The following is a 99,031-nucleotide window of genomic DNA, read 5'->3' as shown; positions in this document are numbered from 1 at the left end:
AGCGACCGACCTAGACCGTCACCCCGGCTCCCGCCGAGTCCCAACAGCAAGCACCATATCGGTGCCCACAGCAAGGATGGTGCCCTAGTGACCGGTCCAACGAACGAATCGCTGACCAGTCACGAAGTGGTCGGCTAGTCTCCGTCACATGAGCACTGGTGACGGGGTTGCTGGACAGTGGGGCGGAGTCGACGTGCACTTCGGCGAGGAGGGCGGCCGGCTCACGTACGGGAGCTACCTGCGGCTGGCCGACCTGCTCGACCAGCAGCGGCTGGAGTCGGACCCGCCGGCGCATGACGAGCTGCTGTTCATCACGATCCACCAGGTGTACGAGCTGTGGTTCAAGCAGATCCTGCACGAGCTGACCGCGTCCCGGGACGCGATGCTCGCCGGGGAGCACTGGCTGGCCGAGCACCTGCTCCGGCGGGTGCACACGATCGAGCGGGTACTGACGCAGCAGGTGGACATTCTCGAGACGATGACGCCGCAGGACTTCGGTGAGTTCCGGCACCGGTTGTCGCCGGCGTCCGGGTTCCAGTCCGTGCAGTTCCGGGAGATCGAGTTCCTCTCCGGCGCGAAGGATCCGTCCTTCGTACGCCGTTTCCGCGGGCTGACCGCGGTTGAGCAGGACCGGTTGCGGCGCCGGCTGGAGGAGCCGACGCTCTGGGACGCGTACCTCGACGTACTGCGGAAGGGCGGCTTCGACACCGACTCCGAGGACGCCATCCGCGACGCCCTTCGCAAGATCGCCGGCGACCGCTCGCACTACGCCGCCATCTGGGAACTCGCGGAGGCCCTGGTCCAGCACGACGAACTGGCCGCGGCGTGGCGCGCGCGACACGTGGTCATGGTCGAGCGCATGATCGGCACCAAACCGGGCACCGGAGGCTCCTCCGGAGCCGCCTACCTCCGCAGCCGCCTCGACCTCCGCTACTACCCCCTCCTCTGGAACCTCCGCAGCAACCTCTGACCCTCTCCGGAAAGAAGTCGCCGACAGTTCCGGACCGCCCCGGCCAGATGGGAGCCAAGTGGTGAAGCTCTACTCCGATCTACGGGTTCAGCGGTTCGGGCAGGTTGTCGGGGATCTGATGCTCGCGGCGTGGGTGTGGGCGTGTGTGGAGTTGGGGCTGCTCGTCTACCGGGTCACCGATGCGCTTGGGGCGCCGGGGCGGAAGGCGGCCGAGGCGGGGGACGGGCTCGCGGGCGAGCTGCACCGGATGTCCGAGCCGATCGGGAAGGTGCCGGCGGTCGGGGATCAGCTACGGGCCCCGATCGATGGGGCTGCCGGTGCCGCGGGGAAGCTGGCGCAGGCGGGGCGGGACCAGGCGCATGCGGTGGAGCAGTTGGCGTACGTGCTCGCGGCCGTCACGATCGGGTTGCCGGTGCTGTTCGCCGTACTGATCTGGGTGCCGCGGCGGATCCGGTTCGCGCGGCGGGCGGGCGCGGCGCAGCGGTTCATCGACAACGCGGCGGACCTGGACCTGTTCGCGCTCCGGGCGATGGCGAACCAGCCGATGCACAAACTCGCGAAGATCTCCGCCGACCCGGTCGCCGCCTGGCGCGACGGCGACCGCGAGGTCGTCACCGCCCTGGCCACCCTCGAACTCCGCAGCACCGGCCTGAAGCCGCCCCGGAGCTCCACCACTCAGTAACCTTCCCCGACACCCGGTGAACCCGGCCCGCCGAGCGTGGCCGAGGGAGTAGGCGCGAGGTTGATGAGTGGCTGACGTTCGCTTAACCCCGGCTTGAGGCTCGCGGGCAGGGGCGGCGGTTACGCTCAACAGCATGGCGCGGGTGCTGCTGGTCGAGGACGATGATGCGATCCGGTTGTCGTTGGGGAAGTCCCTGACGGCGGCCGGGCATGTGGTCTCGGCAGTCGCGGCCGGCGCCGACGGGATTGCCGCGGTCGCGCGGGAGCGGCCGGAGGTTCTGCTGCTCGATCTCGGGCTGCCCGACCTTGACGGCCGGGACGTGCTCGCGATGGTCCGGGCGGTCAGCGATGTGCCGGTGATCGTGGCGACGGCGCGGGACGACGACGCGAGCGTCGTGCGGCTGCTGGACGCGGGCGCGGACGACTACGTGATCAAGCCGTTCAGCGCGGCGCAGATGGATGCACGGATTCGCGCCGTACTGCGGCGGCTCGGGCAGGACCCGCAAGAGGAGTCGACTGTCGAGATCGGCGGGCTGCGGATCGATCCGCGCAGCCGGGAGGTGACGGTGGACGGCTCGCCGGTCGACCTGACCCGAAAAGAGTTCGACCTGCTCCTGGCGTTGTCTCGTCGGCCCGGAGCCGTGGTGACGAAGCGGGAACTGCTCGCGGAGGTCTGGGGGCTGCCGTGGGGCGGCGGTGACCGGACCGTCGACGTCCATCTGTCGTGGTTGCGCCGGAAGCTCGGCGAGACGGCCGCCGCGCCGCGGTTCCTGCACAGTGTTCGCGGCGTCGGGATCAAGCTCGCGGTGGACGGCTGAGCATGCGCCGTCGGATCCTGCTGCTGTCGGTGGGCATGACCACGTTGGTCGTGCTCGCTTTCGCCGTACCGTTGGTGATTCTGCTGCGCAGTACGACGGCCAACGAGTCGAAGGACAAAGCGCGGTACCTGACGGAGAGCGTCGCGTACTACGTCGGCGACAAGAACCACACGAACGACGACATCACGGCGTACCTCGACGGCCTGCCGGATCATGCGGGCCGGATCTCGGTGCGGATGCCGGACGGCACGACGCTCGGCGATCCGCCGCCCGGTGGGGTGCCGACGCCGAAGAACATGCCGGCCGGGTACGGCGACCGTGACGGTGAGGGGGACGGTGACGGGGAGGGCAAGGGCCCGCCGAAGATCGGCGACGCGGACTACCGCGACGTCGGCGGCGGTCTCGCGGTGGAGGTCAGCGTCGGTACGCCGCACGGTGCCGCCTCAGTCTGCCTCTACCTGACCGGCGACGAGCTGTACGCCGGTGTGGTGCCGAGGATCCTGATTCTCGTCGGCGGGAGTCTGGTCGTGCTGCTGCTCAGCATCGCCGGCGCCGAACTGGTGTCACGTCGGCTCGCGCGCCCGTTGGAGGAGACGGCGAGTACGGCGGAACGTCTGGCCCGCGGCGACATGGACGCCCGCGCCCCGACGACCGGACCGGCCGAGGTCGCGAAGGTCGGCTCCGCGCTGAACGGTCTCGCGGATCGGATCGACGAGGTGATAGCGGTCGAACGCGAGGCAGTCGCGGACCTGTCGCACCGCCTGCGGACGCCGCTGACCGCGCTGCGCCTGCAGGTCGAGGCGCTGCCGGACCGGGAGAGTGCCGAGGAGCTGAACACCCAGGTCAACAGCCTCGAACGGACACTGACCGCGGTGATCAGTGCTGCTCGGCGACCCCAGCGTGAGGGCCGCGTTCCGCACTCGGACGCGGTCGAGGTGACGCGTCAGCGGGCCGCGTTCTGGGAGCCGCTGTTCGAGGACCAGGGCCGCGAGCTCGCGCTGGACCTGCCGAACGTGCCCGCGGCGGTGCGCTCCTCCGGCGAGGACCTCGGCGCGGCACTCGACGCACTCGTGGAGAACGTCGTAGCGCACACCCCCGACGGGACACCCGCCCGGATCACCCTGACCCGCAAGGACGGCGTCGTACGGATAGTTGTTGCCGACAACGGTCCCGGCATCCCCCTGGGCGCGGGCGAACGCGGCCGCAGCGACCGCGGCTCCACCGGCCTGGGCCTGGACATAGCCCGCCGCTGCGCCGAAGCCGCCGGCGGCACCCTGACCCTCCACCGCAACGAAGTCGTCCTGACTCTCAGAGCTGTTACTGAACCAGACCTTTGAGGACGGATAAAGCGCGCTCCAGGTGCGGGGCTTCGTCGTCGGCTCGGGTGGCGGCTGCCAGGCCGATGGTCGGTGAGCCGGTGAGTGGGCGGTAGGTGACGCCTGGGACCAGGAGTTCGGCTACAGGTGCGGGCACGATCGCGATGCCGAGTCCGGCGGCGACGAACGTCACCAACGTGGACGTTTCCGCGACCTCGTGCCGGACTCGCGGTTCGAATCCGGCCTCTCGGCAGCGGGCGAGCACGGTGTCGTGCATCACCGAACGCCCGCCACCGGCATGGATCACGAAGTCTTCGTCTGCCAGCTCCTCGAGCCGTACCCGCCGTCTGCCGGCCAGCCGATGCCCGTCCGGTACGGCGACGATCAACGGATCGGCCCGCAGTACTTCGACCCGTAGCGACTCGTCGTCGACCGGCGGCCGCAGCAGCCCGAGGTCGATCCGCCCGTCCGCGAGGGCCCGCGCCTGATCGGGTGCGAGCATCTCGCCCTGTACGGCGACCTCGAGATCCGGAAGCTCCTCGCGCAGCGTCCGGACCAGCTGCGGCAGCAGGCTGTACGTCGCCGAGCCGACGCACCCGATCACCAACCGCCCCTGCAGGCCGGCCGCGACCCGCTGCGCCTCACCCGCCGCGGACGAGACCGCCGCGATGATCTGCCGCGCCCGCACCAGGTAGGACTCGCCCGCGGGCGTGAGCTCCACGCGTCGCGTCGTACGGCGAAGCAGCTGCAGGCCCAGCTCGCTCTCCAACCGGCGGATCTGCTGGGACAGCGGCGGCTGCGCCATGTGCAGGCGGGTCGCGGCGCGACCGAAGTGCCGTTCCTCGGCGACGGCGACGAAGTACCGCAGGTGCCGGAGCTCCATGCGATCCATACTCGCAGAGTCTTTATCCTGCGTAAATCAGTATTTCTCCATATCGGTGCCGCCGCCTACCGTCGAGGGCATGAGCGATGTGGTGATCTGCGAACCGATTCGTACCCCGGTGGGCCGTTTCGGCGGCGTTCTGTCCGCGCTGTCGGCGGCCGACCTCGCCACCGTCGCTCTGACGGCGCTGGTACGGCGAACCGGTCTGAGCGAAGGTGATGTCGACGACGTCGTTCTCGGCCAGTGCTATCCGAACGGCGAGGCGCCCGCGATCGGGCGGATCGCTGCCCTCGACGCCGGCCTCGGCGTCGGCGTACCGGGTGTCCAGGTGGACCGCCGGTGCGGCTCGGGTCTCCAGGCCGTGCTGTACGCCGCGGGCATGGTCGCGACCGGCGCGGCCCGTGTGGTGGTTGCCGGAGGCACCGAATCGATGTCGCAGGTGGAGCACTACGCCGTCGGCCTGCGCACCGGCGTCCGCGGCAACGTGGAGCTGAACGACCGCCTGATCCGGGCTCGCGAGACCGCGGGCGGAAAGTATCACCCGGTGCCGGGCGGCATGCTCGAGACAGCCGAGAACGTACGGCGGGAGTACGGCATCTCGCGGCAGGAGCAGGACGAGCTCGCGCTCCGCTCGCACCAGCGGGCCGTCGCCGCGCACACCGAGGGCCGCTTCGCCGACGAACTGGTACCGGTGGAGGTCCCCAAGCGCGGCCTGATCACCGCGGACGAGCATCCCCGGCCCGACACGTCACTCGAGGGCCTCGCCGCTCTTCGGCCCCTCATGGTGAAGGACGACCCGGAAGCGACCGTGACCGCCGGCAACGCGAGCGGGCAGAACGACGGCGCCGCGGTCTGCGTCGTCACCACTCGCGACGAGGCCGAACGCCGTGGCCTGCGTCCGCTGGTGAGGCTGAAGTCCTGGGCAGTCTCCGGGGTCGGGCCCGAGGTGATGGGGATCGGCCCGGTCCCGGCCGTCGCCGCCGCGCTCGCCCGCGCCGAGCTGACCCTCGACGACCTCGACCTGATCGAGCTCAACGAAGCCTTCGCCGCCCAGGTGCTCGCCTGCCTGCGCGAATGGAAGATCGAACCGCTCGACGATCGCCTGAACCCGAACGGCTCCGGCATCTCCCTGGGTCACCCGCTCGGCGCGACCGGCGCCCGTATCCTCGCCACGCTCTCCCACGAACTCCACCGCCGCAACGGCCGCTACGCCCTGGAGACACTGTGCATCGGCGGCGGCCAGGGCATCGCGGCTGTTCTCGAAGCAGTCCGATGACCGCACCGGCCAACCTTCTGGAGGCAGGCTCATGAGTCTCGACAAGGTCTTCGCCACGCCGGCCGAGGCGGTCGCGGACATCGCGGACGGTTCGAGTCTCGCGGTCGGCGGGTTCGGGCTGGCCGGGATCCCGTGGTTCCTGATCGAGGCGTTGCTCGAGCAGGGCGCGAGCGATCTGACCGTGGTGTCGAACAACTGCGGTGTCGACGGTGCGGGCCTGGGGCTGCTGCTCGAACGCGGGCGGATCAGCCGGGTGATCGCGTCGTACGTCGGGGAGAACAAGGAGTTCGCGCGTCAGTACCTCGCGGGGGAGTTGACGCTCGAGCTGACGCCGCAGGGCACGCTCGCCGAGCGCTTGCGCGCGGGCGGGTCCGGGATCGGGGCGTTCTTCACCCCGACCGGTGTCGGCACGCTGGTCTCGGAGGGCGGGCTGCCGTGGCGGTACGCGCCGGACGGCACGGTCGCGGTCGCCTCACCCGCGAAAGAGGTGCGGACGATCCGGGGTCGGGAGATGGTGCTGGAGGAGGCGATCGTCACCGACATCGCGCTGATCCGCGCCGCGGTCGCCGACCGGTCCGGCAACTGCGTCTTCCACGCGGCCGCCCGGAACTTCAACCCGGTCGCCGCGATGGCAGGCCGGCTGACGATCGTCGAGGCGGAGCGAGTCGTCGAAGTCGGCGAGCTCGCCCCGGACGCGATCCACCTCCCAGGCGTGTTCGTACGTCGCGTTGTACCGCTGACGCCGGAGCAGGCCACCCGCAAGAGCATCGAGAAGCGCACCACCCGAAAGCCTGAATTCTGAGCGCAGACGATTGCAGGTAGCTGCAATTTTCTCGTCGGTGGCCCGCAGGCTCGGCTATAGTCGGCGCGATCTCGAGCTCTTCGAGACGTTTTGGAGGGGGAACTCCTTATGAAGTTGCAGCGCCTTGCGCTCTCTCTGGCCGGTGTCGGCCTGATTTCGGCTGTGGCCGCATCTGTCCCGGCTACTGCTGCCACACCGGACGGCACGCACTCCTGGGCTGCCAAGACCGCGCCGACGACCAAGGCGGCGACCGTCGACTCCTGCGTGACCTCGATCGCGTCGCCGAGCGCGGCCGGGATCGTGGACGGCGTGGACGTCGTGGCCAGCCGCCCGGTGAAGGTCTACCCGTACGGCGACCCGATCAAGTTCGTCGGGACCCGCGCCAACGCGACCTGGTACCTGGCGTCGAACGCCTCGGCGACCCAGTTCTACTACTACGGCCTGATGCTGCAGGGCGGGAGCCTGTACCGGCACACGACGTACATTCCGGACAGCAAGCCGCCGGTGGCGACCTTCAAGAGGGTCGGTTCGGGCTGGACCAGCTTCAAGTCGATCGCCACGTCGAACTACAGCATCGGCCTGCCGCGGCACGCGTACCTGTACGGCCTGAACACCAACGGCAGCCTGTACCGGTACTCGATGGTCGGCGCCGGCTTCAAGGCGCTCGGCCCGATCCCGGGCTTCCGCGGCTTCAAGGCGATGACCGTCCTCAGCGAGAACGCGACGTACGACACCCTGCTGATGACCACCAACGCCGGCGCGCTGTGGACTGCCCACATCCCGGTCGCGGCCGGCGCCAAGCCGGTGATGAAGCTGATCCGCTCCTCCGGCTGGTCGGCGTACGAGTCGCTCGTCGTCTACGGCTGCGGCGACCGCGGCGGCTCGCTGGTCGTCGGTGTGGACCGCGACACGAAGTCCGGCTACCTGTACGGCATGAGCAAGGCGAACGGTTCCAAGACTGCCTTCCTCTCGTACGGCAAGGTGCCCGCCACGTTCAACGGCGTCGACGCGGTGTCGATCACCACGCACTACGACCAACTGGTCGGCGAGTAGTCACATCCGCTCAAGTGCTGGCCGGGGCCGTGTGCCTCGGCCAGCACTTCTGCTTGTGTCAGCGGGCGAGTGTCCAGTAGTGGGCGTCGGCCGGAGCTTCGACTCGCCACTTGGGGGACGCGGTCGGGTACACGCGGGTGCTGAGGACGCGGCCGGCGCTGGTGAAGACCTCGAGGGTTGAGCCGTCGAGGATGATTCGGGCGGCTGGGCGGTCGGATGCGGGGTCGAAGGCGTCGGTGGCCTGCATGCGGCCGCCGTGGGCGTGGGGGCTGACACTGGCTTGGGTGCGGTCGATGGTGAGGACGTCGGCGTCGAGTTCGATCACCACCCGCTCTTGGTCGCTGAAGTGGATGACGACCTGCCCGGGGCTTTCCGGTACGACGATTTCGCACTGGGCGCCCGTCGACGCACCGTCGGCGGGTGAGCCATCGCCGACGCGGAGGGTGTCGAGCGTTGGTACAGGCGCGCTGCGGAGCGACGAGTCCGAGCCGAGCCAAACCACTCGAGGCAGTGAGATGACGCCCGCCCAGTCGTCGGTCCACCCCTGCCGATCCCGTCCCTCGGTCAGCCAGCCGAACAGCAGCGGCCCGAACCGGCTGTCCCGCACGGCCGATGCCGCGTAGAAGTTGGTCCCGTGATCGACGCGCCGCGGAACCACCGGTACGTCGACATCGAACGACAGCACGTCAGCGGGCCCACCTTCCGGCGACCACGACCCGACCACCGCGATCCGGCGGCCGTCGATCGTGAGCATCTGCGGACATTCCCACGCGGCCCCGGTGTCGTCACCGTCCACGACGCCGCGGGGCAGTTCGGCGAGTGGACCGGCGTACGTCCAGTTCTCGAGGTCGGTCGAGCGGTACGACGGGATGCTCGCCCCACGGTCGACGTACCCGGCGCCGACGACCATCCACCAGCTGCCGTTCTCCTGCCAGACAAAGGGATCGCGGAACATGATCGCGTCGGACGGGTCAGGGACCGCCTGGTGCGGCGGGCCGAACGACGCGCCGCCGTCGTCGGACACGGCGGTGAGCACCGACTGGTACGGGCGTCCCTCGATGTGGCCCGAGTAGAACGCGCGGACCCGTCCGTCGTCCAGGACCGTGTTGCCGGACCAGCAGCCGTCGGTGTCCGGCCCGCCCGGCTGCGGCGCCATCGCGGGGCGGTGCAGCGTCCAGCGCACGTAGTCGGGTGAGGTCACGTGCCCCCACTCGACCGGTACGTGGTGATCGAGCGTCGGCCGCGACTGGAAGTACAGGTGTACGTCGTCGCCCACTTCGATCGGGCCGTTCGGGTCGTTGAGGTATCCGCGGGGCGGCCGGACGTGGAACGCGGGGCGGAGATGCGCCACCGCGCCAGGGTCCTGTTGAGGCGATCGAGCCGCGGACTTGGTCTGGGTCACCGTGATGCTCCTGCCGTGATGCCTGCGATGAAGTATCTCTGGGCGAAGATGAACAGCAGCACGCTCGGCAGGATCGCCAGTACGACGCCCGCCAGCACGACCGAGATCGAGCCGGTGCCGAGGTTCCCCTGCAGACCGACCAGCCCGAGCGGCAGCGTGAAGTTGTCCTGCGACTGCAGGAAGATCAGCGGCCGGTAGAACTCCGCCCAGAAGCCGGAGAAGTTCAGGATCGCGAGCGTCGCGATCGCCGGACCGGCCATCTTGGCGTAGATCATCAGGAACGTCTGGAAGTGACCGGCGCCGTCGATCCTTGCCGCCTCGCCGAGTTCGCGAGGCATCTGCATGAAGTACTGCCGCATCAGGAAGGTGCCGAACGCGCTGCCGAGTGCCGAGACCACCAGCGACAACGGACTGTCGGAGAGCCCGAGGTACCGGATGATCACGAACACCGGGATGATGATCGTCTGCAGCGGCACCATCATGGTGGCCAGGAAGATCCCGAAGATCACCGAGCGCCCCGGGAAGCTGACCATCGCGAACGCGTACCCGGACAGTGTGCAGGTGATGGTCTGCCCGACCACGATCAGCCCGGTGACGACCACGCTGTTGAAGAAGAACCGGCCGATCGGGATCCGGTCGAAGACCGCGCCGTAGTTGGAGAAGTCCGGATGCAGCGGGATCCACTGCGGTGGGTTGCTGAACGCCTCGGCCGGCGTCCGCAGCGACGTGGTGACGGTCCACAACAACGGGCCGAGGGCAATCATCGCGGCGATCACCAGCACCGCGACGCCCGTGATCCGGCCGATCCTGGCCAGCGTTCCGGTGGATTCTGTCATTGGTAGAACACCAGCTTTCGTGCCGCGAGGAACTGCAGCCCGGTGATGACCAGGATCGCCGCCAGCAGCACGATCGCGATCGCCGAGCCGTACCCGAACTGCAGGTTCTGGAAGCCCTTCTGGTACATCGAGATCGTCACGGTCGTGGTCGCCGATCCCGGACCGCCCTTGGTCATGATGTACGGCTGGTCGAACAGCTGCATCGCGTTGATCAGGGCAACGACCGCGGCGAACAGGATCGTCGGGCTGATCAACGGGATCTTGATCCGGAACAGCGTCCGCAACGCCCCAGCGCCGTCGATCTGCGCGGCCTCGAGTACGTCGGTGGGGACCGACATCAGGGATGCGACGAAGAGCACGAACGTGAACCCGATCTGCTGCCACACCGCGATCAGCACGATCGTCGCGGCCGCCCCGAAACCGCTGGTCAGCCACGGCACGTTCGGGATCCCGAGCAGGCTGAGGTAGTAGTTCACGACCCCGAACTTGTAGTCGAACAGGTAGCCCATGAAGATCGACACGGCCGCTGTGGACGCGAGTAGCGGCAGGTAGAACGCCGTACGGAACAACGTCCGTACCCACACCAGCTTGCGCTGGTTGACCAGGACGGCGAGCCCGAGGCCGATGGTCAGCTGCAGTACGACGATCGCGAGCGCCATCCCCAGCGTCACGCCGAACGACTTGAGCACCGGCCCGTCGGTGAACAGCCGCCGGTAGTTCTCCAGGCCGACGTACTCCGGTGTCGAGATGACGTCCCAGGAGAAGAACGACAGACCCAGCGAGGCGACGATCGGGATCGCGGTGAAGATCGCGACGAACAGCACCGACAGCCCGATCATCGCGAACCCGAACCGCGCCTCTCCGTGCGAGGACGGGTGACCGCGCCGCTTCACGACGGCTTCGCGCACCTCCGCGGTGACGGCAGCCATCAGCTCGCTCCTGCGGCTTTCTCGAGGTCGGACTGCAGCCCGTCCAGAGCCGCCTTCGCGTTGCCGGACGAGATCGCCTGGGTGGTGCGCTGGTTCAGCGCGGTCGCGAGCGCGTTGTAGTACGGCGGGGCCGGGATCGGGGCCGTGTCCGGGTGCTTGGTCAGCGTGTCGTAGAAGACCGACCAGTGCTTCGGACCGGTCTTGGCGTACCGCGCGGCCGTCACCAGGGACTTGCGGCCGGGCGTGGTCACGTTGCCCGGGAAGACCAGGTCGAAGGTCTCCGGCTTCACCAGCAGCTTCAGGACCTCCCAGGCCAGGTCCTTCTTCTTCGACGACTTGAAGATCGCGTACCCGCCGGCGCCGAACAGGTGCCGCTGGCTCTTCCACCTCGGGAACATCGTGACGTCGAAGCTGCCGTTCTTCATCCCGGCGTTGGTCAGGCCGCCGGCCCAGAACCCGCCGCCGATCGACATCCCGATCCGGTTCGACGCGAACAGGCCCTGCAGGGTGCCGCCGCCGCCGACGTCGGGCGACGGTGACAGACCCTTCTTGGTCAGCTCGATCATGTAGTTGAGTGCCTCGACGGTAGCGTCGGAGTTCGCGGTCGGTGCGCCCCACTTCCAGCCGCCCTTGCGGCCCGCGGCGGCCGCGTCACCGGCGTACGCCTTGTTCCACAGCCAGTCGCCGCCGTCGTACTTGCCCTCCTCGAGCAGGTTGGCGTTGTTCGCGTACATGAACGACGTCCAGCTGCCCCACAGCCGAACCACCCAGCCGAAGGCGTTGATGCCCTTGAACTTGGCGATCTTGGTGGCCGCGGTCTCGAAGTCGTCGAGGGTCCAGTCCGCGCTCGGCGGTACGACGCCGGCGCGCTGGAACAGGCCCGTGCTGTAGAACATGTTCCCGGCGTTGAAGCTGTCCGGGAGCTCCCACAGGTGGCCCTGGTACATCATCGACTCGACCAGGGCCGGGTGGATGTCGGCGAAGTACTCGTTGAGCGCGTCCAGGTCCTTGGTGACGTAGTCGTCGAGCGGGACCGCGAGTTCCTTCGACGCCATCAGTTGCAGGCCCTCGGTGGCGACGCTGATGATGTCCGGCGGGGTCCCCGCGGCGATCTGGGTCAGCACCTTGGCCAGGAAGTCGTTCCAGTCGGTGCCGTTGATGGCGGAGATCTCGAACTTGATGGTCGAGTCGAGCTTCGCGATCTGCGGCTGCAACCGGTTCTGCAGCTGGGTCGCCTGCGCCTGCTCGCCGAAGTACAGCATCTTCAGCGACTTCGACGAGCCGCCGCCGTCCTTGCTGCAGGCGGCCAGGTCGGCCAGCGCGGCGAGCCCGAGCCCACCGGCTCCGGCCTTCAGCAGCGTACGGCGGGCGAGCGAGCCTCCGGGCGGATTCATACCTGTCATGAGGGTTCCTCCTTGACCGCTCGGGCGGCCCGGCGCGCCGCCCAATACGTATTGACCCGGGACGGTAGCAGCGGTGTACGGTGGTACGCAATACGTATTGGGCCGATCTGTGATAGTAAATTGACGGCGGCCGCCGAGCCGCGCACCGTGAAGGGGGACCATGGCGAAGAAGTCGGACGGCCGGCCGAAACGCGTCACGATGACCGACGTCGCCAGACGCGCGGGGGTGTCCCAGCCGACGGTCTCGTTCGTGCTCAACGACCGCCGCGACGTCGCGGTGGCCGAGGAGACCAGGCGGCGCGTGCTCCAGGCCGCGGCCGAGCTCGACTTCGTCCCGAACCGGGCGGCCCAGCTGCTGCGGTCGAACAAGTCGTTCACCGTCGGCGTCGTGACCAGCGGGATCGTCTCCCAGCCGTACGCCGGTCTGATCGTGCTCGGGCTGCAACAGGTCGTCCAGCCGGCGGGTTACGTGTGCATGGTCGTCGATACGACCGACGACCCGGGCCAGGGCGACGACGCGGTGGCGAGCCTGGTCGGGCAAGGGGTCGCCGCGATCGTGTACGCCTCGCTCTCGCCCAAGCCGTTGCACCGCAGCCCGCGCCTCGACGGGATCCGGACGATCTTCGTCAACTGCTGGCCCGAGGAGGGGCACGCCGACACGATCCTGCTGGCCGACGAGTACGCCGGCGGGCGCGCCGCGGCGGCGTCCGTCTTCGAGCGCGGGCATCGCGAGGTCGCGTTCCTCGGCGGCATGCGGAACGACTACGCCTGCAAGGAACGCCGACGCGGATTCGACGACGCTGCGCGGGCGGCCGGTCTGCGTCCGGCCGATCTCGTGCATCGGTACGGCAACTATCAGATCGGGAACGGTTACGACCTGGCGACCGAGGTCATCACCGAGCACGCCCCGACGGCTTTGGTCTGCGGGAACGACCGGATGGCGATCGGTGCCCTGCTCGCCCTGCACGCGCTCGGGCTGGAGTGCCCGCGGGACGTCAGCATCGTCGGCTTCGACAATCAGCCCGATGTCGCGGACCAGGTCCGGCCCGGCCTCACGACCGCCGAGCTGCCGCACCTGATGCTGGGCCGACGGGCCGGTGAGCTCGTGGTGGCCGGCCCGGATGATGCGCCCGAGCGGGTGATCGTCGAGTGCCCGCTGATCGAGCGGGATTCGGTGGGTGATCCGCCGCGCCGGCGACCACGGGTTACTGCGAAATGATCCACTGGCGCCCGTCGTCGGGCTTCGTCGGTGATGTGATCCCGTTCAGTCACGCCGGCCGGATCTGGCTGTTCTACCTGCTGGACGAGCGTCCGGAGGATCCGACCGCCGGTGCGAGTGGGATGCCGTGGGCGTTGGTGTCCACCACGGACTTCGTGCAGTACACGGATCACGGCGTCGTACTGCCGGCCGGGGATCGGGAAGCGGTCGATTTCGACTGCTACACGGGCAGTGTGGTTGCCGATGGCTCTCAGCTGCATCTCTTCTACACCGGGCACAATCCGCGGCGCGGGGACGCGAACGGCTCGTACCAAGTCGTCTGTCACGCCGTCAGCGACGGCGATCCGACGCGATGGACCAAGCAGCCCGAGCTCTCTCTCGGTGCGCCTGCAGGCTTTGTGCCGCAGGACTGGCGGGATCCGTTCGTGTACCGGACCGCAGCCGATGAGCCGTGGCAGATGGTCTTGGCGGCGCGGTACGCCGATGCGCCGGATCGCCGGTGTGGTGTTGTCGCGCGATTGACCTCGGTCGACCTGGAGCAGTGGACGATCGCGGAGCCGTTGTGGGAGCCGCACCGGTTCATCACGCAGGAGTGCCCGGACGTCTTCCAGTGGGGCGACTGGTGGTACCTGGTGTACTCCGAGTTCACCGATGCGTTCCAGACCCGTTATCGGATCGCGCGCGGGCCGGACGGTCCGTGGCTCGCGCCCGGGCGTGACACCGTCGACGGGCGGGCGTTCTACGCGGCCAAGTCGGTCGAGCACGAGGGGCGCCGGTTCTTCATCGGCTGGATCCCCACAAAACAAGGGGATTCCGATACCGGCCGGTGGGAGTGGGCGGGCGATCTCGCCGTACTCGAGGCACATCAGGAGGACGACGGGACGCTGGCGTTCGGTCTCCCTGCGGAGGTCGTCGCGGCGTATTCCGACGTACAGCAGGTGAAACTCGACGTCGAGCCGGCGCTTGATCGGTACGCCGCGTGGGTCGGGGAGGTCGCGCCGGAGCGGTGTCTGATCGCGCTGACCGTTGACGTCGAGGCCGGCACGCAGGCGTTCGGGTTGTTGCTGCACGCCAGTGCGGACGGGGAGGACGCCACGGTCGTACGACTCGAACCGCAACGCGACCGCATCGTCCTCGACCGCTGGCCCCGCGGCCGAACAGGCCCCGCCCAATGGCAGGTCGACGGCGACATCCCGTACGTCGTGGAACTCGAGAGGGCCTGTCCCCTTCCATCCGGTCGGCATACGGTGCAGGTACTGCTCGACGGCACAACCGGCCAGGTCGTCGTAGACAACCGAGTGGCCCTGACCTTCCGCCGCTACGAACTGGGCCCAGGCCACGTCGGCCTCTTCGTCACGGACGGTGCTGTAGACCTCGTAGAACTCCAGGTGGCCCGGCGGGCGGGTTAGATTGCGAGAACCTCGTCCGCCCAGGGTTCTTGGAGGTTCTCGTGCGTCGTCTTGTGCTGGCTGTTGTGATGGCCCTCGTGGGGCTGATCGTTGTGCAGCCGGGGGCTGCACAGGCTGCTGCGGGGCCTAATAGTGTGCGGCGGGTCGGGAGCGAGGAATTCGCCGATCCCGGGTTCGCGTATCTCGGCTCGAAGTACTACCTGTTCCGGACCGGCGCTGGATACGGCACGCGCTGGACGACGAGCGGTGGCTGGTCGGCGATCCACAAGTCGATGGCGACGATCCCGGCCTGGGTCGACCACAGCAAGCCGCTGCTGTGGGCGCCGGAGGTCTTCCAGAGCTCGGACAGCCGCGGCGCGTTGTACGTCATGTACTTCACCGGCGAGTCCGCGTCGCGGCATGTGCACTGCATCGGCGTCGCGACCTCCCGTCATCCGGCAGGGAACTACACCCCGGGCTCGAAGCCGATCGTCTGCTCGCCGTGGGTTTCGCGCGGGTACGAGGCGATCGATCCGGCGGCGTACCGGGCCAAGGACGGCAAGCGGTACCTGATCTACAAGAGCGACTACCGCAACGCGTCCGGCTTCCAGATCCGCGCGGTCCAGATGGACACGCAGACGGGGAGCCGCGTGGTCGGCAAGAGCATCGCCAAGATCGTCAGCTCGACGAAGATCGAAGGCCCGTCGGTGATCGCGCACGGCGGCAAGGTGTGGCTGTTCGCCTCCCGCGGCGACTACATCAACTGCTCCTACAACACCGACGTGTGGTCCGCGAGCAGCTTCTGGGGCGGTCGCTTCACTCGCGTGAAGACCCTCATGACCACCAAGTCGACCCGCCTCTGCGGACCGGGTGGCGCCACCGTCATCAACGTCGGCGCGACCACTCGGATCGCCTTCCACGCTTACGTCGACGCGAACCACAACGGCGTGAAGGACTCGAGCAAGCGCCAGGCCTACACCGGTGTCCTCAAGTGGGACGGCGCCGGCCGCCCGTACCTGGCCTGACCGAGGTCGGATCGCGGGTTGCCGACCGACGCCGCCTGCGCGGTGCCCCGCGACTCGTGTGCCAGGGTGGCTTGCATGAATGATGAACGGACGCGGCAGACCCGTCCGGCTGAGCCCCGGTTGCCGGCCGCGGTCGCGGTGATGGCGGCGATCGGGCTGTACACCGTTCTGCCCAGCGCTCTGCAGATCGGGCCACGGTTCGTGATCCCGGTGCTGGAACTGCTGTTGTTCGTTCCCCTCGTGCTGGCCAACCCGCGCCGGATGAGCAAGGAGAACCGCTTCCTGCGGCGGCTGTCGATCGGCCTCGTGCTGCTGATCGCGTTGTCCAACACGACTGCCCTCGTGCTGCTGATCCGGTCGCTGGTGGCGGGAGAGGCGACAGCGGGTGGTCAGTTGCTGGCAGCCGCCGGCCAGGTGTGGCTGACGAACGTTCTCGTGTTCGCGCTCGCGTATTGGGAGCTTGATCGGGGCGGTCCGGTCTCGCGCTTTCGGGTCGACCGGCCGGGACTCCCCGCTGCCGACTTCCGGTTTCCCCAGGACGAGGACCACGACGCGATCAGTGAAGTGGCGCAGCGGTCCTCGGCCAGGTCCGGCTGGACCCCGGGGTTCATCGACTACCTGTTCGTGTCCGTCACCAACTCGTCGGCCTTCAGCCCCACCGACACCATGCCGCTGACCGTTCGGGCCAAGCTCCTGATGGCCGTCGAATCGGTCTCGGCCCTGATGCTCTCGGTCCTGGTCGTCTCCTTCGCCGTCGGACTCCTCGGTCGCTGACTCAGCGGGCGGCGATCTGGGTTTCGAGGTCGCGCAGCGCGTGCAGGAAGGCTTCGGAGAACGTCGGGAACGGCTGGATGACGTCGAGGAGCACGGGCAGCGGGACCTTCGCGCGAACGGCGAGGGTCGCTTGTTGCAGCCATTCGCCGGCTTCCGGGCCGACGGCGTACGCGCCGGTGATCACGGTGCCGTCGGAGACGAGGGTCAGGAAGCCCGGCTGGGTGTCGTACGAGCGCAGGTACGTCGAGGTTCGCGGCACCCCGGACAGCTGGATGGTCGCGGTGAACGCGCCGTCCGCGGCACCGACGGACGCGGCCTGCGGGTAGCTGTACACGACGCGCGGCACCGCTTCGTAGCTCGCCGTACGTGAGGTTCCGAGGATGTTGCTTGCGGCAACACGGCCCTGGTACTCGCCGACGTGGGTCAGCTGCCAGAGCCCGGTGACGTCGCCGATCGCCCAGATGCCGGGTGCCGCCTGCAGTGTGTCGTCGACCGGGATGCCGCGTGGGTCGGGATCGATGCCGACGGTGTCCAGCCCGATGCCGTCGACGCGCGGCCGGCGACCGGTCGCGACCAGGATCCGATCACCCGTCACCTGGGTCCCGTCGCTGAGGTCGACGACGTACGTCGATCCCGCGAGCCCAGCTCGCTCCACGCCGGTGCCGACCCGGACGTCCACGTTGTCCGCGGCGAGTGCGGTGGCGATTGCCTCGCCGACCGCTCGCGGCTCACGGGTCAGCAGGTGTTCGCCGCGCTCGAGGAGCGTCACGGCCGTGCCCATCCGGGCCAGCGCCTGACTCATCTCGACACCGGTGGCGCCGCCGCCGAGGACGAGGAGCCGATCCGGCACCTCGACCATCCCGGTGACGTCGCGATTCGTCCACAGGCCGGGCAGCTCCGCCAGCCCGTGGACCGGCGGGATCATCGGGTCGGCGCCGGTCGCGACCACGATCGCGTCGGCGGTGAAGGTCCGGTCGTCCACCGCGACCGTGTGCGGACCCGCGAGCCGGCCGTGACCGCGCAGTACCTCGATGCCGGCGCCCTTGGCCCACGAGACCTGCCCTGAGTCGTCGTAGCCGGACACCATGAAATCCCGCCACGCCAGGGCCGCGGCGACGTCGAGGGAGCCGGTGACGGCCTCCCGGGCACCAGGCGCGTCGAGGGCCTCGGCCAGCGCCTCGCCCGGGCGCAGCAGGGTTTTCGACGGGATGCAGGCCCAGTACGAGCACTCGCCGCCGAGCAGTTCCCGCTCGACGACGGCGACGCGCGCCCCGCCCTTGGCCAACGTTGCGGCGCAGTGTTCTCCCGGGGCGCCGGCCCCGAGCACGATCACGTCGTACTCGTGCTTCCTGTCCATCACGGACTCCCTTCGCTCGGGTCCAGATTCACCCGGACCACGCGCCCGTCGGGCCAGTGAGTGTCCCTGGTCCCCGGCAACCAGTGACAGTCACGGGGGTGATCTCCGCCGCGGAAGCCACATCGTGGAGGCGAGAACATCCACGAGCCGGAGGCGGAGATGGAATTCCTCGTCACGATGACCGCGCTGTCGCCGCACCCGAACGGTCCGGCGGCGGCTGACGGGAGGGTGTGAGATGACAGCCAGCGACGAGCGGGCGGCGTACTCGGGGGTCGCGGTGCGTGGGCGGGCCGGCGCGCTGCTGATCGCGGCGACGGTACTCGCCTCGATGGTCGGCTTCATCGACGCGTACATGGTCAACGTCGCGATTCCGGCGATCGGTCGCGACCTCGGGACCGGGGTGAGTGGGCTGCAATGGGTTCTGACGGGCTACCTGGTGACCGTCGCCGCCCTGCTTCTGCTCGCCGGTGCGCTGGCCGATCACTTCGGCTGGCACCGGATCCTGATCACCGGTCTGGTCGTGATGCTGATCGGGTCGCTGTGCTGTGCGGCAGCCCCGAACATCGCGGCGCTGATCGCCGCCCGGGTCGTGCAAGGAGCCGGTGGAGCGATGGTCGTCCCCAGCAGCTTGGCCTTGCTCAACGGCACCTTGCGCCCGGCGGACCGTGCCAAGGGGATCGGCATCTGGGCGGGGCTGTCGACCCTCGGTACGACGCTCGGTCCGTACGGCGGCGGGTGGCTGATCGACCATGGCTCCTGGCGGTACGTGTTCCTGCTGAACGTTCCGCTGATCGCAGCAGCGTTGTGGGTACTGCACGGCGTACCGGAAGTCAGCCGCCCACGCCGGGCGCTCTCGGTCGACGTGACGGGAGCTCTGCTGACCGTCCTCGGGCTGGGCGGTGTCATCTATGCGCTGACCGCGGGACCAGAGTCCGGATGGGGGAGCACCAAGGTGCTGGTGCCGGGTGCTGTCGGCGTGGTCTGCCTGGTCGTACTCATTCCGCTGGAGCAACGGCGGCCCGCGCCCATGGTGCGTACGGTGCTCTTCCGGATCAAGCAGTTCGTCGCGATCAATGCCGCGACTGTCCTCTTCTACGGAGCCCTGTCGGCGGCGAGTTACCTGGTCGTCCTGCAGTGCCAGCTACAGCTGGGTTACAGCGCCACCCAGGCAGGTGCGGCGCTGATCCCGGAGTCAGCCGTCTTCCTGCTCGTCTCGCCGTTCGTCGGCGGCCTCGTGGCACGCGTGGGCGTTCGTGGACCGATGGCTGTCGGCATCCTGATCGTGGCCGGTGGATTCGCCTGGTTGTCGGCGGCGAGCCCCGGCGAGAGCTACCTGCACGCGATCCTGCCGGGCGCTTTGCTGTGGGGTCTCGGTATCGGTCTGACCGTCGCTCCGCTAACGGCCGGCGTACTGGCTGCTGTCGACGACACCGACCTGGGCGAGGCATCCGCGATCAACGACGCCGCGTCCCGGGTCGGCGGCGTCGTCCTGATCGCGCTCGTACCTGCCCTGCTAGGCGTCGGCGGCTCGGACGACCTCGTCCAGCCCCTCGCACACGGCTACCAGACGGCGATGCTCGTGATGGCGGGCCTGAGCGTCGTTGCCGCGCTGATCACCTTCCGGTATGTCGCCCGCGGCCGCCCGCCAGCCACGCAACTGCCGGCGACGCCGCGCGTGCACGGGTGCGCGGTACCGGTGTCCAACTGACCTGATGAACTGGAGAACACGATGAGCGACAGACTTGACGGGCAGCTTGTGGTCGTGATCGGCGGAAGTTCGGGGATCGGACTGGCGGCCGCCCACCAGGCCCACGCGGCCGGCGCCCGGATCGTGGTCACCGGCCGCGATCCCGAACGACTCGCCAAGGCCGCCGCCGAGGTCGACGCCGAGAGTGCGCCGACCCTGGACCTGGGCGATCCCGAGCGTCTCGAGCAGGTCTTCGCCGACCTGCCCGCAGAGCTCGACCATGTCCTGGTGAGCGGGGGCGGACCGTTCTACGCACCGATCGCCGAGCTGGACTTCGAACGGGCACGGCGCCTCCTCGACGAGGATCTGCTCGGAGTCCTGCGAATCGCCCGGCTCTGCATCGGACGGGTTCGTCCCGGCGGTTCCCTCACGCTCATCAGCGGTACCGGCGCGCGCCGGCCCGGGGTCGGCCTGAGTCTCGCCGCGATCGGAACCGTCGGACTGCAGGCGATCGCCGCCAACGCCGCACTGGAACTCGCCCCGATCCGGGTGAACGCCGTCGCGGCCGGGTTCGTCGACACACCGTTGTCGGCGCGGCTGCTCGGCGATCAGCTCGAACAGCGGCGCGCCGAGCTGCGCGACACGCTTCCGATCCGGCGCGTGGTCGGTCCGGACGACGTGGCCGCGCTGATCATCCACCTGATGACGAACACAGCACTCACCGGTGCGACGTACGACGTCGACGGTGGCCAGCAACTGCTCCGGAGCTAAACCTTCGCCTCCTGACCGGTCTCGGGCAGCGCCTCGCGTAGCTGTCTGCGCGAGCTGATCGAGAGCTTGTCGAAGATCTTGCGGAGGTGCCACTCGACCGTGCGGGGACTCAGGAACAGCCGGGCGCCCACTTCGGGGTTCGACAGTCCGTCGCGGACCAGCGAGGCGATCTGGAGCTCCTGCGGAGTGAGCCCGCTACCCGCGGCGGGTCCGCTCGCTCGGCGGCGTACCGTCTCTCCGGTCGCCTGCAACTCGCGACGCGCCCGCTCGGCGAACGCAGCCATGCCGATCGACGTGAACAGGTCGTACGCGCTGCGCAGTTCCGCCCGCGCCTCCCCTCTGCGAGTACGACGACGCAGCCATTCGCCATACAGCAGATGGGCACGTGCCAGATCCGGGCGCAGCCGGGTGCCGGTCAGTTGCTCGATCGCCTCGAGGTACGCACCCTCAGCGGTCGCGCCGTCGTCCACCAAGCCCCGCGCGCGGGCCTCGATCCCGCGGCCCCAGCGCTCGTCGGTGTCCAGCGTCTTCGCCTGCAGTTGCTCGAGTGCGGCAGCTGCCTCGCGCTGGCGTCCGCTCCGTGCGGCCGCCTCGACCTGCTCACTGAGCGCCCACGACGACACGAACAGCTCCGGTGTGTCCTCGCTCGCCGAGATCGCCCACGGCAACGCCTCGTCGTGGCGCCCGAGACCATTGAGTACGACGGACCTCGCCCAGCGCGCGTACTGCGCAGCCGTACCCTGCCCCTCGGCGGTCGCGCTCGCGATGGTCTCGTCGATCAACGGGAACGCCTCGTCCGGGCGTCCGCGCAGTGCTGCCAGCACCAGTCCGCCGTACGGCAGCACGTGCGTGCCGGTGGCCTCTCGGACCGCATCGGCCTCGGCCCCGAGCGAGGTGGCTTCGGCGAAGTCACCGGCCAGCGCGACGACCTGGCCGAGCACGTTGACACCGACAGCCAGGACCGCGAGCGCACCGGCGCCACGTGCCACTTCCACCTGCCGGGTGGCGGTGGACCGGCAGGCTTCGAAGTCCCACGCGGTCGCCGCCGCCGCGGTGGCCATCCATCCCCAGCGCAGCACCTCTTCGGTCGAGGCCGTCTGCTCACCGAACGCGATGGCAGCCTGTTTCAGCAGCGGCACTGCACGAGCCCGGCCCTCGGCGAACAGCAACGCGAACCCGTCCAGCAGCAGATCAGAACTTCGCGTGGACCTCTCGGGCCGCGGCGCTGCCTCGGCTGCCAGTGAGACCTCGCGCAGACCGGTGCCCGCAGCCAGCTGACCTGCGAACAGGGCGGCGCTCCAGGCATCGAGATAGGTGTCGCGAGCGAGCTGTACGTCGAGCTTTTCAAGGGTCTTGGCAGCACGCAGGAGCAGGCCAGGCGCGTCCCGGCCACGCTGCTGCGCGTACGCCGCCTCGGCGCGGAGCAGATCGATCCGGGCCCGCCCCAGGTCGTCGAGCTTGCCTGCCTCGGCCGTCGCCAGCAGCGCCCACGCGGTCTCGAACGCACCGGCCTGCAGACTGGCGTGCGCGCCGGCCAGCGCGCGCTCGCTCCGCCGGAGCGGATCACGGGTGAGGGCTACCGCGCGCTGCAGGAACGCAGCCGCGGCAGCGAAGCCGCCTCGGGCCTGAGCGCGGTCGGCGGACCGCTCCAACTCCAGAGCGACGTCCTCGTCAGGTCCGGTCGCGGCCGCGGCCAGATGCCAGGCGCGCCTGTCCGGGTCGGCTGCCGAGTCCGTCGCGCCGGCCAGCGCCAGGTGTACTGCGCGGCGGTCTGTCTCGGAGGCGGATCCGTACAGCGCTGACCGAACCAGAGGATGGCGGAACGTCACCCGCTCGCCCAGGCTGAGGAGTCCGTCGATCTCGGCAAAGGCCGCGTCGATCCCTAGGTGGTCTGCGGCCCGCCGGACGAGCACCGGGTCGCCGATCGGCTCGGCCGCCGCGACCAGAAGCAGCTGCCGGGTCGGTGCGGGAAGGGCATCGGCCTGCCGCAGGAAACTCTGCTCGATGCGTCCGGGCAGACCCTGTCCGCCGAGCAGGCCGAACCCTGCCGCGAGCTGCGTGGCCGTCAGGCCGCGGGGCAGTTCGAGCAAGGCCAGCGGGTTACCGCCGGTCTCGGCCACGATCCGCTTGCGGACGGGTTCGTCGAGCAGGAACTCGACAGCTGATCCCAGCAGCGCCTGTGCCTCGTCAGCCGGCAGCCCCTCGACCTCTAGCTCGGAGAGACCGTGCAGTTCCACGCCGATCTCGCGGGCGCCGAACAACAACCCGACCGATTCGGCGCCGATCCTGCGGGCGACGAACCCGAGCGTCTGCGCCGTCGCCGTGTCGAGCCATTGCGCGTCGTCGACGACGACCAGGACCGGCTGTTCGCCGGCCAGATCGGAGATCAGGCTGAGCACTGCGAGTCCGACCATGAAGCGGTCCGGAGCGGGACCTGGCGCCAGCCCGAACACCGTCGCGAGCGCCCGGCGCTGCGGCTCGGGGATCCGGGGCAGGCGATCGAGCAGCGGCGCGCACAGCTGATGGAGTGCCGCGAACGCCAGCTCCATCTCCGACTGGACGCCGGCCGCCCGCAGCGTGCTGAGGTCCGCCGCGGAGTCGGTCGCGTAGGTCAGCAACGCGGTCTTCCCGACCCCGGCCTCGCCCCTGACGACGAGTACCCGGCTGGTGCCGTTGCGCACCTCGGCGAGCAGGCGGTCGAGGACGGCCCGCTCAGCCCGCCGGCCGAGCAGTCTCGCAGGTCGAGTTCGCTCCGCTTCTTGGCCGCGGACCACGTTTCCACGTTCCACAGTCCGCCGCCCTCCAAGCGGTGCGCCCTACCTCAGGCCCAGCGCAGTCTCCCCGACCCGCTACAGCCTAAGACCACAGCCGCAGTACCGGAAGCAGGCTCGAGCTGCGGGCGCCATGGTCAGCTGCGGCGACCGGTGACAATGTCGGGATGACTATCGAAGCGGTTGTTGTGTGATGGGGGTTCTCGACAAGTTCTCGCTGATCGGGCGGACGGCTCTCGTGACGGGCGGGTATCGAGGCCTCGGTCGTGCCTTCGCTACTGCGTTGGCCGAGGCCGGTGCGGATGTGGTGATCGGTCCGCGCGACGCCGCGGCCTCGCAGCAGGCGGCCGAAGCGCTGGCGGGCGAGACCGGTCGGACGGTGGTCGGCGTCGGCCTCGACGTGAACGACCGGACCTCCGGCCGGGCGGCGATCCAGACGGCGCTGGACGTGACCGGGCGGTTCGACATCCTGGTCAACAACGCCGGGGCGTGCGTTCACCGGCCGGCGCTCGACGTTCCCGACGACGAATGGGACGCCGTCTTCGCCACGAACGTCGACGGCCTGTGGAAGCTCAGCCAGGAGGCGGCCCGGCATTTCACGACGGTCGGCGGCGGCACCATCGTCAACATCGGGTCGATCTCCGCACAGATCGTGAACCGTCCCCAGTGGCAACCGGCGTACAACGCCTCCAAGGCCGCGGTCCATCAGCTGACCAAGTCCCTGGCCGCGGAGTGGGCGCCGTTGAACATTCGCGTGAACGCCGTCGCCCCGGGCTATGTGAAGACCGAGATGGCGCCGGTCGACGAGCCACAGTTCAAGTCCCGCTGGATCGACGACGCCCCGATGCAGCGGTACGCCGTACCCGAAGAAATCGCGCCCACCGTCGTCTTCCTGGCCTCGCCGGCGTCCAGCTTCATGACCGGCTCAGTAGTGGTGATCGACGGCGGCTACACCCTCCACTAGCGGTATCGGTCGAGGAACGGGGTGAGTTCTGCGAGGTACTGCGGCCGCTTGTCGCGGCGTACCGAGTGGCCGGCGCCGGCGATGTGTACTGCACTGAACTCGCCGCCTGCTGCTTGGGCGCAGCGGTCTGCGTACTCGGGGGAGATCAGGGAGCCGCGCTCGGTGTCGCCGTGGATCAGGAGCACCGGGCACGTGATCTCGGCGAGCAGGTCGGTCAACGGGCCGGCGTCGCGGAACGTGAGATCGAACAGGTGCGGGTTGACCTGCGCCTTCGACACAGCCCAGGGCTCGAGTTCGTCGTCGGGCCAGTCGGGGTCGTTGGATCGGCCCATCGCGATCCGTGACGGCAGATCGAGTGCCCGGACCTCCGCGAGCCAGTTCGGCTCGGACCACGGTTCGTCGTACCGGTCGCCAGGGGTTCCGGTCGGCGGGTCTTCCAGCACGACTGCACGGACCAGGTCCGGCCGCGACGCAGCCAGGTGCGCGGCCGCCATCGCACCCATCGAGTGGCCGACCACGACGATCCCGCCGTCCTGGGGCCGGCTCGACAGCACGAGGGCGGCATCGTCGCGGTGTGCCTCGTAGCGAACAGGCTCGTCCGGAAGCCCGGACTCACCGTGCCCGCGCGCATCGATCGCGAGCGCGCGGATCCCGGGCAGCGCGCGGATCACCGGCTCCCAGCACTGCGCAGAGTCCGAGAAACCGTGCAGGAACGCGACCTCGGCCGGCGCCTCATCGCTCCGGTACCACGCCAGATGAGCCGTCCTGCCTCGCACACCGAACATGGTTGTGACCCTAGCGTGCGTACGAGGTTCCACCGGCGGATGCAACCAACTTCGGCGCCGGAGGCGTGTCTAACCCGGTATCGACGATGGGAGATCGGATGAGTGATCGGGACGCGGCGTTCGAGGCGTATTTCGCGGCACGTTCCGACGCCATGCGTGGCACGGCGTACCTGCTGTGCGGCGACTGGCATCGTGCGGAAGACCTGGTGCAACAGACGTTCACGAAGCTCTACCTGGTGTGGCGGCGGATCCAGCGGCACGAGGCGATGGACAGCTACACCCGGCAGACACTCATCCGTACGTTCCTGTCCGAGCGGCGCCGGGGGTGGTTCCGGCACGAGTCGGTCGCGTCCGAGACGACCGATCGGGCGGCGCCGTCGGCCGACTTTGCCGACGAACGGCTCGTGTTGCTGGAGGCACTCGTGAAGGTGCCGCCGAGGCAACGCGCCGTACTGGTCCTGCGGTACTGGGAGGACCAGTCCGTCGAGCAGACGGCTGAGCTGCTCGACTGCTCGGCCGGAACTGTCAAGAGCCAGGCCGCGCGCGGGTTGGCGACACTGCGCGGTCTGCTGGAAGAGGAGAGGGTTCGATGAACGAAGAGGATCTCAACGAGGCACTGCATGACGTGATCGTGCGGAGCAGCCCACCGCCGTCGATGGATCCTGCGCACGCTCTGGAGCAGGCCCGCCGGGTGCGCAAGCGGCGCAGGGCGACCTGGGCCGCGCTCGCCGTCGTACCGCTGGTGGTTGGCGTCACGGCTGGTCCCGCACTGGTGGCGAACTTCAACGGTCACCGGTCGGTGGGCCAGATGGTGGCGGGCGGGCCGGGTACGCCGTCGGCATCCCCGCCGTCGGCGTCCGCGCCGCCCCCGGTCTCCACTGTCGCGCCGACGACTGCACCGAAGACCCGGAAGACCGGCGACCCGTGGCCGGAGGGCCAGGTGGACCGCACGGCGTCCACGGGTCCTCGCGCCGATCGGGCCGTGAAGCTGATGAACGACCTGACCTCGTCACTGCCACCGGGGTTCACTTCGCCGGACCTGAAGTACCCCGGCGGCGACCCGATGAGATGGCCGCAGACCCAGTACGCGTCCAGTGACGGGGAGCCGGACTACTGGGAGTACTCGGCCTCCATCCCGGTGCAGAAAGACAACCGGGTCGGCAAGTTGCTGGTGATGTCGACCACGCCCAACGGCAAACCGGCGACGGACCCGTGCACGTTGGCGAAGAAGTTCTGGGGCGGGACCGGCACCTGCGCTGTCGTGGACGTCGGCGGCAAGAAGGTCGGCGTACTGACGACCAAGGGGAACGACAGCTACGACCAGTGGGCCGCCTACCGGTACGACGACGGCACCGTCGTGTATTTCGCGCAGGCCAAGAAGAGCGATCGCACGGGGCGATCGCCGCTGACGCAACCGGTGTTCACCGGCCGCCAGCTGGCCGAACTGGCGATCTCGCCCAAGTTCAAGATCAGCACCTGACGGCTGCAGGTCACCTGCTGGTTGTCAGTCGCGGATCGGTGCGGCTCGGCATCGGTGCGCTGCCAGGATCTCGCGGCGGCGTGCCGATGGCGGGCAGAAGACGATGGAGATCGCGACCACCGAGGCCGCCGCGAGCAGCGTGGCGGGGTAGCCGGATCGGTTGATCAGGAGTCCGGCCACGGCTGGACCGGCGATGGTGCCGATGGTGAGTGCGGTGTTGACTGCGGCGAGACCGGCCGAGGGGCGTGAGGCGAAGACATCGGCACTCCAGATGCCCTGGGTCGCAATCACCGCACTGTAGAAGGTACCGAACAAGGCCGCGGCCAGCAGGGCGATGACGAACTGGCGGGCTCCGACCGCGATCAGGACCAGTGCTGCGGTGAGCAGCGCGCAGGAGCCGAGGTAGCTGTTCCGCAGGCCGATGCGATCGACGACCGATCCGCTGAGCGAGGCGAGGAGGCTGGCGGCACCGCACACCGCGTAGGCAGTCTTGGCTTCTCCGGCTGCAAGTCCGGCCTTGTGCAGCGCCTCGACACTGAAGGTCCACCACACAGCGCTGCCGGCCCCGATGAGGACGGAGGAGAGCAACAGCGGGCGAGACTTCGGGCAGACGAACCAGGTCCAACTCAGCTGTGGCACCCGGGGCCGACGCGAGTCTCGCCCTCGCGCTGGTGCGCACACCGTCGCGAGGATTCCCGCGCCGACCGCCAGGACGACGAACACCAGCCAGGCGAATCGCCAGTCGTCTCCGAAGCCGATCGCGACCGGTCCTCCGAGCGCGACTCCCCATCCGGTTCCGGAACTGATCGTCGACCACACCAGGGCACGCCGAGCCGCGGGCACTTGCTGAGCCACGATGTCGGCGTACGGCGGGAATGCCAGACCGGCCGCGGTGCCGGCGACGACCACGCCGACCTGTGCGATCAATGAGGTGCCGGCGGCCGCGACGATCGTCATCCCGATGGCCGCGAGTACCGCCGCGAGTCCGATCGGCCACCGCGGTCCCAGCCTGACGGTCATCCAGATCACGGACAGATTCGCGATCAGGTACGACGTGTACCCGGCCGATGCGGTCAGCCCCGCGGCGCGTGGCGTGATGCCCAGGTCGGCCTGCATCTGCGGCAGCAGCAGTCCGTATCCGTAGCGCGCGAACCCGAACGTGACCGCGATCATCGCGACACCGGGCACGACCGTCCGCAGAACGTGCCCGTTTCGTACCGATGCCCCAGGGCGGGCCGCAGCTTCGCTCATCGTCCCGCGCCAGTACCCATCACCCGCAGAGTCAAAATGAGTGCCGATTGTGGTGACTGTCGTGTAGGTATGGGCCGGTGCACGATGACCAAGTGGACGTAACCACCGAAACCGTTGCGTCCTTGATCCAGGACCAGTTCCCTCAGTGGAAGGGCGAGACGATCCGACCCGTGCCCTCGACCGGGACGGTCAACGCCATCTTCCGCATCGGGAACGACCTCTCTGCGCGTTTCCCACTGCGTCTGGTCGATGCTGCCGAGGCGTTGGCGGTTCTGGAACAGGAAGCCGAGGCGAGCGCGGAGCTGGCGCAGGTGTCCCCGTTCCCCGCCCCGGAACCCGTCGCCTTCGGACAAGCTGGAGCGGGTTACCCCATGCCGTGGGCAGTCCAGACCTGGCTACCGGGAACGGTCGCCTTCGATGCCGACCCGAGTACGTCGGACGCTTTTGCCGAGGATCTTGCGACCTTCATCGCGGCGCTGCGGGATGTGGAGACACGAGGGCGGTTGTTCAGCGGCGACGGTCGTGGCGGCGTTCTCGCTCACCACGACGACTGGATGGCGAAGTGCTTCGAGGAGAGCAAGGGGCTGCTCGACGTACCGCGGCTGCGTCAGCTGTGGAGCTACTTTCGGGAATTGCCACGCACGGCTGCGGACGTGATGAGCCATGGTGATTTGATCCCCGGCAACGTACTGGTCGAAGGCGACCGGCTCAGCGGCGTACTCGACACCGGCGGCTTCGGCCCGGCCGACCCCGCGCTGGACCTGGTCAGTGCCTGGCACCTGTTAGAGCCGGGCCCACGGGAAGTGCTCCGACGGACGCTGGGTTCCGACGACCTGGAGTGGGAACGCGGCAAGGCCTGGGCGTTCGAACAGGCGATGGGCGTCGTCTGGTACTACGTCAAAACCAACCCAATCATGAGCAAAATGGGCCACCAAACCCTCAACCGCATCCTCCAGTCCATGGACTGACGTCGCGGTCGACCTTGGAGGGAAGTAGCCACGCGCGGTATGACGAACGCGTCGCCGACGCCGAGGCCGCCTGGGCAGCTGAGCTCGCCAGCGTCTGTCGATCTACCGAGGCGTAAATCGTGTGGTCGAACTGTGTGGACAGCCAGATGATGGCGGCTGCATTGGGGAAGTGAGTGATGGGCGGCGTCCCAGACGTGCGGGAGTGACGACCGGCCATTCTTGCCTCGTCCTGTCATTCACGCTCGCTATGACGATGGCGCCTGATCAGGCAAGAAGACGGTTCGTTCGGTGACCGAGGTGGTGACTTCGGGTGGAAGTTCGGCGAAGACGCATAATTCGTTGGCCGATACGAATCCGCCGTGCTCCTCGCGCAAACGCACGATGAGCTCAGCGTGTTCGCGTGTCACGCCCGGCAGGGAGGCCAGGACATCGGCGGGGGCGTGGTTGACGTCGACGACCCCACCGTCGTCGTAGTCGCGCGCCAGGTCCGGTCGACCGACCCTAAGTTCGAGGGCCAGCGCTGGGTCCCCTGCGGCAAGGTCGCGGGCCGTTTCGCGCAACCGGCGCCGCTCCTCCGCTGTGTCCACGGCTAGCTCCATCGCGCTCGGCTTCGACCGGCCGAAGAAGACCGGCGCCCTGATGGCCAGGGCGTGCCCCGTGGCACCCAGGGTCAAGGCGGCGAGTGCGACATCGGCCACCACCTGGTAGTTGGGGGCGGTCACCTGCTCGATCACGAGGGCGCCGGTGTACAACGCGCAGGCAATCCACAGGGAGCGATACTTGAGGCGCGTCGCCGCGAAGAAGAAGACCAGGGGCGTAACAAAGCCGAGCGACAGCAGCGGCAGGAACGCCCACGCGTAGCTCAGTCCGACGCGCAGCGGGTCTCTGCCAGACATGGGCCAACCTCCTCGCACCGCAGCCATACTGACCGCATTGATCACGAGCAGCCGAATCGTCGCTTTGTGGTACATCCTGGCCGCGTGGTGCCGCCATAGCGAGAGCTGGCAAGATCGACGACAGCAGTTCTTGTCGTGTTCTGATCAGGTGTCGAAGAGCTGGTGTCAACATCAGCTTGGGAACTCGATCCCGGGCTCGGCGACAGCGCGAGATCGCCGTCCGTCACACCCCGCGAGGAGCCGGAGCTCCCGGTAGACCGCCAAAGCTACCGACGGCCGCGGACAGCTCCAGGCTCGGTTCCGGCCCCGTCACTCGCCGTTCAATACGTCGACTGCCGGGCTGGGAACGACCCGGAAGTACACGTGATCCGTGAGGGGTACGGGGACCTTGCCGATCTGCTGGATCACCGTTGCGAAGCCGTTCGCGTGCCCCACGGCGTACAGATAACCGGCGTGAGTGTCCTGGTCGATGCCGAGCAACAGCGTGCCGTACACACCGCATTTCTCCGCCACCAGTGACTCGAATCCTTGCCACGTCCGCTCACGGACCATCTTCACCATGCCGTGCATGGGTGAGCCGACGGGGATGTGGAAGGTGAACAGCGCTCCGGCGCGGGTGTTCATCAGGAACGTGTCGTAGGTGCGCGTCTTGCTGATCAGCGCCATCGTCTTGAACCCTGCGAACCCAGGGACCGAGCCGGCACGGTGCCAGACACCGTCCGCCCCGGAGGTCCACCGGAACAGCATGCCGTCGTTCCGCAGGCCGTAGTACGTCGTGTATCCCGCCCGGATAGATCGTTCGAACGCGGTGAAGGTGCCCCAGCCGCCACCGATGCGGGTCAACACCGGCGGATGCTTCGGATCCAGTCGCCCGTCGACGCCGGTGCGGTAGGTGCTGTGGTACATCGCGCTGCCGATGATCACGTAGCTGTCGACCGCCGGACCCACGGGACCCGGCTTCACCACCAGAGAACTACTCAGCCGGACCTGGCCCGCCGCGAAGACCGGCAGTGTCGGACCGTCGCTGGAGATGGTCGGTGGCCGAGTGGCCGCGACTTGTTGGAAGACCTCGCCGCCCGTGGCGTCGACTGACCCGAGGCGAAGGCTGCAGACCGTCGTACTGGTTGCTGGAGCTGCCGCCGCCGGCAGTCCGCCGGCTGTGAGCAGTGCCGCGGCCATGATCGCTGGAGCAAAGAATTTCCGATTCATTTCCGACCCCCGGAGGTGTACTCGGTGCCCGGCGGAGCCCCAGGAGACGAGCCCTCTCGTCCTCCCGCATCGGGCTCTCATATGACTTGATGCCCTGCACCCACGCAGAGTTGCGAGTCGATCGGCCCAGGCGCGTGGGGCCAAATCCCCACGCACCTACGCTGTGAGGTCGAGGCTGCGTGCTGCGGCGCAGCCTCGATGATCTTGCGGCCCTTTCATGAGGTAGCAGTACACGAATCGCATTGCGGAATCCGGGGTTGGTTTGCTGCCCTCAGACCCGCTTCGGCGCGTTGCCGGTCAGCGTTGCGACCGTTCGCATGACGCGGTGTCCGCGATCCGACGTCGGCTCGAACATCAGCGGGCAACCGCCGTCGATCACGGTGATGCCGTGCGCGCGGCCGTACCCGGTGGCCTTGTCCGAGACGCTGCCCGCGCCGAACGACCGGTGCATCCACACGTGCTTGATTCCCAGCTCGTCGCACTCGCGCATCGTCTCTTCGGCGACCTGCGGGCGGGTGCCGATGACCACGGCCTGCACACCGCCGGGGATCGACTTCAGGTCGTGGTAGCACCTGTCGCCTTCCACTCGGTCGGCGTTGGGGTTCACCGCGAACACCTCGTAGCCTCGCTGGCGCAGTCGCTGGTACACGAAGTTGCCGCCGTGGTTGCCGCCATGGCGCGAGACCCCGGTGACGGCGATGCGCTTCTTGGCCAGGAACTCCGACGCCGCCTGTTTAATCGTGGCCATCAATCGCTCCTTTCCTTGTGGCTCGTGGCTGACCCACGTGCTCGTGATGGGCGGTGTGGCTGGCCGAGTACAGGCCGAACCGCGGCAGCATGACGGCGATCATCACCGGGCACGCCAGGCTGGTCTGGATCTCGATCAGGCTGTCGGCGGGCATGAGGCCGGCCCAGTATGCCGCGATGAGCAACAGTCCGAGCAGCATCGTCGAGCCGGCCATCTCCAGCGTGGGCCGCCATGGCATGCCGCGGAACCTCATCCATGCCGCCATCGGCAGCGACAGGTTCACCGCGATGACGAACACCGACAGCGTCGGCGCTGTCTGCGGCAGCTCGCCGTACCCGAGCAGGGCGGCGGCGCCGAAGAACACCACGCTCAAGGCGATGGCGCCGGCGCACATCACCATGCACATCTCGGCCAGGTGCAGCGCGAAGCGACCAACCCGCCGCAGGACCGTGCCGACGGGCCCGTCCCGTACCGGTGCGCCTCCCAGTGATCTGGGTGTAGTGGCTGTGTTTCGCATGACGACCTCCCTTGCGTCGTCCGGGCCGGTCGGCCCGGGTGGCATGGCAGGTCGCGCCGTGAAGCACCGCCTATGGCGCGACCTGTGCGCCAGGCATGAGCTCTTTCACAGAACACTGCGCTGGCGGCGGCCGATCGGAACCGTGCATTGGACCCGACCTCGCAGGACGAAGGTCCCGCCATCCGCAAGCGAATGCTCGAGGCGCATGCTGAGGAGAGAGCCTGATTGTGGACCGTAGGTAACGGGCCGGAAGGGAGGGGAGAGGGCGATGTGGAGCTTCAAGAACCTGGTAGCGCTTGGTCTGTTCCTGTTCGGGACAACCTTCCTGTGGATGACGCCGGCCTTCGCCGGCAAGGCATCGCCGCCGAAGGGAACGGCATGGACCCTGGCCAACATTCTGGCGCTTGTCACCCTGGCAGGATTCGCGATCGCGGGATGGGCTGTGTTCAAGGGGTATTCCTGGTGGGGGCCCACGGCGATCGTGTCAGCCGTCGTCGGGCTGGCTACCGTCATCCCCTTCATCGTCGGGCAGCATCGACTCGACGTCGGGCTCTCGGACCCGGGCGTGCAGATCAACCTATGGATGCACATCGTGGGCAGCGCGGTGGTCATCGCCATCGTGCTCATACCCGCCGCCAACGACTGGGTAACCAAACGCCTTTGACGGACGAGGGGCATGGACGGTTCGTGATCCCGAACCCCAGACGCGTCGCGGTGATCGAGAGCGAGGCCGACATCGGGAGGTCGCCCGAGGATGTCTTCGACTACTGCAGCGACCCCGCGAACGAGCCCGCGTGGAACGTCAAGATGAAGAGCGTCGAACAACCCACGGACGGGCCTGGGCCGACACCACGACCGGGGCGTACCCCGCGCGCGATCCCGATGATCGTCGAGGCGCCCGGCGCTTCGAGGTCGGCTTTCAAATCGGCTGCCCCCGGCTCCGCAACTCCCGGCGGCAGCGAGCCGACCCACCCCGGCTCGGCGGGAGCCGGGGCTAGATGCGACACCCCGTGCCTGGCGTGCCTCGGGCTCCGGTTCTGTTCCGTCGCTGTTCCGTGAGACCTTGGCAATCGGCGGTCAAAAGCGCGAATTGTTGCTTATTGATGCGGGCGGCTCAGGGGCAGACCCGCCCAACACGATGGGTCACTTAGTGGCGGCCTGTAGGTCGGCCTTGTGCAGGTTGAGCCAGGTTTCGAAGGATTCGAGGGACGGGTTGAGTTCGCGGACCTTCGCCAGGTCGCGGTCGCCGGTGAAGTCTTCGTGGTTCTCGGCGTAGAACTGGAACATGTTGGCCATTTCGACGGCCATGGGGAAGGGGTACTGGCGGTACTCGTCGAGGGTCGGGGAGTGGTACGTGACCTTTTCGCCGAGGGCTTCGGTGAGGGCGGCGGCGTACTGGTGGCCGGTGAGGTGGTCGCCGGCGAGGCTGACGGTCTGGCCGATCAGGTCGGGGCGCTTGAGGATGGCGAAGGCGATGCGGCCGATGTCGTCGCTGGCGATACCGGACAGGGGACGGTCGCCCATCGGAAGCGTGATCGTCAGCGTGCCGTCGGCATTGCGGGTCGGCGGCATGGTGCTGATGAACGCGTCGAAGTAGAACGTGGTCCGCAGGAACGTCGTCGGTACGCCGTACTTCGTGAACAGGTCGTCGGCCTCGCCCTTCGCGTCGAAGTGCGGGACCTTGTAGCGCCCGTCGTCCAGGCTCGGTACGTCGTCGCGCGCACCGAAGAACAGGCGGGTGTCCTCGAGCGTCGACCAGACCAGGTGCTGTACGCCGGCGTCGCGGGCGGCCCGCGCGGCGGTCTCGGCCTGGGCGAGTTCCATGTCGGCGCGGGTCCGCGCCGCCTCCTCGTCCGGGGTCAGCGGCGCCCAGTAGTTCGTCACCACGAAAGCGCCGTACGCGCCGTCGAACGCGGCCCGGATGCTCGCCTCGTCATCGAGATCGGCGGCGACCACCTCGGCACCCGCCGCGGCAAGGTTCTTCGCCGCGGCGGAGTCCGGGTTCCGGGTCAGTGCGCGGACGTCGAACTCGCCGGACGGATCCGCCAGGATCGCGCGGACCAGCGCGCCGCCCTGTGCTCCGGTGGCTCCGACGACGGCGATCAGCTTGCTCATAGCGTTCACTCCAAGAGTCAGGTTGATGTGTCAACTCAACCGATCGTAGCGCGCTTGGTTGATGTGTCAACCCGAGCGGGTAGGATGGTTCTCGTGAGCAAGGGACCGTGGCTCGACGACGACGAGCAGAAGGCGTGGCGCAGCTACCTGCTGATGAACCGCACGCTGGAGACGCACCTGGAGCGGCATCTCCAGCGCGACTTCGGCCTGTCCAAGTCGGACTTCGAGATCCTGGTGAACCTGTCGGAGTCGGAGTCCGGACGGATGCGCGCCTTCGAGCTCAGCCGGGCGACCCAGTGGGAGAAGAGCCGCCTGTCGCACCACCTGACTCGGATGGAGAAACGCGGCCTGGTCCGCAAAGAGGCCTGCGAATCGCGGTATCCGGAGATCGCCATCACCGAGGAAGGTTTGGCGGCGATCAAGGAGTGCGCGCCGGCGCAGGCCGCACGGGTGCGGGAGTTCTTCGTCGACGTGTTCGGCCCCGACCGCCTCGCTGTTCTCGGTGAGGTCGCCGACGAGATCGTCGGCACGATCGGCAAGCACTGCGAGACCGACTGCCCGCTGGAGACCCGCTCCTGAGAGTTGTTCTCAGAGAGCTTTCAGCAGAACTTGACGGTGGCTTGATCTTCTCTTGGAGCGCGGCTGACGGGCCTCGCACGAGGCTTACGGCATGGTCACCACAGACGAATCCCAACCCAACCGCCGGCGCTGGCTGCACCGCGCGTCCGCGGCCGCGATAGCCACTGCCGTCCTCGGCGTCGGCGCGACCGGGATCTCGGTCGCGGTCGTGTCGGCGAAGCACTCCGGCACCAGCACCGGTACGACGGCGACGTCCAGCAGCTCGGACGACGACAGCAGTAGTTCGAGCAGCGATTCCAGCTCGAGCGGACTCGGGTCCGCGAACTCCGGCTCGACGTCGCATGGCGGGAGCAACGGGTCATGACCGCCTCCCGCACGTGGAACGCGTGGAGTTGCACGGTCCGGCTGACCGTCGACGACCCCGCCGTACTCGGGGCGGCGTGCGGTGAGCTCAAGGCGCTGATGGACCGCGTCGACAAGGCCGCGAGCAGGTTCCGCCCGGACTCCGAGTTGTCGATCGTCAACACCCGCGCCGGTGCACTCGTACCGGTGTCGCGTCTGCTCGTCGACCTGGTCGACGTCAGCCTGGTTGCGGCCCAGATGAGCGGCGGTGCGGTCGACCCGACCGTCGGCCCGGCGGTGATCGCGGCCGGGTACGACACCGACATCGAAGCAGTACGGCGGCGCTTCCCCAAGGCGCCCGACGACCCGACGCAGGTCGCCGGCTGGCAGGAGGTGCGCCTCAACCGGAAGCTAGCGCTGCTAGGGGTACCGAAGGACTGCTCTCTCGACCTCGGCGCCACCGCCAAGGCCTGGACCGCGGACCGGGCGGCCAACTTGATCAGCAAGCGCTACGGCTGCGCGGTCCTCGTCGAGATCGGCGGAGACCTGCGTGCAGCGGGTACGCCGAAGAAGCCGTGGGTCATCACGGTCGCCGAGCGCGCCGGTGATGCGGGTGTCCTCGTGACGCTGGCCCACGGCGGTCTGACGACCTCGACCAGGACCGTACGGCGCTGGCAGACACCGACCGGCTACGGGCACCACGTCATCGACCCGCGCACGGGGCGTCCCGCGGAGGGGCTGTACCGGACTGCTTCCGTCTGGGCGCCGACCGCCGTACGGGCGAATACCTTCAGCACTGCGCTCATCGCGACTGGCGAGGCAGCTGTCGGGCGCCTGAAGCTGTCCGGTCACCCGGCGCGGCTGATTGCCGACGACGGTGAGGTCACCGAGCTGTGCGGGTGGCCGACTGCGAGCAGGGCCGCCTGATGACCCTGTGGTACCTCGCCCGTGCGGCCGGCGTGGTCACGATGATCATGTTCACGCTGTCCGCCGTACTCGGGATGGTCATGTCTGGCGTACGTCGACCGGAGCGGAGGTTCTGGCTCCAGTACGTGCACCGCTCGGCAGCTGTAACCGGGCTGGTCCTGCTGGCGACACATGTGGTTGCCGTGATCGCCGACAGCTACGTGGCTATCAGTCCGACCGTTCTGGTGTGGCCGTTCGGTGCCGCCTACCGGCCGTTCGCCATGGTTGTCGGTGCGCTCGCTCTCTACAGCCTGGTACTGGCGTCCCTCGTCGGAGCAGCCCGTGGTCGATTGGCCGCGTCGGCAACGTTCACGAGGCACTGGCGCAAGCTGCACATCGCTGCGTCCGTGGGGTGGCTGCTGTCTGTCGGTCACGCATTGCTGGCAGGTACCGACCGCAGTACGCCGTGGATGCTCGGCATCACGCTCGGCTGCCTCACTGCAGTGGCCACTGCAGGGGCGTATCGCCTCAACAACACAACCCCTAAAACCGCCCGTGCCTGGAGGACCCGATGACCACCATCAACAGCCCCGCCTCGCTTCGCTCGGCGGGGCTGGAAGGGCGGGCGGGGTTGGAAGGACGGGCGGGGTTGGAAGGACGGGCGGGGTTGGAAGGACGGGCGGGGTTGGAAGGGCGGGTCATCGGTGAGGCCAGGGTGCTGGCTGGGCTCGACCAGGATCACCGGCGGCACCTCTCGACGTACGGTCCGCTGCCCGCGCTGACCCGTGAGGACTATGTGCAGCTTTGTGAAGCTGTAGGACTCAGGGGCCGTGGTGGTGCGGCGTTTCCGGTTGCACTGAAGCTGCAGGACCTTCCAGCTCGTGGTGTGGAGGCTGTGGTGGTCAACGGCTCGGAGAGCGAGCCCGTGAGCCGGAAGGACCGTTTGCTCCTCACCCGTTCGCCACACCTCGTTCTCGACGGCGCAGTCGGTCTAGCGCACGCGTTACGCGCTCCGCACGTGCTGATCGCCGTACATGATCCGGCCGCGGCCACGTCTCTCCGAGAGGCATTGATGGAACGGGACGACCACCTGGCGATCGAGGTGCGTGACACCCCGGGTCGGTTCGTCGCAGGTGAGGCCCGTGCACTGCTGAGCGCGCTCGAAGGGCGTGCCGCAGTCCCACCAGGTCGACGCGTGCTCCCGACGCGGGCGGGAATCCACAAGCGGCCGACGTTCCTGTCGAACGTGGAGACGTTTGCGCAGCTCGCCGTACTCGCGCGGCTCGGGTCCCGCGGGTTCAGCAGCACCGGTCTGATCAGCGAGCCGGGTACGCAGCTGCTGACGATCGACGGGGCGGTCCAACGACCCGGTGTGATCGAGACGCCGACCGGTGTCCTGCTGGACACCGTCCTGCAGTACGCCGGCGCAGAACCGGGACCTGTCCTGCTGGGTGGGTACCATGGCCGCTGGCTGCCGCGGACCGACGGCGTGACGCTGCAGCGACCAGAGGTCTCCGCCGGCATCATCCTGGCGCTCGGCTCCGCCACCTGTCCGCTCGGTGAGGTCACCAGGGTCGCTGAGTGGTTGAGGAGTCAGTCAGCCGGCCAGTGCGGACCCTGCGTCTTCGGCCTCGCGGCGCTCGTCGACGACTTCGCCCGGCTGACCATCGGCGACCGGCAGGGCTGGTACGACGCCCAGCGGCACCTCGGTCTGATTCCGGGCAGGGGCGCCTGCGCGCACCCGGACGGGGCTGCGAGGTTCCTCACATCGGCGCTCGAAGTGTTCGACGACGACGTACGGCGTCACCTGTCCGGTCAGGGCTGCGGCCGGCCGGTTCTCGGAGTTCTGCCCGTCCCTGGAGGTACCCGATGAACAAGGTGGAGATCGACTGGACCAGGTGCGACGGGCACGGCCTTTGCGCAGGTCTGATGCCTGATGACATCGTCCTCGACGAGTGGGGATTCCCCGTCCTCCGCGGCCGCGAAATCACCACCGGTGAGCTCCCGGACGCGCGCCGCGCAATCCTCGCCTGCCCGGCCCTCGCACTACGCCTCACCAGTCGATGACAGGCCCGTCCCAACACCACACCAGTGACAAAGGTGGACTAATCTCTGAGTGACCGCACAATGTCGTGCGGTCCGGCGCGAGCGACGCCGAAGTCACGTGTGGAGACGGTGGGGAATGCAGAGCAAGCTGGACGTCCAGAAGGCGGATGTGCTCGCCAAGGCGGTGGCCGCGGGAACACACGGTCACGACAAGTCGGCCGACCCGGGCAAGCTGAAGACGTTCCTCGAGCAGTACTACCGGCACGTCGCCGCCGAGGACGTCGCCGAGCGCCAGCCGAACGACTGCCTGGGCGCCGCGCGGCACCATTACAAGTCCGCGGTGTCCCGCCCGCAGGGTACGGCGAAGGTGCACGTCTTCACGCCGACGCTCGAGGAGCACGGCTGGTCCGCGAGCGGCCGGACCGTGGTCGAGATCGTCAGCGACGACATGCCGTTCCTGGTGGACAGCGCCTCGATGGCGATCACCGAACGCAACCTCGAGCTCCAGTTGCTGGTCCACCCGACGTTCGTGGTCCGCCGCGACGTCGCCGGCACGCTGCAGGAGGTCCTCGACGACAGCGCGACCGCGGACGGGCACGACCTGGTCCGCGAGAGCTGGATGCACCTGGAGATCGAGCGGATCGCGGACGTCGCCGAGCACCGCGCGCTCGAGCGGGACCTGCAGAAGGTGCTGAACGACGTCCGCGAGTCGGTCGAGGACTGGCCGAAGATGCACGAGAAGGCGGTCACCATCGCCGCCGGCCTGAACGCCGCCGAGCTGCCGGTCTCCGAGAGCGAGGTGGAGGAGGCCCGCGAGCTGCTGGAGTGGCTGGCCGACGAGCACTTCACCTTCCTGGGCTACCGCGAGTACGACTTCACCATGGAGGGGCAGCAGGGCATCCTGCGCGGCCGCGCAGGGACCGGGCTGGGCATCCTCCGGCCGGACCCGAAGCCGGGCTCGGGCAAGCTGCCGCCCGAGGCGAGCGCGCGGGCGCAGGAGCGGAAGCTGCTGATCCTCACCAAGGCGAACTCCCGGTCCACAGTGCACCGGTCGACGTTCCTGGACTACGTCGGCATCAAGCAGTTCGACGAGAACGGTGACCCGGTCCGCGAGTGCCGGTTCATCGGTCTGCTGTCGTCGACGGCGTACACCGAGAGCGTCATGCAGGTGCCGGTGCTGCGGCGCAAGGCACTGGAGCTGTTCCGCCTGACCGGCTTCGACCCGAACAGCCACAGCGGCAAGGGTCTGCTCGACGTACTGGAGACCTACCCGCGCGACGAGCTGCTGCAGGCACCTGTGGAGGACCTGCTGCCGATCGTGCAGTCAGTGCTGCACCTGCAGGAGCGGCGTGCGGTCAAGCTGTTCGTACGGCGAGACGTCTACAACCGGTACCTGTCCTGCCTGGTGTACCTGCCACGTGACCGCTACACCACCGCGGTCCGGCTGAAGATGCAACAGATCCTGAAGGACGCGATCGGCGCCGAGACCGTCACGTACGCCGCGTACGTCACCGAGTCCGTACTGGCCCGCGTGCACTTCGTGGTGCGGATGAAGCAGGGCCAGACGGTCGGCGAGTACGACTCCGAGCTGCTCGAGCAGCAGGTGATCGAGGCGACCAGAGCCTGGCAGGACGACTTCAACGCCGCGCTGCACGCGAAGGGCGGCGACGGCGCGGTCACCAAGCTGGCCCGCCGGTACGCCAACGCGTTCCCAGAGGCCTACAAGGAGGACTTCGACGCGCGCGTCGCGGTCAACGACGTACACGTCCTCGAGGGGCTGCCGTCCGACAACGGGCTGGCCATGTCGCTCTACACCCCGCTCGACGAGGAGTGGGAGGGCGAACGGCGCTTCAAGGTGTACCGCACCGGGTCCTCGCTCTCGCTGTCGCAGGTGCTGCCGCACCTGAGCGCGATGGGCGTGGAGGTCGTCGACGAGCGCCCGTACGAGATCCGCTGCGACGACGGCACAATGGCCTACATCTACGACTTCGGCCTGCGGGCACCGGAGGACACCGAGGAGCGCGAGGAACTGCGCACCCTGTTCTCCGACACGTTCCAGGCGGTCTGGGAGGGCCGGGCCGAGTCCGACAAGCTGAACGCGCTGGTGCTGCGCGGCAGCCTGAGCTGGCGGCAGGTGTCGATTCTGCGCGCCTACCAGTGCTACCTCCGGCAGGGCGGTACGCCGTTCAGCCGGGACTACATCCACAACACGTTCCTCAACCACGTGGACGTAGCCGGCCTGCTGGTGCAGCTGTTCGAGACCAGCTTCGACCCTGCGCGCGGACCGGCCGACGACCCGGACCGGACGATGCTCACGGACCAGCTGGAGAAGGAGATCCTGGCCGCGCTGGACACGGTGCAGAGCCTGGACGAGGACCGCATTCTGCGCTCGTACCTCACTGTCATGAAGGCGACGCTGCGGACGAACTACTTCCAGCCGGGCGCCGACGGCAAGCCGCGGTCGTACATCTCGCTGAAGCTGGAGCCGAAGGCGATCCCGGACCTGCCGCAGCCGCGGCCGAAGTACGAGATCTTCGTGTACTCGCCGCGGGTCGAAGGTGTGCACCTGCGGTTCGGCGCGGTCGCGCGCGGCGGTCTGCGCTGGTCGGACCGGCGGGAGGACTTCCGCACCGAGGTGCTCGGCCTGGTGAAGGCGCAGATGGTGAAGAACTCGGTGATCGTGCCGGTCGGCGCGAAGGGCGGGTTCTACGCCAAGCAGCTGCCCGACCCGGCCGCGGATCGGGACGCCTGGCTGGCCGAAGGCATCGCGTCGTACAAGACCTTCATCTCCGGGCTGCTCGACATCACCGACAACATCGTTGCCGGGGACATCGTTCCGCCGCGCGACGTGGTCCGGTACGACGGTGACGACGCCTACCTGGTCGTTGCCGCGGACAAGGGTACGGCGACGTTCTCGGACATCGCGAACGGTGTCGCCAAGGAATACGGGTTCTGGCTCGGCGACGCGTTCGCGTCCGGCGGCTCGGTCGGGTACGACCACAAGGCGATGGGCATCACGGCCCGCGGCGCGTGGGAGTCGGTCAAGCGGCACTTCCGCGAGATGGGGCACGACTGCCAGAGCGAGGACTTCACGGTCGTCGGCGTCGGCGACATGTCCGGTGACGTGTTCGGCAACGGGATGCTGCTGTCCGAGCACATCCGGCTGGTCGCCGCGTTCGACCACCGGCACATCTTCCTCGACCCGACGCCCGACGCGGCCTCGTCGTTCGCGGAACGGCGGCGGCTGTTCGAGCTGCCGCGGTCGTCGTGGGCGGACTACGACAGGTCCCTGATCTCCGCCGGTGGCGGGGTGTTCCCGCGGACCGACAAGGCGATCCCGATCTCCGCCGAGGTCCGCGAGGCCCTCGGTCTCGAAGGCAGTCCGGCGACGCTGACGCCGGGCGAGCTGATGAACGCGATCCTGAAGGCGCCGGTCGACCTGTTCTGGAACGGCGGCATCGGCACCTACGTGAAATCGTCCGGCGAGTCGAACGCGGAGGTCGGCGACAAGGCGAACGACACGATCCGGATCAACGGGTCCGAGCTGCGCGCCCGCGCGGTCGGCGAGGGCGGCAACCTCGGCTTCACCCAGCTCGGCCGGATCGAGTACGCCGCGGCCGGCGGCCGGATCAACACCGACTTCATCGACAACGTGGCCGGTGTGGACACCTCCGACCACGAGGTGAACATCAAGATCCTGCTGGACAAGGTGGTCGCGGACGGCGATCTCACCGAGAAGCAGCGCAACGACATCATCGCGTCGATGACCGACGAGGTCGGGGCGCTGGTGCTGAAGAGCAACTACCGGCAGAACATCGCGCTGGCGAACGCGGCCGCGCAGGCGCCGGCGCTGATGCACGTCCACCAGGACTGGGTCCGGCGGCTCGAGAAGGAGGGGCTGCTGGACCGGCAGCTGGAGTTCCTGCCGAGCATCACCGAGTTCAAGAAGCGCAAGGCCGAGGGGCGTGGGCTGACGTCGCCGGAGCTGTCGGTGCTGATCGCGTACACCAAGATCGTGCTCGACGCCGAACTGCTGAAGACATCGCTGCCGGACGACCCGTACCTGGCCCACAAGCTCGCGAGCTACTTCCCGAAGGCGATCCAGGAGCGGTTCACCGATCAGATCCAGAGTCACCAGCTGCGCCGCGAGATCATCACGACACAGGTGGTCAACGAGTTCGTGAACACGTCGGGCATCACGGCGTACCACCGACTCTCGCTGGAGACCGGCGGGACCGTCGAGGACGTGGTCCGGGCGAACCTGGCCGCGTCGAGGATCTTCGCGCAGCCCGAGCTGCTGTCGGACAATGCCGAGCTCGACAACGTGGTCGACGCCGAGACGCAGACGCACATGCGGCTCGAAACGCGGACGCTGGTCGAGCGCGCCACCCGTTGGCTGGTCAGCAACCGGCGGCCCCCGGTCGACATCGAGGAGCTCATCGAGTTCTTTGGACCGGGGATCGCGAAGCTGACGGCGGCGTTGCCCGACGTACTGCGCGGTCGCGAGCTGGCGCTGTTCGAGCAGCGCCGGGAAGCCCTGGTGCAGAAGGGAGTCTCGGAGGACTTCGCGACCCGGATCGCGGTGCTGCCGCCGGCGTACGGCGGGCTCGGGATCGTGGAGACCGCGTCGCGCGAGGACATCGACATCTTCGAGGTCGCCAAGGTCCACTTCGCCCTCGGTGAGCGGCTGCAGCTGGGCCGATTCCTGGAGCGGATCATCGGCCTGCCGCGCACCGACCGCTGGCAGACCATGGCCCGCGCCTCCCTGCGCGACGACCTGCACGCCGTGCACGCCCACCTCACGCAGCAGGTCCTCGCCACGACCGACCCGTCGGCCGATCCCGAGGAGCGCGTCATCACCTGGCAGGACCAGAACGCCACGGCGCTGGCCCGGGCCGCCACGATGCTGGAGGAGATCGTCGAAACCGAAGGCCCCGAACTGGCCCACCTCTCCGTAGGCCTCCGCCTGGTCCGGACGTTGATCGCCAACCAGGCCTAATCCGTGTCTTAGCGTTCGGAGACGACTACATCGACGGAGTACTGGTCGGCGCGGTAGCAGTGGTTCCCGTATTCGACGGGGGAGCCGTCGGCGGCGTAGGCGGAGCGGGTCATGGTGATGAGCGGCTCCGCCTTCGACATGTGCAAGGTACGGCGTTCCTCGGCGGTCGCGTTGCGGGCGCCGATCCGCTGACGCGCGACCGTCGGCCGGATACCGCGGGCCCGCAGGACGGCGTACAGCCCGTCGCTGGTGAGCTCGTCCAAGGTGAGGTCGTTGAGGGCCGGCGGCAGCCAGTTGCGCATGATCGCGAGCGGCAGGTCGTCGGCGTACCGGAGCCGGACGATCGCGACCAGCGGGGTGCCGGACGGGACCTCGAGTACGGTGGCGGCGCGGTCGTCCTGCGCCGCGCAGTCCAGCGCGAGCACCTCGGTCCGCGGTGTCCGGCCCTCGCGGGCGAGGTCGTCGTACAGGCTGGTCAGCTCGGCCTTGCGGTGCACCATCTGGTTCGCGACCGTGGTGCCGATGCCGCGGCGGCGGACCAGCAGGCCCTGGTTGACCAGCTCGGAGATCGCCCGCCGGACTGTCGGGCGGGACAGGTTCAGCCGGTCGGACATGCCGATCTCGTTCTCGAACGGGTCGCCCGGACGCAGTCGGCCGTCGGTGATGGCGGCAGTCAGCTGCTCGGCCAACTGGTGGTACAGCGGCACCGGGCTGCTCCGATCGAGCTGGATCGGCAACGCATTCATAGGCGGATGCTACCTGGTCATGTGCGTACGTGAGAATGTGTTAACAAAGTATTGACACTCCTGGCACCGGCCCGGAAAGCTGACGGCAACCAGCGCGCCACACCGGTTGTGGCGCGCCGTTCACGAGAGGGCACGCGGATGCGGATCGGGTTGGTCGGGGTCGGGCGGATCGGGGCGTTCCACGCCGCGACGCTGAAGGAGTTGCCGGCGGTGGATCAGGTGGTCGTCGCCGACGCGGACCCCGCCCGGGCCCAGGCGGTCGCGAAGGAGCTGGGCGTCGCGTCGGTCCCCGACGTACCGGCCCTGCTGACGTCCGGCCTGGACGGTTTCGTCATCGCGGCGGCGACGTCCGCGCACGCCTCGTTGATCGAGGCAGGGATCGCGGCCGGCGTACCAACGTTCTGTGAGAAGCCGGTCGCCCTCGACCTGGCCGAGACCGAGCGCGTACTGGCGTTGGTGGAGGCGGCGAGCGTTCCGGTACACATCGGTTTCCAGCGCCGGTTCGACGCCGGGTACCAGGCGGCGCGGGCGGCCGTGGAGTCGGGCGAGCTCGGGTTCGTGCACCACATCCGGGCGAACACGAACGACGCTTTCCCGCCGCACCGCGAGTACATCCCGCAGAGTGGCGGGTTCTTCCGCGACTGCACGGTGCACGACTTCGACATCATCCGCTACGTCACCGGACGCGAGGTCGTCAGCGTCTACGCCACGGGCGCGAACCGCGGCGAGACGTTCTTCGCCGAGTCCGGCGACGTGGACTCGGCCGCCGCGTTGCTGACGTTGGACGACAACACGTTCGTCGCGGTCAGCGGGACGCGGTACAACGGCGCCGGGCACGACGTACGGATGGAGTTGCACGGCAGCCTCGGCTCGATCGCGGTCGGCCTCGACTCGCACACCGCACTGCGGTCGGCCGAGCCGGGCGTCAGCTTCCCGGAGGGCCCGCCGCACATGACGTTCATGGACCGCTTCCAGCCCGCGTACGTCGCTGAACTGACCGCCTTCACCGAGGTCGTCGCCGGGACCCGCGAGGTGCCGTGCACGGTCCGCGACGCGCTCGCGGCGTTCCGGATCGCCGACGCCTGCGAACTGTCCCGCCACGAGAACCGCATCGTCACGCTCTGAGGAGAGCCGCTCATATGACAGAGATTGCTACCCGTATCGCCGGTGCCCCGATCTCGTGGGGAGTGTGCGAGGTGCCGGGCTGGGGCTGGCAGTACGACGCCGCGACGGTGCTCGCCGAGATGCGCGCGGTCGGGCTCGCGGCGACCGAGTTCGGTCCGGACGGGTTCCTGCCCGACGACCCCGCGGACAAGGCCAAAACCCTGGCCGACGTAGGACTTCGGGCCGTCGGCGGATTCGTACCGGTCGTCCTGCACGACCCGTCGCACGATCCCGCGCCGGAGGTTGCCGCCGCACTCGAGGGCTTCGTCGCGGCCGGCGCCGGGACGCTGGTCCTCGCCGCAGCGACCGGCCAGGACGGGTACGACGACCGCCCGGCGCTGGACTCCGCTGGTTGGAGCACACTGCTCGCCAACCTCGACAAATTGTCCGAGCTGGCGGCCTCCCGGGGCGTGCTGGCGACCGTCCACCCGCATGTCGGCACGATGGTCGAGAACGCTGACGACGTCTCGCAGGTACTCGACGGGTCGTCGATCGGCCTCACGCTCGACACCGGTCACCTGCTGATCGGCGGGGTCGACCCCGTTGCGCTGGCGGTCGAGCACACGGCTCGCATCCGCCACACCCACCTCAAGGACGTCGACGCCGCGTGGGCCGCGCGGGTGCAGTCCGGCGAGGTCGGGTACACCGACGCCGTACGCTCCGGGATGTACCGCCCGCTGGGTGCCGGCGACATCGACATCACCACGATCGTCAGCACACTCGAGAAGTCCGGGTACGACGGGTGGTACGTCCTCGAACAGGACACGATCCTGCGCGCGCGCCCGGTCGACGACGGGCCCGTGGCCGACGTACGGGCGAGCATCGCGCACCTGCATTCGATCGCGGCGGGGCTCGAATGACCGGGACCCGTGGGGATGGGATGGTCTGATGGTGGACGACGTACTGACGATCGGGCGCATCGGGGTCGACCTGTACCCGCTGCAGACCGGGACGCATCTGGAAGATGTCACCTCGTTCGGCAAGTTCCTCGGTGGGAGCGCGACGAACGTGGCGGTGGCGGCCGCGCGGCACGGGCGCAAGACGGCGGTGATCAGCCGGACGGGGAACGACCCGTTCGGGGTGTTCATCCACCGCACGCTCGGTGAACTCGGGGTCGACGACCGCTTCGTCTCCGGAGTCGACGGCCTGCCGACGCCGATCACGTTCTGCGAGATCTTCCCGCCGGACAGCTTCCCGCTGTACTTCTACCGCTTCCCGAAGGCGCCCGACCTGGTCATCAACCCGTCGGAGCTCGACCTGGACGCGATCCGCGACGCGCGCATCTACTGGTCTACGGTGACCGGGCTGTCCGCCGAGCCGTCGCGGTCCGCGCACTTCGCCGCCTGGGAGGCTCGCGGTCGGCGTCCGATCACGGTGCTCGACCTGGACTACCGGCCGATGTTCTGGGCCGACCCGAGCGAGGCGCACTCGCAGGTGTCGCGCGCGCTCGAGTACTGCACGGTTGCTGTCGGCAACCGTGAGGAGTGCGAGGTGGCCGTCGGCGAGACCGATCCCGACAAGGCTGCGCAGGCGCTCCTCGACCGCGGGCTCGAGTTGGCCGTGGTCAAACAAGGCCCCCGCGGCACGCTTGCCCGGACCCGGGACGAGCGCGTCGAGGTTCCGCCGTACCCGGTCGAGGTCGTCAACGGCCTTGGCGCCGGCGACGGCTTCGGCGGGGCGCTCTGCCACGGGCTCCTGGCCGGCTGGCCGCTGGAGAAGATCATCCGGTTCGCCAACACGGCGGGCGCGATCGTCGCCTCCCGTCTCGAATGCTCCACCGCGATGCCCACGACCGAAGAAGTCCTCTCCCACCTGGGAGCCGAAGCATGAACCCCCACGACGAAGACCAGTACTCCGAAGACGCCCGGCCCATCCCCATCCACCGCCCCCACGAAGACCCCGACCCCACCACCCTCACCCCGGGCCCCAACGACCCCACAGTCATTGCCCGTCGCCCCGATGACCGCGCGGTCCGCGACCCGCGCCAGGACGCCGCCACCCCAGACCAGGCCGACTGGTCCAACGACGCCACCGTCCTCACACCTGGCCCCAATGACCCAACGGTCATCGCCAACCGCCCCACTCCGCCCCAACCGCGTGTTCCGGGGGAGCCCGGCGCGGCGGCGCGACCGTACGTCGATCCGGACGTTCCGACCGCAGGTCTGAACGACCCGACGGTTGTTGTCCGTCGCCCCGACGTACCGGGCCCCGAGGACCTGACGGTGATGATGGACACCTCCCAGGAGACGACCCCCGCAACCCCCGACGGCCAAACAACCGTCATCGGAAACCTGAACCTCACCCCCGAACACCCCACCCCCCAACAGGCAGCAGCCGCTCAGCAGCCAGCCGCTCAGCAGCCAGCCGCTGAGCAGCCAGCTGTTGAGCAGGTACCAGTTGAGCAGGCAGCCGTTGCGCCGGCAGCAGGTGGGCAGGCAGCCGTCGAGCAGGCAGCCGTCGAGCAGATAGCCGCTGAGCAGGCACCGGTTGAGCAGGCAGTCGTTGGGCAGGCAGCGGGTGGGCAGGCTTGGCGTGAGCAGCGGGTGGGCTGGGTTGAGGCTTCGCCTGGGCATCAGGTGAGTGGGCAAACGGTTCGTGGAGCGCAGCGGGTGACTTTGCCGGCACCTCCGACCGACCGGCCGTCCAACGGGCCCGCGGACGCAGACAGAGAATCGCTCCTCGCCGAGGCCGAATCCTCTGGTACGCCGGGCTCAAGCGAGCAGCCATCCACCGCCGCAGCTCAACCACACGCGACCCCACCGTCAGCCACGGCGAACTCCCCGCTGCCGGAGCAGTCTGCTGACGAGCCTGCTCTGCTGCCGGAGCAGGCTGCTGCCGTGCCTTCCCCGCTGCCGGAGCAGGCTGATGATGAGCCGACCGCTGCGTTTGAACCCGGTGTATCCGAGCAGGCCTACGAAGCAGGTGCTCCAGGCCGGGAGGAAGCCACTGGCCAGTTGCGCGAAGACCAGCCAAGCGTCCCCGAAGCCCCGACCGACCTGACCGACCTGTCCCACCTGACCGACCCGGCTGATGCTGCCGGTGCTGCTGACCTGGCGCACGGTGCTGTGGATGCGGAAGAGGTTGTCGGGCAGGTTGGTGTGGTTGACCGGGGTGCTCCGGTTGAGGATCAAGCCGCCGGCGCGGGCTCCCCGGTTGAGGAGCGTGGAGCCGAGCAGGTGGGGTTCGTTCCGGGAGTTGCTGAGCGGTTGAGGGAGTTGACGGAGGTTCGGGTTCGGCATCCGGAGCGGGTTGCTGAGGGGTGGTTGCAGCGGCGGACTCGGGCGTTGGTGGGGGATGATGGGCGGCTGTTGATCGTGGCTGCTGACCATCCGGCGCGTGGTGCGTTGGGGGTCCGGGGTGATCGGATGGCGATGGGCAGCCGCGCTGATCTGATTGCTCGGTTGATGATCGCGCTGCAGCGGCCCGGTGTGGACGGCGTACTGGCCACTCCGGACGTGCTGGAAGACCTCCTCCTGCTCGGTGCATTGGAAGGCAAGGTCGTCATCGGATCGATGAACCGGGGCGGCTTGCAAGGAGCGGCGTTCGAGTTGGACGACCGGTTCACGGCGTACCGGACTGCTGACGAGATCGCCGCGCGGCGGCTCGACGGCGGGAAGATGCTGACGCGGATCGACCTCGGCGATCCGGGGACGGTGGCGACGTTGGAGAGCAGCGCCGCGGCGGTGACCGGGTTGGCCGAGCACAAGCTGATGGCGATGGTCGAGCCGTTCTGGTCGACGCGCGGCGAGGACGGCCGGGTCGCGAACCTGCTCGATCCCGACTCGGTCATCAAGTCGATCCAGATCGCGTCCGGTCTCGGCGCGACGAGTGCGTACACGTGGCTCAAGCTGCCGGTCGTGGACGAGCTCGATCGGGTGATGGAGGCAACGACCCTGCCGACGCTGCTGCTCGGCGGCGATCCGACCGCGGAGCCGGAGGCGACCTACGCCTCGTGGGGCAAGGCGCTCGAGCTGCCCTCGGTCCGCGGACTCGTAGTCGGGCGGGCGCTGCTGTTCCCACCGGACGGCGACGTGGCAGCGGCTGTCGACCACGCCGCCGCACTCGTCCACGGCGACACCGTATGACCCGGACCGCTGAGGTTCTGAGGAAGGACAGTTGGAATGACTGAATGGGTTCGGCCGGCCGGGACCGCCGCGAGCGATGGGTTCGAGCTCGCGGTGCGGCCGGGCGAGGCGGAGTGGCATCACAGTGGCTTGCTGGTTCGGACCCTGCTTCCTGGACAGTCGGTGGAGATCGACACCGGGGACTGTGAGTACATCGTCCTTCCGTTGAGTGGATCCGCCGAGGTGATCGTCGACGGTGAAGCGGTCCCGCTCGGCGGACGGGCGGATGTGTTCGCGGGCTCGACGGATCTCGCGTACGTGCCCCGGAACTCGACCTTCGCGGTGGTCAGCGCCGGTGGTGCGCGGATCGCGTTCCCGCACGCCAGGGCCGCGACGGACCATCCGTTCCGGCGGATCGGCCCCGAGGAGGTCGAGACCGAGCTCCGGGGCGCCGGTGTCGCGTCCCGCCAGGTCCGCAACTTCGGTACGCCGGGAGTTCTCGAGGCGGACTCGATCATCGCGTGCGAGGTGATCACGCCGGCCGGCAACTGGTCGTCGTACCCGCCGCACAAGCACGACGAGCACAAGCCGGGGAAGGAGAGCGAGCTCGAGGAGATCTACTACTTCGAGCTGCAGCTGTCCGACGACGTCCCGGAAGGTGTCAAGGGCAACGATCCGATCGGCTACCAGCGGGTCTACGGAACCGAGGAACGTCCGATCGACGTACTGGCGGAGGTCCGCAGCGGTGACGTGGTGCTCGTCCCGCACGGTTGGCACGGCCCGGCGATGGCCCCGCCCGGTTACGACATGTACTACCTCAATGTGATGGCCGGACCCGGCACCGAGCGCCAGTGGCTGATCACCGACGATCCGCAGCACGCCTGGGTCCGCGACCTGTGGAATTCCCAGCATCTTGATCCGCGTCTACCTTTCGGACGAACAGGAGATGAGTCATGACGGTGCGTCTCACGGTCGCGCAGGCCCTGGTGCGATTCCTGAGCGTCCAGTACTCGGAGCGTGACGGCCTTCGGCAGCGGTTGATCGCCGGGTCACTGGGCATCTTCGGCCACGGCAACGTGGCCGGGGTCGGCCAGGCGTTGCTGCAGTCCGAGCTCGAGGACCCGAAGGCGTTGCCGTACATCCTGGCCCGCAACGAGCAGGCCATGGTGCACACCGCCGTCGCCTTCGCGCGGACCCGTGACCGGCTCCAGACCTATGCCTGCACGGCAAGCATCGGCCCGGGCTCGACCAACATGGTGACCGGTGCGGCCCTCGCGACGATCAACCGGTTGCCGGTGCTGATCCTCCCTTCGGATGTGTTCGCGACCCGGGTGGCGACACCCGTGCTGCAGGAGCTGGAGAGCTTCGGCGCCGGTGACGTGTCCGTCAACGACGCATTCCGCCCGGTGTCGAAGTACTTCGACCGCATCTGGCGGCCCGAACAGTTGCCCTCGGCGCTGATGAACGCGATGCGGGTGCTGACCGATCCGGTCGAGACCGGCGCGGTGACGCTGGCCCTGCCGCAGGACGTCCAGGCCGAGGCGTACGACTGGCCGGAGGAGCTCTTCGTCGAGCGCACCTGGTACGTCGCACGTCCCTTGCCGGAGGCATCAATTGTCGACAAGGCGGCAGATCTCCTACGGTCCGCGCAGCGACCGCTGATCGTCGCCGGCGGCGGTGTGCACTACTCGGGAGCAGAGGAAGGGCTGCGCGAGTTCGCCGAACGTACCGGTATCCCGGTGTCGGAAACCCAAGCAGGTAAGGGATCTCTGGCCTACGATCACCCGCAGGCGGTCGGCGCGGTCGGATCGACCGGGACCACAGCGGCCAACGCGCTGGCCCGTGACGCGGACCTGGTGATCGGAATCGGCACCCGCTACAGCGACTTCACGACGGCGTCGCGGACAGCCTTCCAGAATCCGCGGGTGCGGTTCCTGAACATCAACGTGGCGCGATTCGACAGTGGTAAGCATGCCGGCCTCCCGGTAGTGGCCGATGCGCGGGAAGCCCTTGTCTCGTTGGGATCCGCGCTCGGCGAGTGGTCCGTGGACGACAAGTACACAGCCGAGGCCCAGGAACTCACAAGGAACTGGAACGGAACTGTGGACGCAGTTTTCCGGCCCTCCGCCGAGGTGACCGCGAAGCTGTCCGAAGGACTGCTCACCCAAGGCGAGGTGATCGGCGCCGTCAACGAATTGTCGGCGGCGTCTGATGTGGTTGTCTGCGCGGCCGGCTCGATGCCGGGTGATCTCCACAAACTGTGGCGGCCGCGCGATCCGAAGGGATACCACGTCGAATATGGCTTCTCCTGCATGGGATACGAGATCGCCGGCGGACTCGGTGTGCGGCTCGGCGCGCCGGATCGCGACGTGTTCGTCATGGTCGGCGACGGGTCGTACCTGATGATGTCCAGCGAGCTGGCCACCGCGGTCCAGGAGAACATCAAGATCATCGTGGTCCTGGTGCAGAACCACGGCTTCGCGTCGATCGGCGCGCTCTCGGAGTCGCTCGGTTCCCAGCGGTTCGGGACGGCGTACCGCAAGCGCACCGGCGACGGCCGCCTCGACGGCGACTACCTGCCGGTCGACCTCGCGGCGAACGTGCGCAGCTTCGGTGTCGACGTGATCGACGTGCACAGCCGGCCCGAGCTGGAGAAGGCGATCCAGACCGCGAAGGCAGCCACCGGACCGATCGCGATCCATGTCACGACCGACCCGTTGGTCGGCGGTCCGGACAGCGACTCCTGGTGGGACGTTCCGGTCAGCGAGGTGTCGGAGCTGCAGTCCACTCAGGCCGCGGCCGCGACGTACGAGGAAAGCAAGAAGGCCCAGCGTCCGTACCTGACTCCGGTCGAGGGGGATCGCTGATGGGCAGAGTCGAGATCGGTACGGCGCCTGACTCGTGGGGAGTCTGGTTCGCCGACGATCCACGGCAGACGCCGTGGACGCGGTTCCTCGACGAGGTGGTCGCGGCCGGGTACACGCGGATCGAGCTCGGTCCGTACGGGTACCTCCCGACCGACCCGGTCAGGTTGAAGGACGAGCTCGACCAGCGCGGTCTCACACTGACCGCCGGTACGACGTTCGAGCAGCTGCATCGCCCCGACGGGTGGGAGGCGACGTGGCGCGACGTCGTCAAAACGGCCGGGTTGACGGCCGCGATGGGCGCGAAGCACCTGGTCGTGATGCCGTCGATGTGGCGCGGTGACAACGGCGAGATCGTCGAGGAGCGGCTGGACCACGAGGGACAGGCCAGACACGGGCAGGCGGTGACCGAGCTGGGTCGCCGGCTGGCGGAGGAGTTCGGGCTGCTGACGCAGTACCACCCGCACGCGGACGGACATGTCGACACGCAGGACACCGTCGAGCGCTTGCTCGAGGAGACCGACAGCGCCTTCGTGAACCTGTGCCTCGACACCGGCCACATCAGCTACTGCGGCGGCGACAACCTTGAGCTGATCGGGAAGTACCCGGACCGCATCGGCTACGTCCACCTCAAACAGGTCGATCCGAAGGTCCTCGCGGAGGTCGAGGCCGAGGGCCTGAGCATGGACGAGGCAGTACGGCGGGGCGTGATGTGCGAGCCGCCCAACGGCGTACCCGAGCTGCCGCCGGTCCTCGACGCGCTGGCTGCGCTCGACGCCGACGTGTTCGCGATCGTCGAGCAGGACATGTACCCGTGTGCGCCCGACGTACCGCTGCCGATCGCGGTGCGGACGTTGGCGTATCTCACTGCTTCTGGGGGTGCTACATCGAGATGACGGCCACGGGAGTGTGACACTCTCGGGTCCCACGCAAGTCCGCGGAGTCGCGGAACACCTGAAAGGCTGGTAGCAAGTCATGGTTCGGTGGCAGAAGAAGGCGGGGGCCGCAGTCGCGGCTGTCGTACTCGCCGCGGCTCTGGTCGCGTGCAGCTCCTCCGGCGGCAAGCAGAAGGAGCAGAGCTCCAGCGGCAGCGGCGGCAACGTCGCGGACACGCCGCGGATGAAGGTCGCCATGATCACCCACTCGGGTCCCGGCGACACCTTCTGGGACATCGTCCGGCGCGGGGCCGAGGCAGCCGCGAAGAAGGACAACATCGAGCTGCAGTACTCCGCCGACCCGGACGGTGCGGCCCAGGCGAACCTCGTGCAGACCGCGATCGATTCCAAGGTCGACGGCATCGCGGTCACGCTGAACAAGCCGGACGCGGTGATCCCGAACGTCAAGAAGGCGATCGCGGCCGGTATCCCGGTGACGATCCTCAACGGCGGGCTGGACCAGTGGAAGACCACCGGCGCGCTCGGGTACTTCGGTCAGGACGAGCGGATCGCCGGCCAGGCGACCGGCGAGAAGCTCAAGCAGCTCGGCGCGAAGAAGGTCATCTGCGTCATCCACGAGCAGGGCAACGTCAGCCTGGAGGCCCGCTGCCAGGGCATCAAGGACAAGCTGCCCAGCACCGAGAACGTGAACGTGAACGGCACCGACCAGCCGGGCACGCAGGCGACCCTGACCTCGAAGCTGCAGGCGGACAAGAGCGCCGACTACGTGGTCGCGCTCAACGCGGGGATCGCGCTGACCGCGGTCCAGGCGGCCAAGGACGCCGGATCGTCGGCGAAGATCGGCAGCTTCGACATGAGCAAGGAGATGGCCAAGGCGGTCGCGGACGGCACCGTGCAGTTCGCCGTCGACCAGCAGCCGTACCTGCAGGGGTACCTCGCGATCGACGCGATCTGGCTCTACAAGACCAACGGCGACACGATCGGCGGCGGCGAGGCCACGCTGACCGGGCCGGCCTTCATCGACAAGTCCAACGTCGCGGCGGTCCAGAAGTACGCCGAAGCCGGGACGCGCTGAGGTAGCGCCATGGCATCGACCATCATCTCTCCCGCCTCGGCGGACGACCGCGTCTCCGCCCGGTCCCTCGGCGCCCGGTTGCTCAGCCGGCCGGAGATCGGGTCGCTGGTCGGCGCGGCCGTGATCCTGGTGTTCTTCCTGATCGCAGCCCCGCCGTTCCGCGATATCAACAACACCGGCACGATCCTGTACCAGGCTGCGCTGATCGGTGTGATGGCGGTGCCGGTGTCGCTGCTGATGATCGGCGGCGAGTTCGACCTCTCGGCCGGCGTCGCGGTGACGACCTCCGGCCTGACCGCGGGACTGTTCGCCTACCAGTTCAGCGTGAACGTCTGGGTCGGCATGGTCGTCGCCCTGGCGTTCTCGCTGGCGATCGGCGCGTTCAACGGCTGGCTGCTGATGCGGACGGGCCTGCCCAGCTTCCTGGTGACGCTGGGTACGTTCTTCATCCTGCAGGGCCTGAACATCGCGGTCACCCGGCTCGCCTCCGGCGCCGTCGCGTCGAACTCGATCAGTGACATGGACGGCTTCGACGCCGCGAAGTCGGTGTTCGCGTCCGAGTTCAAGCTCGGCGGCGTGACGGTCAAGATCATCGTCGTCTGGTGGATCGTGTTCGTCGCGATCGCGGCCTGGGTGCTGCTGAAGACCCAGATCGGCAACTGGATCTTCGCGGCCGGTGGTGACGCGGCGGCCGCGCGGGCTGTCGGCGTACCGGTGAAGAAGGTCAAGATCGGCCTGTTCATGACGGTCGGGTTCTTCGCCTGGTTCACCGGTATGCAGTTGCTGTTCGTGCAGAACGGCGTCGTGCAGTCCGGCGAAGGTGTCGGCAAGGAGTTCCTCTACATCATCGCCGCGGTCGTCGGCGGCTGTCTGCTCACCGGCGGCTACGGGTCTGTCGTCGGGGGCGCGGTCGGCGCGCTGATCTTCGGAATGGTGCAGCTCGGTGTCGTGTACGCCGGCTGGAATCCGGACTGGTTCAAGGCGTTCCTCGGTGCGATGTTGCTGCTGGCCACCATCGTCAATCTCGTCGTCAAGAACAGGGCGGAGGCACGATGACCACCACGGAATCGTTCGCGGACGACGCGACGACCAGTCCGAACACACCGATCGTGCTGCTCGAGGACGTCGGCAAGAGCTACGGCAACATCCAGGCGCTGCGCGGGGTGTCGCTGTCGGTGCGGCAGGGGGAGATCACCTGCGTGCTCGGTGACAACGGCGCGGGCAAGTCGACGCTGATCAAGATCATCGCCGGGCTGCACGACTACACGTCCGGCCGGATGTCGGTGAACGGCGAGGAGCGGCACTTCGGCTCGCCGCGCGAGTCGCTCGACAACGGTATCGCGACCGTCTACCAGGACCTCGCGCTGGCGCCGCTGATGTCGGTCTGGCGGAACTTCTTCCTCGGCAACGAGATCACCAAGGGGCCGTTCCGGCAGTTGGACGCGGCGAAGATGAAGCGGATCGCGCACGAGGAGCTGACCAAGATGGGGATCTCGATCCCCGATCTCGAGCAGCCGGTCGGCAAGCTCTCCGGCGGTCAGCGGCAGTGTGTGGCGATCGCCCGGGCGATCCACTTCGGCGCCAAGGTGCTGATCCTCGACGAGCCGACCGCGGCGCTCGGCGTGAACCAGTCCGGGGTGGTGCTGAAGTACGTCGTGAAGGCGCGCGACGCGGGGATCGGGGTCATCTTCATCACCCACAACCCGCACCACGCGTACCTGGTCGGCAACCACTTCGTCGTGCTGAAGCTCGGCCGGGTGGCGCTCGACACGCACCGGTCGGAGATCACGCTGGAGGAGCTGACGACCGAGATGGCCGGCGGTTCCGAGCTGGAGGCGCTGAGTCACGAGCTGCGGGAGATCAACCCCGAGGTGGTCGTGGATGATGTTCGGAAGGGGCAGGAGGGGACATGACCGAGCTGCGGGTCGGGATCGTCGGCGTCGGAGTGATGGGCGCCGACCACGCCGAACGCATTGTCCGGAAGACGGCGGGCGCACGCTTGGCCGCGGTCTCCGATGCGGATACGGGCCGGGCCGAGGCGCTCGCCGGCAGGCTGTCGGAAACGTCGACAGCCGCGTCTGCCAGTACGGCGAGACACTCGGGCGGTACGGCGTACGCGGAGACTGTTCGCGTGGTCGAGGACCCGATGGAGCTGATCGCGGCCGACGACGTCGACGCGGTGATCCTGGCGTCGCCGGGGTTCGCGCATGCGGACCAGTTGTTCGCCTGTTTGGAGCACGGCAAGCCCGTGCTGTGCGAGAAGCCGCTGACGATGGACTCGGCGTCGGCGTTGCGCGTGGTCGAGGCCGAACACAAGCTCGGACGACAGCTGATCCAGGTCGGGTTCATGCGCCGATTCGACCCCGAGTACGCCGCTTTGAAGCAACTGCTCGACTCCGGCGACCTCGGGCGCACCTTGCTGCTGCACAACGTGCACCGGAACAAGTCGGCCGCGCCGACGTTCCGGAGCGAGATGATCGTCCGGGACTCGATGGTGCACGAGGTCGACGTCGCGCGGTGGCTGTTCGGCGAGGAGATCACCCGGATCACCGTGCACACCCCGACGCCGACGAGTCTCGTCGGGGACGGCGTACTCGATCCGCAGCTGGCCGTGTTCGAGCTGGCGAACGGGGCGATGGCCGACGTGGAGGTGTTCGTGAACTTCCAGGTCGGGTACGAGGTCCGGTGTGAGGCGGTGGCCGAGCGCGGCAGCGCGACAATCGGTCTCGGGTCCGGCGTCTTCACCCGGGCCGGCGAGCAGTGGGGCGGCACGATGCCGGCCGACTTCCGGGTCCGGTTCGAGCAGGCGTACGACATCGAAGTACAGCGCTGGGTCGACGCGACCCTGCGCGGTGAGATCGACGGACCGAGCGCGTGGGACGGGTATGCGGCGGCGGCCGTCTGCGAGGCCGGTCTGGAGTCACTGAGCAGCGGTAAGCCGGTCGACGTTGCCTTGGCCGACCGCGGCGAGGTCCTCGGATGAAGCAGGAAACACCCCCGGCAGTGAGGAAACATCGTGAGTACTGACAGCAAGCGCATCACCCACCTCGTCGGCGGCAGCCCGTGGACCGGCGTGGCCGAGCGGACCAGCAAGGTCTACAACCCCGCGACCGGCCAGGTCACGGGCGAGCTGGATCTGGCGTCGGCGGCCACCGTCGACGAGGTCGTCAAGGTCGCTCACGAGGCGTCGAAGGCCTGGGCGCAGACGTCGCTGACGAAGCGCGCCCAGGTCCTGTTCGCGTACCGCGAGCTGGTGAACCGCGACAAGGAGCGGATCGCGCAGCTGATCACCGCCGAGCACGGCAAGGTGCTGTCCGACGCGCTCGGCGAGGTGACCCGCGGCCTCGAGGTGATCGAGTTCGCCTGCGGGATCCCGCACCTGCTCAAGGGCGGGTACAGCGAGGGCGTCTCGACCAAGGTCGACGTGTACTCGATGCGGCAGCCGCTCGGCGTCAGCGCGGTGATCTCGCCGTTCAACTTCCCGGCCATGGTGCCGATGTGGTTCGTCCCGATCGCGGTTGCCTGTGGCAACAGCGTGGTGATCAAGCCGTCCGAGAAGGACCCGTCCGCGGCGAACGCGATGGCCGAGCTGTGGAAGGAGGCCGGTCTGCCGGACGGCGTGGTGAACGTCGTGCACGGTGACAAGGAGGCGGTCGACCGACTGCTCGAGCACCCGGACATCAAGTCGGTGTCGTTCGTCGGGTCGACGCCGATCGCGAAGTACGTCTACGAGACCGGCACCCGCAACGGCAAGCGCGTGCAGGCCCTCGGCGGCGCGAAGAACCACATGATCGTGCTGCCGGACGCGGACCTTGACCTCGCGGCCGACGCGGCCGTGAACGCCGGGTTCGGGTCGGCGGGGGAGCGCTGCATGGCGATCTCCGCCCTGGTCGCGGTCGAGCCGATCGCGGACGAGCTGATCGGCAAGATCAAGGAGCGGATGGGCAAGCTGAAGACCGGCGACGGGACGCGTGGCTGCGACATGGGCCCGCTGGTGACCGGCGAGCATCGGGACAAGGTCGCCGGGTACGTCGCGGCCGGGGTCGAGGCCGGCGCGGAGCTGGTGGTCGACGGGCGCGCGGGTGACTTCGACGGGGCGGACGACGGCTTCTGGCTCGGCCCGACCCTGTTCGACAAGGTCACACCGGAGATGTCGATCTACACCGACGAGATCTTCGGCCCGGTGCTCTCGGTGCTGCGTGCGCCGTCGTACGACGAAGCGCTCGAGCTGGTGAACTCCAACCCGTACGGGAACGGGACGGCGATCTTCACCAACGACGGCGGAGCGGCGCGCCGGTTCCAGAACGAGGTGGAGGTCGGGATGGTCGGGATCAACGTCCCGATCCCGGTGCCGATGGCGTACTACTCGTTCGGCGGCTGGAAGAACTCGCTGTTCGGCGACACCCACGCCCACGGGACCGAAGGGGTGCACTTCTTCACCCGCGGCAAGGTGGTCACGTCGCGCTGGCTGGACCCGTCGCACGGCGGGATCAACCTAGGCTTCCCGACCCACGACTGATCGGGGTATTGGGTGTAGCGTCGAAGGTGACCCCCGGGGCATGAGGAGTACCGCGGCGTAGCAGGGCCGTCGGCCCGTCATCAGCTCGCGATCGTGAAGCCCCGGAGTGCGTCATGTCCAAGAACAAAGGCGGACGTGAAGTCCGCAAGCCCAAGCAACCCAAACGGCCGAAACCCAACCCGAGCGACAGCTCGACTATCCCGTCCACCAAACACGGGCAGAAGTAGCGTCCGGACCGCAGTTCCCCGGGACTGCGGTCCCGGGCAGGCCGACGTAGGTCACCGTCACCGTTGACCGGCGGGGCCGGAGCTGGGTAGCCTCGCTGGTGCGTTCGAGGGCGCGTCGAGACTCGCCGGAAGGCTGGAAGCCACCTCGATCTCCGAAGCTGAGTGCGGTCGATGACGCTCTCTTGAGACCCGTGCGAGTCCGGGTGCGAGAGGACGCCTTGTGAGACTGCTGCCTGATCGGCCCAGCATCGAGTACTTGCGCAAGGAAGCCAAGGATCTCCTCGCGGTACTGCGGGAGTCCAAGCCGGACGCCTCGCTCGCGGAAGCGCAACGCGCGCTGGCCGCGGAGTACGGCGTACGCGACTGGCCGGCGTTGAAAGCCGAGGTCGAGCGCCGGGTCGCGGACACGCCCACGGCTCCTGCCGGACTGGCCGAGGAGCTTGCCGAAGCGTTCGACCTGGGGACGTTGACCGGACCGGCGAAACCCGTGTTCTTCACCGCGATGGGGCGGTCCTGGGACTTCACCACCGACCGCGGTCGGTGGCTGGCCGTCACGGTCTACGACTGGATCACGAACGAGCAAGCCCAGCTCGGCGCCCGGCTCCGTGAGGCTGCTGTCGCGGCGGGAGTCGCCGCGCCGGCGGCGGCGATCAGTCCGCGCGGACGCCTGATCGAGAAGGTGCGCGGCGAGAACTGGCGCGTGCACGAGTGGCTCGAGGTCGGCCCGGCGCCAGTGCTGCCGGTGTCGACGGCGATGGCTCGTCGAGCGGGTGGTCTGTTCGGGACGTTGCATGCGTTGGCCATCCCGAGCGACGAGCCGATCCACGGCTACCTGGCCTTCCGCCGCTCAGAGGACGACTGGCAGCACCTGCTCGGTCGTGCACGTGCAGCCGGCAAACGATGGGCCGAGCAACTCGACGCACGCCTGCCGGCGTTCCGCGAGCTGCTGGCGATCGAGCTCGACGCACCCCACGAACTGATGCTTTGCAACCGCAACCTGAACCCGGAGAGTGTTCGCCAGGGACGCAACGGAGAGCTCACCGTGATGGAGTGGGATTTCGCCGGACCGCTCAGTCCTGAGCTCGAGCTCGGCTCGGTGCTGACGCACTGGCTGATGCGGCCGGAAGTCAACCAGCGTGGGCTGTTGGCGTTCCGGGACGGGTACGGCGAGGTGCGGGAGTGGCCGAAGCTCGGGCTGGAGTCGTTCGCGGTCGCGATCACTGGCTGGCTCAACTGGACGTACAACGCGATCTGTGAGGCGATCGACCCGGAGGATGCCGACCACGCGGTCTTTGCCGAGCGGGAGGCTGTCGGGGTGCTTGATCGGCCGATGACGCGTGGTGGCCTGGAGCAACTACTCGTGGTCTGAGAGGGCGGTGGCCACTGCTTCTGCGGCTGGGTCGGAGAGGTGGCCGTGCAGGAGCTCGGTCCGATGCACCAGGCGTGGCGTGGTGAGCGGGACGGCCGCGAGGTCCGGTGTGACTGCTGAGCGGGGGAGGACCGCCAGGCCGTGGCCGGAGCCGATCAGGGTGAGGAGGGTGTGGAGGTCGGTGCCGTTGTAGGTGAAGGCCGGGCGTAGCGCGTCGGAGCCGGCTGCGGCGCGCAACGTCGCCAGCGGGGCGGCGAGGTCGGGGGCGTCGATCCACCGCGCGTCTGCGAGATCGCCAAGCGCCAGGCCACGACCATGCCGGGCCAGCGGGTGGGTGGTGGGCAGGGCTACGACCAAGGTGTCGTGGGCCACCGAGGTGGTCCGGAGCTGTACGGCGTCGGTCAGGTTGAGAGGATCGGCGGGGGTGGCGATGCCGTCCACGAGACCGAGCGTGAACGTGCCGGCGGCGATACCCGCGACGACCTCATCGCGCCCAGAGACGGTCAGCGACGTCTCGGTGCCGGGATAAGCACGTCGTACCTCGGCCAACGCCGTTGCGAGTGACCGGGCCGCCAGGGGAGACGCGGCGAGCGTGAGGGTGCTGGGCGGGTCCGCGACAGTACGGCGTACGTCGGCGCGGGCCGCGTCCAGCCGAAGCAGGATCGGGCCGGCGTGCTCCAGCAGGCGCTCGCCCGCCGGCGTCGGTACGACGGGCCGTCGGCGGAGCAACGGCGTACCGAGGTCGCTCTCCAAGGTGGCGATGTGCTGGGACACCGCGGACTGGGTGTAGCCGAGTCGTGAGGCGGCTGCGGAGAACGATCCGCACTCGGCGACGGTGACGAAGGTCCGTAGCAGATGAGGATCCACGTGCATCAGTATCTCTGATCGACCGTGTAGAGATCATCGTTGGCGCTGATGCTCGGCGCGACCCGATGATGGACCCATGAACGCCTACTCCGGACGCCTCGCCCTGGTCGGGGACCGCTCACCGCATGTTCGTTCGCACGCCCGCATCCCCGGTCTGCTCAAAGAACTCGAAGAACGCGATCACCTGGACCTCGACGTCTACTGGGTCCCGAGCGACGCCGCCGACGATGCGCTCGAAGGCTTCGACGGGATCTGGCTGCTGCCCGGCAGCCCGTACCGGAGCGAGGCCGGTGCAGTGACCGCGGTCCGGATCGCCCGCGAGCGCGGGATCCCGTTCCTGGGTACGTGTGGCGGGTTCCAGCACGCGATGCTCGAGTTCGCGCGCAACGTCTGCGGCGCAATCGGCGTACAGCATGGCGAGACTACGCCGGACGCTGACGAGCTCCTGATCGTGCCGATGCAGTGTTCGCTCGACGGACACGAGGGCGGAGTACAGGTGCGGTCAGGAACCCTTGCTGCCGAGCTACTCGGTGTCGAGCGCTCTATAGAGAGGTACCACTGCTCCTACGGCCTGGACAGCAGCAAACTCGACCTACTGCGTGAACACGGCATGGTCTTCAGCGGGTACGACGACGCAGGTGAACCGCGCATCGCTGAGCTGCCGGGTCACCCGTTCTACCTGGCCAGCCTGTTCCAGCCGGAGCTGGCCGGCGACGGCAGACGCCCACACCCGTTCATCCAGGCGTTCGCGCACGCGGTCGCCGGCCGCGGCGATCAGATCGCGGAGACCGGTCGCGGGGCCATGCCCGCGGCGACGTAGCAGGCGTCGATGAGCTCCATCGTGGCCAGCGCGTCGTCGGCGTCGGTGAGGAGCGGAGCGCCATTGCGGATCGCCCCGGCGAAGGCCTCCAACTGGTACGTGTACGACGTCCGGGTGCCGAGGTGCTCGACCCAGGTGTCTTCCTTGGTCGTCACGATCACCCGATCGTCGTTCTGCGGAAGCACGTAGAACGGGGCGAACGCCTCACCACGGCTGCCGACGACTTTGAGACTGAACTCGACGCTCTCGGCCGCCATGCTGGTCCGCACCACACCGGTCGCACCGCTCGGGAACTCCAGGTCGGCGTTGAGCCACTCGTCCACGCCCGGCAGCCGCTTGCGCTCACCGGCGCGTGCACTGATGAGCTTCGGCGCACCACCGGCGTACGGCGCGAACATCCGCTGTGCGTGCAGCGCGTAACAGCCGACGTCCATGACGGCACCCCCGGCGAGCGGCAGGGACCAGCGTGGGTCGTCCTCCGGCGGCGGGGGCATCACCATGGTCGCCTCGACCGTCTGCAGGTCGCCCAGCTCGCCCTTGGCGACCAGCTCCTGCAGCCGCCGCATCACCGGGTGGTACGCGTAGTGGAACGCCTCCATGAACACCAGACCGGATGAGTGGACGGCGTCCCGGACCTCCAGAGCCTCGGTGGCGTTGCTGGCCGACGGTTTCTCGGTCAGCACGTGTTTGCCTGCGGCAAGGGCCCGCAGGTTCCAGGGCCCGTGCAGCCCGTTCGCCAACGGGTTGTAGATGGCTTCGATCTCAGGATCGTCCAGCAGTTGCTGGTACGACGCGTGGACCCGTTCGACGCCGTGCTCGGCGGCGAACGCTTCGGCCCGGCCGGTGTCACGCGCGGCGACCGCGACCAGCCGGGCGCCGGTCAGCTTGGCGGGCTCGACGATGGCCCGGCCGGCGATCCGAGCGGCACCGAGGATGCCGATGCGAAGCGGTTCCATGCGTTCTCCCTTGCTGACAGCGATCCGGGGCGGCGTGGGCGAAGCCGTCATCCTGCCCCACCACATCACGGCTCCAAACTCAGTGCCCGCGATCCGGACCGTCAGGATCACAAAGTTCACCTGGCGTCAGGCCCTTGTTCAGCGTCCGCGGCTACGGCAGGCGGTTCTGATCAAATCCGGGTACCGGCTCGACGGATTCCGGTCCAGCCTTCAGGATGAGCCCATGAGTACCGTCCAGGTCCAGGTCGATCGGAACAGCCGTACGCCGTTGCACGTGCAGCTGGCGCAGCAGCTGGAGGCGGCCATCCAGGGCGGCGAGCTGCCTGTCGGGTCCCGGCTGAGCAACGAGGTGGACCTGGCCGAGGCCTACGGACTGAGCCGGCCGACCGTCCGCCAGGCGATCGCCCGTCTGGTCGACCAGGGCCTCCTGGTCCGCAAGCGCGGGGTCGGCACCCAGGTGGTCGGCAACTCCGGACAGGTACGCCGTTCCCTCGAACTGACCAGCCTGTACGACGACCTCACCTCAGCGCACCGTAAGCCCGAAACCGACGTACTGCGCTTCGGAATCTCACCTGCGACCGCAGAGGTCGCCACGGCACTGCAGTGCGAGCTGGGCGACCGGGTGCTGCGCCTGGAGCGACTGCGGCGGGCCGACGGCGAACCGCTCGCTCTGATGCGCAACTGGCTGCCGCCGGAGATCCTGGAGACCGACCCGGCCACACTGGCCGAGCGTGGTCTCTACCAGCTGCTGCGAGCCGAGGGCGTCCGTCTGAAGGTGGCGCACCAAACCATCTCCGCCCTACCGGCAACACCCGAGCAGGCGAAGCTCCTGTCGGAAGAGCCGGGCTCTCCGCTGCTGGCGACCACGCGGATCACGTACGACGACCACGGCCAGCCGGTCGAGTACGGCTCCCACCTGTACCGCGCGAGCCGCTACTCCTTCGAGCACACGCTCGTACACCGCTGACACCCTGGAATTGCAACAAGCTGCAATTTTCTGGACCTGGCCGTGACCCGATCGATACGGTGAGTGAGCCAACGGCGTGTCACGGTTGTCCACAGGGCAGCAGACGCGGGTGGCGCCGGACGCCCCGCGGTTGAAAGGATGGTCCCCGCATGGTGACCGAGCGTGGTCGCCAGACGGGACTCACACGGGGAGATCGATGACTGCGGACAGGCTCGACGCGCACCGCTCGAGCTGGAACGGCGCCATCGAGTTGATCGACGCCCAGGTGCGCGACGTGGTGCGCCGCGAAGGCATCGACCCGCTCCGCGACCCGGGCGCGGTGAACTCGATCGTCGCCACCGTCGTCCGGGAGTACGACGAGCGCAGTCTGAGCGGTGTGGTGCCGCCGATCGGCGACCTGGAGGCGGTCAGCCGCGAGGTCCACGACCGGGTCGCCGGCTTCGGGCCGCTGCAGCGCTACCTGGACGACCCGTCCGTCGAGGAGATCTGGATCAACGAGCCCAGCCGCGTGTTCATCGCGCGCGAGGGCCGGCACGAGCTGACCACGACCGTGCTGACCGAGGAAGAGGTCAGCGACCTCGTCGAGCGGATGCTGAAGACCACCGGCCGCCGGATCGATGTCTCGCAGCCGTTCACCGATGCCCGGCTGCCGGACGGAAGCCGCGTCCACATCGTCCTCGGCGGCATCACCCAGCGGTATGCGGCGATCAACATCCGCAAGTTCACCGTCCGCGCGACCCGGCTGACCGACCTGGTCCAGCTCGGTTCGCTGACACCGCACGCGGCCGCGGTGCTGGAGGCGTCGGTTGCCGTCGGCCTCAATGTGCTGGTCTCCGGCGGCACGCAGGCCGGCAAGACCACGATGCTGAACGCGCTGGCCGGTTCGATCCCCGGCAGCGAGCGGGTGATCAGCTGCGAGGAGGTCTTCGAGATCAAGCTGCCGATCCCCGACTGGGTGTCGATGCAGACCCGGCAGGCCGGTCTCGAAGGCACCGGTGAGGTGCGGCTGCGCGACCTGGTGAAGGAGTCGCTGCGGATGCGGCCGTCCCGGGTGATCGTCGGCGAGGTGCGCGGCGAGGAATGCCTCGACCTGCTGCTCGCACTGAACAGCGGCCTGCCCGGCATGTGCACGATCCATGCGAACTCGGCGCGTGAGGCGTTGACCAAGATGTGCACGCTCCCGCTGCTGGCCGGCGAGAACATCGGCTCCCGGTTCGTGCTGCCGACGGTGGCCGGCTGCGTCGATCTCGTCGTACACCTCGGTATCGCGGCGGACGGGCGCCGGCGGGTGCGCGAGATCGTTGCCGTCACCGGGCGGCTGGAGGAGCAGGCGATCGAGACCGAGACCCTGTTCAGCACGTACGACGGGTACCTGCGGCGTGCCGAGGGGCAGTTGCCGCATCCGGAGCGATTCCAGCAGGCCGGGTACAACGTGGCCGGGCTGCTCACCGAGTTGCCGCGTGGGGCGGCGAGCTGATGGGGCTCGTGATCGGGCTGTTCTTCGGTGTCGGCCTGCTGCTGATCATCGCGGCGTTCGTGGCGCCGCTCGAGACCGTGCCAGGCTCGGACGGGCGGCTGCGCGGCAAGAGCCGGGACCTGCTCGCGAGCGCGGGGATCGAAGGGCTGACGCCGGGTGCGTTCATCGGCGCCTGCGTGATCATGGCGCTGGTCGCGTTCCTGCTGATGTTCGCGGTGTCGAAGACGTTGCCGGTCGGCGTGGTGTTCGGGCTGATGGCCGGCTGGGTGCCGATCGCGCTGGTGCGGTCGCGGGCCCGGAAGCGGCTGACCGAGTTCCGCGAGCTGTGGCCGGACGTGGTCGACAACATCGCTTCGGCGGTCCGGGCAGGGCTGTCGTTGTCGGAGGCGCTGGCTCAGGTGGGCGAGCGCGGGCCGATGCCGTTGCGCGAGCCGTTCCGGCGGTTCGGTGCGGACTACGCCTCCACCGGCCGGTTCGCCGAGTCGCTGGACCGTTTGAAGGCGCGGCTGGCCGACCCGGTCGGTGACCGTGTCGTCGAAGCGCTGCGGATCGCCCGCGAGGTCGGCGGCGGCGACCTGGGCCGGTTGCTGCGGTCGCTGTCGTCGTTCCTGCGCGACGACGCGCGGACCCGGTCCGAGCTCGAGTCCCGGCAGTCGTGGTCGGTCAACGGCGCACGGGTCGCGGTCGCGGCGCCGTGGCTGGTGCTGCTGTTGCTGTCCTTCCAGGGCGACGTCATCCAGCGGTACAACTCGCCGGTCGGCGCGCTGATCATCGCCGTGGGTGCTGTGATCTGTGTGATCGCGTACCGGGTGATGCTGCGGATCGGTCGGCTGCCCGAGCCCGAGCGGGTGCTGCGATGAGCCCGATGCTGCTCGGCGGCTTCCTCGGCGCGGTGCTCGGCGCCGGCCTGCTGCTCGTCGTACTGCGATTGCCGTTCCTGCGCAAACCCACGGTGGACGAGCGGATCTCGCCGTACCTGCGGGATCTCGGTGCGCCCGACGTGTTCGTCGGCGTGATCGACTCGCGGTCGCCGTTCTACGCGATTCTGCGGTTGTTCGGTCCGTCGTTGCGGTCCGCCGCACTTCGGCTGGAGCGGATCCTCGGCGGCGCGAACACGATCCGCCGGCGCCTGCAGCGGGCCGGGCTGGACCGGACGGTCGAGGAGTTCCGGATCGAGCAGTTGCTCTGGGGAGCGATCGCGTTCGGCGCCGGGCTGGTGATCTCGGTCGTCGCCGCCATGGTCGGCCTCGGGGACCCGGTGGCGCTGCTGGTGTTCTGCCTGGTGCTCGGGATCACCGCGATCCTCGGTCGTGACACGTTCCTGACAGCTCAGGTACGGCGGCGTGAGCGGCGCCTGCTGGCCGAATTGCCGACCGTGGCCGAGCTGCTCGCGTTGTCGGTTGCGGCCGGTGAAGGTCCGGCCGCCGCCCTCGACCGGGTCGCGCGGTCGTCCCGGGGCGAGTTGGCCAACGAGCTGAAACGCGTCCTGGCCGAGACCAGGGCGGGAGAGACATTGGTCCGCGCGCTCGACGCGCTTGCGGACCGCACCGGGTTGCTGGCGCTCTCGCGCTTCGCGGACGGGCTGGCGGTGGCGCTCGAGCGCGGCACCCCGCTGGCCGACGTACTGCGTGCGCAGGCCGGCGACATCCGGGAAGCCGGGCGCCGCGAACTGATCGAGTCGGGCGCGCGGCGCGAGGTCGCGATGATGGTCCCGGTGATCTTCCTGGTCCTTCCGGTGACCATCGCGTTCGCCTTCTACCCGGGCGCTGTCGGAATCCGGCTGATCGCCGGATGAACTGAGGAGAGGTCATGTCCCTACACCTGACGAGGCTGTTCCTGACGTTGCTGCTGAAGCCACGTCCGGCGCGGACCGAGCGCGGCGACGTACCCGGCTGGGTGCTGATCACCGTGATGACGGCCGGTCTGGTCGTCGCGATCTGGAAACTGGCCGGCGACCAACTCGCCGACATGCTCAGAAGTGCCTTGTCGTCGGTCAGCAACAAGTAATGCGCCGGACCCGCGGTGAGCGGGGGTCGGCGGTCGTTGACTTCGTGCTGGTCTCGACGATCCTGGTGCCGTTGTTCCTCGGCATCCTCCAGGTCGGCCTGTTCCTGTACGTGCGCAACACGGTGACCGCCGCGGCCTCCGAAGGTGCGCACTACGCGGCCGTGCTCAACCGGGCGCCGGCCGACGGTGCGGCACGCACCCGGGAGTTGGTCAGCGGCGTGGTGACGGACGGGCTGATCGACTCGGTGTCCGCGGAGGAGACCGACATCGACGGGCAGCCCGGCGTCGAGGTGTCCGTCCACGCGCACATGCCGCCGCTCGGGCTGTGGGGGCCGGGCATCTCGTTCACCGTCGAGGGACATGCCGTGAAGGAGACGGGCGAGTGAGGCGGCGCCGGGACGAGCGCGGGAGCGCCGTTGTGGAGTTCTCCTGGCTGGCGATCCTGCTGATGGTTCCGCTGGTGTACATGATGCTCGGCGTGTTCGACGTACAGCGAGCGTCGTACGGCGCGACCGCGGCGACCCGCGCGGCCGGGCGGGCGTTCGTGATCGTGCCGGACGGGGTGTCCGAGGACGAGGCGCGGGCGCGGGCGTTCGACGCCGCCGAGTTGGCGATGAAGGACCAGGGGATGGAGCTCAGCTCGGACGAGCTCACGATCAGTTGCAGCCCGGCCTGTCTGCAGCCGGGCTCGACCGTCACAGTCACCCTGGAGACGAAGGTCCGGCTGCCGTTGATCCCGGATGCGCTCGGCGGGGAGCCGCCCGCGATCCGGATCAGCTCCTCGCACACCGAGGCGTTCGGCGACTACCGCCAAGCCAAGGGCACCGGATGATGAACCGGCGCAGGCGGGGCGAAGAAGGGCAGATGACCGTGCTGATCGTCGGGTTCACCGTGGTGATCCTGTTGATGGTTGTCGTGGTCACCGATATCTCGAAGGCGTTCCTGGTCCGCCGTGACCTCGATGCGACCGCGGACGGCGCCGTCCTCGCGGCCGCGAACGGCCTCGCCGCCGTCTACGCCCAGCCCGGCGCGGGCGGCAATGCCGCGATCGATCCCGACCAGGCGCGCCGGCTGACCGCGGACTACCTCGACGACGTTGCCGCGGGCAACAGGTTCGACAACCTCGACTGGACCGTGGACGTCGAGGGGACGACGGTGACGGTGCGGCTCACGTCCACCGCCGACCTCCCGTTCCAGCCGCCCGGCTTCCCGGGCACGGCCGACGTCGCCTCCGAGGCCGCCGCCATCGTCCCGATCCGCTAACTGGAGACTTCCGGCTCGTGTGGGTTGAAAACCGGCCGACGGGGCAGGCCCCCGAGGTAGAGGCGGGTGGATGGGTGGTAGTGAGGCGTGGCACTTGAACCGGTGCCGGTGAACAGGAAATAGCCGCTCTCCACCCACCACGTCGTGTCGCCACCCACCATTTCCTGTCGGCGCGCATCAGCGAACGCCCACCGCGACCGACGCGCGCCCGGTCGGCTGGTTATGTACCACTTCGACAGGTAGAGCACCACCGAGACACCGTACGCACAACCACAATCACGCTCAGGTGCACTACCCCGCCAACCGACACGTCCTGTCCAAACTGCACACCCCCGAACCACCCCAGGTGAACGCTGGTGCCTCCTCCCACCGCCCGATCACCCGGGCCTGCGTCGAGCAGGCGGCGGGTCATCCCCGCGTGTGCAGGGTCTTCTCCTGCTGGAACGTCGAGGCGTGGATCGAGGTTGCTTGGGTTCGGGGTGCTTGCAAGAGCCGGTTTCCCCACGTGAGTGGAAGTTTCTGGCGCTATCTGGGAGTAGCGCTCCTACGTCACGTGAAGAGGCCGGGGTGGTCGGTGAGCCAGGTGGTGAAGGTTCGACCGGTGTGGCCGGTGAGGAGTTCGACGCCGGGCTCGATCGTGGCCGGCGTACCGACGCGGGACGCCCAGTAGGCCAGCAGGGTCTCGCGCTGGCCTTCGTCGCGCATGCCCATCTCGGCGCGAGCCTCGTCGGGGGTGAGGTCGACGGCCTCGATCGGTACGCCGGTGACCTCGGTGACGAGCCCGATCTGGTGCCGGCGCGTCATCGACTCCGGCCCGGTCATCGGGTACCCGCGACCGTCGTGCCCGTTGCCCGGTCCGTCGAGCAGTACGCGCACCGCCGCATCGGCGATGTCCTGCTCGTGGATCGGGGCTTCCTCGGCCTCCAGGTAGGGCAGCCGGATCTGACCGGTCGCCCGGACCTGGTGAGCCCAGTACCTCGCGTTGCTCATGAACGCGCCGGGCTGCAGCCGGGTGGTCGCGTACGACGCGTCGGCGATCACGTGTTCGGTCTTCGCGTGGGGGTCCTCGGGGCCGCCCAGCGACGACAACGACGAGAGCAGGACGACCTGCTTCACGCCGGCGGCCTCGGCTGCGGCGACGAAAGCGGGCGCTGTCGACGGGGAGGAGTACAGGAAGACCTGGCTGATGTCGCGGAGCGCGGAGGACGGGTCCGCCGGATCGTAGGCGACGGCCGACGGGAGAGCGGAGGGTTCGCGGCTGGCGACGCGGACGTCCTGTCCGGCGGCGATCAGGCCGGCGGTGACGGCGCGGGCGATCGCGCCGCGACCTCCGGTGACGAGAACAGTCATTGGTGATGCTCCAAAATTAGAATGACTACAACAATGGAATCAGTAAAGCAGATCCGCTAGGGTCGGTGCAATGGAGCTCGGGCGGCGGGAACGCAAGAAGCAGCAGACGCGGCAGGCCATCTCGGATGTGGCCACCACGCTGTTCCTCGAGCGCGGCTTCGACGCGGTCACCGTCGCCGAGGTGGCGCGGGCCGCGGATGTCGCCGTACAGACGGTGTTCAACCACTTCCCGGCCAAGGAGGATCTGTTCTTCGACGAGTCGGGGTGGTGGAAGGGGCCGGCGCGGGCGGTCCGCGAGGCGCCGCCGGATGCGGATCCGGTGGACGTGCTGGAGGCGCAGTACCTGGCGGGGACGCGTGATCGGCTCGAGGTCGGCCATCTGGCCACCTGGAAGCAGTTCGTGCGCACGATCGAGGGCAGCCCCGCGCTGCTCGCCCGGCGCCGGCTGGCCGCCGACGAGCTGGAGACGTCGCTCACGGAGGCGCTCGACGAGCGGTCGCCGGACCACCTGCGCAACCGGCTGATCGCGGCCCTGTACGCCGCCGCACAGAAGGTCCTCGAGGAACAGTTGATGCGCACCCTGCCCGACGAAGCATCACCCGACGAGCTCGGCCGGGCCCAGACGGAGCTGGAGAACGCGATCGCCCAGGTCTTCGCCGTTCTTCGTCGCGGTCTCGCCTGAGCTAAGCTGCTTAGTTGTGGCTGCACTGGATTTTGACGCGGAGCTGAAGCAGCTCGACGCGACGATGACCTCGATCGAGAAAGTGCTCGATCTTCCTGCGTTGCGCAAGGAGATCGACGAGCTCGGCGAGCAGGTCGCTGCGCCCGATCTCTGGGACGACCAGGCGAACGCGCAGAAGGTGACGTCGCGGCTGTCCAGCCTGCAGTCCGACGTCGAGCGGGTGACCAACCTGCGCGGCCGGCTCGACGACATCGGCGCGCTGGTCGAGCTGGGCCGCGAGGAGAACGACGCGGACAGCCTGGCCGAGGCGGAGAAGGAGATGGGCTCGGTCGCCAAGGCGATCCAGTCCCTCGAGGTCCGCACGCTGCTGTCCGGTGAGTACGACGAGCGCGAGGCGCTGGTGACGATCCGCTCCGGCGCGGGCGGTGTGGACGCCGCGGACTTCGCCGAGATGCTGCAGCGGATGTACCTGCGCTGGGCCGAGCGGCACGGCTATCCGACCGAGGTCTACGACACGTCGTACGCCGAAGAAGCCGGGCTCAAGTCGACCACGTTCGGGGTCAAGGCGCCGTACGCCTATGGCACGTTGAGTGTGGAGTCGGGCACGCACCGGCTGGTGCGGATCTCGCCGTTCGACAACCAGGGCCGCCGGCAGACCTCGTTCGCCGCGGTCGAGGTGGTCCCGGTGCTCGAGCAGACCGACGAGATCGACGTACCGGAAGAAGAGCTGCGGATCGACGTGTACCGGTCGTCCGGTCCGGGTGGTCAGAGCGTCAACACCACCGACTCCGCGGTCCGGATCACGCACCTCCCGACCGGCACCGTGGTCTCCTGCCAGAACGAGAAGTCCCAGCTGCAGAACAAGGCCAGCGCGATGGTCATCCTGAAGGCCAAGCTGCTCGCGCTGAAGAAGGCCGAGGAGCGGGCCCAGATCGACGCGCTGCGCGGGGACGTGCAGGGCTCGTGGGGCGACCAGATGCGGTCGTACGTCCTGCACCCGTACCAGATGGTGAAGGACCTGCGCACGCAGTACGAGTCCGGGAACACCTCCGGCGTCTTCGACGGTGAGATCGACGACTTCATCGAGGCCGGCATCCGCTGGCGCCGTACCGGCCACACGGTTGCCGAACAGAACTGACCTGCGGGCCGACTGCAGTAGTTGCGTCGGCCTGTGCTGCATCGCGCTGACTTTCACGAAGTCGGCGGACTTCGCTCTGGACAAGCCGGCGGGTGAGCCGTGCCCGAATCTGAGCGACGACTTCCGGTGCTCCATCCACAAAGACCTGCGCAGCAAGGGTTTCCAGGGATGCACGGTGTACGACTGCTTCGGCGCCGGGCAGGAGATCACCAGGCGAGGGCAATCGCCCGCTGAGATGTTCGCGGCGCTGCCGATCCTCCGCCAGTTGCACGAGCTGCTCTGGTATCTCACCGAAGTCCTCGAGTACGACGAAGCGGCGCGGGCGGCGATCGCCCGCATCGAAGACGTGAGCCGTACGCCGGACCTCACCACCGTCGACGTGAATGCCGAGCGCGCAGCGGTCAACGAACTGCTTCTCAAGACCAGCCAACGCCTGCGCGGCAAGCAGAGCAAGAAGAAGGAACGCCGTGGCGCGGACCTTGTCGGAGCCCGTCTCCGCGGCGCCGACCTCGCGAAAGCCAACCTCCGCGGCGCCTACCTGATCGGAGCCGACCTGCGCGGAGCCGACCTCCGCAAAGCAGACCTGATCGGCGCCGACCTCCGCGACGCCGACCTGAGCGGCGCCGACCTGACCGGTGCCCTGTTCGTCACCCAGTCCCAGATCAACGCCGCCCGAGGCGACCACACCACGAGACTTCCGAAGGCGGTTACGCGCCCTTCCCACTGGTCCGCAGCTGGTGCGTGACTGGCGTCATCAGCAACGAGATGGCGGTGATTGCCAGAGCTACTGCGGCCAGTGCGCCGCCCTGGTCCCAGGTGGTGCCGGCTAGGGCTAGGTACGCCGTACCGACGGTGGCGGCTCCCAGTGCCAGGCAGGTCTGCTGGCTGGTGAGCAGGATGCCGCTGCCTAGGCCTGCCTGGGCCGGTGGGACCTGACTGAGGACCACGCCCATCAGCGGGACCATGACGAGGCCGGAGCCGAAGCCGGCGATCAACATGGGTACGGCGAGCTTCAACGGGCTGACGTGCGGCCAGAGGGTGAGAGCGACGACCGCGAGTACGGCGTACCCGACGCCCTGGATGATCCAGCCGCGGACGATGAGGCCCGCGCCGTACTTCACCTGCAGCCGAGGCCCGTAGATCGAGGTGATCAGGAAGCCGACGGCCATCGGCAGCAGGCTCAGACCGCCTTCCAGCGGCGACATACGCGCCTCGCCCTGGGTGGCGAGCGCGAAAACGAACATGAAGCCGCCGAACGTGGTGAAGAACGCCACTGCGAGCAGGAGGCCGATTCGCATCGCCTTCAGCCGCAGCACCGTGGGTGGGATCAGTGGAGCCGCACCGGACCGCTCGGACCGGTGCTGGTGCACACCGAGGAGCACGACGGCCGGAATCGTTGCTGCGAGGCAGAGCCACGTCCAGAGCGGCCAGCCGAGCGGTCGGCCCTCGGTGAGCGGCAGGAGCAGGAGGACCAGAGTCAGCGCGAGTAGCGCAGCTCCCACGAGGTCCACGCGCTGCGCCTTGGCTGCCTTGGTTTCCGGGATCAGCCGGATCGCCGCAAGCACGCCCACGATGCCGACCGGCACGTTGACGAGGAACACGGCCCGCCAGCCGAGGTCGAACACGTTTGCCTCGACCAGTACGCCACCGAGGATCTGACCGAACGCTGCCGCCGCACCGCCCGCCACGCCGTACATGGCCATCGCGCGGGCGCGGTGCTGGCCGGTGAGCAGGCTGGTGATCGTGGCCAGCACCTGTGGAGTGACAGCAGCACCTGCGGCGCCTTGGACGACCCGTGCGAGGAGCAGTACGCCGATGGTCGGGGCGATGGCGCAGATGAGCGACATGACGGTGAAGCCGATCAGGCCGATCAGGAAGAGGCGCTTGCGGCCGAACGTGTCACCGAGGCGACCGCCCACTACGAGCAGGGTCGCCACGGCGATCCCATAGCTGCCGACGACGAGCTGGAGCTCGCCGGAAGTCGCGCGCAGGTCGGAGCCGATCGCGGGCAGGGCGACGTTGATGACGAAGAAGGAGAGCATCGGCAGGAACGCGCCGAAGATGAGAGTTGTGAGCGCCACCGGCTTCAGCGGCACCGCAGCGGCCTGCGGCCGCGAGGTGACCGAAGTGGTGGCAGCCTGGAGCTGGTCTGTCATGGCTCCAGCGTGCGCGCGCTCAGAGCCTGGTGGTGAGAGCCTGCTTATCCTATTACTCACAGCACCTGGCACCCGGTTGCGCCTGTGTCCATGATGGAACCATGACCACTGTCCCAGCAGCCACCGACAGAACCGTTGCAGCGCAGCGGCGGGAGCTGGGGGTGTTCCTGCGCAGCCGGCGGGAGCGCATCCGGCCCGACGAGGTCGGGTTCGCCCCGGGCGGCCGCCGCCGTACGCCGGGACTGCGGCGCGAGGAGGTCGCGCTGCTCGCGGGAGTCGGCGTCACCTGGTACACGTGGCTCGAGCAAGGCCGCGACATCAACGTGTCCGCCCAGGTCCTGGACGCGATCGCGACGGCGCTGCGGTTCGACCGGCAGGAGCGCAACCACCTGTACCGGCTGGCCGGGCTCCGGCTCGGCCCGTCGCCGGGCGCGTGTACGGCGCTGCCCTCGTCGGTACAGAAGACGCTCGACGCGGTCTCGCCGTACCCGGCTCTGGTGCTGAACACGCGGTACGACATCCTCGCGTTCAACGACGCGTACTGCAAAGTGGTCCTCGACCTCAACGAAGTGCCGGTCGAGGAGCGGAACCTGCTCTGGCTGAATTTCGTGTCCGACGGCTGGATGTGCAGCTTCGTCGATGCGGAGATGACCAAGCACCACATGGTCGCGGCGTTCCGCGCAGCGTCCGCGGAGCACGTCGGCGAAGCGCTCTGGCAGGACCTGATCCAGGGCCTGCTCAACAGCTCGCCGTACTTCGCGGAGCTCTGGGAGCGGTACGACGTGGCGGCGCCGAGCACGCGGACGAAGATGCTGGAGATCGACGGGTACGGCATCCTCCGGATCGAGCCGGTCAACCTGTGGCTGTCGCAACTCGGGCCGACCCGGGCGACCGTCTACACCGCGCTCGACGACGAGACCGAGGACAAGCTCCGGCAGATCGTCGCCGCCCCGGCCAAACAGCCCGCCTCTCAGCCCGGCTGACCGGCGGCCCGGCTGACGGGACGGGCGGCTGATGGGGCGGCCCGGCTGACGGGGCGGGCCAGCCGGACCTAGGGGGTGTCTGCTGGTTCCCCCTGGGCCCCGGCCGCCGGGCAGGGCGGCCGGGGAGTTCGTCAGGTGACCGGGATCCCTGGGTTGGTCAGCGCCTTCCCGCCGGTCATCGTGTTGCTGCGGTCGATGGTGACCTTGCAGCTGGAGGCGTTGTAGTTGGTGATGTTGAACGCGTACCGTCCGCTCCCGGTCGCGCCGGTCAGGTCGGACGTGTGCCGCGGAAGACCGTCCCGCACCCCCAGCCGGACTGCTGGGTGTGCGTCTCGTACCCGTTGTTCGTCGTGTTCTTGCCGGTGTTGTTCTCGATCACATAGTTGTTGCCCTTGACATCGATCCAGCTGTCGTCGTAGTTCGCGCCGGTGAGGCCGCGGCCGTCGAACCTGTTGCCGGACACGAGTCCGCCGGTCGTGCCCTCCTTGAGGTCGACCGCCTCACCGCCGACGTCCGGGCCGATCGTGTTGCCGAGGATCTGCACGTGGTCGGACTTGTCCGAGGTGCCGCCCGCGCTGCCGACGTACACGCCCTCGCCCATCCCGCGACCGTCGTTGCCGGTGTCGTAGATGCGCGAGTTCTTGATCACGCCGTACGTGCTGCTGTTGCGGAAGTGCACGCCTTCCATGTCCAGTCCGTGCACGGTGACGCCGTCGATCGTGACGTGGGCGGCGCCGTCGATCATGATGCCCTTCTGGCCGCCGGTCACCGTGATGCCCTTGACGTTCCAGTACGACGCGCCGTCGAGATGCAGGCCGTAACCGCCGCCGGCCTGCAGTACGGCGTTCGGCGATCCGGTGAGCGTGATCGGCGCCGAGGACGTGCCGTCGACCGTGGTCTTGAAGTTGCCGGTGTAGGTGCCGTCGGCAAGCTTGATCGTGTCACCGGGCTTGGCAGCGGTCAGCGCAGCTTTGAGCTCGGCCGACGTGCTGACGTCGGCAACGGCCTGCGCCTGAGCTTGTGTCGGCAGCAGGGTCGAGGCGGCCAGCAGTACGCCGGCCAAGACAGAACGGATCATGAACTTCCTCCGAGGGGGCGTCGGGGAGGATGATTAGGAAGGTTTCCTAATAGTTCAGGTGAACGTAGCGGCAAGCGCGGAACGCTGTCAATCGGTCGCGCAAGGTGATCAATAGTGATCAAGCCGTGTCGCGCTCCGGCCAGGCTGCTTTGAGGGTCGCGAGCGTGACGGTGATCGCCGGACGGCGGGACGTGGTCGTGCGCCAAACGGCGTACAGGCGGCGGCTCGGGGCGGGTTGCAGCGGTACGACGACCACGCCGTCGGGGACCGGGCCGCGGCCGAGCCGGGGGAGCAGACCGATGCCGAGGCCGCGGGCGAGCATCGCCAACTGGGTCTGGTACTCCGCGACGGAGTACGCGACCTCCGGCTCGACACCCGCGCGGCGCATCGTCCGGATCAGCCACTCGTGGCAGATCGACCCGACCGGTTGGCAGATCCACCGCTCGCCGACGAGGTCCTCGGCGCGGACGAACTCCTTGCCTGCCAGGCGATGCGTCGCCGGCACCAGTACGTCGGCGGGATCACTACCGAGCTTCACCCGCGACAATCCTTCGGGCAGACCGAGCGGGGTGTTGTGCCAGTCGTGGACGATCGCGATGTCGATCTCGCCGCGGTTGACGGCGGCCACGGCCTCGAACGGGTCGGTCTCGAGTACCCGGACATCCAGTTGCTCGTGCTCGTCGACCAATCGCGCGAGAGCGGGCGGCAACAGGCCGCGCGTCGCGGTCGGGAACGCGGCGATGCTGAGCGTCCCGATGGCCTGACCGCGTTGCTCTTCCAGCGTGAGCTCGGCGTCCTCGACCAGCTCGAGAATCCGCGCGGCCGTCGATGCCAACTGCTGCGCCGCATCGGTCAGGACGATCCCGCGCCCCTGCCGCTCGATCAGCGTCGTCCTGGTCTCCCGCTCCAGCTTCGCCAGCTGCTGCGACACCGCGGACGGTGTGTAGCCGAGCACCTCGGCCGCCCGATTGACCGAGCCGTACTGCGCCACCGCGTGCAGTGCCTTGAGGCGCCCGAGATCGATCATGAAGTGCTCCTACATCGTAGGCGGTAGCAATCGGTGCTGGTCCTTAAGTGTACTCCGGCCGACACTGGACCGTATGAAGCCTCGTGACCTGCTCCTCGCCCTCGCCGTTGTCGTTGTCTGGGGCCTCAATTTCGTCGTGATCGAGGTCGGTCTCGAAGGCATGCCGCCGCTCCTGCTGTCTGCGCTCCGGTTCTTCTTCGCGGCCGTCCCCGCGATCTTCCTGCTCGGCAAACCACGCGTCGCCTGGCGGTACGTCGTGGGTGTCGGACTCGCCCTCGGCGTCGCGAAGTTCGGGTTGCTGTTCATCGCGATGGACCACGGCGTACCGGCCGGCCTGTCGTCGCTCGTGCTGCAGAGTCAGGTGATCTTCACGGTCCTGTTCGCGATCGCCGTACTGCGGGAGCGGCCGCGGCCCGCGCAGATCCTCGGCATCGTCATCGCCTGCGTCGGGATCCTGCTGATCGTCGTCGACCGCAAGCTGTCGGCGCCGCTGGCAGCGCTGGTACTGGTGATCGTCGCGGCCGGGTTCTGGGGTGTGGCCAACACGATCACCCGGTACGCGAAGCCGCCGGACACCTTGCGCTTCATGGTCTGGGTCAGCGCCGTCGCCGTCGTACCGCTGCTGGTCCTCTCCCTCCTCACCGAGGGGCCGAAGGCCGACGTCGACGCGATCCGCGCGATCGACCTGACCGGCATCGGCGCGATCGCGTACCTCGCCTTCGGGGCGACCCTGTTCGGATTCGGCATCTGGGGCTACCTGCTCCGGCAGTACGACGCCAGCACCGTCGCACCGTTCTCGCTGCTCGTACCGGTCGTCGGCATGTCCGCCGCGTGGGTCCTGCGCGGTGAGGCGGTCGGCCCGCAGCAGGCGATCGCGGCGGCGCTGGTGATCGGCGGCATGGCCTGCACGATCATCAGGCGCCGGGCCCCGCGGACGACGGAGCCCGGCGTGCTGGTCAAGTCAGCTGCTTGAGCGGTGGCATCTGCCACCCGCGTGCCAGTGATGAGGGGTACGCCGGAGCGCCGCCCGCGAAGTACTCGGTGAACTTCATGATCAGCGGATCCCAGCGCAGCGGGTCGATGTAGCGGTCGTTGCTCATCAGCAGGTCCTTGCGAACCCGGACCCGCTCGACCTTCATCTCCAACGAGCACAGGTGCGAGTCCGGCCCGCCGATCTCGTTGATCGCCTCGATCCGGCCTTCGAGGTTGATCGGGCTCTCCTGGACGGAATCCAGGCCGGACAGTTCACTCGGCTCGCGGGTCAGGCCGCCGGCGGCGAACTTGTCCGGCACGTACCGGTACCCACGGGCCCGTTTCGACTCCGACATCTCCTCCGACCCGGTCAGCAGCGCGATCCGGTCGAGCGCGGCGACCATGTCCGGATCGACCAGGTTCAGCACGATCTCCGGCCGCTCGACGAGATTCTTCACGGTCTGGGCGCTCGTCCCCATCCCCAGCATCGCGGTGTGTCCCAGCCACCAGGCGGACGACATCGGGGCGAGGTTCGTGGTGCCATCGGGGTTGCGGGAGCTGATCAGGACTACGGGTGTACCGAAGTACAGGACCTTGGGCTCGACTGTGCGCTTCATACGAAGGGAACGGTGATGCGACAGGATGTGTGAGTGGATGCATCTCAAGTCGGTCGCCTGACCGCTCGATGGATCGCCGAACTGCCCGGTGAGGACAGCACCGTCATCTCCGGACTCGGCGTACAGCCGTTGCTCGCGATGCTGGCCGAGGTCGCGGACGAGCCGGCGCACACCGAGCTGGCCGAGGCCGCGGGCGGACGGTACGGCGGTCTGCTGCAGGCTCCCGAGCTACGGATGGCGCTGGGGCTGTGGACGCGACCGGAGATCGAGCTGCAGCCCGGCGTGGACCGGTTCCTCCCGCCGGAGGTGCGGGGGACGTTGACCGATCGCGCCGCACTCGACGCGTGGGTGGTCGAGCAGACGGACGGGTTGCTGCAGCGAATGCCGGTCCAGCTCACGCCTGACGTGTTGCTGGTGCTCGCGTCGGCGTTGGTGCTGAAGACGGAGTGGGCGTTGCCGTTCGACGAGTACCCGCGGAACGATCGGCAGTGGTTGAGCCGGGCGGATACAGACCTCGACAGCTTGCGGGTGTACGACAGCGCGGCGGGTCCGCTGACCGTGGTGACAGTGCGCGGCACCGGCGAGTTCGACGCACGGCTCGTGGTCGGTGACGGTGGGCGTGCGTCCGTGCTGTCCGCTGCGTTGGAGCTCAACGGGGACGGGGTGAGCGGCTCCGAGGTGCTTGCCGCGGAGCGGTCGGCGCCTGGTGTCGAGGTGATCGAGTCCGTGCAGCCGACCGTCGTACTGTCGATGCCGTACTTCGAGATCGAGGCGGAGCACGATCTGCTGCAGCATCCTGAGGTGTTCGGGCTGGCGTCGGCGTCGGACGCGAGCAGTGGGCACTTCCCGGGGCTGAGCCTGCAGCCGTTGGCGATCGGCCAGGCGCGACAGGCCGTGATGGCGCGGTTCTCGGCGACCGGGTTCGAGGCGGCCGCGGTCACCGCGATGGCCATGGCCGCGGGCGCGGCGTTGGGCGCGAAGGCGCTGTACGTGAACCTCGAGCGACCGTTCGGCTTCATCGCCGTCCACCGATCGACCGGCGTGCCCGTTGTCGCGGGCTGGGTGAACTACTCGTAGGGGCGGACGTCCAGGCCATCACAATCCGCGGCTTGCCGTCGGCTGCACGGTCAGCGGGCGGTGTCGGGGGCGATTGTGATGGCCTGGGCGTCCGTGCGTGGCAGGCTGGGGATATGGATGCCGACGTGGTGCGCGCAGTCAATGACCTCACCACCCGCTGGGCACGGACTCTGCCTGCGGAGAACACCGTCGTGGCCGGTCTCGGTCTCTGGCCGCTGCTGGCGATCCTCGCGACCGGTGCCGACGAGCCCGGCCGCGCCGAACTCGCCGCGGCCGCCGGCGTGGACCCGTCGACCGGGACCACCGACGCGATCCGCCTGATCGAGACGATCGAAGCCTCCGCCGACCTGAACGCCGCGCTCGGCGTGTGGGTCAGCGAGCAACTCAAGCTCGCCGAATCGTTCGACACCGTGATGCCCGCGCCGCTGGTCGGCCTGCTGACCGGCAACCCGGCCGTCGACAAGGCGAAACTCGACGCCTGGGCCGCCGAGCACACCGACGACCTGATCCGCGAACTGCCGGTCGACCTCGACGGCGACATGATGCTCGTCCTCGCCTCGGCGCTGCTGCTCCGCACCACCTGGGTCCGCCCGTTCACCGAACAGATCCGCCGGGTCGCCGCCGGTCCGTGGGCCGGTTCGTGGCACTGGCTCGACCGCACGGACTCCGACCTGGATTCGGTACGGCGGTACGACGACCTGACCGTGGTCACGGTGCGCGGCGACGCGGATGTCGACGTACTGCTGGGGATCGGCGACGGTGACGACGTGCTCCCGCGGCTGCTGGACGCTGCGTCTCGGCCCACGGACGGCGTACCTGGAAGTCAGCTCATCTCTGAGGACGATCCCGGGCCGGGATTGCGGATCGGGCGGACCACCGCGTCGCGGCCGGAGGTGAAGGTGTCGTTGCCGTCGTTCAGCATCGAGGTCGAGCACGATCTGTTGGCGTCTCGGGAGCTGTTCGGGCTGACCGCGGTCACGTCGGATCCAGGCGCACACGGGCATTTCAGCGCGCTCAGCCCGACGCCGCTCCAGGTCGGGCAGGCGAAGCAGAAGGTGCTCGCGCGGTTCTTCGCGACCGGGTTCGAGGCTGCTGCGGTGACCGCTGTCGCGATGACGCGGGCCGCGATGGTCACCCGGCAGGAGCGTCGACTGGAGCTCACGTTGGACAGGCCGTTCGCGTTCACCGCCGTACTGCGGGACTCGCGGCTGCCGATCGTGGCGGGCCGGGTCGAGAGGCCTACTGAACCGGAAGCGTGAACAGCCGGTTGAGCAGCGCGGACGCCTCGTCGACGCCAGCGCGATCGCCGGTCAGCAACAGGTCGAACAGCAGGCCGCGCGAGGCGGCCAGACCGAGCCGCGCGTACGCCGGGGCCTCGGCCGGCGGGATGCCCGCGCGTACGCAGAGCTCGATCAACGGCGGCAGCCAGACGTTGATCAGGTCGGCCTTGAGGGACTCGGTGTGCGGCAGGTCCTGCATCGCGTGCGCGCTGAGCTCGAAGAACAGCGGACCGTAGACGAGCGCGGCCTCGGTGACGCGGCGCCAGAACTCCTCGGCCTGCTCCGCTACCGGAAGATCCTTCAGCGTTGCGAGCAGATCCCTCTGCTGTTGCTCGACAGTGCGGACCACCTCGGCGAGCAGGCCCTCGCGGGAACCGAAGTGGTAGATCAGCATCCGGTGACTGGTGCCGATCGAGGTCGCGATACTGCGCAGGCTCGCGTCCCCGATCCCGTTCCTCGCGAAATGCTCAACCGCCTCACCCAGCAGGCTTGCTCGACTCAACCACGTCCTCGCTTCGCTCCGGGCGCGGCTGAGCCGCGGACGCGCTGTCTTCTTGGAGTGAACTCGCTTCGCTCCTTCACTCGCAGACTTCCTTAAGCTTGGCGGTCTCGGTGGCGATGTAGTTCCGGGTGAGCTTCGCGTACAGCCGGCCGAAGAGCCAGCCGAGCGGGCCCTCCTGGACGATCGTCGCGGTCGCGACGGTGCCTTCCGGCGTGCTGATGACGCGGTGGCCGCCGGTCGTCTTGATCCCGGGGGCCTTCGAGACCCATTCGAAGTACTCGCCCTCCTTGAGCTCGGTCACCTCCCAGACGGCGACCGGGAGCTTGGGCTGGCGGATCCGGGTGCGGGACCCGACGTGGATCCGGCCCGCGTCCAGCCGCTCGACGGAATCGACGGTCGGGGTCCAGTCGGGCCACCGCTCGACGTCGCTGAAAACCTCCCAGACCCGGTCGGCCGGTGCCTGGATCGTGGTGGAGTGATCGAAGCGCATGTACCAAATGGTACATCAGGTCTGTGTGAGACTTCGGCGGGCGGTCTGCCGGGCGCGCGGTGGCGGCAGGTAGGGTCTTGGGCCATGGCTGACCAGAACGTCCCGCAGAACGTGGAGAACGAGCAGGACCCGGGCGCGAACACGCAGATGTTCCGCGCCTTCGTCAACGAGGGCAAGGCCGAGGCCACCACCGAACCGAAGGTCAACGGCCGGGTCCTGGCGATCGTCGGCGGCGCGGTGCTGCTGATCGCGATCATCGCCGCGATCGTCGTTCTCTGAGTTGACCGACCTCAGGGTCGAGGTCTCACACGTCTTCACCGACCCGGACGGCCGGTTCGGCAACCCACTGGGCATCGTCGACGGCCGCGTCGTCGCCGAGAGCGACCGGCAGCGCGTGGCCGCCGAACTCGGCTACAGCGAGACCGTGTACGTCGACGACGCCGCCACCGGCACGCTCCGTATCTACTCCGCCACCGGCGAGATGGCCTTCGCCGGCCACCCCACCGTCGGCGCCGCCGCCTGGCTCCACACGCACGGCCACCCGGTCGACACCCTGCACGTCCCCGCCGGCCCGATCCCCGTCACCCGCTCCGGCGACCTCTTCGCCGTCCGAGCCGACACGACCTGGGGCAGCCCCTGGGACTGGCGCCAACTCTCCTCACCCGAGGAGGTCCTGGCCGCCGACCCGTCGTCGTACACAGCCGGCCACACCTTCCTCTGGTCCTGGCAGAACGAACCCGCCGGCACCATCCGAGCCCGAGCCTTCGCCCCCGCCATGAACGTCCCCGAAGACGAAGCCACCGGCTCCGCGGTAACCCAACTAACCGCCCAACTCGCCCGAAACCTCCTGGTCATCCAAGGCAAGGGCTCCCACCTCCAAACCTCCTGGCACCCACCCACCCACGCCACCGTAGGCGGCCGCGTCCTCCCAGCCGAACCACGCACCTTCACGTTCTGACCGCGATCTCCGGTATCCGTTGACGGGTGGGCTGGGGCGGATGGAGCATGGGACCTCTACTTGGGGAGGTCTTGTGGCGGAGGTTGTGCGGGCTGCGCTTGTTCAGACGTCGTGGACGGGTGACAAGGAGTCCATGATCAAGGCGCACGAGGACTATGCGCGGCAGGCGGCCGCTGCGGGTGCGAAGGTGATCTGTTTCCAGGAGCTGTTCTACGGGCCGTACTTCTGCCAGAAGCAGGACGCCGAGTACTACGAGTACGCCGAATCCGTGCCGGGCCCGACCATCGAGCGGTTCGCCGCGCTGGCGCAGGAGCTCGGGATGGTGATGGTGCTCCCGGTGTACGAGCAGGAGCAGCCGGGCGTGCTGTACAACACAGCGGCGGTCATCGATGCCGACGGCACCTATCTTGGCAAGTACCGGAAGAACCACATCCCGCAGGTGAAGGGCTTCTGGGAGAAGTTCTACTTCCGGCCGGGCAACCTCGGGTACCCGATCTTCGACACCGCGGTCGGCCGGATCGGCGTCTACATCTGCTACGACCGGCACTTTCCCGAGGGCTGGCGGGCGCTCGGCCTGGCCGGCGCGAAGATCGTCTTCAACCCGTCGGCGACCAGCCGCGGACTGTCGGCGTACCTGTGGAAACTCGAGCAGCCGGCCTCCGCGGTCGCCAACGAGTACTTCATCGGCGCGATCAACCGGGTCGGCATCGAGTCCGAGTTCGGCGACAACGACTTCTACGGTACGTCGTACTTCGTCGACCCGGAGGGGAAGTTCGTCGGCGACGTCGGGCACGACCACGATCCGGAGCTGATCGTCCGCGATCTGGATCTCGGCCTGCTGGACACGGTCCGGGACCGCTGGCAGTTCTACCGCGACCGCCGGCCCGACGCGTACGGAGACCTGACGAAACCGTAAATGCCGACCGCTCAAAGGGGAGTGGCGTAGATGTCTTTGCTCGTCAAGGGTGGAACCGTCGTCGGACCGACCGGGACCCGGGTCGCGGACGTGCTGATCGAGGGCGAGAAGATCGTCGCGGTCCTCGATCCGTCGTTCAGCCCGACGATCACGGTCGACGAGGTCCTCGATGCTGGAGGCAAGTACGTGATCCCGGGCGGGATCGACGCGCACACGCACATGGAGCTGCCGTTCGGCGGTACCGCGGCCAGCGACACGTTCGACACCGGCACGCAGGCGGCGGCGTACGGCGGGACCACGACGATCATCGACTTCGCGGTCCAACCTACCGGCGAGGTCGTGCAGGACGGGCTCGCCGCGTGGCATGCGAAGGCCGAGGGCGAGTGCCACGTCGACTACGCGTTCCACATGATCCTCGGCGGTGTCGACGCCGACGCGCTGAAGGCGATGGACCAGCTGGTCGCCGACGAGGGCATCACGAGTTTCAAGCTGTTCATGGCCTACCCGGGCGTCTTCTACTCAGATGACGGGCAGATCCTCCGCGCGATGCAGACCGCGCGCGAGAACGGCGCGATGATCATGATGCACGCCGAGAACGGCATCGCGATCGACGTCCTCGTGCAGCAGGCGATCGCCAAGGGCCAGACCGACCCGATCTACCACGGCATCACCCGCCCGGCGGCGCTCGAGGCGGAGGCGACGAACCGCGCGATCGCGCTCGCCGAGGTCGCGCAGGACTGCCCGCTGTACATCGTCCACCTGTCCGCGAGCCAGGCGCTCGAGAAGGTCGCCGAGGCGCGGCACGCGGGCCGCAACGTGTTCGCCGAGACCTGCCCGCAGTACCTGTACCTGACGCTCGAGGACCAGCTCGGCGCTCCCGGGTTCGAGGGCGCGAAATGGGTCTGCTCGACGCCGCTGCGCAGCAAGCACGAGCCGCACCAGCGGGATCTGTGGAAGGGCCTGCGGAACAACGAGCTCGCGATCGTGTCGACCGACCACTGCCCGTTCTGCATGAAGGACCAGAAGGAACTCGGGCTCGGCGACTTCTCCAAGATCCCGAACGGGATCGGCGGCGTCGAGCACCGCGTCGACCTGGTGTTCCAGGGCGTGGTGGACGGGAAGCTGTCGCTGGAGCGCTGGGTGGAGACGATCGCGACCACGCCGGCCCGGATGTTCGGGCTGTATCCGCAGAAGGGGATCGTGCAGCCGGGATCGGACGCCGACCTGGTGCTCTACGACCCGAACGGTACGACGCGGATCGGCGTCGAGACGCACCACATGAACATGGACCACTCGGCGTACGAAGGGGTCGAGATCAAGGGCCGGGTGGGCACCGTGGTGTCCCGCGGCGAGGTGATCGTGGCTGACGGCAACTACCATGGCCGGAAGGGCCGGGGCAAGTTCCTCAAGCGCGGCCTGTCGTCGTACTTGATGTAAGGGGGAGAACCGTGGACTTCGGTGTGGTGTTTCAGTGTGATCCGCCCGCGTCCACGGTCGTGGAGCTGGCCCGGAAGGCGGAGGACGCCGGGTTCTCGTACGTGTGGACGTTCGACTCGCACCTGCTCTGGCAGGAGCCGTTCGTCATCTACAGCCAGATCCTGGCCACCACGCAGCGGGTGATCGTCGGGCCGATGGTGACGAACCCGGGGACGCGGGACTGGACCGTGATCGCGTCCCAGTTCGCCACGTTGAACGAGATGTTCGGCAATCGCACGATCTGCGGGATCGGGCGCGGCGACTCGGCGCTGCGGACGCTCGGCGCGAAGCCGGGGACGATCGACGAGATGAAGCAGTGCGTCGAAGTGGTGCGATCCCTCGCACGCGGAGAGACCGTCGAGTACCGCGGCCAGCAGCTGAAGTTCGCGTGGGTCGACAACGGCGCGCTCGACGTGTGGGTCGCGGCGTACGGCCCGCGCGCGCTCAAGGCGACCGGCGAGGTCGGCGACGGGTACATCCTGCAGCTGGCCGATCCGGACATCGCGGAGTGGATGATCACCGCGGTACGGCGGTCCGCGGAGGAGGCAGGCCGCGATCCGATGGCGATCAAGTTCTGCGTCGCGGCACCGGCGTACGTCGGGGACGACCTGGATCACCAACGCGAACAGACCCGCTGGTTCGGGGGGATGGTCGGGAACCACGTCGCGGACATCGTCGCGCGGTACGGGACGTCAGGCGCCGTGCCGCAGGCGCTGACCGACTACATCGAGGGGCGCAAGGGGTACGACTACGCCAAGCACGGGCGCGCCGGGAACACGCATACCGACTTCGTGCCGGACGAGGTCGTCGACCGGTTCTGCATCCTCGGCCCGGTCGAGAACCACCTCGCACGGCTCGCCGAGCTGAAGGAACTCGGCGTCGACCAGTTCGCCCTCTACCTCCAGCACGACGCCAAGGAGCAAACTTTGGCGTCGTACGGCAAGGACATCATCCCAGCTTTTTAAGGGGTCCAGTGGTAGGCGCCGGGTAGGAGGTCGGTGGCCAGGGCCGAGGCCGGGCCGTCGGCGGTCGGCAGGATGACGCGGATCGTGGGGTGGTAGTCGACGAGGACCTGGCGGTCGCGGCCGCACGGCGCGACGACGCCACGGCCTTCGTTGCCTACGGCCACGATGGCGGTGAGCTCGCGGGCCCCGTCGGCGCGGGCGCGGCCGAGGGCGACCAGTTCGGCGCAGGGGCCGCCGGTGAAGTGGTACAGGTTGATACCGGCGTACATCCGGCCGTCGGCACCGCGGACCGCGGCGCCCATCGTGTGGACGCCGTCGGGTCCGTCGGTGTTCGCGTCGACCGTCCGACGGGCCAGTTCGATCAGCTCGCGGTCGGCGTCGGTCAGCGGTTGCACGGGGAACATGCGGTCCACCCTGCCACGACCGACGCGGCGATCGGGAATGAACCGTGCGGTCTCGTGGTTGAATGGGGTAGGTCAAGTTTTAGTAGCTGTGGTTTATCCCGATCTTTCCTCGCGAGAGATGGTCTGCCGCCGGTGCGACAACGGCCGGGCCCACCGCGTCCGCGGTGTGCCCCCATCTCCACGAAGGAGCATCAACATGGCACAGGGAACTGTGAAATGGTTCAACGCCGACAAGGGTTTCGGCTTCATCACGGTCGACGGCGGCGGTGCGGACGTGTTCGTCCACTTCTCCGCCATCCAGACCGACGGCTTCCGTAGCCTCGAGGAGAACCAGCGCGTCGAGTTCGACATCGCCCAGGGCCCGAAGGGTCAGCAGGCGGAGTACGTCAAGGTCGTCTGATCCGGCGCAGCCGCGGCCCCGCACCGAACGGTGTGGGGCCGCGGCCTCGTTGTGTCAGCCGGTGATGCGCTTGAGTTCGGCCTCGGTGACCGACTTGACGGTCTTGATCTCCGCGGCCGGGTCGGCGCCGCTGCGGATGATCTTGTTCAGCGCGTCGGAGTACGCCGAGCTGGCCTTCGGCGACCAGAGCATCGGGTTCTGCGGGCGGCCGTTCTCGTTCAGCAGCTTCACCGCGTCCGCGGCCGGGCCGGACTTCAGCTTCTCCGCCTTCTCCGACAGGCTCTTGCGGGCGGGTACGTGGAAGCCGTACGACTGCGCGAAGTCGAGCTGGTCGTCGGTCTGATCCACCCAGAGCCACTTGGCGAACTTCTTCGCGGCGTCGAGGTTCTTCGACTTGGCGTTCACGCAGGCGCCGTACGCCCCGACCGGGACACTCGGCGCGCCGGTGGTGGCGTTCAGCTTCGGCCAGGGGAGTACGCCGTAGTCGCCGGGAAGCGCCTTCTCGATCACCGGGAGCGTCCACAGGCCGGTGAACTGCATCGCGGTCAGGCCCTGCGTGAACGCGGCCGGGTCGGACCAGTCGGTCGGTGCCCCGAGCAACAACACCTTCGACGTCCAGAACTCCCGCAGCTTGCGCAGCGACTCGAACGCGGCCGGGTCGTCGAAGCCGAACTGGTTGTCCGCGGTCAGGTAGTCGACACCGGCCGACCAGAGCGCCGGCCCGCCGAGCACGCCGACGCCGCCGTCGTTGCCGACGAACAGACCCTTGGTCTTGTTGTTGGTGAGCTTCTTCGCGGCGGCGAGCAGTTCGTCGACGGTCTGCGGCGGCTGTACGCCGGCCGCGCTCAGCAGACTCTTGCGGTACACGAGCAGTTGCATGTCGATCACCTGCGGGATCGCGTACAGCTTGCCCTGGTAGGACATCCGATCAAGCAGCGCAGCGTTGAAGTCGCTCTTCGCATCGCCCAGCAGATCGGTCAGCTCGACGACCTGGTTGCCCTTGACCATGTCGATCGTCGGCCCGTTCGGGTACTCGAACACGTCCGGGCCCTGGTCGGTGAGCAGCGCCGTCGCGGCCTTCTTCTCGTAGTCACCCGGTGACCACTGGATCGTCACGGTCGCATCCGGGTACGCCTTCGCGTACTTCTCCACCGCCTGCTGCGTGCCCGCCTCGCCGTACTGGTGGTACCACTGCTGCAGCGCCGGCTTCGACCCGTTCGACCCACCGGACGACGGCCGCCCGGAGTTCGACCCGCATCCCGCCACGGCCATCGCAGCCAGTCCGGTCCCGAGCCCGAGTACCTGCCGCCGACTGATCGTCATCGCCTGCACCTCTCCGTCCAGCGCGGTCCGACAGCCCGCGCACCACCCCAGACCCTACGACCCGGTGGAGCCCAGTACGCCGACATTTCCAGCCGCCGAGAACGAGCGGCGGCGTACTGCTCGTCCTGGTTGCGGTGGCGGTCGGCGTGTCAGGCGTCGGACAGGCGTGCGATCGTGGCTGAGGCCCGGCGGACGATCGGGACGGGACCTGCCGGGAGGACGTCGCCGATGAAGGCGTAGTGCTGGAGTATCGCGGGGTCGACGTCGCCCGGGCGGTGGCGGCTGTGGTCGCGCACCCAGTCGATGATGTCGCCCCAGCCGGGCGCGGCGAGGGACCCGCCGAAGTGCTGGACCGAGAGGCCGGCGCACAGGTTGCTGAACGCCAGGCGGTGGGCGAGCGGCCAGCCGCGGAGCGTGCCGAGTACGAGCGAGGCGAGGAACACGTCGCCGGCACCGGTCGGGTCGTACGAACGGACCGGCAGCGCCGGCACCTGCTCCTCCTCGCCGGTCGCCGAGTCGATCGCCAGTACGCCGTCCGCGCCGTTCGTCACCACCGCGAGCGGTACGCGGTCGGCCAGCTTGTGCAGCGCGGCCTTCGGGGTGTCGGTGCGGGTGTAGGCCATCGCCTCACCCGCGTTCGGCGTGAACGCGTGGAACCCTTCGAGTACGTCGAGCACCGCCGGCGACCACTCGTCGGTCGGATCCCAGCCGACGTCGCCGAACAACAGCGCCCCGGACTGCCGCGCCTCGACCGTCCAGCCCGGCAGCTCCTCCGCCACCGGAACGATCGCGGACCGCGTCTTCAGCCCCGGCCCCACCAGCTTGCTCGGATCGCCCGGCGCCTCGTGCGCGTGCGTGACCATCGCCCGGTCCCGGTCGATCGACATCGATACCGTGACCGGCGAGTGCCAGTGGCCGATCCGCCGCGAGTGCGACAGGTCCACACCCTCCTGGTCGGCGAGGGTCCGCCAGCAGAAGTCGGCGTACGCGTCGTCACCGAAGACCGACGCGAGTCCGGTCTGCAGTCCGAGCCGCGCGGCCGCGATCGCGAAGTTCGCGACACCGCCCGGGCACGACCCCATGCCCTCGGCGAAGATCTCCGTACCGGTGGTCGGGGCGGAGACCAGACCGGTCATGACGATGTCGAGGAACACCGTCCCCTGCACGAACACGTCGTAGCGGTCCTGCTCGTCCGTCACGGTGACCTGACTCCTTGTCATCCTGGTTTGTCGGTGGCTACTGGAATGCTCCTTCGTAGCATCATCGGCCGGTCAAGACCACGGAATTGGGAGGACACGATGAGAGCGTGTCTGGGCGCTGGGGTGTGTTCGTGATCCCTACCTGGATCTCGATCGTCGGGGTGGTGATGACGGTCCTGAGTCCGCTGCTCGCGCTCGGCGGCGTGTTCCTGGGGGCGTACCTGACGCGGAAGTCCGACCGTGAGCTCGACACCTGGCGGCACCGTGAGGAGACCATGCGGATGGTCCGGTGGGCCGTGGAGCAGATTCTCGAGGGTGAGGACGCCGGGACGGACGCCGGTGTGGTGACGCTGCGTTCACTGATGAGGTCGGAGCTGTTACAACCCGAGGACTACGACCTGGTCGCCGCGCTGACCGCCGCCGTAGCGATCGACCGCATCGGCGCGTCCGCGTACGCTGATATCGCGGACACCGACATCGAGGTCGTCGAGGGAGACAGTGAGCATGGCTGAGAAGAAGACCGTAAAGGTCTCGCGCCAGGCTGTCGAGCTGGCCAGGTTGCACGTCGAGGCTGCTCGCCGCGCCGGCCGCAAACCCGACGCCGGCGTCGCCCGCATCGCCGGCGCCCGCCCCGACAACGGCAACGGCACCGCGTCACCGGCTCCCGCCTGACATACGGCTGTTTCAAACGCACCGGGTATCGGACGCGGGTGTACGGACCGGCACGTCTGGTCGGCGGCACGCCGTGGAGCGCCTAGACTGATCGCCGGCCGCTCCGGTGGCGTACGGTGCACTTCGTGGTTACCGTCGCGTCGCTCCCTGTTCCCGACCACGGCCGGATGAACCCGTGATCCGCTTCGAGAATGTGTCCAAGACGTACGAGGGCCAGTCCAAGGCCGCTCTGCTGAACGTCAACGTCGAGATCGAGAAGGGCGAGTTCGTCTTCCTGGTCGGAACCTCCGGGTCCGGCAAGTCGACGTTCCTCCGTCTGGTCCTGCGTGAGCACCGGACGACCAAAGGTCACATCATGGTCGCCGGCAAGGATCTGAACCGGCTGGCCAGCTGGCGGATCCCGCAGATGCGGCGCCAGATCGGCACCGTGTTCCAGGACTTCCGGCTGCTGCCGAACAAGACCGTCGCCGAGAACGTGGCGTTCGCGCTGCAGGTGATCGGCAAGCCCCGCGCGCACATCCGCAAGACGGTGCCCGAGGTGCTCGAGCTGGTCGGTCTGGACGGCAAGGAGGACCGGATGCCGGACGAGCTGTCCGGCGGCGAGCAGCAGCGGGTCGCCATCGCTCGCGCGTTCGTGAACCGGCCGATGATCCTGATCGCCGACGAGCCCACCGGAAACCTCGACCCCGGTACGTCGGTCGGCATCATGAAGCTGCTGGACCGGATCAACCGGACCGGGACGACCGTGGTGATGGCCACCCACGACGTCTCGATCGTCGACCAGATGCGCAAGCGCGTGATCGAGCTGGAGAACGGCCATGTCGTCCGCGACGAGTCGCGCGGCGTCTACGGCTACCAGCACTGACCAGGGGACTGACTGACTGATGCGCTTGAACTACATCCTCTCCGACCTCGGCATCGGCCTGAAGCGGAACCTCTCGATGACGATCGCGGTCGTCGTCACCATCTGGGTCTCGCTGTCGCTGTTCGGCAGCGCGCTGCTCGCCCGCGAGCAGGTCGACCTGATGAAGGGGAACTGGTACGACAAGATCCAGATCTCGGTGTTCCTGTGCACCAAGGACTCCGGCGGCCGCGGCTGTTCCGGCGCCGAGGTGACCCAGGAGCAGAAGAACCGGATCCAGCAGGTCATCCAGACGAACCCGGACACCGCGCCCGATGGCGTGTTCTCGGAGTCGAAGAAGGAAGCGTTCGAGTCGTTCAAGAAGCTGTACAAGGACTCGCCGATCGTCAGCACGGTCACCGAGGATCAGATGCAGGAGTCCTTCCGGGTCAAACTGCGAGATCCACAGCGATATCAGAACCTGGTCAGCGCCGTCGCCGGTCTCCCCGGCGTCGACACCGTCCAGGACCTCCGCCAGTACCTCGATCCGCTGTTCAAGGCCCTCAACGGGCTGCAGGTCGGCGCGCTGATCTCGGCCGGTTTGCTGCTGGTCGCGGCCCTGATGCAGATCTCCAACACGATCCGGCTGGCGGCCTACGCCCGGAGACGGGAGATAGGCATCATGCGCCTGGTGGGCGCCTCGAACTTCTATATCCAGCTGCCGTTCCTGCTCGAAGCGGTGCTGGCGGCGCTGATCGGCGCGGTCTTTGCGTGCGGCACCTTGTGGGTCGGCGTGTACTTCGTGGTCATGCAGCGGGCCCAGGAGACGTTCCGCGTCTGGCAGTGGGTCGGCGCGACCGAAACCTTCCGCGCCACGCTGATCATGGTCGTGGTCGGCCTGATCCTCGCCGTGATCCCGACATTCCTGACAACGCGGAAATACCTCAAAGTCTGACCCGGGTGACCTATCGTGCAGTAACAGGAGTAACAGCAGTCACTCCCGTATCGCACAATTTCATCCAGAGCAAGGGGTCGACCTGTGGTCCCGCACTTCCCCGGTGCGAACCCGCGCGAGCGGGGGAGCATCAAGCGAGACGACAGCACCGGCACCTCCACCGCGCCGTACCAGCGATCACGCAAGCGACCGCCGGGCCGGCAGACGGCGGTTGCCGCTTGCTGCCTTGTCCTGTCCCTGTCCGCCGGCGTCCTGGCCGCGGTTCCGTCCGCTCCTTCCGCGGAGGCGAAACCGCCGGATCCAGCCGCCAAGAAGAAGCAACTCGACGCGCAGCTCGGTCAGCAGAAGGCTGATCTCGACGACGCGTCCGACCAGCTCGGCAAGTCCGTTGCCGCGTACAACCAAGCCGTCGTGAAGTACCAGGCCGTCCAGGTCCGGTACGCCGCCGCGCAGGGGCAGCTCGCCGCCGCGAAGGCCGCCGATGCGGTTGCCGCGGGCAAGCTCGCCGCGGCCGAGGCGGCGTTGCGTACGGCGGTGTCCGACGTCGAGGCCGGCGAGAAGCTGATCGCGGAGAAGCGGGCTGTCGCGGGTCGCGCCGTACGGTCGGCGTACCAGCAGCAGAACGGCCTGGTGGGCCTGTCGATCGCGCTGCGGGGTGCCGCGCCGGCCGATATCGCGACCGGGATGCAGGTCCAGCGGAACGTGTTCGGCATCCAGAGCAACGCGATCACCAACCTGAACAACGCGCAGGCGCAGCTCGCCAGCAAGCGGGTCAAGGTCGCGGCCGCGGAGAAGGAGTCCGAGGGCGCTCGCGCCGAGGCCGCCGCAACGGTCCAGCGGGTCACGGAGCTGACCAAGCAGGTCGCGGCCGACCGGGCCGAGGCCGCGGCGATCGCGAAGGTCAAGCTGACCGCGTTCAAGGCCGCCGAGAAGGAGAAGAACGCCGAGCTGGCGCAGTACAACTCGCTGCTGCGTGAGCGGAACCGGGTCGAACAGCTTCTCATCGCGCGGGCGAAGGCCGAGAAGGCGGCGGCCGCGCGCCGGAAGGCGGCAGCCGAGAAGGCGGAGCGGGCGAAGGCGCGCAAGGAGCACCGGAAACCGCGCAACATTCCGGACGATCCGCCGTCGTCCGGCGGCGGGCGGCTGGCCTACCCGGTCAGCAGCTACATCACGTCGCCGTACGGAATGCGTTTTCACCCGGTGCTGCACTACTGGAAGCTGCACGACGGGACCGACTTCCGCGCTCCGTGCGGTACGCCGATCCGCGCCGCAGCCGACGGGGTGGTGTCGGACAAGTACTACAACGGTGGCTACGGAAACCGGCTGTTCGTTTCACACGGTGTGATCGGCGGATCGTCGATCACGACCGTCTACAACCACCTGTCGCGGTACAAAGCCGGCGTCGGTGAACGCGTCCGGAGGGGCGAGATCATCGGGTACGCCGGGACCACGGGCTACTCCACCGGCTGCCACCTGCACTTCATGGTCTACCAGGACGGCCGCGTGGTTAATCCGATGAAGTGGTTGTAGACGGTCTGAGATACTGGCTGGATGGTGAAACAGTCCGGCCGGGAGAAGCCGATCGCGCAGAACCGTAAGGCGCGACACGACTACCACATCGAGGACGTGGTGGAGGCCGGGCTGGTGCTGACGGGGACCGAGGTGAAGTCGCTGCGGCAGGGCCGGGCCTCCCTCGTCGACGCGTTCGCCGCCGTCCGCGGGAACGAGCTCTGGCTGCAGGGCATGCACATCCCGGAGTACAAGCACGGCACGTGGACGAACCACGAGCCCCGCCGTACGCGGAAGCTGCTGCTGCACAAGGACGAAGTACAGAAACTGATCCGCGAGGTCGAGCAGCAAGGAGTGTCGCTGATCCCGCTGTCGCTGTACTTCAAGGACGGCTACGCGAAGGTCGAGCTCGCCACCGGCCGCGGCAAGAAGGACTACGACAAACGCCACGCCCTCGCCGAGCGCCAGGCCAACCGCGAAGCCCAACGCGCCCTCTCGGACCGCAGACGCCAGTAGCCGGTCCTTCCGGGTCCGGTCAGGGGTGCATCCGGGGCGAACCCGATGGGGTGCGCGGCCGGTGGCGCGCACAGTGGAAGCATGTCCACTTCAGAGCTGCTGGTGACGACGGCGCAGCGGGACCGGGCCGTCGAGATCCTCAAGGAAATGTACGCCGACGGGCGCCTCGACCACATGGAGTTCGACCTCCGTCTGGACAAGGCCCTGAAGGCACGGACCCGGGCCGAGCTGAACAGCTCGTTCGACGGGCTGGTGTCCCGCCCGGTCCCGACGTTCGCCCCGGCCGCCTTCACCCGGCCGGCGCCGCTGCAGACCTACCGCGGCGACGGGCGCGGGATGGGCACGATCGCGCACTGGCTCGGGTACCCGACGTCGTTCGTCGGCCCGGCGCTGGTCGTCGCGACGGCCGGCCAGAAGAACCCCGCCGTACGCCGGCACGCCGTCGAGGCGCTGAACTTCCAGCTGACCGCGTTCGGCGCGTTCGCGCTGCTGGGGATCGCGACCGGCTTCACCCACGGGTTCCTGTCGTTCCTGTTCCCGGTGCTCGGGATCCTCTGGTTCCTGCTGACCGGCATCGGCGGCCTGGCCACCGCGGCGGGCGGCAAGTTCCGGTATCCGTTCACCCTGCGGCTGATCAAGTAGGTCCCCCGGGGGGAATGTGAGGTGCGAGCGGCTTGTTGGACTTGATAGTGTGGAGCTTCCACCGCGGTACGGGTGGGAGTTTGACAACTCAACAGGGGGTGAACGGTTTCGACTTTGGACGTACGTTCCAAGGGAAGCGGGCCGAGGATCCAGGGTTATCTCGTAAACGATCTCTGGAAACCAATAACTGCCGATTCCAAGCGCAGTAGCTTCGCTCTCGCCGCCTGACGGCCTGAGCACCTAAAGAAGCGGTCAGCCCGGGGATGCTCTCGCCCCGGTTCCTGGCCTCATCTAGAGAGCTTGCTTTGCTAGCCCGGTCACGGGGTTAGCACGGGACATTTACAGTGACTGAGCCTGTCAGCGAGATGTCTGTACAAACGCTGGGGCTGAGAAAAGCGCCATTCAGACTGCGCCCGGAGAAGCCTTGAAGCGACGCCGAAGGACGCGGGTTCGATTCCCGCCACCTCCACCCCTGTGAAGAACGCGCAGATCAGCCCCGGCTGGCCTGCGCGTTCTGCTGTCAGCGGCCGTTCTCGGTTGTCGGCCTGACTCACCCGGGGAGCGTGCCGCGGACGATGCTGTCGTGGGAGTGCTCCGGGTTGCCGTCGTCGGGCTCCAGCGAGATGTCGACGATGCGGTACCCCTGGGCCGGCGCGCCGGCGGGGACCTGGAACGTGCCGCCGGCCCTTGGATTCAGCACCCCGAGCGACACCATGCGCCGTCCGTCGGTGTTGATGAGCCAGACCTCGTAGAAGCCCCGGCCGGTCCCGAGTCCCGAGGCGGAGACCTTCAACTCCACGCCGCCGGACGCCTGGACGAGGTCCGCGCTTCCCGCGCCGCTCTTGCCCGCCAGCGGCTCGAGCCGGATCGCCATCTGAGTGGCCGGCGCCTTCTCGTCGGTGGCCAGCAGCGTCGCACCGATGCCGATCCCCGCACCGGCGACAGCTGCCACCGTGGCCGCGGCGGCCAGGGTCCGGCTCCGGAAACCGCGCCGGCGCGGGCCGCCGGGGGGCAGTGGTACAGGCTTGGCCTGCGCGGCGGACGAGTGGTTCGCCGAGGACGTGGAGCTCACCTCCTCGGCGATGCGTGTCCAGACCTCGTCCGACGGGCGTTCCATGGACGGCAGGGAGTGCGCGAGCTCACTGATCCGCCGCAGCTCGTCGAGCTCCGCGCGGCAACGGTCGCAGGAACGCAGGTGGTCTGCGGCGGCCGGATCCGGCACGTCGTCTTCCAGGGCCCACCGAGCCAGCTGCTCCTCATCGACGTGCATCGTCACCGCTCACCTCCCGCAATCGGTCCCGCAGTTGCAGCAGGCCGCGTCTGATGTGGCTTTTCACCGTTCCGAGCGGCAGTCCCAGCTGCTCCGCGATCTGTGGGTGTGTCTGGTCCTCGTAGAAGGCGAGTCGCAGGATCGTCCGCCGCGGATCGTCGATGCGCGCCAGCTCGTCGGCGATGATCACCCGGTTGACGACCGACTCGTCCACGACCTGCGGTGCGGTCCTGCCGTCGGCGAGCCGTACGGCGGCCTCTGTCTTGCGGACCTCCCGCCGGCGGACAGCGAACCGGTCGGCGATGCAGTGCCGGGTGATTCCCGTGATCCAGGCGCCGAGGTCACCGTGGTCCGGGTCGAAGGTGCCGCGGCTCCGCCAGGCCGCGACGAACACCTGCTGGGTCACGTCCTCCGCGTCCGCGCGGCTGCCCAGGGACCGCAGCGCGAGCGTGAACACGAGACCGGACCAGTGGCGATAGGCAGCGCTCAAGCCGGCCTCCCGGCCCTCGGCGAAAGCCTTCGCGATCTCGGCCACCGGCTGATCACCGGCGTCCCTGCTGGTCACGGCTCGAACTGTAATCGAAGCCGGACCGGCCAGAACCGGCCGTACCGCCTCACTCGTCACCATCAGCTCCCTCGCGATCCACTGGTTCTTCGGCGGCGGAGCGTCGTACGGATGCGCCGGGAACGTCCGGGCCCGTCCTTGTGGAGCACTATTGTTGAATCATGGCCGACCTGTCCGGAGCGCGGACGCCGCTCCCGGCCGACGCGGTCTGGCCGGTCGGGCACGTGGCCGCCGAGCTGGGCGTGCCCACAGTGACGCTGCGCGCCTGGGAGCGCCGGTACGGCGTCGGGCCGAGGCTGCGGACAGATGGCAAGCACCGGCGGTACTCGACCGAAGACGTCGATCGCCTGCGCCGGATGATCGCGTTGATGGACGCCGGGATGTCAGCGGTCGACGCCGCGCGGCTGAGTCACGCGCAAGGTCCCGTCGCGGGCGTTGACGACCTTCTTGGCCGGCTGGAGTCCTACCGGGTCGTCGAAGTCGACGAGGCGCTGGAGCGCTTGTTCGAGGATCGTGGGACAGGGCAGGCGTGGAAAGAGGTGATCGCTCCGGTGTTCCGGGAGCTCGAGCGTCGCGCCGAGCGTCGCCCTGACTGCGCCGACCTCGAGGTGACACTGGCCGCCGCAGTGGACCGAGCCGCCCAGCAGCACGTCGCACGCCGCCGGCTCGAGCCATCCGCAGGTGCGGTCCTACTGGTGCCGCGCCCTGGCGAGACGCACACCGTGCCGCTGACCATCCTGCGTGCGGCTCTGATCGAACGTGGGCAGCCGGCGATCATGCTGGCGGCTGGTGGGAACGACCTGTCCCTGCTCGCCGCCGCTCAGCGGCTCCGGCCTGTCATCGTGGTGCTCTGGTCGATGACGCGGCATGCCGGCCAGGCGGCCCTCCGTCGTCGCTTCGAGAACAGCGGCTACACCACTGTCACAGCGGGCCCGGGGTGGCCCCGGCCGGCACGCGATCTTGACGGCCTGGACCAGGCCGTCACCTTCCTGCTCGCCGAAGCCGGCCCCGCTGCGGCGCGATGAGTGGGTGCGGTTCTAACTTCGCCGACGCGGTTCAGAAGCCCGCGGTCAAGCGGGAGTCGCGGTGACGACGAGGTTGTCGCGGTAGCCGCCCAGGTCACGGTCGTAGGGTCCGCCGCAGGTCACGATCCAGAGCGCCGGACTGCCGTCCCGGGCGAACACCCGGTCCAGCGCGAGACCGGTCTTCGGCACTTGTTCGATCTGGCGAACCCGGTACGTCGTCGTTTCGTCTTTGGCGGAGCGCACGACGATCAGTCCGCCGGGCCGGAGCTTGCGGAGTCGGACGAGCGGGCCGACGCCGTACTGCTTGCTGTCGAGGTGACCGCCCAGCACCACCGAACCGGTGGTGCTGTCGATGCCAGGGCCGAACCGGTACCAGCCGATCGTCGCCGGATCGGGGGGAAGGTCCATCTGGCCGTTCGAGGCGACGCCGACGGGCAGTACCGGTAGGTCGATGCCGATCGCCTGGATCTGTAACCGAACCGGCGGCACCGAGCGCCTGACGGCCGGCGGATCAGCCGGCCGGGCAGGGATGCCGGCGACCGAGGGCGAGACAGCGGGCGACTCGGTAGGCGACTCGGTCGACGAATCGGTGGGCGACGTGGTGGGCGACGTGGTGGATGCGGCCGGGGCGTTGCGCTCGTTCGCCTGACGGCCCGGTGAGCTGCAGCCGGTCGACGGGATGACAACAGCGAGTGCGGCCATCGCGAGGATGGCCGCACAACGGTTGCTGATCACGAGCGCCTGCGGACCCGGACCGCCGACGTACCGAAGCCGAGGACGGCGAGTGCGGCCGCCGCGAGTACGGCGGTCAACCACCAGGAGGCGGTGGGAGTGCTCTGCTCGGCAGCCTGGCCGCCCGTACCGCCCGGGACGCCCGACGGGTTGCCGTGCAGGCCCGGGATGGTCTGAACCGCCAGCTTGAGGTTCTTGTCCGCCGCGCTGCCCCACGCGTACACGATGGTGTTCGTGCCCTCTTCGAGGTTCACGTCGGCCGGGCCGATGGCGACGGTCGAAGTTCCCGCGAGGACCACGTCGGCCTTGACCGTGCCGGCCGGCAGGTCCGCCTTGGCCTCCTTCGGGTTGGTCAGTCCCTCGAACGCCGGTTTGCCGCCGGCCCGGACGTCGACGGCGGGCGCAGCCGCGTCATGCCGAACCGTCAGCCTCGCCTTGCCCGCCGCGAGCTTCGAGACGTCGTTCACGTACGGCGTCAGCACCGGCTTACCGGCCGCGGACAGGTGAGCCACAACGGTGATGTTCGCACCGCCCGGTACGTCGACGCCGTCGGCTTGGATCACCGCCGGCCCGCCGGCGCCGGCGCCGGCCGCGGTCACCTTCAGGTCGTACGTGCCCTCGGGCAGCTTGACCGGGTCCGTGAGTGTGCCCGGTTCGAAGTTCGTCAACAGTGCCTTGCCGTTCGCGTAGACGTCGACGGTTGCGCCCGGAACCGCGTGCAGCACGGAGACAGTCGCAGTTCCCGCCGGCTTCGCCTGCGCGCTGACCGCCGCGGCTGTCGAACCTCCGACGGCCAGCATGCTCGCGGCGACCAGTGCAGTAAAACGACGTACAGACATGGAGCCCTCCTCAGGGAATCGGATC

101 protein-coding genes and 1 other RNA gene are annotated in these 99,031 nt (G+C 68.5%); 69 read left to right on the top strand and 33 right to left on the bottom strand.

Features of this window, described 5'->3' with window-relative positions; all coding sequences use genetic code 11:
• Positions 1-148: 148 nt before the first annotated feature.
• From EV651_RS36505 to EV651_RS36490, 4 genes are all read left to right on the top strand, one after another.
• Positions 149-970: a tryptophan 2,3-dioxygenase gene (locus tag EV651_RS36505; protein ID WP_133789904.1), complete on the top strand. Its 822-nt coding sequence runs from the start codon at positions 149-151 to the stop codon at positions 968-970.
• Between the two features lie 61 nt (positions 971-1,031).
• Complete coding sequence (locus tag EV651_RS36500; RefSeq protein WP_133789902.1) at positions 1,032-1,652, top strand: hypothetical protein; 621 nt, start codon at positions 1,032-1,034, stop codon at positions 1,650-1,652.
• Between the two features lie 133 nt (positions 1,653-1,785).
• Entirely contained in the window at positions 1,786-2,469 is a 684-nt protein-coding gene (locus EV651_RS36495) for a response regulator transcription factor (protein WP_133789900.1), read from the top strand.
• Between the two features lie 2 nt (positions 2,470-2,471).
• Positions 2,472-3,806: a HAMP domain-containing sensor histidine kinase gene (locus tag EV651_RS36490; protein ID WP_133789898.1), complete on the top strand. Its 1,335-nt coding sequence runs from the start codon at positions 2,472-2,474 to the stop codon at positions 3,804-3,806.
• Here EV651_RS36490 and EV651_RS36485 read toward each other — a convergent pair.
• Positions 3,787-4,677: a LysR family transcriptional regulator gene (locus EV651_RS36485; protein ID WP_238157425.1), complete on the bottom strand. Its 891-nt coding sequence runs from the start codon at positions 4,675-4,677 to the stop codon at positions 3,787-3,789. The two genes, EV651_RS36490 and EV651_RS36485, sit on opposite strands and share 20 nt — an antisense overlap.
• Positions 4,678-4,747: 70 nt before the next feature.
• Between EV651_RS36485 and EV651_RS36480 the strand changes: the two genes are divergently transcribed.
• The 3 genes from EV651_RS36480 (at position 4,748) to EV651_RS36470 (ending at position 7,799) form a co-directional block, all read left to right on the top strand.
• The gene (locus EV651_RS36480; protein WP_133789896.1) at positions 4,748-5,944 is read left to right on the top strand and encodes an acetyl-CoA C-acetyltransferase; all 1,197 of its coding nucleotides are present in this window, start codon (positions 4,748-4,750) and stop codon (positions 5,942-5,944) included.
• 31 nt (positions 5,945-5,975) lie between these two features.
• A complete protein-coding gene (locus EV651_RS36475; RefSeq protein ID WP_133789894.1) occupies positions 5,976-6,746 on the top strand; it encodes a CoA transferase subunit A in 771 nt (256 codons plus the stop codon).
• Between the two features lie 108 nt (positions 6,747-6,854).
• Positions 6,855-7,799: a hypothetical protein gene (locus EV651_RS36470; protein WP_133789892.1), complete on the top strand. Its 945-nt coding sequence runs from the start codon at positions 6,855-6,857 to the stop codon at positions 7,797-7,799.
• Positions 7,800-7,857: 58 nt separating this feature from the next.
• Here EV651_RS36470 and EV651_RS36465 read toward each other — a convergent pair whose 3' ends face one another.
• From EV651_RS36465 to EV651_RS36450, 4 genes are read right to left on the bottom strand one after another with little or no spacing between them, the layout of a single operon-like run.
• Positions 7,858-9,150: a glycoside hydrolase family 32 protein gene (locus tag EV651_RS36465; protein ID WP_166658905.1), complete on the bottom strand. Its 1,293-nt coding sequence runs from the start codon at positions 9,148-9,150 to the stop codon at positions 7,858-7,860.
• 47 nt (positions 9,151-9,197) lie between these two features.
• Positions 9,198-10,037, bottom strand: coding sequence for a carbohydrate ABC transporter permease (locus tag EV651_RS36460; protein WP_133789890.1), 840 nt, complete (start codon positions 10,035-10,037; stop codon positions 9,198-9,200).
• Complete coding sequence (locus tag EV651_RS36455) at positions 10,034-10,966, bottom strand: carbohydrate ABC transporter permease (protein WP_238157424.1); 933 nt, start codon at positions 10,964-10,966, stop codon at positions 10,034-10,036. The genes EV651_RS36460 and EV651_RS36455 overlap by 4 nt, the downstream gene beginning before the upstream one ends.
• Positions 10,966-12,369, bottom strand: coding sequence for a sugar ABC transporter substrate-binding protein (locus EV651_RS36450; protein WP_133789887.1), 1,404 nt, complete (start codon positions 12,367-12,369; stop codon positions 10,966-10,968). Before EV651_RS36450 ends, EV651_RS36455 begins: the two co-directional genes overlap by 1 nt.
• A 160-nt stretch (positions 12,370-12,529) precedes the next feature.
• Between EV651_RS36450 and EV651_RS36445 the strand changes: the two genes are divergently transcribed.
• The 4 genes from EV651_RS36445 (at position 12,530) to EV651_RS36430 (ending at position 16,775) form a co-directional block, all read left to right on the top strand.
• A complete protein-coding gene (locus EV651_RS36445) occupies positions 12,530-13,588 on the top strand; it encodes a LacI family DNA-binding transcriptional regulator (RefSeq protein WP_133789886.1) in 1,059 nt (352 codons plus the stop codon).
• Positions 13,585-14,997: a glycoside hydrolase family 32 protein gene (locus EV651_RS36440; RefSeq protein WP_133789884.1), complete on the top strand. Its 1,413-nt coding sequence runs from the start codon at positions 13,585-13,587 to the stop codon at positions 14,995-14,997. The genes EV651_RS36445 and EV651_RS36440 overlap by 4 nt, the downstream gene beginning before the upstream one ends.
• 41 nt (positions 14,998-15,038) lie before the next feature.
• Positions 15,039-16,001: a family 43 glycosylhydrolase gene (locus EV651_RS36435; protein WP_133789882.1), complete on the top strand. Its 963-nt coding sequence runs from the start codon at positions 15,039-15,041 to the stop codon at positions 15,999-16,001.
• A gap of 75 nt (positions 16,002-16,076) precedes the next feature.
• On the top strand, positions 16,077-16,775 hold the full coding sequence (locus EV651_RS36430) for a hypothetical protein (RefSeq protein ID WP_133789880.1): 699 nt from the start codon (positions 16,077-16,079) through the stop codon (positions 16,773-16,775).
• A 1-nt stretch (position 16,776) separates the two neighbouring features.
• Here the strand turns inward: EV651_RS36430 and EV651_RS36425 are convergent, their stop codons facing one another.
• Positions 16,777-18,132: an NAD(P)/FAD-dependent oxidoreductase gene (locus EV651_RS36425; RefSeq protein ID WP_133789878.1), complete on the bottom strand. Its 1,356-nt coding sequence runs from the start codon at positions 18,130-18,132 to the stop codon at positions 16,777-16,779.
• Between the two features lie 235 nt (positions 18,133-18,367).
• On the opposite strand from EV651_RS36425, the gene EV651_RS36420 reads away from it, so the two are divergent.
• Together EV651_RS36420 and EV651_RS36415 are read left to right on the top strand one after the other, a co-directional pair.
• Positions 18,368-19,840, top strand: a complete 1,473-nt coding sequence (locus EV651_RS36420; protein WP_133789876.1) for a DHA2 family efflux MFS transporter permease subunit — start codon at positions 18,368-18,370, stop codon at positions 19,838-19,840.
• 21 nt (positions 19,841-19,861) lie between these two features.
• Entirely contained in the window at positions 19,862-20,590 is a 729-nt protein-coding gene (locus EV651_RS36415) for an SDR family oxidoreductase (RefSeq protein ID WP_133789874.1), read from the top strand.
• On the opposite strand, the gene EV651_RS36410 is transcribed toward EV651_RS36415, so the two are convergent.
• Entirely contained in the window at positions 20,587-23,379 is a 2,793-nt protein-coding gene (locus EV651_RS36410; protein WP_202870670.1) for an AAA family ATPase, read from the bottom strand. The genes EV651_RS36415 and EV651_RS36410 overlap by 4 nt on opposite strands.
• A gap of 175 nt (positions 23,380-23,554) precedes the next feature.
• Here EV651_RS36410 and EV651_RS36405 point away from each other — a divergent pair, with 175 nt between their 5' ends.
• A complete protein-coding gene (locus EV651_RS36405; RefSeq protein WP_133789872.1) occupies positions 23,555-24,325 on the top strand; it encodes an SDR family NAD(P)-dependent oxidoreductase in 771 nt (256 codons plus the stop codon).
• Here the strand turns inward: EV651_RS36405 and EV651_RS36400 are convergent.
• Positions 24,322-25,110, bottom strand: a complete 789-nt coding sequence (locus EV651_RS36400; RefSeq protein WP_133789870.1) for an alpha/beta fold hydrolase — start codon at positions 25,108-25,110, stop codon at positions 24,322-24,324. The two genes, EV651_RS36405 and EV651_RS36400, sit on opposite strands and share 4 nt — an antisense overlap.
• Before the next feature lie 98 nt (positions 25,111-25,208).
• Here EV651_RS36400 and EV651_RS36395 point away from each other — a divergent pair, with 98 nt between their 5' ends.
• Both EV651_RS36395 and EV651_RS36390 read left to right on the top strand, forming a co-directional pair.
• Entirely contained in the window at positions 25,209-25,703 is a 495-nt protein-coding gene (locus EV651_RS36395) for a SigE family RNA polymerase sigma factor (RefSeq protein WP_133789868.1), read from the top strand.
• Positions 25,700-26,590 carry a hypothetical protein gene (locus EV651_RS36390; protein WP_133789866.1) on the top strand — a complete coding sequence of 297 codons (891 nt, stop codon included), beginning with the start codon at positions 25,700-25,702 and terminating at the stop codon, positions 26,588-26,590. Before EV651_RS36395 ends, EV651_RS36390 begins: the two co-directional genes overlap by 4 nt.
• Positions 26,591-26,614: 24 nt before the next feature.
• Here the strand turns inward: EV651_RS36390 and EV651_RS36385 are convergent, their stop codons facing one another.
• Entirely contained in the window at positions 26,615-27,841 is a 1,227-nt protein-coding gene (locus EV651_RS36385) for an MFS transporter (protein ID WP_133789864.1), read from the bottom strand.
• 92 nt (positions 27,842-27,933) lie between these two features.
• On the opposite strand from EV651_RS36385, the gene EV651_RS36380 reads away from it, so the two are divergent.
• Positions 27,934-28,809 carry an aminoglycoside phosphotransferase family protein gene (locus EV651_RS36380; protein WP_238157423.1) on the top strand — a complete coding sequence of 292 codons (876 nt, stop codon included), beginning with the start codon at positions 27,934-27,936 and terminating at the stop codon, positions 28,807-28,809.
• 245 nt (positions 28,810-29,054) lie between these two features.
• Here EV651_RS36380 and EV651_RS36375 read toward each other — a convergent pair whose 3' ends face one another.
• The 4 genes from EV651_RS36375 to EV651_RS36360 all read right to left on the bottom strand — a co-directional run bounded on the left by EV651_RS36375 (position 29,055) and on the right by EV651_RS36360 (position 32,179).
• Positions 29,055-29,780, bottom strand: a complete 726-nt coding sequence (locus EV651_RS36375; protein ID WP_133789860.1) for a helix-hairpin-helix domain-containing protein — start codon at positions 29,778-29,780, stop codon at positions 29,055-29,057.
• Positions 29,781-30,014: 234 nt separating this feature from the next.
• A complete protein-coding gene (locus EV651_RS36370) occupies positions 30,015-30,914 on the bottom strand; it encodes a hypothetical protein (protein ID WP_133789858.1) in 900 nt (299 codons plus the stop codon).
• A 271-nt stretch (positions 30,915-31,185) separates the two neighbouring features.
• Positions 31,186-31,662 carry a CoA-binding protein gene (locus EV651_RS36365; protein WP_133789856.1) on the bottom strand — a complete coding sequence of 159 codons (477 nt, stop codon included), beginning with the start codon at positions 31,660-31,662 and terminating at the stop codon, positions 31,186-31,188.
• Entirely contained in the window at positions 31,649-32,179 is a 531-nt protein-coding gene (locus EV651_RS36360) for a hypothetical protein (protein WP_133789855.1), read from the bottom strand. Before EV651_RS36360 ends, EV651_RS36365 begins: the two co-directional genes overlap by 14 nt.
• Positions 32,180-32,447: 268 nt before the next feature.
• On the opposite strand from EV651_RS36360, the gene EV651_RS36355 reads away from it, so the two are divergent.
• A complete protein-coding gene (locus tag EV651_RS36355; protein ID WP_133789853.1) occupies positions 32,448-32,843 on the top strand; it encodes a hypothetical protein in 396 nt (131 codons plus the stop codon).
• A 479-nt stretch (positions 32,844-33,322) separates the two neighbouring features.
• Here EV651_RS36355 and EV651_RS36350 read toward each other — a convergent pair whose 3' ends face one another.
• Positions 33,323-34,294, bottom strand: coding sequence for an NmrA/HSCARG family protein (locus tag EV651_RS36350; protein WP_133789851.1), 972 nt, complete (start codon positions 34,292-34,294; stop codon positions 33,323-33,325).
• Between the two features lie 84 nt (positions 34,295-34,378).
• Between EV651_RS36350 and EV651_RS36345 the strand changes: the two genes are divergently transcribed.
• The 7 genes from EV651_RS36345 to EV651_RS36315 all read left to right on the top strand — a co-directional run bounded on the left by EV651_RS36345 (position 34,379) and on the right by EV651_RS36315 (position 43,166).
• Complete coding sequence (locus EV651_RS36345; protein ID WP_202870669.1) at positions 34,379-34,873, top strand: MarR family winged helix-turn-helix transcriptional regulator; 495 nt, start codon at positions 34,379-34,381, stop codon at positions 34,871-34,873.
• A 91-nt stretch (positions 34,874-34,964) separates the two neighbouring features.
• On the top strand, positions 34,965-35,237 hold the full coding sequence (locus EV651_RS36340; protein ID WP_133789847.1) for a hypothetical protein: 273 nt from the start codon (positions 34,965-34,967) through the stop codon (positions 35,235-35,237).
• A complete protein-coding gene (locus EV651_RS36335; protein WP_133789845.1) occupies positions 35,234-36,142 on the top strand; it encodes an FAD:protein FMN transferase in 909 nt (302 codons plus the stop codon). Before EV651_RS36340 ends, EV651_RS36335 begins: the two co-directional genes overlap by 4 nt.
• Positions 36,142-36,696, top strand: a complete 555-nt coding sequence (locus EV651_RS36330; protein ID WP_133789843.1) for a hypothetical protein — start codon at positions 36,142-36,144, stop codon at positions 36,694-36,696. The genes EV651_RS36335 and EV651_RS36330 overlap by 1 nt, the downstream gene beginning before the upstream one ends.
• Positions 36,693-37,994: an NADH-ubiquinone oxidoreductase-F iron-sulfur binding region domain-containing protein gene (locus tag EV651_RS36325; protein ID WP_133789841.1), complete on the top strand. Its 1,302-nt coding sequence runs from the start codon at positions 36,693-36,695 to the stop codon at positions 37,992-37,994. Before EV651_RS36330 ends, EV651_RS36325 begins: the two co-directional genes overlap by 4 nt.
• Complete coding sequence (locus EV651_RS36320) at positions 37,991-38,188, top strand: ferredoxin (protein ID WP_133789839.1); 198 nt, start codon at positions 37,991-37,993, stop codon at positions 38,186-38,188. The genes EV651_RS36325 and EV651_RS36320 overlap by 4 nt, the downstream gene beginning before the upstream one ends.
• Before the next feature lie 115 nt (positions 38,189-38,303).
• The gene (locus EV651_RS36315) at positions 38,304-43,166 is read left to right on the top strand and encodes an NAD-glutamate dehydrogenase (protein WP_133789837.1); all 4,863 of its coding nucleotides are present in this window, start codon (positions 38,304-38,306) and stop codon (positions 43,164-43,166) included.
• Between the two features lie 8 nt (positions 43,167-43,174).
• Here the strand turns inward: EV651_RS36315 and EV651_RS36310 are convergent, their stop codons facing one another.
• Entirely contained in the window at positions 43,175-43,912 is a 738-nt protein-coding gene (locus EV651_RS36310; RefSeq protein ID WP_133789835.1) for a GntR family transcriptional regulator, read from the bottom strand.
• Positions 43,913-44,050: 138 nt separating this feature from the next.
• Here EV651_RS36310 and EV651_RS36305 point away from each other — a divergent pair, with 138 nt between their 5' ends.
• The 3 genes from EV651_RS36305 to iolC are packed head-to-tail and all read left to right on the top strand — an operon-like array spanning position 44,051 to position 46,906.
• Positions 44,051-45,037 (top strand): Gfo/Idh/MocA family oxidoreductase, encoded by a 987-nt coding sequence (locus tag EV651_RS36305; protein WP_133789833.1) that lies wholly within the window; start codon positions 44,051-44,053, stop codon positions 45,035-45,037.
• 14 nt (positions 45,038-45,051) lie between these two features.
• A complete protein-coding gene (locus tag EV651_RS36300; protein ID WP_133789831.1) occupies positions 45,052-45,936 on the top strand; it encodes a sugar phosphate isomerase/epimerase in 885 nt (294 codons plus the stop codon).
• A 28-nt stretch (positions 45,937-45,964) separates the two neighbouring features.
• Positions 45,965-46,906, top strand: coding sequence for a 5-dehydro-2-deoxygluconokinase (gene iolC, locus EV651_RS36295; RefSeq protein ID WP_133789829.1), 942 nt, complete (start codon positions 45,965-45,967; stop codon positions 46,904-46,906).
• Between the two features lie 932 nt (positions 46,907-47,838).
• Here iolC and EV651_RS36290 read toward each other — a convergent pair.
• The gene (locus EV651_RS36290; RefSeq protein WP_166658900.1) at positions 47,839-48,315 is read right to left on the bottom strand and encodes a hypothetical protein; all 477 of its coding nucleotides are present in this window, start codon (positions 48,313-48,315) and stop codon (positions 47,839-47,841) included.
• Between EV651_RS36290 and EV651_RS36285 the strand changes: the two genes are divergently transcribed.
• From EV651_RS36285 to EV651_RS36240, 10 genes are all read left to right on the top strand, one after another.
• Complete coding sequence (locus EV651_RS36285) at positions 48,283-49,161, top strand: deoxyribose-phosphate aldolase (RefSeq protein WP_133789825.1); 879 nt, start codon at positions 48,283-48,285, stop codon at positions 49,159-49,161. The two genes, EV651_RS36290 and EV651_RS36285, sit on opposite strands and share 33 nt — an antisense overlap.
• A gap of 36 nt (positions 49,162-49,197) precedes the next feature.
• The gene (iolB, locus tag EV651_RS36280; protein ID WP_133789824.1) at positions 49,198-50,097 is read left to right on the top strand and encodes a 5-deoxy-glucuronate isomerase; all 900 of its coding nucleotides are present in this window, start codon (positions 49,198-49,200) and stop codon (positions 50,095-50,097) included.
• Positions 50,094-52,007 (top strand): 3D-(3,5/4)-trihydroxycyclohexane-1,2-dione acylhydrolase (decyclizing), encoded by a 1,914-nt coding sequence (gene iolD, locus EV651_RS36275; protein ID WP_133789822.1) that lies wholly within the window; start codon positions 50,094-50,096, stop codon positions 52,005-52,007. The genes iolB and iolD overlap by 4 nt, the downstream gene beginning before the upstream one ends.
• Positions 52,007-52,900, top strand: a complete 894-nt coding sequence (locus EV651_RS36270; protein WP_133789820.1) for a TIM barrel protein — start codon at positions 52,007-52,009, stop codon at positions 52,898-52,900. Before iolD ends, EV651_RS36270 begins: the two co-directional genes overlap by 1 nt.
• Positions 52,901-52,979: 79 nt before the next feature.
• Positions 52,980-53,975, top strand: coding sequence for a sugar ABC transporter substrate-binding protein (locus tag EV651_RS36265; protein WP_133789818.1), 996 nt, complete (start codon positions 52,980-52,982; stop codon positions 53,973-53,975).
• Positions 53,976-53,984: 9 nt separating this feature from the next.
• Entirely contained in the window at positions 53,985-55,031 is a 1,047-nt protein-coding gene (locus EV651_RS36260) for an ABC transporter permease (RefSeq protein ID WP_133789816.1), read from the top strand.
• On the top strand, positions 55,028-55,888 hold the full coding sequence (locus tag EV651_RS36255) for an ATP-binding cassette domain-containing protein (RefSeq protein WP_133789814.1): 861 nt from the start codon (positions 55,028-55,030) through the stop codon (positions 55,886-55,888). Before EV651_RS36260 ends, EV651_RS36255 begins: the two co-directional genes overlap by 4 nt.
• The gene (locus EV651_RS36250; RefSeq protein ID WP_133789812.1) at positions 55,885-56,958 is read left to right on the top strand and encodes a Gfo/Idh/MocA family protein; all 1,074 of its coding nucleotides are present in this window, start codon (positions 55,885-55,887) and stop codon (positions 56,956-56,958) included. Before EV651_RS36255 ends, EV651_RS36250 begins: the two co-directional genes overlap by 4 nt.
• A gap of 33 nt (positions 56,959-56,991) precedes the next feature.
• Positions 56,992-58,494 carry a CoA-acylating methylmalonate-semialdehyde dehydrogenase gene (locus EV651_RS36245; RefSeq protein ID WP_133789810.1) on the top strand — a complete coding sequence of 501 codons (1,503 nt, stop codon included), beginning with the start codon at positions 56,992-56,994 and terminating at the stop codon, positions 58,492-58,494.
• Between the two features lie 447 nt (positions 58,495-58,941).
• Positions 58,942-60,090: a phosphotransferase gene (locus tag EV651_RS36240; RefSeq protein ID WP_133789809.1), complete on the top strand. Its 1,149-nt coding sequence runs from the start codon at positions 58,942-58,944 to the stop codon at positions 60,088-60,090.
• Here the strand turns inward: EV651_RS36240 and EV651_RS36235 are convergent.
• Entirely contained in the window at positions 60,076-60,957 is an 882-nt protein-coding gene (locus EV651_RS36235; protein WP_202870668.1) for a LysR family transcriptional regulator, read from the bottom strand. The two genes, EV651_RS36240 and EV651_RS36235, sit on opposite strands and share 15 nt — an antisense overlap.
• Before the next feature lie 76 nt (positions 60,958-61,033).
• Here EV651_RS36235 and EV651_RS36230 point away from each other — a divergent pair, with 76 nt between their 5' ends.
• Complete coding sequence (locus tag EV651_RS36230; protein WP_133789805.1) at positions 61,034-61,777, top strand: hypothetical protein; 744 nt, start codon at positions 61,034-61,036, stop codon at positions 61,775-61,777.
• On the opposite strand, the gene EV651_RS36225 is transcribed toward EV651_RS36230, so the two are convergent.
• On the bottom strand, positions 61,732-62,733 hold the full coding sequence (locus EV651_RS36225; protein ID WP_133789803.1) for a Gfo/Idh/MocA family protein: 1,002 nt from the start codon (positions 62,731-62,733) through the stop codon (positions 61,732-61,734). The two genes, EV651_RS36230 and EV651_RS36225, sit on opposite strands and share 46 nt — an antisense overlap.
• Positions 62,734-62,956: 223 nt before the next feature.
• Here EV651_RS36225 and EV651_RS36220 point away from each other — a divergent pair, with 223 nt between their 5' ends.
• The 8 genes from EV651_RS36220 to EV651_RS36185 all read left to right on the top strand — a co-directional run bounded on the left by EV651_RS36220 (position 62,957) and on the right by EV651_RS36185 (position 68,447).
• On the top strand, positions 62,957-63,700 hold the full coding sequence (locus EV651_RS36220) for a GntR family transcriptional regulator (RefSeq protein ID WP_131287255.1): 744 nt from the start codon (positions 62,957-62,959) through the stop codon (positions 63,698-63,700).
• A gap of 196 nt (positions 63,701-63,896) precedes the next feature.
• On the top strand, positions 63,897-65,177 hold the full coding sequence (locus tag EV651_RS36215) for a CpaF family protein (protein ID WP_133789801.1): 1,281 nt from the start codon (positions 63,897-63,899) through the stop codon (positions 65,175-65,177).
• A complete protein-coding gene (locus tag EV651_RS36210) occupies positions 65,177-66,037 on the top strand; it encodes a type II secretion system F family protein (protein ID WP_133789799.1) in 861 nt (286 codons plus the stop codon). The genes EV651_RS36215 and EV651_RS36210 overlap by 1 nt, the downstream gene beginning before the upstream one ends.
• Positions 66,034-66,972 (top strand): type II secretion system F family protein, encoded by a 939-nt coding sequence (locus EV651_RS36205; protein WP_133789797.1) that lies wholly within the window; start codon positions 66,034-66,036, stop codon positions 66,970-66,972. The genes EV651_RS36210 and EV651_RS36205 overlap by 4 nt, the downstream gene beginning before the upstream one ends.
• A 14-nt stretch (positions 66,973-66,986) precedes the next feature.
• Complete coding sequence (locus EV651_RS36200) at positions 66,987-67,184, top strand: hypothetical protein (RefSeq protein ID WP_133789795.1); 198 nt, start codon at positions 66,987-66,989, stop codon at positions 67,182-67,184.
• On the top strand, positions 67,184-67,570 hold the full coding sequence (locus EV651_RS36195) for a TadE/TadG family type IV pilus assembly protein (RefSeq protein WP_133789793.1): 387 nt from the start codon (positions 67,184-67,186) through the stop codon (positions 67,568-67,570). The genes EV651_RS36200 and EV651_RS36195 overlap by 1 nt, the downstream gene beginning before the upstream one ends.
• The gene (locus EV651_RS36190) at positions 67,567-68,016 is read left to right on the top strand and encodes a TadE/TadG family type IV pilus assembly protein (protein WP_131348043.1); all 450 of its coding nucleotides are present in this window, start codon (positions 67,567-67,569) and stop codon (positions 68,014-68,016) included. Before EV651_RS36195 ends, EV651_RS36190 begins: the two co-directional genes overlap by 4 nt.
• Before the next feature lie 32 nt (positions 68,017-68,048).
• Positions 68,049-68,447: a pilus assembly protein TadG-related protein gene (locus EV651_RS36185; RefSeq protein WP_133789791.1), complete on the top strand. Its 399-nt coding sequence runs from the start codon at positions 68,049-68,051 to the stop codon at positions 68,445-68,447.
• Positions 68,448-68,996: 549 nt separating this feature from the next.
• On the opposite strand, the gene EV651_RS36180 is transcribed toward EV651_RS36185, so the two are convergent.
• Positions 68,997-69,797, bottom strand: a complete 801-nt coding sequence (locus EV651_RS36180) for an NAD(P)H-binding protein (protein ID WP_133789789.1) — start codon at positions 69,795-69,797, stop codon at positions 68,997-68,999.
• Positions 69,798-69,867: 70 nt separating this feature from the next.
• On the opposite strand from EV651_RS36180, the gene EV651_RS42750 reads away from it, so the two are divergent.
• Genes EV651_RS42750 through EV651_RS36165 form a run of 3 tightly spaced genes read left to right on the top strand, consistent with a single transcriptional unit; the run spans position 69,868 to position 72,362 of the window.
• A complete protein-coding gene (locus EV651_RS42750; protein WP_133789787.1) occupies positions 69,868-70,479 on the top strand; it encodes a TetR/AcrR family transcriptional regulator in 612 nt (203 codons plus the stop codon).
• A 16-nt stretch (positions 70,480-70,495) separates the two neighbouring features.
• Positions 70,496-71,617, top strand: a complete 1,122-nt coding sequence (gene prfB, locus EV651_RS36170) for a peptide chain release factor 2 (protein ID WP_133789785.1) — start codon at positions 70,496-70,498, stop codon at positions 71,615-71,617.
• A complete protein-coding gene (locus EV651_RS36165) occupies positions 71,601-72,362 on the top strand; it encodes a pentapeptide repeat-containing protein (RefSeq protein ID WP_133789783.1) in 762 nt (253 codons plus the stop codon). The genes prfB and EV651_RS36165 overlap by 17 nt, the downstream gene beginning before the upstream one ends.
• Here the strand turns inward: EV651_RS36165 and EV651_RS36160 are convergent.
• On the bottom strand, positions 72,325-73,773 hold the full coding sequence (locus EV651_RS36160) for an MFS transporter (protein WP_133789781.1): 1,449 nt from the start codon (positions 73,771-73,773) through the stop codon (positions 72,325-72,327). The genes EV651_RS36165 and EV651_RS36160 overlap by 38 nt on opposite strands.
• A gap of 101 nt (positions 73,774-73,874) precedes the next feature.
• On the opposite strand from EV651_RS36160, the gene EV651_RS36155 reads away from it, so the two are divergent.
• A complete protein-coding gene (locus tag EV651_RS36155; protein ID WP_133789779.1) occupies positions 73,875-74,756 on the top strand; it encodes a helix-turn-helix transcriptional regulator in 882 nt (293 codons plus the stop codon).
• Positions 74,757-74,887: 131 nt separating this feature from the next.
• On the opposite strand, the gene EV651_RS42060 is transcribed toward EV651_RS36155, so the two are convergent.
• From EV651_RS42060 to EV651_RS36145, 3 genes are all read right to left on the bottom strand, one after another.
• Positions 74,888-75,061, bottom strand: a complete 174-nt coding sequence (locus EV651_RS42060; RefSeq protein ID WP_202870667.1) for a hypothetical protein — start codon at positions 75,059-75,061, stop codon at positions 74,888-74,890.
• Entirely contained in the window at positions 75,025-75,834 is an 810-nt protein-coding gene (locus EV651_RS36150; protein ID WP_202870666.1) for a right-handed parallel beta-helix repeat-containing protein, read from the bottom strand. The genes EV651_RS42060 and EV651_RS36150 overlap by 37 nt, the downstream gene beginning before the upstream one ends.
• A gap of 118 nt (positions 75,835-75,952) precedes the next feature.
• Entirely contained in the window at positions 75,953-76,861 is a 909-nt protein-coding gene (locus tag EV651_RS36145; RefSeq protein ID WP_133789777.1) for a LysR family transcriptional regulator, read from the bottom strand.
• A gap of 73 nt (positions 76,862-76,934) precedes the next feature.
• Here EV651_RS36145 and EV651_RS36140 point away from each other — a divergent pair, with 73 nt between their 5' ends.
• The gene (locus tag EV651_RS36140; RefSeq protein WP_133789775.1) at positions 76,935-77,834 is read left to right on the top strand and encodes an EamA family transporter; all 900 of its coding nucleotides are present in this window, start codon (positions 76,935-76,937) and stop codon (positions 77,832-77,834) included.
• On the opposite strand, the gene EV651_RS36135 is transcribed toward EV651_RS36140, so the two are convergent.
• Positions 77,818-78,450 carry a flavin reductase family protein gene (locus EV651_RS36135; protein ID WP_133789773.1) on the bottom strand — a complete coding sequence of 211 codons (633 nt, stop codon included), beginning with the start codon at positions 78,448-78,450 and terminating at the stop codon, positions 77,818-77,820. The two genes, EV651_RS36140 and EV651_RS36135, sit on opposite strands and share 17 nt — an antisense overlap.
• Before the next feature lie 33 nt (positions 78,451-78,483).
• Between EV651_RS36135 and EV651_RS36130 the strand changes: the two genes are divergently transcribed.
• Both EV651_RS36130 and EV651_RS36125 read left to right on the top strand, forming a co-directional pair.
• Entirely contained in the window at positions 78,484-79,527 is a 1,044-nt protein-coding gene (locus EV651_RS36130) for a serpin family protein (protein WP_202870665.1), read from the top strand.
• Positions 79,528-79,640: 113 nt separating this feature from the next.
• A complete protein-coding gene (locus EV651_RS36125) occupies positions 79,641-80,786 on the top strand; it encodes a serpin family protein (RefSeq protein ID WP_133789771.1) in 1,146 nt (381 codons plus the stop codon).
• Here EV651_RS36125 and EV651_RS36120 read toward each other — a convergent pair.
• Together EV651_RS36120 and EV651_RS36115 are read right to left on the bottom strand one after the other, a co-directional pair.
• Positions 80,767-81,309 carry a TetR/AcrR family transcriptional regulator gene (locus EV651_RS36120; RefSeq protein ID WP_133789769.1) on the bottom strand — a complete coding sequence of 181 codons (543 nt, stop codon included), beginning with the start codon at positions 81,307-81,309 and terminating at the stop codon, positions 80,767-80,769. The genes EV651_RS36125 and EV651_RS36120 overlap by 20 nt on opposite strands.
• Before the next feature lie 76 nt (positions 81,310-81,385).
• Complete coding sequence (locus tag EV651_RS36115; RefSeq protein WP_133789767.1) at positions 81,386-81,799, bottom strand: SRPBCC family protein; 414 nt, start codon at positions 81,797-81,799, stop codon at positions 81,386-81,388.
• A gap of 84 nt (positions 81,800-81,883) precedes the next feature.
• On the opposite strand from EV651_RS36115, the gene EV651_RS36110 reads away from it, so the two are divergent.
• From EV651_RS36110 to EV651_RS36090, 5 genes are all read left to right on the top strand, one after another.
• Positions 81,884-82,078, top strand: coding sequence for a hypothetical protein (locus EV651_RS36110; protein WP_133789765.1), 195 nt, complete (start codon positions 81,884-81,886; stop codon positions 82,076-82,078).
• 1 nt (position 82,079) lies between these two features.
• Positions 82,080-82,757 carry a PhzF family phenazine biosynthesis protein gene (locus EV651_RS36105; protein ID WP_133789763.1) on the top strand — a complete coding sequence of 226 codons (678 nt, stop codon included), beginning with the start codon at positions 82,080-82,082 and terminating at the stop codon, positions 82,755-82,757.
• Between the two features lie 73 nt (positions 82,758-82,830).
• Entirely contained in the window at positions 82,831-83,673 is an 843-nt protein-coding gene (locus EV651_RS36100; protein WP_202870664.1) for a nitrilase-related carbon-nitrogen hydrolase, read from the top strand.
• 30 nt (positions 83,674-83,703) lie between these two features.
• Positions 83,704-85,110, top strand: a complete 1,407-nt coding sequence (gene hydA, locus EV651_RS36095) for a dihydropyrimidinase (RefSeq protein ID WP_133789760.1) — start codon at positions 83,704-83,706, stop codon at positions 85,108-85,110.
• Positions 85,111-85,121: 11 nt separating this feature from the next.
• Positions 85,122-86,114, top strand: coding sequence for a TIGR03842 family LLM class F420-dependent oxidoreductase (locus EV651_RS36090; protein WP_133789758.1), 993 nt, complete (start codon positions 85,122-85,124; stop codon positions 86,112-86,114).
• On the opposite strand, the gene EV651_RS36085 is transcribed toward EV651_RS36090, so the two are convergent.
• A complete protein-coding gene (locus EV651_RS36085; RefSeq protein WP_133789756.1) occupies positions 86,111-86,518 on the bottom strand; it encodes a cytidine deaminase in 408 nt (135 codons plus the stop codon). The genes EV651_RS36090 and EV651_RS36085 overlap by 4 nt on opposite strands.
• 196 nt (positions 86,519-86,714) lie before the next feature.
• Here EV651_RS36085 and EV651_RS36080 point away from each other — a divergent pair, with 196 nt between their 5' ends.
• Positions 86,715-86,918: a cold-shock protein gene (locus tag EV651_RS36080; RefSeq protein WP_133789754.1), complete on the top strand. Its 204-nt coding sequence runs from the start codon at positions 86,715-86,717 to the stop codon at positions 86,916-86,918.
• Between the two features lie 54 nt (positions 86,919-86,972).
• Here the strand turns inward: EV651_RS36080 and EV651_RS36075 are convergent, their stop codons facing one another.
• Positions 86,973-88,241 (bottom strand): ABC transporter substrate-binding protein, encoded by a 1,269-nt coding sequence (locus EV651_RS36075; RefSeq protein WP_133789752.1) that lies wholly within the window; start codon positions 88,239-88,241, stop codon positions 86,973-86,975.
• A gap of 149 nt (positions 88,242-88,390) precedes the next feature.
• A complete protein-coding gene (locus tag EV651_RS36070; protein WP_238157421.1) occupies positions 88,391-89,440 on the bottom strand; it encodes a carbohydrate kinase family protein in 1,050 nt (349 codons plus the stop codon).
• Positions 89,441-89,547: 107 nt separating this feature from the next.
• On the opposite strand from EV651_RS36070, the gene EV651_RS36065 reads away from it, so the two are divergent.
• From EV651_RS36065 to ssrA, 8 genes are all read left to right on the top strand, one after another.
• A complete protein-coding gene (locus EV651_RS36065) occupies positions 89,548-89,952 on the top strand; it encodes a hypothetical protein (protein WP_238157420.1) in 405 nt (134 codons plus the stop codon).
• Positions 89,945-90,112: a hypothetical protein gene (locus EV651_RS41665; protein WP_166658903.1), complete on the top strand. Its 168-nt coding sequence runs from the start codon at positions 89,945-89,947 to the stop codon at positions 90,110-90,112. Before EV651_RS36065 ends, EV651_RS41665 begins: the two co-directional genes overlap by 8 nt.
• Positions 90,113-90,287: 175 nt before the next feature.
• Complete coding sequence (gene ftsE, locus EV651_RS36060) at positions 90,288-90,977, top strand: cell division ATP-binding protein FtsE (protein WP_133789748.1); 690 nt, start codon at positions 90,288-90,290, stop codon at positions 90,975-90,977.
• Positions 90,978-90,996: 19 nt separating this feature from the next.
• A complete protein-coding gene (ftsX, locus tag EV651_RS36055) occupies positions 90,997-91,908 on the top strand; it encodes a permease-like cell division protein FtsX (RefSeq protein WP_133789746.1) in 912 nt (303 codons plus the stop codon).
• 84 nt (positions 91,909-91,992) lie between these two features.
• Positions 91,993-93,438: a M23 family metallopeptidase gene (locus EV651_RS36050; protein WP_133789744.1), complete on the top strand. Its 1,446-nt coding sequence runs from the start codon at positions 91,993-91,995 to the stop codon at positions 93,436-93,438.
• Positions 93,439-93,459: 21 nt separating this feature from the next.
• On the top strand, positions 93,460-93,933 hold the full coding sequence (gene smpB, locus EV651_RS36045; protein WP_130382146.1) for an SsrA-binding protein SmpB: 474 nt from the start codon (positions 93,460-93,462) through the stop codon (positions 93,931-93,933).
• Positions 93,934-94,014: 81 nt separating this feature from the next.
• Positions 94,015-94,575: a DUF1707 and DUF4870 domain-containing protein gene (locus EV651_RS36040; protein WP_133789743.1), complete on the top strand. Its 561-nt coding sequence runs from the start codon at positions 94,015-94,017 to the stop codon at positions 94,573-94,575.
• Positions 94,576-94,669: 94 nt separating this feature from the next.
• Positions 94,670-95,047: a transfer-messenger RNA gene (gene ssrA / locus EV651_RS36035) on the top strand.
• Positions 95,048-95,125: 78 nt separating this feature from the next.
• On the opposite strand, the gene EV651_RS36030 is transcribed toward ssrA, so the two are convergent.
• Both EV651_RS36030 and EV651_RS36025 read right to left on the bottom strand, forming a co-directional pair.
• Positions 95,126-95,845 (bottom strand): anti-sigma factor, encoded by a 720-nt coding sequence (locus tag EV651_RS36030; protein ID WP_133789742.1) that lies wholly within the window; start codon positions 95,843-95,845, stop codon positions 95,126-95,128.
• Positions 95,832-96,410 (bottom strand): RNA polymerase sigma factor, encoded by a 579-nt coding sequence (locus tag EV651_RS36025; protein WP_238157419.1) that lies wholly within the window; start codon positions 96,408-96,410, stop codon positions 95,832-95,834. Before EV651_RS36025 ends, EV651_RS36030 begins: the two co-directional genes overlap by 14 nt.
• Positions 96,411-96,571: 161 nt before the next feature.
• Here EV651_RS36025 and EV651_RS36020 point away from each other — a divergent pair, with 161 nt between their 5' ends.
• Positions 96,572-97,435: a MerR family transcriptional regulator gene (locus EV651_RS36020; RefSeq protein ID WP_133789740.1), complete on the top strand. Its 864-nt coding sequence runs from the start codon at positions 96,572-96,574 to the stop codon at positions 97,433-97,435.
• A 45-nt stretch (positions 97,436-97,480) separates the two neighbouring features.
• Here EV651_RS36020 and EV651_RS36015 read toward each other — a convergent pair whose 3' ends face one another.
• Complete coding sequence (locus tag EV651_RS36015; RefSeq protein WP_133789739.1) at positions 97,481-98,170, bottom strand: class F sortase; 690 nt, start codon at positions 98,168-98,170, stop codon at positions 97,481-97,483.
• On the bottom strand, positions 98,167-99,006 hold the full coding sequence (locus EV651_RS36010) for a DUF4397 domain-containing protein (protein WP_133789738.1): 840 nt from the start codon (positions 99,004-99,006) through the stop codon (positions 98,167-98,169). The genes EV651_RS36015 and EV651_RS36010 overlap by 4 nt, the downstream gene beginning before the upstream one ends.
• Positions 99,007-99,031: the final 25 nt, after the last annotated feature.

The organism is Kribbella sp. VKM Ac-2571 (genome assembly GCF_004362255.1).
Taxonomy (GTDB): Bacteria; Actinomycetota; Actinomycetes; order Propionibacteriales; family Kribbellaceae; genus Kribbella; species Kribbella pratensis.
Note: the sequence above shows the minus strand (reverse complement) of the source record. Positions and strands in the feature narration are given on the sequence as shown.

Coding starts and splice junctions, on each gene's coding strand:
- EV651_RS36350 (WP_133789851.1), bottom strand. CDS start 34,294: ATGAGCAAGCTGATCGCCGTCGTCGGAGCCACCGGAGCACAGGGCGGC.
- EV651_RS36330 (WP_133789843.1), top strand. CDS start 36,142: ATGACCCTGTGGTACCTCGCCCGTGCGGCCGGCGTGGTCACGATGATC.
- EV651_RS36155 (WP_133789779.1), top strand. CDS start 73,875: ATGACCACTGTCCCAGCAGCCACCGACAGAACCGTTGCAGCGCAGCGG.
- EV651_RS36355 (WP_133789853.1), top strand. CDS start 32,448: ATGTGGAGCTTCAAGAACCTGGTAGCGCTTGGTCTGTTCCTGTTCGGG.
- EV651_RS36505 (WP_133789904.1), top strand. CDS start 149: ATGAGCACTGGTGACGGGGTTGCTGGACAGTGGGGCGGAGTCGACGTG.
- EV651_RS36320 (WP_133789839.1), top strand. CDS start 37,991: ATGAACAAGGTGGAGATCGACTGGACCAGGTGCGACGGGCACGGCCTT.
- ftsX (WP_133789746.1), top strand. CDS start 90,997: ATGCGCTTGAACTACATCCTCTCCGACCTCGGCATCGGCCTGAAGCGG.
- smpB (WP_130382146.1), top strand. CDS start 93,460: ATGGTGAAACAGTCCGGCCGGGAGAAGCCGATCGCGCAGAACCGTAAG.
- EV651_RS36080 (WP_133789754.1), top strand. CDS start 86,715: ATGGCACAGGGAACTGTGAAATGGTTCAACGCCGACAAGGGTTTCGGC.
- EV651_RS36480 (WP_133789896.1), top strand. CDS start 4,748: ATGAGCGATGTGGTGATCTGCGAACCGATTCGTACCCCGGTGGGCCGT.
- EV651_RS36220 (WP_131287255.1), top strand. CDS start 62,957: ATGAGTACCGTCCAGGTCCAGGTCGATCGGAACAGCCGTACGCCGTTG.
- EV651_RS36370 (WP_133789858.1), bottom strand. CDS start 30,914: ATGAATCGGAAATTCTTTGCTCCAGCGATCATGGCCGCGGCACTGCTC.
- EV651_RS36040 (WP_133789743.1), top strand. CDS start 94,015: ATGTCCACTTCAGAGCTGCTGGTGACGACGGCGCAGCGGGACCGGGCC.
- EV651_RS36305 (WP_133789833.1), top strand. CDS start 44,051: ATGCGGATCGGGTTGGTCGGGGTCGGGCGGATCGGGGCGTTCCACGCC.
- EV651_RS36210 (WP_133789799.1), top strand. CDS start 65,177: ATGGGGCTCGTGATCGGGCTGTTCTTCGGTGTCGGCCTGCTGCTGATC.
- EV651_RS36450 (WP_133789887.1), bottom strand. CDS start 12,369: ATGACAGGTATGAATCCGCCCGGAGGCTCGCTCGCCCGCCGTACGCTG.
- EV651_RS36485 (WP_238157425.1), bottom strand. CDS start 4,677: ATGGATCGCATGGAGCTCCGGCACCTGCGGTACTTCGTCGCCGTCGCC.
- EV651_RS36180 (WP_133789789.1), bottom strand. CDS start 69,797: ATGACTGTTCTCGTCACCGGAGGTCGCGGCGCGATCGCCCGCGCCGTC.
- EV651_RS36420 (WP_133789876.1), top strand. CDS start 18,368: ATGACAGCCAGCGACGAGCGGGCGGCGTACTCGGGGGTCGCGGTGCGT.
- EV651_RS36325 (WP_133789841.1), top strand. CDS start 36,693: ATGACCACCATCAACAGCCCCGCCTCGCTTCGCTCGGCGGGGCTGGAA.
- EV651_RS36085 (WP_133789756.1), bottom strand. CDS start 86,518: ATGTTCCCCGTGCAACCGCTGACCGACGCCGACCGCGAGCTGATCGAA.
- EV651_RS36145 (WP_133789777.1), bottom strand. CDS start 76,861: ATGATCGATCTCGGGCGCCTCAAGGCACTGCACGCGGTGGCGCAGTAC.
- EV651_RS36215 (WP_133789801.1), top strand. CDS start 63,897: ATGACTGCGGACAGGCTCGACGCGCACCGCTCGAGCTGGAACGGCGCC.
- EV651_RS36400 (WP_133789870.1), bottom strand. CDS start 25,110: ATGTTCGGTGTGCGAGGCAGGACGGCTCATCTGGCGTGGTACCGGAGC.
- EV651_RS36310 (WP_133789835.1), bottom strand. CDS start 43,912: ATGAATGCGTTGCCGATCCAGCTCGATCGGAGCAGCCCGGTGCCGCTG.
- EV651_RS36075 (WP_133789752.1), bottom strand. CDS start 88,241: ATGACGATCAGTCGGCGGCAGGTACTCGGGCTCGGGACCGGACTGGCT.
- EV651_RS36340 (WP_133789847.1), top strand. CDS start 34,965: ATGGTCACCACAGACGAATCCCAACCCAACCGCCGGCGCTGGCTGCAC.
- EV651_RS36140 (WP_133789775.1), top strand. CDS start 76,935: ATGAAGCCTCGTGACCTGCTCCTCGCCCTCGCCGTTGTCGTTGTCTGG.
- EV651_RS36115 (WP_133789767.1), bottom strand. CDS start 81,799: ATGCGCTTCGATCACTCCACCACGATCCAGGCACCGGCCGACCGGGTC.
- EV651_RS36020 (WP_133789740.1), top strand. CDS start 96,572: ATGGCCGACCTGTCCGGAGCGCGGACGCCGCTCCCGGCCGACGCGGTC.
- EV651_RS36495 (WP_133789900.1), top strand. CDS start 1,786: ATGGCGCGGGTGCTGCTGGTCGAGGACGATGATGCGATCCGGTTGTCG.
- EV651_RS41665 (WP_166658903.1), top strand. CDS start 89,945: ATGGCTGAGAAGAAGACCGTAAAGGTCTCGCGCCAGGCTGTCGAGCTG.
- iolB (WP_133789824.1), top strand. CDS start 49,198: ATGACTGAATGGGTTCGGCCGGCCGGGACCGCCGCGAGCGATGGGTTC.
- EV651_RS36460 (WP_133789890.1), bottom strand. CDS start 10,037: ATGACAGAATCCACCGGAACGCTGGCCAGGATCGGCCGGATCACGGGC.
- EV651_RS36470 (WP_133789892.1), top strand. CDS start 6,855: ATGAAGTTGCAGCGCCTTGCGCTCTCTCTGGCCGGTGTCGGCCTGATT.
- hydA (WP_133789760.1), top strand. CDS start 83,704: ATGTCTTTGCTCGTCAAGGGTGGAACCGTCGTCGGACCGACCGGGACC.
- EV651_RS36290 (WP_166658900.1), bottom strand. CDS start 48,315: ATGCCGAACCCGAACCTCCGTCAACTCCCTCAACCGCTCAGCAACTCC.
- EV651_RS36195 (WP_133789793.1), top strand. CDS start 67,184: ATGCGCCGGACCCGCGGTGAGCGGGGGTCGGCGGTCGTTGACTTCGTG.
- EV651_RS36270 (WP_133789820.1), top strand. CDS start 52,007: ATGGGCAGAGTCGAGATCGGTACGGCGCCTGACTCGTGGGGAGTCTGG.
- EV651_RS36335 (WP_133789845.1), top strand. CDS start 35,234: ATGACCGCCTCCCGCACGTGGAACGCGTGGAGTTGCACGGTCCGGCTG.
- EV651_RS42750 (WP_133789787.1), top strand. CDS start 69,868: ATGGAGCTCGGGCGGCGGGAACGCAAGAAGCAGCAGACGCGGCAGGCC.
- EV651_RS36110 (WP_133789765.1), top strand. CDS start 81,884: ATGGCTGACCAGAACGTCCCGCAGAACGTGGAGAACGAGCAGGACCCG.
- EV651_RS36360 (WP_133789855.1), bottom strand. CDS start 32,179: ATGCGAAACACAGCCACTACACCCAGATCACTGGGAGGCGCACCGGTA.
- EV651_RS36315 (WP_133789837.1), top strand. CDS start 38,304: ATGCAGAGCAAGCTGGACGTCCAGAAGGCGGATGTGCTCGCCAAGGCG.
- EV651_RS36150 (WP_202870666.1), bottom strand. CDS start 75,834: ATGATCCGTTCTGTCTTGGCCGGCGTACTGCTGGCCGCCTCGACCCTG.
- EV651_RS36300 (WP_133789831.1), top strand. CDS start 45,052: ATGACAGAGATTGCTACCCGTATCGCCGGTGCCCCGATCTCGTGGGGA.
- EV651_RS36475 (WP_133789894.1), top strand. CDS start 5,976: ATGAGTCTCGACAAGGTCTTCGCCACGCCGGCCGAGGCGGTCGCGGAC.
- EV651_RS36365 (WP_133789856.1), bottom strand. CDS start 31,662: ATGGCCACGATTAAACAGGCGGCGTCGGAGTTCCTGGCCAAGAAGCGC.
- EV651_RS36395 (WP_133789868.1), top strand. CDS start 25,209: ATGAGTGATCGGGACGCGGCGTTCGAGGCGTATTTCGCGGCACGTTCC.
- EV651_RS36205 (WP_133789797.1), top strand. CDS start 66,034: ATGAGCCCGATGCTGCTCGGCGGCTTCCTCGGCGCGGTGCTCGGCGCC.
- EV651_RS36345 (WP_202870669.1), top strand. CDS start 34,379: ATGGTTCTCGTGAGCAAGGGACCGTGGCTCGACGACGACGAGCAGAAG.
- EV651_RS36260 (WP_133789816.1), top strand. CDS start 53,985: ATGGCATCGACCATCATCTCTCCCGCCTCGGCGGACGACCGCGTCTCC.
- EV651_RS36225 (WP_133789803.1), bottom strand. CDS start 62,733: ATGGAACCGCTTCGCATCGGCATCCTCGGTGCCGCTCGGATCGCCGGC.
- EV651_RS36390 (WP_133789866.1), top strand. CDS start 25,700: ATGAACGAAGAGGATCTCAACGAGGCACTGCATGACGTGATCGTGCGG.
- EV651_RS36030 (WP_133789742.1), bottom strand. CDS start 95,845: ATGCACGTCGATGAGGAGCAGCTGGCTCGGTGGGCCCTGGAAGACGAC.
- EV651_RS36125 (WP_133789771.1), top strand. CDS start 79,641: ATGGATGCCGACGTGGTGCGCGCAGTCAATGACCTCACCACCCGCTGG.
- EV651_RS36405 (WP_133789872.1), top strand. CDS start 23,555: ATGGGGGTTCTCGACAAGTTCTCGCTGATCGGGCGGACGGCTCTCGTG.
- EV651_RS36185 (WP_133789791.1), top strand. CDS start 68,049: ATGACCGTGCTGATCGTCGGGTTCACCGTGGTGATCCTGTTGATGGTT.
- EV651_RS36010 (WP_133789738.1), bottom strand. CDS start 99,006: ATGTCTGTACGTCGTTTTACTGCACTGGTCGCCGCGAGCATGCTGGCC.
- EV651_RS36385 (WP_133789864.1), bottom strand. CDS start 27,841: ATGAGCGAAGCTGCGGCCCGCCCTGGGGCATCGGTACGAAACGGGCAC.
- iolC (WP_133789829.1), top strand. CDS start 45,965: ATGGTGGACGACGTACTGACGATCGGGCGCATCGGGGTCGACCTGTAC.
- EV651_RS36160 (WP_133789781.1), bottom strand. CDS start 73,773: ATGACAGACCAGCTCCAGGCTGCCACCACTTCGGTCACCTCGCGGCCG.
- EV651_RS36490 (WP_133789898.1), top strand. CDS start 2,472: ATGCGCCGTCGGATCCTGCTGCTGTCGGTGGGCATGACCACGTTGGTC.
- EV651_RS36455 (WP_238157424.1), bottom strand. CDS start 10,966: ATGGCTGCCGTCACCGCGGAGGTGCGCGAAGCCGTCGTGAAGCGGCGC.
- iolD (WP_133789822.1), top strand. CDS start 50,094: ATGACGGTGCGTCTCACGGTCGCGCAGGCCCTGGTGCGATTCCTGAGC.
- EV651_RS36425 (WP_133789878.1), bottom strand. CDS start 18,132: ATGGACAGGAAGCACGAGTACGACGTGATCGTGCTCGGGGCCGGCGCC.
- EV651_RS36430 (WP_133789880.1), top strand. CDS start 16,077: ATGAATGATGAACGGACGCGGCAGACCCGTCCGGCTGAGCCCCGGTTG.
- EV651_RS36255 (WP_133789814.1), top strand. CDS start 55,028: ATGACCACCACGGAATCGTTCGCGGACGACGCGACGACCAGTCCGAAC.
- EV651_RS36250 (WP_133789812.1), top strand. CDS start 55,885: ATGACCGAGCTGCGGGTCGGGATCGTCGGCGTCGGAGTGATGGGCGCC.
- EV651_RS36440 (WP_133789884.1), top strand. CDS start 13,585: ATGATCCACTGGCGCCCGTCGTCGGGCTTCGTCGGTGATGTGATCCCG.
- EV651_RS36200 (WP_133789795.1), top strand. CDS start 66,987: ATGTCCCTACACCTGACGAGGCTGTTCCTGACGTTGCTGCTGAAGCCA.
- EV651_RS36135 (WP_133789773.1), bottom strand. CDS start 78,450: ATGAAGCGCACAGTCGAGCCCAAGGTCCTGTACTTCGGTACACCCGTA.
- EV651_RS36445 (WP_133789886.1), top strand. CDS start 12,530: ATGGCGAAGAAGTCGGACGGCCGGCCGAAACGCGTCACGATGACCGAC.
- EV651_RS36415 (WP_133789874.1), top strand. CDS start 19,862: ATGAGCGACAGACTTGACGGGCAGCTTGTGGTCGTGATCGGCGGAAGT.
- EV651_RS36230 (WP_133789805.1), top strand. CDS start 61,034: ATGAACGCCTACTCCGGACGCCTCGCCCTGGTCGGGGACCGCTCACCG.
- EV651_RS36375 (WP_133789860.1), bottom strand. CDS start 29,780: ATGTACCACAAAGCGACGATTCGGCTGCTCGTGATCAATGCGGTCAGT.
- EV651_RS36265 (WP_133789818.1), top strand. CDS start 52,980: ATGGTTCGGTGGCAGAAGAAGGCGGGGGCCGCAGTCGCGGCTGTCGTA.